The 113268-nt window shown below is 71.5% G+C and carries 109 protein-coding genes, 2 rRNA genes and 1 riboswitch (1 of these 112 only partly in view); of the genes, 64 read left to right on the forward strand and 47 right to left on the reverse strand.

Annotated features, from left to right (window positions below; translation table 11 throughout):
- From HHX35_RS37515 to HHX35_RS37525, 3 genes are all read left to right on the forward strand, one after another.
- A 23S ribosomal RNA gene (locus tag HHX35_RS37515) occupies positions 1-207 on the forward strand; the annotation flags it as partial.
- 65 nt (positions 208-272) lie between these two features.
- Positions 273-389, forward strand: a 5S ribosomal RNA gene (gene rrf / locus HHX35_RS37520).
- A 1976-nt stretch (positions 390-2365) separates the two neighbouring features.
- Positions 2366-2749, forward strand: coding sequence for a cell division protein SepF (locus HHX35_RS37525; RefSeq protein ID WP_139578677.1), 384 nt, complete (start codon positions 2366-2368; stop codon positions 2747-2749).
- A 236-nt stretch (positions 2750-2985) separates the two neighbouring features.
- On the opposite strand, the gene HHX35_RS37530 is transcribed toward HHX35_RS37525, so the two are convergent.
- The 4 genes from HHX35_RS37530 to HHX35_RS37545 form a co-directional block, all read right to left on the reverse strand.
- On the reverse strand, positions 2986-4299 hold the full coding sequence (locus HHX35_RS37530) for a hypothetical protein (RefSeq protein ID WP_182903441.1): 1314 nt from the start codon (positions 4297-4299) through the stop codon (positions 2986-2988).
- 286 nt (positions 4300-4585) lie between these two features.
- Positions 4586-6307, reverse strand: coding sequence for an arginine--tRNA ligase (argS, locus tag HHX35_RS37535; protein WP_182903365.1), 1722 nt, complete (start codon positions 6305-6307; stop codon positions 4586-4588).
- 51 nt (positions 6308-6358) lie between these two features.
- A complete protein-coding gene (gene plsX, locus HHX35_RS37540; RefSeq protein WP_259405765.1) occupies positions 6359-7387 on the reverse strand; it encodes a phosphate acyltransferase PlsX in 1029 nt (342 codons plus the stop codon).
- Positions 7388-7404: 17 nt separating this feature from the next.
- Positions 7405-7974, reverse strand: coding sequence for a DUF1707 domain-containing protein (locus HHX35_RS37545; protein WP_310739567.1), 570 nt, complete (start codon positions 7972-7974; stop codon positions 7405-7407).
- A 388-nt stretch (positions 7975-8362) separates the two neighbouring features.
- On the opposite strand from HHX35_RS37545, the gene HHX35_RS37550 reads away from it, so the two are divergent.
- Complete coding sequence (locus HHX35_RS37550; RefSeq protein ID WP_182903366.1) at positions 8363-9310, forward strand: hypothetical protein; 948 nt, start codon at positions 8363-8365, stop codon at positions 9308-9310.
- A gap of 214 nt (positions 9311-9524) precedes the next feature.
- On the opposite strand, the gene HHX35_RS37555 is transcribed toward HHX35_RS37550, so the two are convergent.
- From HHX35_RS37555 to HHX35_RS37570, 4 genes are all read right to left on the reverse strand, one after another.
- Positions 9525-9704, reverse strand: coding sequence for a hypothetical protein (locus HHX35_RS37555; protein WP_182903367.1), 180 nt, complete (start codon positions 9702-9704; stop codon positions 9525-9527).
- Between the two features lie 61 nt (positions 9705-9765).
- Positions 9766-10302 (reverse strand): YbhB/YbcL family Raf kinase inhibitor-like protein, encoded by a 537-nt coding sequence (locus HHX35_RS37560; RefSeq protein ID WP_182903368.1) that lies wholly within the window; start codon positions 10300-10302, stop codon positions 9766-9768.
- A gap of 19 nt (positions 10303-10321) precedes the next feature.
- Positions 10322-11128 carry an ABC transporter ATP-binding protein gene (locus HHX35_RS37565; protein WP_139578923.1) on the reverse strand — a complete coding sequence of 269 codons (807 nt, stop codon included), beginning with the start codon at positions 11126-11128 and terminating at the stop codon, positions 10322-10324.
- A gap of 22 nt (positions 11129-11150) precedes the next feature.
- Positions 11151-12056, reverse strand: coding sequence for an ABC transporter permease (locus tag HHX35_RS37570; RefSeq protein ID WP_139578683.1), 906 nt, complete (start codon positions 12054-12056; stop codon positions 11151-11153).
- Between the two features lie 392 nt (positions 12057-12448).
- On the opposite strand from HHX35_RS37570, the gene HHX35_RS37575 reads away from it, so the two are divergent.
- From HHX35_RS37575 to HHX35_RS37595, 5 genes are all read left to right on the forward strand, one after another.
- Positions 12449-14134: an ABC transporter substrate-binding protein gene (locus HHX35_RS37575; RefSeq protein WP_182903370.1), complete on the forward strand. Its 1686-nt coding sequence runs from the start codon at positions 12449-12451 to the stop codon at positions 14132-14134.
- 133 nt (positions 14135-14267) lie between these two features.
- Positions 14268-15194: an ABC transporter permease gene (locus tag HHX35_RS37580; protein ID WP_139578685.1), complete on the forward strand. Its 927-nt coding sequence runs from the start codon at positions 14268-14270 to the stop codon at positions 15192-15194.
- Positions 15187-16134, forward strand: coding sequence for an ABC transporter permease (locus HHX35_RS37585; protein ID WP_182903371.1), 948 nt, complete (start codon positions 15187-15189; stop codon positions 16132-16134). Before HHX35_RS37580 ends, HHX35_RS37585 begins: the two co-directional genes overlap by 8 nt.
- Before the next feature lie 13 nt (positions 16135-16147).
- On the forward strand, positions 16148-17179 hold the full coding sequence (locus HHX35_RS37590) for an ABC transporter ATP-binding protein (protein WP_182903372.1): 1032 nt from the start codon (positions 16148-16150) through the stop codon (positions 17177-17179).
- Positions 17163-18179, forward strand: a complete 1017-nt coding sequence (locus tag HHX35_RS37595) for an ABC transporter ATP-binding protein (protein ID WP_182903373.1) — start codon at positions 17163-17165, stop codon at positions 18177-18179. The genes HHX35_RS37590 and HHX35_RS37595 overlap by 17 nt, the downstream gene beginning before the upstream one ends.
- Positions 18180-18190: 11 nt before the next feature.
- Here HHX35_RS37595 and HHX35_RS37600 read toward each other — a convergent pair whose 3' ends face one another.
- Positions 18191-18997, reverse strand: coding sequence for an S-adenosyl-l-methionine hydroxide adenosyltransferase family protein (locus HHX35_RS37600; RefSeq protein ID WP_240809306.1), 807 nt, complete (start codon positions 18995-18997; stop codon positions 18191-18193).
- Between the two features lie 106 nt (positions 18998-19103).
- Between HHX35_RS37600 and HHX35_RS37605 the strand changes: the two genes are divergently transcribed.
- From HHX35_RS37605 to HHX35_RS37620, 4 genes are all read left to right on the forward strand, one after another.
- The gene (locus HHX35_RS37605; protein WP_079319307.1) at positions 19104-19385 is read left to right on the forward strand and encodes a DUF3263 domain-containing protein; all 282 of its coding nucleotides are present in this window, start codon (positions 19104-19106) and stop codon (positions 19383-19385) included.
- A gap of 97 nt (positions 19386-19482) precedes the next feature.
- Positions 19483-20319 (forward strand): trehalose-phosphatase, encoded by an 837-nt coding sequence (gene otsB, locus HHX35_RS37610; protein WP_182903444.1) that lies wholly within the window; start codon positions 19483-19485, stop codon positions 20317-20319.
- A 10-nt stretch (positions 20320-20329) separates the two neighbouring features.
- On the forward strand, positions 20330-20929 hold the full coding sequence (locus HHX35_RS37615) for a hypothetical protein (protein WP_182903374.1): 600 nt from the start codon (positions 20330-20332) through the stop codon (positions 20927-20929).
- Positions 20930-21001: 72 nt separating this feature from the next.
- Entirely contained in the window at positions 21002-21601 is a 600-nt protein-coding gene (locus HHX35_RS37620; protein WP_182903375.1) for a hypothetical protein, read from the forward strand.
- 61 nt (positions 21602-21662) lie between these two features.
- On the opposite strand, the gene HHX35_RS37625 is transcribed toward HHX35_RS37620, so the two are convergent.
- Entirely contained in the window at positions 21663-22838 is a 1176-nt protein-coding gene (locus HHX35_RS37625) for a sugar MFS transporter (protein ID WP_182903376.1), read from the reverse strand.
- 107 nt (positions 22839-22945) lie between these two features.
- On the reverse strand, positions 22946-24370 hold the full coding sequence (locus tag HHX35_RS37630) for a trehalose-6-phosphate synthase (RefSeq protein WP_182903377.1): 1425 nt from the start codon (positions 24368-24370) through the stop codon (positions 22946-22948).
- 103 nt (positions 24371-24473) lie between these two features.
- On the opposite strand from HHX35_RS37630, the gene HHX35_RS37635 reads away from it, so the two are divergent.
- From HHX35_RS37635 to groL, 5 genes are all read left to right on the forward strand, one after another.
- A complete protein-coding gene (locus HHX35_RS37635) occupies positions 24474-25025 on the forward strand; it encodes an RNA polymerase sigma factor (RefSeq protein WP_079319296.1) in 552 nt (183 codons plus the stop codon).
- 96 nt (positions 25026-25121) lie between these two features.
- Positions 25122-25261: riboswitch (SAM riboswitch) on the forward strand.
- Positions 25262-25275: 14 nt separating this feature from the next.
- Positions 25276-26556 (forward strand): threonine synthase, encoded by a 1281-nt coding sequence (gene thrC / locus HHX35_RS37640; RefSeq protein WP_259405766.1) that lies wholly within the window; start codon positions 25276-25278, stop codon positions 26554-26556.
- Between the two features lie 45 nt (positions 26557-26601).
- Positions 26602-26877, forward strand: a complete 276-nt coding sequence (locus tag HHX35_RS37645) for a MoaD/ThiS family protein (protein ID WP_030509193.1) — start codon at positions 26602-26604, stop codon at positions 26875-26877.
- A 256-nt stretch (positions 26878-27133) separates the two neighbouring features.
- Entirely contained in the window at positions 27134-27334 is a 201-nt protein-coding gene (locus tag HHX35_RS37650; protein ID WP_030509192.1) for a cold-shock protein, read from the forward strand.
- Between the two features lie 386 nt (positions 27335-27720).
- Positions 27721-29343 (forward strand): chaperonin GroEL, encoded by a 1623-nt coding sequence (gene groL, locus HHX35_RS37655; RefSeq protein WP_030509191.1) that lies wholly within the window; start codon positions 27721-27723, stop codon positions 29341-29343.
- A gap of 72 nt (positions 29344-29415) precedes the next feature.
- Here groL and HHX35_RS37660 read toward each other — a convergent pair whose 3' ends face one another.
- Both HHX35_RS37660 and HHX35_RS37665 read right to left on the reverse strand, forming a co-directional pair.
- Positions 29416-29844, reverse strand: a complete 429-nt coding sequence (locus HHX35_RS37660) for a GNAT family N-acetyltransferase (protein WP_182903379.1) — start codon at positions 29842-29844, stop codon at positions 29416-29418.
- Positions 29841-31826 carry an AAA family ATPase gene (locus HHX35_RS37665; protein WP_182903380.1) on the reverse strand — a complete coding sequence of 662 codons (1986 nt, stop codon included), beginning with the start codon at positions 31824-31826 and terminating at the stop codon, positions 29841-29843. The genes HHX35_RS37660 and HHX35_RS37665 overlap by 4 nt, the downstream gene beginning before the upstream one ends.
- A 137-nt stretch (positions 31827-31963) precedes the next feature.
- Between HHX35_RS37665 and HHX35_RS37670 the strand changes: the two genes are divergently transcribed.
- Positions 31964-32272, forward strand: coding sequence for a hypothetical protein (locus HHX35_RS37670; RefSeq protein WP_139578698.1), 309 nt, complete (start codon positions 31964-31966; stop codon positions 32270-32272).
- Positions 32273-32719: 447 nt separating this feature from the next.
- Here the strand turns inward: HHX35_RS37670 and HHX35_RS37675 are convergent, their stop codons facing one another.
- Complete coding sequence (locus HHX35_RS37675; protein WP_182903381.1) at positions 32720-33589, reverse strand: SCO6745 family protein; 870 nt, start codon at positions 33587-33589, stop codon at positions 32720-32722.
- Positions 33590-33623: 34 nt separating this feature from the next.
- Here HHX35_RS37675 and HHX35_RS37680 point away from each other — a divergent pair, with 34 nt between their 5' ends.
- Positions 33624-34226 (forward strand): CGNR zinc finger domain-containing protein, encoded by a 603-nt coding sequence (locus HHX35_RS37680; protein ID WP_310739570.1) that lies wholly within the window; start codon positions 33624-33626, stop codon positions 34224-34226.
- A gap of 10 nt (positions 34227-34236) precedes the next feature.
- Here HHX35_RS37680 and HHX35_RS37685 read toward each other — a convergent pair whose 3' ends face one another.
- The 3 genes from HHX35_RS37685 to HHX35_RS37695 all read right to left on the reverse strand — a co-directional run bounded on the left by HHX35_RS37685 (position 34237) and on the right by HHX35_RS37695 (position 38969).
- Positions 34237-35892: a DNA repair helicase XPB gene (locus HHX35_RS37685; protein WP_182903382.1), complete on the reverse strand. Its 1656-nt coding sequence runs from the start codon at positions 35890-35892 to the stop codon at positions 34237-34239.
- 72 nt (positions 35893-35964) lie between these two features.
- On the reverse strand, positions 35965-36534 hold the full coding sequence (locus tag HHX35_RS37690; RefSeq protein ID WP_182903383.1) for a hypothetical protein: 570 nt from the start codon (positions 36532-36534) through the stop codon (positions 35965-35967).
- 47 nt (positions 36535-36581) lie between these two features.
- Positions 36582-38969, reverse strand: coding sequence for a helicase-associated domain-containing protein (locus HHX35_RS37695; protein ID WP_182903384.1), 2388 nt, complete (start codon positions 38967-38969; stop codon positions 36582-36584).
- Between the two features lie 207 nt (positions 38970-39176).
- Between HHX35_RS37695 and HHX35_RS37700 the strand changes: the two genes are divergently transcribed.
- Complete coding sequence (locus tag HHX35_RS37700) at positions 39177-39575, forward strand: cold-shock protein (RefSeq protein ID WP_139578704.1); 399 nt, start codon at positions 39177-39179, stop codon at positions 39573-39575.
- Positions 39576-39640: 65 nt separating this feature from the next.
- On the opposite strand, the gene HHX35_RS37705 is transcribed toward HHX35_RS37700, so the two are convergent.
- Positions 39641-40900 carry an MFS transporter gene (locus HHX35_RS37705; RefSeq protein ID WP_310739572.1) on the reverse strand — a complete coding sequence of 420 codons (1260 nt, stop codon included), beginning with the start codon at positions 40898-40900 and terminating at the stop codon, positions 39641-39643.
- A 107-nt stretch (positions 40901-41007) separates the two neighbouring features.
- Between HHX35_RS37705 and HHX35_RS37710 the strand changes: the two genes are divergently transcribed.
- Both HHX35_RS37710 and HHX35_RS37715 read left to right on the forward strand, forming a co-directional pair.
- Positions 41008-41805, forward strand: a complete 798-nt coding sequence (locus tag HHX35_RS37710; protein ID WP_182903386.1) for a DUF3027 domain-containing protein — start codon at positions 41008-41010, stop codon at positions 41803-41805.
- A 2-nt stretch (positions 41806-41807) separates the two neighbouring features.
- On the forward strand, positions 41808-44741 hold the full coding sequence (locus HHX35_RS37715; protein WP_182903387.1) for a sacsin N-terminal ATP-binding-like domain-containing protein: 2934 nt from the start codon (positions 41808-41810) through the stop codon (positions 44739-44741).
- Here HHX35_RS37715 and HHX35_RS37720 read toward each other — a convergent pair.
- Positions 44738-45541, reverse strand: coding sequence for a helix-turn-helix transcriptional regulator (locus HHX35_RS37720; RefSeq protein WP_182903388.1), 804 nt, complete (start codon positions 45539-45541; stop codon positions 44738-44740). The genes HHX35_RS37715 and HHX35_RS37720 overlap by 4 nt on opposite strands.
- Positions 45542-45630: 89 nt before the next feature.
- Between HHX35_RS37720 and HHX35_RS37725 the strand changes: the two genes are divergently transcribed.
- The gene (locus HHX35_RS37725) at positions 45631-46032 is read left to right on the forward strand and encodes a nuclear transport factor 2 family protein (protein ID WP_259405767.1); all 402 of its coding nucleotides are present in this window, start codon (positions 45631-45633) and stop codon (positions 46030-46032) included.
- A gap of 163 nt (positions 46033-46195) precedes the next feature.
- Here the strand turns inward: HHX35_RS37725 and HHX35_RS37730 are convergent, their stop codons facing one another.
- The gene (locus tag HHX35_RS37730; protein WP_182903389.1) at positions 46196-46459 is read right to left on the reverse strand and encodes a DUF2530 domain-containing protein; all 264 of its coding nucleotides are present in this window, start codon (positions 46457-46459) and stop codon (positions 46196-46198) included.
- Between the two features lie 136 nt (positions 46460-46595).
- Here HHX35_RS37730 and HHX35_RS37735 point away from each other — a divergent pair, with 136 nt between their 5' ends.
- Positions 46596-48059, forward strand: coding sequence for an NCS2 family permease (locus HHX35_RS37735; protein ID WP_259405768.1), 1464 nt, complete (start codon positions 46596-46598; stop codon positions 48057-48059).
- A gap of 103 nt (positions 48060-48162) precedes the next feature.
- Here HHX35_RS37735 and HHX35_RS37740 read toward each other — a convergent pair whose 3' ends face one another.
- Complete coding sequence (locus HHX35_RS37740) at positions 48163-48633, reverse strand: hypothetical protein (protein WP_182903391.1); 471 nt, start codon at positions 48631-48633, stop codon at positions 48163-48165.
- Positions 48634-48668: 35 nt separating this feature from the next.
- Positions 48669-49232: a TetR/AcrR family transcriptional regulator gene (locus HHX35_RS37745; protein WP_182903392.1), complete on the reverse strand. Its 564-nt coding sequence runs from the start codon at positions 49230-49232 to the stop codon at positions 48669-48671.
- Positions 49233-49330: 98 nt separating this feature from the next.
- Between HHX35_RS37745 and HHX35_RS37750 the strand changes: the two genes are divergently transcribed.
- The 5 genes from HHX35_RS37750 (at position 49331) to thpR (ending at position 52653) form a co-directional block, all read left to right on the forward strand.
- Positions 49331-49813 carry a helix-turn-helix transcriptional regulator gene (locus tag HHX35_RS37750; RefSeq protein WP_310739573.1) on the forward strand — a complete coding sequence of 161 codons (483 nt, stop codon included), beginning with the start codon at positions 49331-49333 and terminating at the stop codon, positions 49811-49813.
- 10 nt (positions 49814-49823) lie between these two features.
- A complete protein-coding gene (locus HHX35_RS37755) occupies positions 49824-50249 on the forward strand; it encodes a VOC family protein (protein ID WP_182903393.1) in 426 nt (141 codons plus the stop codon).
- 169 nt (positions 50250-50418) lie between these two features.
- On the forward strand, positions 50419-50862 hold the full coding sequence (locus HHX35_RS37760) for a MarR family winged helix-turn-helix transcriptional regulator (protein ID WP_139578712.1): 444 nt from the start codon (positions 50419-50421) through the stop codon (positions 50860-50862).
- Between the two features lie 5 nt (positions 50863-50867).
- A complete protein-coding gene (locus HHX35_RS37765) occupies positions 50868-52121 on the forward strand; it encodes an MFS transporter (RefSeq protein ID WP_139578713.1) in 1254 nt (417 codons plus the stop codon).
- Positions 52084-52653 carry an RNA 2',3'-cyclic phosphodiesterase gene (gene thpR, locus HHX35_RS37770; protein WP_182903394.1) on the forward strand — a complete coding sequence of 190 codons (570 nt, stop codon included), beginning with the start codon at positions 52084-52086 and terminating at the stop codon, positions 52651-52653. Before HHX35_RS37765 ends, thpR begins: the two co-directional genes overlap by 38 nt.
- A gap of 100 nt (positions 52654-52753) precedes the next feature.
- On the opposite strand, the gene HHX35_RS37775 is transcribed toward thpR, so the two are convergent.
- Both HHX35_RS37775 and HHX35_RS37780 read right to left on the reverse strand, forming a co-directional pair.
- Positions 52754-53722: an aldo/keto reductase gene (locus HHX35_RS37775; RefSeq protein ID WP_139578715.1), complete on the reverse strand. Its 969-nt coding sequence runs from the start codon at positions 53720-53722 to the stop codon at positions 52754-52756.
- Positions 53723-53772: 50 nt separating this feature from the next.
- On the reverse strand, positions 53773-54342 hold the full coding sequence (locus tag HHX35_RS37780) for a PadR family transcriptional regulator (protein WP_240809312.1): 570 nt from the start codon (positions 54340-54342) through the stop codon (positions 53773-53775).
- A gap of 55 nt (positions 54343-54397) precedes the next feature.
- Between HHX35_RS37780 and HHX35_RS37785 the strand changes: the two genes are divergently transcribed.
- From HHX35_RS37785 to HHX35_RS37800, 4 genes are read left to right on the forward strand one after another with little or no spacing between them, the layout of a single operon-like run.
- The gene (locus tag HHX35_RS37785) at positions 54398-55570 is read left to right on the forward strand and encodes an FAD-dependent monooxygenase (protein WP_182903395.1); all 1173 of its coding nucleotides are present in this window, start codon (positions 54398-54400) and stop codon (positions 55568-55570) included.
- 37 nt (positions 55571-55607) lie between these two features.
- A complete protein-coding gene (locus tag HHX35_RS37790) occupies positions 55608-56189 on the forward strand; it encodes a TetR/AcrR family transcriptional regulator (RefSeq protein WP_182903396.1) in 582 nt (193 codons plus the stop codon).
- A 43-nt stretch (positions 56190-56232) separates the two neighbouring features.
- Positions 56233-57576, forward strand: a complete 1344-nt coding sequence (locus HHX35_RS37795) for an MFS transporter (RefSeq protein ID WP_259405769.1) — start codon at positions 56233-56235, stop codon at positions 57574-57576.
- On the forward strand, positions 57577-58329 hold the full coding sequence (locus HHX35_RS37800) for an SDR family NAD(P)-dependent oxidoreductase (RefSeq protein WP_182903398.1): 753 nt from the start codon (positions 57577-57579) through the stop codon (positions 58327-58329). It abuts the gene before it with no gap.
- Here HHX35_RS37800 and HHX35_RS37805 read toward each other — a convergent pair.
- On the reverse strand, positions 58321-59295 hold the full coding sequence (locus HHX35_RS37805) for a YafY family protein (RefSeq protein ID WP_182903399.1): 975 nt from the start codon (positions 59293-59295) through the stop codon (positions 58321-58323). The two genes, HHX35_RS37800 and HHX35_RS37805, sit on opposite strands and share 9 nt — an antisense overlap.
- A gap of 62 nt (positions 59296-59357) precedes the next feature.
- On the opposite strand from HHX35_RS37805, the gene HHX35_RS37810 reads away from it, so the two are divergent.
- Positions 59358-60467 (forward strand): epoxide hydrolase family protein, encoded by a 1110-nt coding sequence (locus HHX35_RS37810; RefSeq protein ID WP_182903400.1) that lies wholly within the window; start codon positions 59358-59360, stop codon positions 60465-60467.
- Between the two features lie 93 nt (positions 60468-60560).
- Complete coding sequence (locus HHX35_RS37815) at positions 60561-61628, forward strand: hypothetical protein (protein ID WP_182903401.1); 1068 nt, start codon at positions 60561-60563, stop codon at positions 61626-61628.
- Positions 61629-61716: 88 nt separating this feature from the next.
- Here the strand turns inward: HHX35_RS37815 and HHX35_RS37820 are convergent, their stop codons facing one another.
- Positions 61717-62151: a CBS domain-containing protein gene (locus HHX35_RS37820; protein WP_139578729.1), complete on the reverse strand. Its 435-nt coding sequence runs from the start codon at positions 62149-62151 to the stop codon at positions 61717-61719.
- 63 nt (positions 62152-62214) lie between these two features.
- On the reverse strand, positions 62215-62577 hold the full coding sequence (locus HHX35_RS37825) for a hypothetical protein (protein ID WP_182903402.1): 363 nt from the start codon (positions 62575-62577) through the stop codon (positions 62215-62217).
- An 88-nt stretch (positions 62578-62665) separates the two neighbouring features.
- On the opposite strand from HHX35_RS37825, the gene lhgO reads away from it, so the two are divergent.
- The 3 genes from lhgO to HHX35_RS37840 are packed head-to-tail and all read left to right on the forward strand — an operon-like array spanning position 62666 to position 65989.
- Positions 62666-63850 carry an L-2-hydroxyglutarate oxidase gene (lhgO, locus tag HHX35_RS37830; protein ID WP_182903403.1) on the forward strand — a complete coding sequence of 395 codons (1185 nt, stop codon included), beginning with the start codon at positions 62666-62668 and terminating at the stop codon, positions 63848-63850.
- An 18-nt stretch (positions 63851-63868) separates the two neighbouring features.
- Complete coding sequence (locus HHX35_RS37835; RefSeq protein WP_182903404.1) at positions 63869-64591, forward strand: response regulator transcription factor; 723 nt, start codon at positions 63869-63871, stop codon at positions 64589-64591.
- Positions 64592-64594: 3 nt separating this feature from the next.
- A complete protein-coding gene (locus HHX35_RS37840) occupies positions 64595-65989 on the forward strand; it encodes a HAMP domain-containing sensor histidine kinase (RefSeq protein WP_310739574.1) in 1395 nt (464 codons plus the stop codon).
- A gap of 113 nt (positions 65990-66102) precedes the next feature.
- Here HHX35_RS37840 and HHX35_RS37845 read toward each other — a convergent pair whose 3' ends face one another.
- Entirely contained in the window at positions 66103-66333 is a 231-nt protein-coding gene (locus tag HHX35_RS37845; protein ID WP_182903405.1) for a hypothetical protein, read from the reverse strand.
- A 49-nt stretch (positions 66334-66382) separates the two neighbouring features.
- Here HHX35_RS37845 and HHX35_RS44170 point away from each other — a divergent pair, with 49 nt between their 5' ends.
- Positions 66383-66517, forward strand: a complete 135-nt coding sequence (locus HHX35_RS44170; RefSeq protein ID WP_259405770.1) for a hypothetical protein — start codon at positions 66383-66385, stop codon at positions 66515-66517.
- A 91-nt stretch (positions 66518-66608) separates the two neighbouring features.
- Here HHX35_RS44170 and HHX35_RS44920 read toward each other — a convergent pair whose 3' ends face one another.
- Entirely contained in the window at positions 66609-68399 is a 1791-nt protein-coding gene (locus tag HHX35_RS44920) for an efflux RND transporter periplasmic adaptor subunit (protein ID WP_182903406.1), read from the reverse strand.
- A 145-nt stretch (positions 68400-68544) separates the two neighbouring features.
- Between HHX35_RS44920 and HHX35_RS37855 the strand changes: the two genes are divergently transcribed.
- The 10 genes from HHX35_RS37855 (at position 68545) to HHX35_RS37900 (ending at position 80052) form a co-directional block, all read left to right on the forward strand.
- The gene (locus HHX35_RS37855; protein WP_182903407.1) at positions 68545-69699 is read left to right on the forward strand and encodes a biotin/lipoyl-binding protein; all 1155 of its coding nucleotides are present in this window, start codon (positions 68545-68547) and stop codon (positions 69697-69699) included.
- A complete protein-coding gene (locus HHX35_RS37860; protein ID WP_220506346.1) occupies positions 69696-70481 on the forward strand; it encodes an ABC transporter ATP-binding protein in 786 nt (261 codons plus the stop codon). Before HHX35_RS37855 ends, HHX35_RS37860 begins: the two co-directional genes overlap by 4 nt.
- Positions 70478-71764: an ABC transporter permease gene (locus HHX35_RS37865; RefSeq protein WP_182903408.1), complete on the forward strand. Its 1287-nt coding sequence runs from the start codon at positions 70478-70480 to the stop codon at positions 71762-71764. The genes HHX35_RS37860 and HHX35_RS37865 overlap by 4 nt, the downstream gene beginning before the upstream one ends.
- Positions 71765-71807: 43 nt before the next feature.
- Positions 71808-72431: a hypothetical protein gene (locus HHX35_RS37870; RefSeq protein ID WP_182903409.1), complete on the forward strand. Its 624-nt coding sequence runs from the start codon at positions 71808-71810 to the stop codon at positions 72429-72431.
- Positions 72431-73117: a response regulator transcription factor gene (locus HHX35_RS37875; protein WP_396781638.1), complete on the forward strand. Its 687-nt coding sequence runs from the start codon at positions 72431-72433 to the stop codon at positions 73115-73117. The genes HHX35_RS37870 and HHX35_RS37875 overlap by 1 nt, the downstream gene beginning before the upstream one ends.
- Positions 73092-74723, forward strand: a complete 1632-nt coding sequence (locus HHX35_RS37880) for a cell wall metabolism sensor histidine kinase WalK (RefSeq protein ID WP_182903410.1) — start codon at positions 73092-73094, stop codon at positions 74721-74723. Before HHX35_RS37875 ends, HHX35_RS37880 begins: the two co-directional genes overlap by 26 nt.
- A 6-nt stretch (positions 74724-74729) precedes the next feature.
- Entirely contained in the window at positions 74730-75248 is a 519-nt protein-coding gene (locus tag HHX35_RS37885; RefSeq protein WP_182903411.1) for a hypothetical protein, read from the forward strand.
- A gap of 49 nt (positions 75249-75297) precedes the next feature.
- Positions 75298-77025: an ABC transporter gene (locus HHX35_RS37890; RefSeq protein WP_182903412.1), complete on the forward strand. Its 1728-nt coding sequence runs from the start codon at positions 75298-75300 to the stop codon at positions 77023-77025.
- A complete protein-coding gene (locus tag HHX35_RS37895) occupies positions 77022-78608 on the forward strand; it encodes a YfjP family GTPase (protein WP_182903413.1) in 1587 nt (528 codons plus the stop codon). Before HHX35_RS37890 ends, HHX35_RS37895 begins: the two co-directional genes overlap by 4 nt.
- Positions 78609-78672: 64 nt before the next feature.
- Entirely contained in the window at positions 78673-80052 is a 1380-nt protein-coding gene (locus tag HHX35_RS37900) for an FAD-dependent monooxygenase (protein ID WP_182903414.1), read from the forward strand.
- Between the two features lie 7 nt (positions 80053-80059).
- Here HHX35_RS37900 and HHX35_RS37905 read toward each other — a convergent pair whose 3' ends face one another.
- From HHX35_RS37905 to HHX35_RS37930, 6 genes are all read right to left on the reverse strand, one after another.
- On the reverse strand, positions 80060-81154 hold the full coding sequence (locus HHX35_RS37905) for an SPFH domain-containing protein (protein WP_182903415.1): 1095 nt from the start codon (positions 81152-81154) through the stop codon (positions 80060-80062).
- A gap of 3 nt (positions 81155-81157) precedes the next feature.
- Complete coding sequence (locus HHX35_RS37910; RefSeq protein WP_182903416.1) at positions 81158-81589, reverse strand: NfeD family protein; 432 nt, start codon at positions 81587-81589, stop codon at positions 81158-81160.
- Positions 81590-81732: 143 nt separating this feature from the next.
- Positions 81733-82164, reverse strand: a complete 432-nt coding sequence (locus tag HHX35_RS37915) for a VOC family protein (RefSeq protein ID WP_182903417.1) — start codon at positions 82162-82164, stop codon at positions 81733-81735.
- Between the two features lie 46 nt (positions 82165-82210).
- Complete coding sequence (locus tag HHX35_RS37920; RefSeq protein WP_310739577.1) at positions 82211-83392, reverse strand: Ig-like domain-containing protein; 1182 nt, start codon at positions 83390-83392, stop codon at positions 82211-82213.
- Positions 83393-83430: 38 nt separating this feature from the next.
- Positions 83431-84522 carry a fumarylacetoacetase gene (fahA, locus tag HHX35_RS37925; protein ID WP_182903452.1) on the reverse strand — a complete coding sequence of 364 codons (1092 nt, stop codon included), beginning with the start codon at positions 84520-84522 and terminating at the stop codon, positions 83431-83433.
- Positions 84519-85685 carry a homogentisate 1,2-dioxygenase gene (locus HHX35_RS37930; protein ID WP_182903418.1) on the reverse strand — a complete coding sequence of 389 codons (1167 nt, stop codon included), beginning with the start codon at positions 85683-85685 and terminating at the stop codon, positions 84519-84521. Before HHX35_RS37930 ends, fahA begins: the two co-directional genes overlap by 4 nt.
- Positions 85686-85793: 108 nt before the next feature.
- On the opposite strand from HHX35_RS37930, the gene HHX35_RS37935 reads away from it, so the two are divergent.
- Positions 85794-86513, forward strand: a complete 720-nt coding sequence (locus HHX35_RS37935) for a uridine kinase (RefSeq protein ID WP_182903419.1) — start codon at positions 85794-85796, stop codon at positions 86511-86513.
- A 3-nt stretch (positions 86514-86516) separates the two neighbouring features.
- On the opposite strand, the gene HHX35_RS37940 is transcribed toward HHX35_RS37935, so the two are convergent.
- Positions 86517-87170, reverse strand: a complete 654-nt coding sequence (locus tag HHX35_RS37940; protein ID WP_259405771.1) for a helix-turn-helix domain-containing protein — start codon at positions 87168-87170, stop codon at positions 86517-86519.
- Positions 87171-87268: 98 nt separating this feature from the next.
- On the opposite strand from HHX35_RS37940, the gene HHX35_RS37945 reads away from it, so the two are divergent.
- The gene (locus HHX35_RS37945) at positions 87269-88393 is read left to right on the forward strand and encodes an FAD-binding oxidoreductase (RefSeq protein ID WP_182903420.1); all 1125 of its coding nucleotides are present in this window, start codon (positions 87269-87271) and stop codon (positions 88391-88393) included.
- 6 nt (positions 88394-88399) lie between these two features.
- On the opposite strand, the gene HHX35_RS37950 is transcribed toward HHX35_RS37945, so the two are convergent.
- Both HHX35_RS37950 and HHX35_RS44925 read right to left on the reverse strand, forming a co-directional pair.
- Positions 88400-89554 carry a helix-turn-helix domain-containing protein gene (locus tag HHX35_RS37950; RefSeq protein ID WP_310739578.1) on the reverse strand — a complete coding sequence of 385 codons (1155 nt, stop codon included), beginning with the start codon at positions 89552-89554 and terminating at the stop codon, positions 88400-88402.
- Positions 89555-89612: 58 nt separating this feature from the next.
- Positions 89613-89945 (reverse strand): EF-hand domain-containing protein, encoded by a 333-nt coding sequence (locus tag HHX35_RS44925; protein WP_310739579.1) that lies wholly within the window; start codon positions 89943-89945, stop codon positions 89613-89615.
- Here HHX35_RS44925 and HHX35_RS37960 point away from each other — a divergent pair.
- On the forward strand, positions 89944-90858 hold the full coding sequence (locus HHX35_RS37960; protein WP_182903421.1) for an SDR family oxidoreductase: 915 nt from the start codon (positions 89944-89946) through the stop codon (positions 90856-90858). The two genes, HHX35_RS44925 and HHX35_RS37960, sit on opposite strands and share 2 nt — an antisense overlap.
- A gap of 57 nt (positions 90859-90915) precedes the next feature.
- On the opposite strand, the gene HHX35_RS37965 is transcribed toward HHX35_RS37960, so the two are convergent.
- Together HHX35_RS37965 and HHX35_RS37970 are read right to left on the reverse strand one after the other, a co-directional pair.
- Positions 90916-93123 (reverse strand): sialidase family protein, encoded by a 2208-nt coding sequence (locus tag HHX35_RS37965; protein ID WP_182903422.1) that lies wholly within the window; start codon positions 93121-93123, stop codon positions 90916-90918.
- Between the two features lie 182 nt (positions 93124-93305).
- Positions 93306-94421, reverse strand: a complete 1116-nt coding sequence (locus HHX35_RS37970; protein ID WP_182903423.1) for a cellulose binding domain-containing protein — start codon at positions 94419-94421, stop codon at positions 93306-93308.
- A gap of 583 nt (positions 94422-95004) precedes the next feature.
- Here HHX35_RS37970 and HHX35_RS37975 point away from each other — a divergent pair.
- From HHX35_RS37975 to HHX35_RS38020, 10 genes are all read left to right on the forward strand, one after another.
- The gene (locus HHX35_RS37975; RefSeq protein ID WP_182903424.1) at positions 95005-96360 is read left to right on the forward strand and encodes a cytochrome P450; all 1356 of its coding nucleotides are present in this window, start codon (positions 95005-95007) and stop codon (positions 96358-96360) included.
- Positions 96357-97253: a terpene synthase family protein gene (locus HHX35_RS37980; RefSeq protein ID WP_182903425.1), complete on the forward strand. Its 897-nt coding sequence runs from the start codon at positions 96357-96359 to the stop codon at positions 97251-97253. The genes HHX35_RS37975 and HHX35_RS37980 overlap by 4 nt, the downstream gene beginning before the upstream one ends.
- Complete coding sequence (locus tag HHX35_RS37985) at positions 97246-98838, forward strand: prenyltransferase/squalene oxidase repeat-containing protein (protein ID WP_310739583.1); 1593 nt, start codon at positions 97246-97248, stop codon at positions 98836-98838. The genes HHX35_RS37980 and HHX35_RS37985 overlap by 8 nt, the downstream gene beginning before the upstream one ends.
- Positions 98839-99068: 230 nt before the next feature.
- On the forward strand, positions 99069-101336 hold the full coding sequence (locus HHX35_RS37990; RefSeq protein ID WP_310739580.1) for a nitrate- and nitrite sensing domain-containing protein: 2268 nt from the start codon (positions 99069-99071) through the stop codon (positions 101334-101336).
- A complete protein-coding gene (locus tag HHX35_RS37995) occupies positions 101333-101782 on the forward strand; it encodes a roadblock/LC7 domain-containing protein (RefSeq protein ID WP_182903427.1) in 450 nt (149 codons plus the stop codon). The genes HHX35_RS37990 and HHX35_RS37995 overlap by 4 nt, the downstream gene beginning before the upstream one ends.
- Positions 101779-102153, forward strand: coding sequence for a DUF742 domain-containing protein (locus tag HHX35_RS38000; protein ID WP_182903428.1), 375 nt, complete (start codon positions 101779-101781; stop codon positions 102151-102153). Before HHX35_RS37995 ends, HHX35_RS38000 begins: the two co-directional genes overlap by 4 nt.
- Complete coding sequence (locus tag HHX35_RS38005) at positions 102134-102733, forward strand: ATP/GTP-binding protein (RefSeq protein WP_182903429.1); 600 nt, start codon at positions 102134-102136, stop codon at positions 102731-102733. Before HHX35_RS38000 ends, HHX35_RS38005 begins: the two co-directional genes overlap by 20 nt.
- A gap of 474 nt (positions 102734-103207) precedes the next feature.
- Positions 103208-104380: an extracellular solute-binding protein gene (locus HHX35_RS38010; RefSeq protein ID WP_310739581.1), complete on the forward strand. Its 1173-nt coding sequence runs from the start codon at positions 103208-103210 to the stop codon at positions 104378-104380.
- Positions 104381-104387: 7 nt separating this feature from the next.
- Positions 104388-105314: a carbohydrate ABC transporter permease gene (locus tag HHX35_RS38015; protein WP_139578834.1), complete on the forward strand. Its 927-nt coding sequence runs from the start codon at positions 104388-104390 to the stop codon at positions 105312-105314.
- On the forward strand, positions 105311-106168 hold the full coding sequence (locus tag HHX35_RS38020; protein ID WP_182903431.1) for a carbohydrate ABC transporter permease: 858 nt from the start codon (positions 105311-105313) through the stop codon (positions 106166-106168). The genes HHX35_RS38015 and HHX35_RS38020 overlap by 4 nt, the downstream gene beginning before the upstream one ends.
- On the opposite strand, the gene HHX35_RS38025 is transcribed toward HHX35_RS38020, so the two are convergent.
- Positions 106158-107675 (reverse strand): glycosyltransferase family 39 protein, encoded by a 1518-nt coding sequence (locus HHX35_RS38025; protein ID WP_182903432.1) that lies wholly within the window; start codon positions 107673-107675, stop codon positions 106158-106160. The two genes, HHX35_RS38020 and HHX35_RS38025, sit on opposite strands and share 11 nt — an antisense overlap.
- 117 nt (positions 107676-107792) lie before the next feature.
- Between HHX35_RS38025 and HHX35_RS38030 the strand changes: the two genes are divergently transcribed.
- Positions 107793-108641 carry a GNAT family N-acetyltransferase gene (locus tag HHX35_RS38030; RefSeq protein WP_182903433.1) on the forward strand — a complete coding sequence of 283 codons (849 nt, stop codon included), beginning with the start codon at positions 107793-107795 and terminating at the stop codon, positions 108639-108641.
- Positions 108642-108760: 119 nt separating this feature from the next.
- Here HHX35_RS38030 and HHX35_RS38035 read toward each other — a convergent pair whose 3' ends face one another.
- From HHX35_RS38035 to HHX35_RS38060, 6 genes are all read right to left on the reverse strand, one after another.
- A complete protein-coding gene (locus HHX35_RS38035) occupies positions 108761-109474 on the reverse strand; it encodes an SH3 domain-containing protein (protein WP_182903434.1) in 714 nt (237 codons plus the stop codon).
- Between the two features lie 158 nt (positions 109475-109632).
- A complete protein-coding gene (locus tag HHX35_RS38040) occupies positions 109633-111663 on the reverse strand; it encodes a multicopper oxidase family protein (RefSeq protein ID WP_182903435.1) in 2031 nt (676 codons plus the stop codon).
- On the reverse strand, positions 111660-112151 hold the full coding sequence (locus tag HHX35_RS38045; protein WP_182903436.1) for a DUF6220 domain-containing protein: 492 nt from the start codon (positions 112149-112151) through the stop codon (positions 111660-111662). The genes HHX35_RS38040 and HHX35_RS38045 overlap by 4 nt, the downstream gene beginning before the upstream one ends.
- Before the next feature lie 213 nt (positions 112152-112364).
- Complete coding sequence (locus tag HHX35_RS38050; protein ID WP_182903437.1) at positions 112365-112814, reverse strand: hypothetical protein; 450 nt, start codon at positions 112812-112814, stop codon at positions 112365-112367.
- 53 nt (positions 112815-112867) lie between these two features.
- A complete protein-coding gene (locus HHX35_RS38055) occupies positions 112868-113128 on the reverse strand; it encodes a hypothetical protein (RefSeq protein ID WP_139578848.1) in 261 nt (86 codons plus the stop codon).
- 44 nt (positions 113129-113172) lie between these two features.
- Positions 113173-113268: the final stretch of a glycosyltransferase family 9 protein gene (locus HHX35_RS38060; protein WP_182903438.1), read on the reverse strand. Its footprint extends 963 nt past the window's final position; 96 of the gene's 1059 nt are visible here — the last part of the coding sequence; the start codon falls outside the window, past its right edge — the gene reads right to left on this strand; it ends in the stop codon at positions 113173-113175.

The raw sequence follows: 113268 nt of genomic DNA on the forward strand, positions 1-113268 counted from the left end.
GTTGTTCCGCCAGGAGCACGGCTGGTTGGCTACGTTCGGTAGGGATAACCGCTGAAAGCATCTAAGCGGGAAGCTCGCCTCAAGATGAGGTCTCCCACCACCTTGTGTGGGTAAGGCCCCCTAGAGATGATGGGGTTGATAGGCCGGAAGTGGAAGCGCAGTAATGTGTGGAGCTGACCGGTACTAATAGGCCGAGGACTTGACCATAATTTGCTCGCGTTCACTATGTGATCTCAGAGACAGCAACCGTGTGGTTGTGTGTTTCATGGGGTTACGGCGGTCATAGCGGCAGGGAAACACCCGGTTACATTCCGAACCCGGAAGTTAAGCCTGTCAGCGCCGATGGTACTGCACCGGGGACGGTGTGGGAGAGTAGGACACCGCCGGACAATCTTTGTGGAGGGCCACCCTGTTTGGGGTGGCCTTTCCGCATTTCCCGGGGGGATTCCCCCCCGCCCCCCGTGCCCTGCGTCGGCTCGTGCGGGTGTCGCGGACAGCATGTGCTGGCGCGTGCGGGTGTGTTGGTGGTGTGGGGGTGCCCCGGCTGTGGTTGGCCGGGGCTTTCGCATGTCCAGGGGCCGACCGCGGGGGATCACCACTGCGGGGGCGCGGGGGGTGTTCCCTGACCGTGGCGTGGCGTGGCGTGGCGTGCTGGCGCCCTGGACTGCGCGGCCTACTGGCCTGAGTGGTGTGCGGTTGGTGCTGTTCCCCGTGGGGTGCGACCGCGCCTTGCCAACGGGCTGGGCCCCGATACGGGTAGCCGGCCGGCCCAAAGACCGGGGAAGGGCGCGGGGCGAGAAGGAGCGAGAGGCCGCCCCCGGAGTGGGCGCGAGCAGCGGCCCGGAGGAGCGGAGCGGGCGGGAGGGAGGACCGCAGCGAAGGCCCAGCGGAGCGGGCTTCGCGAGGACCGGACCTTCCGACCGGCGCAGTGACGTCCCAACCCCACCGACCCCAACCCCACCGAGCCGAATCCCAACCTTCACCGACCCCAAGCTCTCACCACGCCCCACCACAAGTCCTCCCGCCTCGGGCGCGGGACGACCCAACCCGACCGAACACCCCCACCACGAGAGGCCCCGCCCCGGGTGCGGCGACCTTCCACCAGACCGTGATCGCGCCCCCACCGCGACGCCCTTCACGCTGACGCCGTGGCGCCACAACCTACGTCTGCCCCTCGCAGCGGGGCCCCAGCACGCGATCAACACGCTCTACGATGGCGCCTGAACAGACCAAAAGGGGCCTCTACCAAGACCCACAGGCGGTCCTCAACGGGTGGCCGGCGAGGCGCTGATACCGGTAGCCGAGTGCGCGCTCGCGTTCGGCAAGCGGAGACCGGCCTTCCTACGCCCGTAAGCAACCTGTCCGGTATCCCGATCAGGCGCCTGAGGGCCCTTCGGCCTTTCTACGCCCACAAGACGCCGTGCGCCGACGCGCCGTTGTCGTGCTCAGAAATTCAGGGGCGGGGGCCATCGACCGGGCCAGTGCACGCGCGAGAGAATCGGCGGGTGCTTCTGGAGAGATCACGGCTGTGGGTACGCCGCTCCCGGCCTGAGAACGTGCGGGTGACTGTCGCCTGCCGTTCTCGACCCCAGCTACCGCACTGGGTCGGACGGCGCTCCGTGTGGTCTGCTCGCCGAGAGCCGGCGTCGGCCACCAGCCCGCGGCGTCGCCCGTGTCTCCCATCGACCGCGAGCTTGGAGATGCGGCCCGGCTTCCCCGTTTCCACCGTCTTCACAACCTTCTCCGGCATCTCCCTGCTGCCCTCGTGGCAGGTCAGCAACATGCGAGTCTGCGTCGCTTCGAAAGTCGGAGGCTGGTCGAAATGGTGCTCGATATCGATCTCGCGGGAGGCGCTGCGGGGAAAGAGTTTCCCCTGGCCGTTCCCCCAATTGCGGCCACTTCCGTTCGTGGAGCAGTCATCCGAGAGCGATGATCAAGCACATGCCCCACTATCGAAAGTGTTTTCGAAATATGAATTTTGGGGCGTCTCGGCCCGTAATTCGATCTTCATTGCCGGCGCCTCGATTCGCGCCTCTCGATGGCGGCATACCGGGCCCTACCAGCAAGATCGTATTTCGGGAACCCGGCATCGGCGGCGTCCGTTGTGATCTACTGAAGGCGTGCCGTCGTTCGAGGTGACTGTGAGAAATGTTTGCGAAGGGTTCCATGGGGTAGACGGGTTCGCGAGTTACCCTGGAAGGGCTGACGGAATTGACGATGAAGACACACTTACCCGGCCTCCACATTATCCAGCCAACAACACTTAAACGGCCGGGCGTGTCGGCGGGGGTTCGCTGAATCGTCGATTACGGTCCCGTGTGTCGGGACGAGCCCGGAAAAGGACAAGCCGGAAAAGGACGAACCGATGGGGGCTGTGCGCAAGGTGGCGAGCTACCTTGGCCTGGGTGGGGCAGAGCAGTACGACGACGAGACCTACGCCGAGGACGAGTACGAGGACGACTGGATGCCGGCGGCCGAGCGTGCCGCCAAGCGCTGGCAGCCCAATGCCGACCCGGCCCGTATCGTCATGGTCCGCCCGCAGAAGTATGACGACGCCCTGACGATCGGCCGGCACTTCCGCGAGGGCCACACGGTGGTCATGGACGTGGCGAGCATGTCGACGGCGGAGGCCACGCGAATGGTGGACTTCGCCGCGGGCTTGGCCTACGGCTGTGAAGGACGTATCGAGCGGATCGCGGACAAGGTCTTTCTGATCACTCCGGCGACGGTGGAGGTCTCCACCGCCTGAACCGGCTGGTCCGACTCCGATCCTGTGCCCGCCGCCCACTCGGTCGGCGGGCACAGTCGTGCGCGGAGCCGCTCTTACGCAACCAGTCGGCTCTTACGCAACCAGCAGGTCCCGGGCGCAAGTGTCGACGTCCCTCATGTCTCGCGGCCACGGCGCAAGGCGCCGAGCGTCCCACGCGGGCCACGGCGCAAGGCGCCGAGCGTCTCACGTGGTCCGCAGGCCTGGCGCAGGCGTTCCTATGCGGCCCGCGGGCCCCGGCGCAGGAGAGTGGACACCTCAGCCAGGTCCCGGGCGGCGTCAGAGGCGCGCTCCTCCGACTCCCTGGCGTACTCATGCAGGGCCCAGACGGCCTTGTCGGCGAGGTCGGAGAGCTTGCCCGCCCGTGTCTGGACGTAGCGCACGTCGGAGTGTTCCCGGACGCGGTGCCGCCACAGCAGATGCCCGCCCACGGCGGCGACCAACAGGCCGACGAGGGCGAGCGGTGGCGAGACCACGAACCCCGCGGCCAGGACGACGACGGCGAGGACCAGGAGGACGTATCCGGGCCAGGGCCGGGTGCGCTTCGGCACGCACTCGGTGACGAGCCGCTGCTCGGCGGCCGCCATCGACTCCTGCTCGGGGCCCTCGGGTCTGAGCGTGATCGGATAGCCGAGGATCGGCACGTCCAGAGTGTCGGGCGGCGGCTCGCGCACCACCTCGACGAGGGATTCCGCCGCCGTCCTGACCGCCGGCGCCGCCACGTGCAGGGCGAGCGCGGCCATGTGAGGATCGGCGTCGGGGGCCAGGTCCTGCAGCAGATGCCCGGTGAGCGAGCTCAGCGGCCCTTCCTGGCCGCCCTGGCCTGCCAGGGCGCGGAGCACGGCCAGCGGCTCGTCCTCGGCCCATACGGTGCCGCGTACGACCTTGGTGACCTCGCCGGCCTGCCGGATGGAGGTGATCTCGGTGCAGCGCTCGCGCAGACGGCGCAGGGTGACCGACGCCCGCAGCGACCGCTCGATCTCGGCGACCTTCGCCAGTTCCGGGAACGCCTCAAGAGAGGCGGGCACGGACGTCTCCGGCAGAGTGGGCACGAGGGTCTTCAACCACCGGTCGTCGGTGGCCAGCACGTTCACCGCGTCGAGCTTGCGCAATACGAAGATCTTGCCGACCGGTCCGTACGCCCCGCGGGCGGCGGCGAGCCACAGCGCCCGCTGGCCGGACGTCACCGGACGGTCCTCGGACAGGTCGCCGAAGGCGGTGCCCAGCCAGGAGGCGTGGATGCGGTCGCCGTGGCCGCATACGGCGAGGGCCAGGCACAGGAACAGGGCGGTGCGCCGCTCGTCCAACTGATTGGCCAGGGCCAGCGGCTCCAAGGCGTCCTTGCCGGACATGATGAGGACGAGGGCCTCGACGGCGGGCCCCAGCCAGTAGCCCGGCACGTCGGTGATCGCCGGCGGCAGGTCGGGCGCGGTGCCGTCGGCCGCCAGGCTGACGATCAGCGCCTCGGCGTAGCGGTGCAGCTCTGTGGCCTCGGCCAGGTTTCCAGGGTCCGGACTCGTGGTCAGGTCCATGCTCACGCGGAACGCTCCCCGAGGGGTCGGCTGGCACTCCCTTGACCGCGCCAGACTAGACGCTTGGTGCGACAGTCACGGGCGAGGCGCGCCGTGGACGCGCCTGACCCGCGGAAACCGAAAGGCCGGGCCGCCCTGGATCGGAGAGCGACGGTATGGGCGGCCCGCCGCGCTCGGACGGGGGAGCCGTCCCCGGCCTTGGGGACGCGGCCCCCGGCCTCGGGGACGGCGTCGCCGGAGTCGGGGACGTCTCCCGTGTCCGCCGAAGCGGAATCCGGCACCTCGCTCACATTCGCTCGGGGACTTCGATGCCGAGCAGGTCGAGCCCGCGCAGCAGCACACGCAGGGTGAGCGCCGACAGAGCCAGACGCGACTGCCGTACGGACTCCTCCTCGGCCTTGAGGACCGGGCAGCTCTCGTAGAACGAGGTGAACGCCTGGGCCAGGTCGAACAGGTAGTTGCACAGCCGGTGGGGCTCGGACAGCTGGGCGACGGCGGCGACGACCGAGCCGAAACCGAGCAGCTCCAGCGCGAGCGCCCGCTCGGCCGGATGGCCCAGCGTGATCGGGCCGGTGACCGACTGCGGGTCGATCGCGCCGTTGCGGAAGATCGACCGGATGCGGGCGGTGGCGTACTGGAGGTACGGCCCGGTGTTGCCGGTCAGGGCGAGCATGCGGTCGAAGTCGAACACGTACTCGCTGTCGTGGCTGACCGACAGGTCCGCGTACTTCACGGCGCCCATGCCGACCTGGCGCGCGATCTGCCGGCGGGCCTCCGTGTCGTACCCGCGGTCGGCGATGACGGCCTCGGCCCGCACGACGGCCTCGTCCAGCAGCTCGGTGAGCTTGATCGAGGCGCCACTGCGGGTCTTGAACATCTTGCCGTCGCTGCCGAGCACACTGCCGATCTGGACGTGCTCCGCCTTGACGTCGTCGTGCAGCCAGCCGGCCGTCCGCGCCGCGGCGAAGACCATCTGGAAGTGGAGCGACTGGGTGGCGCCCACGACGTACAGGATGCGGTCGGCCTTCAGGTCGCGCACCCGGTAGCGGATCGCGGCGAGGTCGGTCGTGGCGTAGCCGTACCCGCCGTCGCTCTTGCGGACGATGAGCGGCAGCGGCTGGTCGTCGCGGCCCTTGAAGCCGGGCGGGAACACGCACAGCGCGCCCTCGCTGATCTCGGCCACGCCCGTGCGCTCCAGCTCGTCGCATACGTCCGGGAGCATGGGGTTGTACATGCTCTCGCCCGCGATGTCCTCGTCGGTGAGCGTGACGCCCAGCGTCCGGTACACCTTCCGGAAGTAGCGGTTGCTGTACTCGATGAACTCGCGCCACAGGCGCAGGGTCTCCGGGTCGCCGCCCTGCAGCAGCGGCACCCGGCGGCGGGACCGCTGCTGGAACTCGGGGTCGTTGTCGAACTTGTGCCGCGCCGCCTGGTAGAAGGCGTTGCCGTCGCCGGCGGCCAGCATGCCGAGCGCCTCCTCCTCGCCGATGTCGAGGAGGTGCTCGATGAGCATGCCGAACTGCGTGCCCCAGTCGCCGAGGTGGTTCTGCCGGATCACCTGGTTGCCCAGGTGTTCGTGGGTGCGCGCGAGGGTGTCGCCGACGATCGTGGTGCGCAGGTGGCCGACGTGCATCTCCTTCGCGGCGTTCGGCGCCGAGTAGTCGACGATCACGGTCTGCGGGGCCGGCTGCGGCACGCCGATGCGCTCGTCGAGCAGCCGCTCCGCGGCCCGCTCGGCGATCCAGCCGTCGCGCAGCGTCAGGTTGAGGAATCCGGGCCCGCTGACCTCCACGCTCACGTCGGCCGTGTCGAGGTGGCCGGCGATGGCCTGGGCGACCTCCCGCGGGGCACGTCGGAGCCGCTTGGCCAGGCTGAGCGCGACGTTCGCCTGGTAGTCGGCGAACTGGGAGGGCCTGATCAGCGGGTCTTCAGTGGCGTACTCCGGACCGAAGGCGGAACCCAGCGCCTGCTGGACCCGCTCGGTGAGCACGAGCTGCGGGTCGGTCATGCACCAAGCTTATCGGCGTGTGCCTTCCGCCCGCCGTTCCATATCCGGCGGTCACCAGCGGCGGTGCGACTTGTTGGTGGAGGCGATCCGCTCGCCGATCCTGGCGATGATGCCCTGGGCCGACAGGTGGGCCGCGAGCTCGCATGCGGCGCCCACGCCGCGCGCCCGCGACGAGCCGTGGGCGATCACCACCGTGCCGTTGAGGCCGAGCAGCACGGCCCCGCCGTGCGCCTCCGGATCGAGCCGGCCGGCCAGCTCCCGGAGCCGGGCCCGCTGCAGCATCCCGCCGAGCCTGGCCACCCGGCTCTCCGCGATCGTCTCCCTGAGCTGCTCGAAGGCGTACCGTACGGTGCCCTCGACGGTCTTGAGCGCCACGTTGCCGGTGAACCCGTCGGTGACGACCACGTCGACCTTCCGGGTGAGCAGGTCGTGCCCCTCGATGTTGCCGGTGAAATCGATGCCGGGCGTGGCGGCGAGCAGTTCGTGGGCCCGTTTGGCGAGCTTGTTGCCCTTCTCGACCTCGGCGCCGATCGTGAGCAGGCCGACACGGGGACGACGCATGCCGAGTGCCGTTTCGGCGTACGCCACGCCGAGGTGGGCGAACTGCACCAGCATCTCCGGCTTGGCGTCGGCCGTGGCGCCCGCGTCGAGCAGCACGGTCGGCTGGGGCAGGGTCGGCAGGCCGACCGCGATCGCGGGGCGTACGACTCCCTGCTGGGCCCGTAGCCGCAGCCGGCCGGTCGCGACGACGCCCGCTGTCGAGCCCGCGGACACCACGCCGCAGGCGTCGCCGCGCCGTACGAGATGACAGGCGATGGCGATGCTGGAACGGGGCCGTCTCAGGCTCGCCAGCGCGCCCTCGTCCATCGCCAGAGCCTCCTCGGCGCGCACGATGGGGATCTCGGTGACCGCGTCGTGCCGGGCGAGCTCCTGGTAGAGCACGCGGGGATGGCCGACGAGCACGACGGGCACGCCCCGCTCCCGCACGGCCTGTACGGCTCCCGCGACGATCTCCCCGGGCGCGTTGTCACCGCCCATGGCGTCGAGGGCCACGGGCAGCGCACGGCCGGTGGGCTGCATGGCCGCATCGTAGGCCGTCAGCGACTGGTCCCGCGGTAGACCACGATCTTGCCGAAGCGCGCGTTGCCGGTGACGCGGATCAGCGGGCCGTCGCCGTCGCCGTGCCCTCCGGTCACCGAGCGCTTCGAGAAGACCGCGCTGCCCTCGTCGACCACCCTGGCGTTGGCCGGCACGGTGACGATGAGCTTGCCGCAGAAGGAGTTCAGCTCCAGCGTCACCTCACGGCCGGGCAGGACCGCGTCGCTGAGATCCACGATCAGCGCGCCGAAGACCGAGCTCAGTTCGGTGTGCCGCCCGGCGACCCAGCGCCCGCGACGTATGATCTTGCTGAACACCGCGGAGACCCGGTGCCTCTCGGTGGAGAGCGCGGCCGGGGGGTGGGCCGCGTCGGGCAGGTCCCTGGTCAGGGGCGCGAGGTCGCCGATGGTCACGGCGCTGTAGGTGGCGTCGAGCCTGTCGGCGTGTTCGACACTCGTCAGGCGGCCGGTGGCCAGCGCCTCGCCGAGGACGGCCGCTACCCGGTCGCGGTCGAGGTCCGAAGCGCGCTGTGCGGGATCGTCGCCCGCGTACGGTGTGAGGGAGGTCACCTCGCCAGCGTAGCTCTTATCGAGATATGTCGCGATAGGGCGGGTTGGCGGGCGGCCCCGGCCCGGCCGAGTCGCGACGTCCGTCGGCGCGTCGCTAAAAGTGAGCGGAAAGATCTGCCGCCGGGCCTGGGCGCCGTGTTTACCGTCGCTTTCTCCGGAGGCGGGATTGGGGTGACCGCGAAGTGGTCGTCCGGTGCTCGATATACCGACTTTCCCGGCGGGGTGCCCGCCGGGCATCCCCTGGTCAGCGGGGCTTTCCACCGTGATCGGCAGTGATAGAAATGCCGACGTCTTTGTCGGCGTGCTCGCCGACGCACGGGGGTTCTTGGGTTCGTCATTCCCACTCTCGTGAAAAGGAATATGAACCGGGGGCAAGTCAATGAAACGAGTGGTTAGGACAGCCGTCGTCGCCGTCACGATCGGCATCGCCGGCATGCTGGCCGCGCCCGCGCAGGCCGACGTGTGCGCGCAGAAGTGCACGGAGCACCGGGTCACGACGCTGGCGAGGCTTCTGGCCGATCTGCAGGGCACGGCCGTCGCCGGGGCGACGGCAGGCGTCGTCGCGCAGGCCGACGCGGCCGCCGAGGTGGCGGTGAACCTGACCGCTGACATCAGGGCCGACCTCGTCGCGGTCGCGCGGCTCAGCGGCACCGTGACAGCCGGCCTGTCCGCCGAGGCGAACGCGCAGATCAGCGCGGCCGCCGACATCGCGGCCGACATCGTGGCCGACGCCGCCGTCACCGTCGAGGCCAACGTCGTCGCCCGGCTGGAGGCCCACCTGTCGGCCGCCCTGGTCGCGGTCGCGGACGTCAACGCGGCTCTCGTCGCCAAGGCGAACGTCGCCGCGGACGTCGTCGCCCAGGTCGGCAAGCCGGTCGTCGCCGTCTCCGGCCAGACCGCCGCCGCCGTGGACGCCTCGGCGTCGGCCGTCGCCACCGTGGGCGCCGCGGTCCGCGCCGGGCTCAACGTCACCGCCAGGCTCAACGCGCTGCTCAGCCTCAAGGGTGCCGTCGCGGCGACCGCCGGCAGCGCCGGCGGTCTGCTGGCGCTGGTGCCGTGCGACACTCCGGCGGACCGCGCCATGAGCAGCACCCAGACGACGGCCGCCGATGCCGCCGCCCAGGCCGACGCCAACGCCCACGCGGTCACCAGCACCGTCAGGAACACCACGGACACACCGGCGCAGGGAGCCGCAGCGACGACGGGGGCCGCGGCCGACCTCGCCACCTCCGCGTCGGCCACGGCCGACGCCGCGGCGTCGAGCGCGGTCTCGTCCGCCCCGGGCGCGGCGGCCGGCGTCGCGCCGACCGCGCGCCAGGGCGGGTACGGCAGGTGAGCCACGCCTGAGGGCCTCCGTCGCCGTCGTGACGACCTGCCGAGCGGCATCAGTCCACGTGTACGGCAGGACCATCGGAAAGACGTCGATGACGAAAACGGCCGGCGCCCCCGAGGGGCGCCGGCCGTCCGGCGTCGCACGAAGGTGCGCGTCGCAGAGCGTACGCGCCAGGGCGGCAGGCGCCCGGGCGCATGCGGCAGGGCTCAGCCGACCCCTAGTTGGGCGAGGCCGACGAGTCGAACCGGGTGCGCAGGTGGGTGCGCCTGGCGATCTGGGCCTGCAGGCGGGCCATCTGCCAGTGCAGCTCGATGAGCTGCTCGGCGATCAGCCCGACGGGAAGCTCCGAGGGATCTTCGGCGGCCAGATTGTCGATCGCCGTCGCCAGGTCGCTCATCCGCCCCTCCCCTATGTCGAATCTCCGTTCGAATCATAGTGGAACGAGCGGCCCTCCCGCATCAGGTTTCGTACACAGGTGCGATATAACCGCGGGCGAGGCTGTTGGCGGTGATGTTGAAGCCGACCACCGCCGGCGGCGTGTCGGTGTCCACGCCCAGGGACTCCACGCCCAGGGCGTGCACGGCGAACAGGTAGCGGTGGGGGTGGCCGGGGGGCGGCGCCGCCCCGCCGTACTCCTTGGTGCTGAAGTCGTTGCGCGCGTGCTTGGCGCCCTCCGGCAGCCCCTTGAAGTCGGGGCCGTTGCCCGCGCCGGCCGGCAGCTCGGTGACGGTGGCCGGGATGTCGTACAGCACCCAGTGCCAGAAACCGCTGCCCGTGGGCGCGTCGGGGTCGAAGCAGGTGACGGCGTAGCTCTTGGTGCCCTCGGGGGCGCCCGACCAGCGCAGATGCGGGGAGAGGTTCTGCCCGCCCATGCCCCAGTCGTTGAACACGTGGGCCTCGGGGAGCCGCTCGCCGTCGCGTACGTCGTCGCTCTCGACGGTCAGCGCGGGCACCTCGGGCAGATGGTCGTACGGGATCGGTGGCGACGTCGGCACGGTCACCCCTCCGTTTCTCTCAGGCCTTGTTGTACGCCTCCAGGACCTCCTGGGGGTCGCCTTCCATTCTGATCTTCCCCTTGTGCAACCAGATCACCCGGTTGCACGTCTCCTCGATCACGTCGAGGTTGTGGGCGACCAGGAAGACCGTGCCGGCGGAGTCGCGCATCTGCTTGATGCGCTGCTGGCTCTTCTTCTTGAACTCGCGGTCGCCGGTCGCGAGGGCCTCGTCGATGAGCAGCACGTCGTGCGTCTTGGCGGAGGAGATGGCGAAGCGCAGTCGGGCGCCCATGCCAGACGAGTACGTCGACATGGGGAACTGGACGAAGTCTCCGATGCCGGAGAAGTCGACGATCTCGTCGTACTTCTCGCGCACCTCGCTCGGCGACATGCCCATCGCGTAGCAGCCGAGGATGATGTTGCGCTCGCCCGTCAGCTCCTTCATGAGGGCCGCGTTGACGCCGAGGAGGGACGGCTGGCCGTTGGTGTAGACGGCGCCCTTGTGCGGGGGCAGGAGGCCGGCGATCGCGCGCAGCAGCGTCGACTTGCCCGAGCCGTTGCGGCCGATGATGCCGATGGCGTCGCCGTGGTGGGCGACGAAGCTCACGCCCTTGACGGCGTGGACCTCCTTCATCTGCGGCCGGCCCTGCCGCCGCAGGATGCGCATCAGCGCGTTGGCGGCGTTGCCCTTCTCGGACTCGCCGGCGGCGCCGTACACCTTGTAGACGATGTGGAGGTCGTCGACGATGACGGTCGGGCTTCCGGTCTTGGGATTCTGCGGGGTCTGCGTCTCTGGGGTCTGCGTCTCTGGGGTTTGCGGCGCCACCTGCGACAGCTCCTTGGTCAGCTCAGCCACGGCCGTACCTCTCCTCGGCCCGCCAGAAGTACCAGAAGCCGACGATCAGTGCGAACACTGCCCAGAATAGACAGGTAACCCACGCCCAGCGCTCGGGGAACCGCTGGTAGATCAGCAGGTCGCGCATGAACTCGATGTAGGCGGCGGCCGGGTTGAACTCCAGCGCCCACCTGAGGAAGTCCGGCAGATCCTTGGTGCGGTCGTCGATCGCGTAGAAGACGCCGGAGGCGTACAGCCAGGTGCGGGTGATGAACGGAAGCAGCTGGTTCATGTCCCGCATGAACGCGCCGAGGCGGGCCATGAACATGCCGGTGCCGATGTTGAAGACGAGCTGCATGAGCAGCACGACGGGGATCAGCAGCCAGAGCCAGCTCACCGGCTCTCCGGTGACGAGCACCAGGAGGACGAGCACGGCCATGGAGTAGCCGAGCTGCTGGAGCTCCTGGATCGTGTACGCCAGCGGAAGGGCGGCCCGGGGGAAGTGGAGCGCCCGGATGAGGGACAGGTTCGACGAGATGGACTTCGCCCCGCTGATCACCGTGCGCTGGGTGAAGGTGAACACCATGACCCCGGTGATGAGGAACGCCGGGTAGTTGTCGATCTTCTTGCTCTGCCCGAGGATGACGCCGAACATCAGCCAGTACACCGCGGCGTTCAGCAGCGGGGTCAGCACCTGCCAGAGCTGCCCGAGCATCGACTCGGAATACTTGGAGACGTTGCGCGAGGTGGCGTACGTGAGGATGAAGTGCCGCCGGTCCCACAGTTGGCGCAGGTAGGCGGGCATGCTGGGGCGTGCGATGGCGCGTCGTAGTCCGTGACGCTCGGCGAGCGCGGCCAGCGACTCCGGGGCTCGGCCGCCACCCTGGGCCTCCGCGAGCGCGGATTCCGGCTGGCTCATGGCATGGACTCTATTGGATGGAGGTCGGTGGGACGGCTGTCGCACCGAACGTGGCTGCGACTGGTCAAAGGTAGCCCAGGACATCCTGATCCGGGGACCTGGGCACGGGTGTCGCCTCCACGCTCGGCCAAAGGACTGACCGTCTGTCGGTATATGTACTCTAAAGGGGAGTTTGATGCCGTACTGGGCATTTAAGGTTGGGCTCACAGGAATGTGTGTGACGCCCGACTGACGCACGTGTGACCGAACTGCAACGTGCCGGAGACTCCTCTGGTGCGTCCGGTGAGGGATGCTCCGGACGACTGGCAGGACGTCAGCTGGTTTGACGATGCCCGGCAAACCGGGTGCTAACCAGCGCGAACGCCCATCCTTAGAGGGAGGACCAATCCACTATGCGCGTGACTAAGGGCGCGAAGATCGCCACCGGCACCGCGCTGCTTGCGCTCGGCGTCGCCGCGTGCGGCGGGGGCGGCGGATCCAGTAGCGGCGGCGGGGACAACCCCCGGGCCGCCACGGGAACCGTCTACATCCGTGGTTGTGAGCCGCAGACAGGCTTCGTCCCCGGAAACATCAACGAGACCTGCGGTGGCACGATCAACGAGTTCGTGTACAGCCGGCTCGTCAAGTACAACTCGGACACGGCCGCTCCCGAGCTCGACCAGGCGGAGTCGATCGAGACCACCGACAACAAGGTGTGGACGATCAAGCTCAAGCCCGGTCTGAAGTGGACCGACGGCACGCCGGTCACCGCGAAGAACTACGTCGACGCCTGGAACTACACCGCCTACTCGCCGAACGCCCAGCTCGGCAGCTTCTGGTTCGGTGACATCGTGGGCTTCGACAAGGTCAACACCGCCGACCCCGACGGCCCCGACGGGCCGAAGGAGGCGCCCAAGCCGGAGACCGACAAGCTTGAGGGCCTGGAGGTCGTCGACGACCTCACCTTCAAGGTCACGCTGTCCGCGCCCGTCGCCGTGTTCCGCACCAAGCTCGGCTACACGACCTTCGCGGCGCTCCCCGAGGCCTTCTTCAAGGACCCGAAGGGCTTCGCGCAGAAGCCGGTCACCAACGGTCCCTTCAAGTTCGTGCAGTGGGACCACAACTCGCAGATCATCGTCGAGGCGAACCCCGACTACCCCGGGCCGGAGAAGCCCAAGGTCAAGAAGATCGTCTACAAGATGTACAAGGACGACAACGCGGCGTACGCGGACCTGGTCTCCAACAACCTCGACTTCACCGAGCTGATCCCGCCGTCGGCCCTCGCCGGCGACAAGTGGAAGACCGACCTCGGCGACCGCGCGATCGACGGCCAGCAGGGCGTCATCCAGACGGTCACCTTCCCGCTGTACGACAAGGAGTTCGGCGGCAACGCGGACTTCCGCAAGGCCGTGTCGTACGCGATCGACCGGAAGACGATCACCGACAAGATCTTCAACAAGGGCCGTGTGCCCATCAACGGCTGGGTCTCCCCGATCGTCGAGGGCTTCAAGGACGGGGCCTGCGGTGACCTGTGCACCTACAACCCCGCCAAGGCCAAGGAGTACCTCGCCAAGGCCAAGGCCGAGGGCTACACCCCGCCGGCCGAGTTCCCGATCTGGTCCAACGCCGACGGCACTCACAAGGAGTGGATCGAGGCCACGGTCAACAGCATCAACCAGGCCTTCGGTGCCGACGCCGGCGTGAAGTTCGTGCACAAGGACATGCCCACCTTCGCCGAGCTGCGTGACACCATCACCCAGCACAAGATCAAGGGCGCGTTCCGCACCGGCTGGCAGATGGACTACCCGCACATCGAGAACTTCCTCAACCCGCTGTACAAGACCGGCGCCTCCTCCAACGACGGTCTCTACAGCAACAAGGACCTCGACAAGAAGCTCCACGAGGCCGACACCGCCACCGACCCCGCGCAGGCCAACGCCCTCTACCAGGAGGCCGAGGCTATGCTGCAGCAGGACATGCCCGCGATTCCGCTGTGGTCGTACGGTCTGCAGGCCGGCACCTCCAAGTGGGTGACCGGCGTGAAGGTCACCCCCTTCGGCGTGCTCGACCCGCTGTCGATCGCGATCAAGGAAGCGTAGGGACAGCTCGTAGGTGAACCCCCCGAGGCCGGTTCCCCACCGGGGCCGGCCTCGTGGGCTGTCCATTCGCGACTTCCCGTGTTGACCCACGGGGGGCGCATGTACGACCTTTAGCGTCAGATCGGAGGTGCGCATGGGCCGATACGCGATCCGGCGCCTGCTGCAACTCGTGCCTGTCGTGCTGGGCACGACCTTCATCATCAACTACATGGTCTGGCAGCTCCCGGGTGATCCGTTCGCCGGGAGATGCGGCCAGCGGCCCTGTCCGGACAGCTACGTCGCCGCCATGCGCGACCAGTTCGGACTGGACCAGCCGCTGCTGGTGCAGTACTGGAACTTCCTGAAGAACCTGCTCACGGGCAACCTCGGCGTCAACTTCAACGGCGTGTCGGTGGCGAGCGAGCTCGGCGACGCCTGGCCGATCACCATCAGGCTCGCGCTGATGGCGGTGCTCTTCGAGGCCGTCATCGGGATCGGCGCCGGCGTGCTGTCGGGCCTCAAGCGCGGCGGCTTCATCGACAACGTGGTGACGATCTCCACGCTGTTCCTGCTGTCGCTGCCCATCTTCGTCACTGGCTACCTGCTGCAGTGGCTTCTCGGCGTGCAGCTCGGTGTCATCACCCCGACGGTGACGGACGAGGCGACGGTCCCCGAGTTGATCGTCCCGGCGCTGGTGCTGGCCAGCCTCAACATGGCGTTCACCGCGCGGCTGACCCGTACGAGCATCGTGGAGAACCTGCGCGCCGACTACGTGCGGACGGCCGTGGCCAAGGGACTGAGCAACCGCCGGGTGGTCGCGATCCACCTGCTGCGCAACTCGCTCATCCCGGTGCTGACGTTCCTCGGCACCGAGGTCGGCTCGCTGATGTCCGGCGCCATCATCACCGAGGGCATCTTCAACATCCATGGCATCGGCGGGCTGCTGTGGCGGGCGATCCTGGACCAGGACTACACGGTCGTAGTCCCGGTGGCCACGCTGCTCGTGCTCGTCTACCTGCTCGCCAACCTGCTCGTCGACCTCCTCTACGGCGTGCTCGACCCGAGGATCCGCTATGAGTGACCCGACCGCGACGCAAGACCTGATCAAGGGAGCGGACGAGCCGGCCGCGAGCCCGGTCGCGGTCCGGGGCGGTCAGCGCAGCCTGTGGCGTGACACCTGGGACATCCTGAAGCGGCGCAAGATCTTCTGGATCTCGCTCGTGATGCTGGTCGTGTTCCTCCTGATGGCGGCCTTCCCGTCGCTGTTCACGCACAAGGACCCGGAGTACGCCACGCTCGCCAAGAGCATGGAGCTGCCGAGCTCGGACGCCTGGTTCGGCTACGACCTGCAGGGGCGCGACGTCTACGCCCGCGCCGTGTACGGCGCCCGCACCTCGATCATCGTCGGTGTGCTGGCCACGCTGGCCACGGTCCTGCTCGGCGGCCTGACGGGCGTGCTCGCGGCCTACTTCGGGCGCTGGCTCGACGCGATCATCTCCCGAGTCGGCGAGATGTTCCTCGGCCTGCCGTACGTGCTGGGTGCGATCATCATCCTCGGCACCGTCGCGCCTGCCCAGTCGAACCCCGGCAAGGCGACGATCATGGCGGTCGTCATCATCGTGCTCGCCCTGCTGGGCTGGCCGATCCTGATGCGCATCGCCCGCTCGGCCGTCATCCAGGCCAAGCACCAGGACTACGTGCAGGCCGCCAGGGCGCTGGGAGCCGGACCCCTCCGGATCATCTTCAAGCACCTCCTGCCGAACTCGCTGGCGCCGATCCTCGTGTACTCGACGATCACGATCGGCAGCTACATCGGCGCCGAGGCCACGCTGTCGCTGCTCGGCATCGGCCTGCGCTCGCCGGTCATCTCCTGGGGCATCGCGATCGCCGACCACGCCTCGTACATCAGGACCGCGCCGCACGCCATGTTCTTCCCGGCCGGGTTCCTGTCCCTGTGCGTGCTGACCTTCGTCATGCTCGGCGAAGCCGTACGCGACGCCCTCGACCCGAAGCTTCGATGAGGAGGCACAGCGAGTGACGGAAGTGCTTTCCGAGCAGGTGGGCAGAGGCTCCCACGGCGGCGCCCTGCTGGAGGTGGACAACCTCCACGTCGAGTTCCGCACCCGGGCGGGCGTGGCCAAGGCCGTCAACGGCGTGACCTACAGCGTGGACGCCGGAGAGACGCTCGCCGTGCTGGGCGAGTCGGGCTCAGGCAAGAGCGTCACCGCCCAGACCATCATGGGCATCCTCGACATGCCCCCGGGGAAGATCACCGGGGGTGAGATCCGCTTCCGGGGCGTCGACCTGCTCAAGCTCCCGGAGGACCAGCGCAGGAGGATCCGCGGGGAGGGCATCTCCATGGTCTTCCAGGACGCGCTGTCCGCGCTGAACCCGGTCTTCCCGGTCGGCTGGCAGATCGCCGAGATGTTCCGCATGCACCGCGGCACGTCGCGGGCGGAGGCCAAGAAGAAGGCCATCGAGCTGATGGACCGGGTCAGGATCCCGGCCGCCAAGGACCGGGTCAACGACTTCCCGCACCAGTTCTCCGGCGGTATGCGGCAGCGCATCATGATCGCCATGGCGATCGCGCTCGACCCGGAGATCCTGATCGCGGACGAGCCGACCACCGCGCTCGACGTGACCGTCCAGGCCCAGATCATGGGCCTGCTCGCGGAGCTGCAGCGCGACAGCAATATGGGCCTGATCCTGATCACCCACGACCTCGGCGTCGTCGCCGACGTCGCGGACAAGATCGCGGTCATGTACGGCGGGCGCATCGTCGAGAACGCCCCGGTGCACGACCTGTACAAGAACCCGGCCCACCCCTACTCGAAGGGGTTGCTGGAGTCCATCCCCAGGGTGGACCACAAGGGTCAGGAGCTCTACGCGATCAAGGGCCTGCCGCCCAACCTGCTGGAGATGCCGACGGGCTGCGCCTTCCACCCGCGGTGCCCCTACCGGCGGGACAACTGCGTGACCGACGTTCCCCCGCTGTACACGATCAGTGGCACCCGCGGCAGCGCCTGCCACTACTGGAGGGAGGTCATCGATGAAGCCGAACGCTGAGTCGATCCTCGAAGTCCGCGACCTGGTCAAGCACTTCCCGCTCACTCAGGGCATCGTCGTCAAGCGGCAGATCGGCGCGATCAAGGCCGTCGACGGGGTCTCCTTCGACCTGCACCGCGGTGAGACGCTCGGGATCGTCGGCGAGTCGGGCTGCGGCAAGTCCACCCTGGCCAAGCTGCTGATGGCGCTGGAGCGGCCCACTTCGGGCTCCGTGCGCGTCCGCGGCAGGGACATCGCCACGGCCAGGGGCGCCGAGCTCAAGCGGATGCGGCGCAACATCCAGATGGTCATGCAGGACCCCTACACCTCGCTGAACCCGCGGATGACCGTCGGCGACATCGTGGGGGAGCCGTTCGAGATCCACACGGACGTCGTGCCGAAGGGCGGCAGGCGGCGCCGGGTGCAGGAACTGCTCGAGGTGGTCGGCCTCAACCCCGACCACATCAACCGCTACCCGCACCAGTTCTCCGGCGGCCAGCGCCAGCGCATCGGCATCGCCCGCGGTCTGGCGCTCCAGCCTGAGATCATCATCTGCGACGAGCCGGTCTCCGCGCTCGACGTGTCGATCCAGGCCCAGGTCATGAACCTGCTGGAGCGGCTGCAGAACGAGTTCGACCTCGCCTACATCTTCATCGCGCACGACCTGTCGGTGGTCCGCCACATCTCCGACCGGGTCGCGGTGATGTACCTCGGCAAGATCGTCGAGCTGGGCCGTGACGCCGAGATCTACGACGGTCCGACGCACCCGTACACCCAGGCGCTGCTGTCGGCTGTGCCGGTGCCCGATCCCGAGGGCCGGGAGACCCGTCAGCGGATCATCCTGCAGGGCGACCCGCCCTCGCCGGCCAACCCGCCCTCGGGCTGCCACTTCCGCACGCGGTGCTGGAAGGCGCAGGACATCTGCGCCGAGCAGACGCCCGCGCTCGAGGCGCGTCCGGGCAGCGACCACCCCAGCGCCTGCCACTTCGCGGAGGTCCGCGACGTGGTGAACGCCCAGTAGGACCGGCCGGGTCAGCGCCCGGGCGACAGCCGTACGTGCGCGCCCGGGGGCAGACCCAGGCGGTCGGCGGCGTCCCCGGCGTTGATCGCCATCGCGACCAGGCCGGCGGAGTCGGCGAACGCCACCAGGTCGCCGGGCGGCACCGCGGTGAACGTCTCCCGGAACGGCACGGCGACCTGGCGGCGCCCGAGCCACACGGCGATGGTGTCGCCGAGCCGTACGCCGAGCTCGGCCAGGTCGGAGGCGGTGATCGACAACTGGACGTTGCCGTGCCTGTCCACCGACAGCACCTCGCCCTCGGCGGCGCCGTCCCGCAACCGGCAGGTCGGCGCGGGCAGGGTCACCAAGCGGTCCACCGGCATCGGCGGCCCCACGTCGGCGACCGCGCGTCCGGTGCACAGGTGGGCGGCCACCGGCGCGAACAGGTCCCGGCCCTGGAACGTCGGCGAGACGTTCGCCAGGAACAGGTCCTTGTTCGTTATCTCGTAGGCGGCCTCGGCGCCCCCGGCGGCGCGGACCGCCCACGACAGGACGCCGTTGTCGGGGCCGAGGAACACCCGTCCCCCCGCCTCGACGGCGACCGGGCGCCGGTTTCCGCCCACGGCGGGATCGACCACCGCGAGGTGGACACCGGCCGGCAGGTAGGGCAGGGCCTGCGCCAGGATGGCCGCGCCGCGCCGTACGTCCCCGGCGGGGACGAGATGACCCACGTCGATGATCCGAGCCTGCGGAGCGATGCCCGCGATCACGCCGTGGCACGCGGCGACGAACCCGTCCTCCAGCCCGTAGTCGGTCAGAAGCGTGATTACAGAGCTCACACCACGTGACATTACGTCCGTCCTGCCCGGCCTGAACACCCCGGGTTCGTCTCCCGGGCTTGGCATTACCATGGGACAGGCCCGCGAGCCGATCGAGGAGGAGCCGATGGACACCGAACCGGCCGGCGGCGACGGGCTCGACCTCTCGGACCGCGACCGCGAGATGCTCGCGTTCGAGCGCCAGTGGTGGCGTTACGCGGGCGCCAAGGAGCAGGCGATCAGGGAGGCCTTCGGCATCTCGGCGACCCGGTACTACCAGTTACTCGGGGAGCTGATCGACCGGCCTGAGGCGCTGGAGCACGACCCCATGCTCGTCAAGCGGCTGCGCCGGATGAGGGCCGGCCGGCGGCGCGACCGCTCGGCCCGGCGCTTCGGACTGAACTCCTGACCCCTCGCTTTCCCCATCGCATGCATGAGCCCCGTTCCTGGGGCATGAGGCCGTCGAGGCGTACGCACGTGACCCCCTTCGGAGTGAGGCCATGGCCATGACCCTGCCCGCGCACGCAGGACTCGACGCGATCGTCGCCGATCCGGCCGGCGCCGTGATCGGGCTCGACTACGACGGCACGCTCTCCCCGATCGTGCCCGACCCGGCCGCCGCCCGCGTGCATCCCGGCGTGCCCGGTGTGCTGGCCGCCCTCGCCCCGCTGGTGCGCGCCGTCGTGATCGTCACCGGCCGTCCGCCGCGTACGGCTCTCGCCCTCGGAGAGGTCTCCGGCGGGCCGTCCCTCGCCGACGTGCCCGGCCTGGTGATCCTCGGCCACTACGGACTGGAACGCTGGGAGGACGGCCGCCTGACGGCCCCGCCACCGCCGCCGGGGCTGGACCTCGTCCGCGCCCGGCTGCCCGAGCTCGCGGCAGGGCTGGAAGGCGCTGGGTTCGGCGGCGTGTGGATCGAGGACAAGGACCGGGCCGTCGCCGTGCACACCCGGCGGTGCGCCGACCCCGCGGGAGCGCTGGAGGCGCTGCGCGGGCCGGTCGCGGCGCTGGCCGAGGAGGCCGGGCTGGCGGTCGAGCCGGGCCGCATGGTGCTGGAGCTGCGGCCGGCCGGAATGGACAAGGGCAGGGCCCTATCGGCCTTCCTCGCCGAGCGGGACGCCCGCTCGGTCATGTTCGTCGGCGACGACCTGGGGGATCTCGCCGCCTTCGACGCGGTCGAGTCGGCCGGGATCCCCGGCGTGCGGGTGTGCAGCGGGTCCACGGAGGTGACCGCCCTGGCGGAGCGCGCCGACGTGGTGGTGGACGGGCCCGACGGCGTCGTGGCCTTCCTCGGCGACCTGGTGGCAACACTCGGCAAGCCATCTGCAAGCGGCCGGGCGTAACGTCCCGGGCATGAGGAAGACGATCTCGGCCGCGGCGGCCGGCCTGGCCGTGCTCGCGGCGTCCCTGGCGGCTCCGGCGGCGGCGTTCGCGAACGACCGCGGGGCCACCAAGCCGCTGCACCTGCGCAAGGGCCTGACTCTCAGGATCCCGTCGTCCTGGAAGGTCGACGACAGCCGTAAGGACTGGCTGCGCGTCATCACCGGCTCGTGCCCGACCAAGGGCACGGACATGTACGGCTTCCGCGACTCGGGCTGCCACAGCTTCTGGGTCATGGGGCCCAAGGCCATCAAGATCGGCCATGAGCTGTTCCAGAAGTACACGCCGGACGGCCCGTTCTACCCGGCCACCGACGTCGGGCCCTGCCCGGTGAAGAAGAACCTCTGGATCCACCGGACCACGCTCGCCGAGAAGGGGCTGCGGCAGGTCGGGCCGGGCCACAAGGCGTACTACCGCGACTGGGCGGGCACCTGCGGGACCATGAGCTCGGGCAAGGTCAAGGCCCGCTTCGACCAGCGCGAGTGGTACCTGCCGACGTCGAAGATCCTGGTGATCGACCAGTGGGGGACGCCGGGCCTGAGCACGATACTCAAGAACGCCACGTGGAACTGACACGGCGTTTGGTGACAATTTGTCCATCAGGCCGCAAGTCGTCCGCAAGCGACCGCGCCTAGTGTGCCGGACATGTTCAGAAAGACGATCTCGGCCGCGGCGGCCGGCCTGGCCGTGCTGGCGGCGACCCTGACGGCTCCGGCTGCGGCGTTCGCGAGCGAAAGCGGCGGCACCAAGCAGGTCCGTCTGCGGAGCGGCCTGACTCTCACGATCCCCAAGTCGTGGAAGGTGGCCAAGGACGACAAGGACTGGGTGCGGGTCATCACCGGCTCGTGCCCCACCTACGGCACCGAGGACTTCGGGTTCCGCGACTGGGGATGTCACAGCTTCTGGGTGCTGGGCCCGAAGGCGCTCAAGATCGGGCTCCGCACGTTCCAGGCGTACAAGTCGAAGTACGGCTACGACCCCGCGACCGACGTCAGCATCTGTCCCAAGAGCTACAAGCTGTACAAGGGCGAGTGGAAGGTCGCGGACAAGGGGCTGCGGCAGGTCGGGCCCGGCCACAAGGCGGACTACCACAAGTGGGCGGCGACCTGCGTCGACAAGAAGTGGCGGGTGAAGCTGCACTACAACCAGCGCGAGTGGTATCTGCCCACGTCGAAGATCCTGGTCCTCGACCAGTGGGACCACCCGCAGCTGAGCGCGATCCTCAAGAACGCGACCTGGAACTGACCGGCCTTCCGAACGGTCTTCCGAACGGTCTTCCGAGCGGCCTCCTGAGTGGCCCGGACATTCAGGAACGCGTCCTGGACGCGGCCGCTCCTCCCGCGGCCATCACGATCAGGGCGGGCGCGAGCAGGAACGCCGTGTGCGTCCCGAAGCCGTCGCCCAGCGCGCCGAGCACGAACGGCCCGCTGCCCGAGCCCACGCCCGCCCAGATCGAGGCCGTGCCCGACGCCTGGTCAGGCCGGCCTCCCGACACATCGATCATGCGCGTGAGGCCCATGGGGAACTGCACCGAGATGCCGAGCCCGCTGAGCGCGAGCCCGGCGTAGCAGACCGGTGCCGAGGTCCCGGTCCAGAACAGCGCCCAGCCCGCCAGGGTCACCCCGAGCGAACCCAGCAGCACCGACCCCGGCGCGAAGCGCAGGGCCAGCCGGGCGCCGCCGAACCGGCCCGCCGCCATGCCGGCCAGCATCGCGGTCAGCCCGGTCGCCGCCATACCGGGCGACAGCCCGGTCCGCTGGGAGAGCAACTCGGCGGCCCACAGGTTGAAGGCGAACTCGAGGGCCACGCAGCACAGCAGGACCACCCCGGCGACGTGGAAGCGCCAGCCGTACGGCACCCTGCCGCCCGATCCTCCCGCCCCCGCCGCGGACGACGACGGCGGCGGGGTGGGCACCGGCGGCACCCAGACCCGGCCCATGAGCAGGGTCAGCAGGAGGGTGGAGGCCACCGGCACGAACAGCGCGGGCCGCCAGCCGGCCGACGACTGGGCCACCACACTGAAGGCGTAGGTGGTGGCGATTCCGGCGGTCACGGCGACCGCGTTGGCCTCGCTGATGACGGCCGCTCCCGCCGGGCCGTGGTGGTCGCTGAGCACCGCCATCATCACGTACAACGCCGTCGAGCCGCAGCAGCCGGCGAGGGTGAAACCGGTCAGCGTGAACGGGAGCGCGTGCCCGAACGCGACGAGGAGCACCCCGGCGTTCATCCCGGTCAAACCGGCCCAGGTGACGACACGGCGCCCGAACCGCCTGGTCAGCGCGGGCAGGGCCAGCCCGCCTGCGATGCCGCCGAGTGCCATCCCGGTGCCGTGCAACCCGGCGACGGCCTGGGACACGCCGAGTTCGGCGCGCAGGAGGGGCAGGGCGGCCGACAGGCCGTAGAGGTAGGTGGCGAAGGTGGCGAGCTGGAGATAGATCAACCAGGTGGGGCTGTCCCTGGTGACCTTTATGTTGCGGTCCAAAACCAGGCAAGGGTAGCGCAGCAGATCATCGAGAACGAGAGCCGGCCACCCGCCATGGCGCTCAGCACGTGCGCCGGTATCGGGTCAGCACGGGCGCAGGCACCTAGTCAGTGCAGCGCGGCGAGCTGGTCCTCGAACCAGCGCTGGGGCGGCAGGGCGGTCGCGGCCTCCCGCAGCCGCAGGCCGCGCGTGAGCCGCTCCTGCTCCGGCAGCGTCAGCGCCGCGTACAGCGCCGCCGCCGTGCCGGACACGTCGTAGGGGTTGACGAGCAGGGAGTCGGCCCCCAGTTCGGCCGCCGCGCCCGCCTCGCGGGACAGCACCAGCGCGCACCGGGGCGACAGGATCGGGCCCTCCTTGGCCACCAGGTTCATGCCGTCCCTGATCGGATTGACGAGCAGGACGTCGGCCATCCGGTAGGCGGCCAGCGAGCGCGGGTAGTCGTCGTTCACGTTGAGGATCAGCGGGTCCCAGTCCTCGGTCGCGTACTCGTCCTCGATCTCCTTGGCGCAGCGCTGCACGGCCGCCGTGTACTCGCGGTACTCCGGCAGGTCGTGGCGGGAGGGGTAGGCGAACGCGAGGTGGACGACCCGGCCGTGCCACTCGGGATGGGCGGCCAGGAACTCCTGGTAGGCCCGCAGGCCGCGCACGATGTTCTTGGACAGCTCGGTGCGGTCGATGCGCACGATCAGCTTGCGGTCGCCCACGAGGTCCCTGATCACGGTCATGTGCGACTCGACGTCCTGCTCGGCCGCCCGGGCCAGCAGCGCCTCGCCGTTCACACCGAGCGGGTGGACGCCGATCCTGGTGGTCCGCCCGTCGTGCGTCACCGTACGGGCGGCGTGGTCCACCCGGGCCCCGAGCAGCGTCTCGCAGCAGTCCATGAAGGCGCGGGCCCAGCGCGCGGTGAGGAATCCGGCGTGGTCGGCGCCGAGGATGCCGGTCAGAACCTCCGCCACGACGTCCTCGGGCAGCAGCGCGAAATATTCCGGCGGCGCCCAGGGCGTGTGCGAGAAATGGGCGATGCGCAGGTCGGGCCGCTCGACCCGGAGCATCGCCGGGGTCAGCGTCAGGTGGTAGTCCTGCACCATGACGCGCGCCCGGTGGGCCGCCTCCTCCGCCAGGGCCAGTGCGAAGGCCCCGTTGTACGTGCGGTACGACTCCCACTCGCGGCGGAACCGTGTGCCGAACTCGGGGGCGAAGGGCGTGTTGTAAAGCAGGTGGTTGACGAACCAGAGGGTCGAGTTGGCCACGGCGTTGTAGGCCCGGTGGAAGACCGCGGGCGGGATGTCCAGCATGCGGATCGGTCCGGTGTCGAAGGCCCGGTCGAGCCGCCCGCCGGGCGCCTGGCGCACCGCGCCCCGGTCGCCGTCCGACAGCGCCGCGCAGACCCACAGGACGTCGGTGTCCCTGACCACCTCGGACAGGCCGGAGACGAGCCCGCCCCCGCCCCTGCGCATGGTCAGGCCACCGTCGTCCGACAGCGTGAAGGACACCGGGCCCCGGTTGGACGCGATCAGAACGGTGCTGCTCATCTTGGGGTTCCCTCGATCAGAGCGGGCGCGCATGCCGGAAGATTAATAAAAGCCGACCTCCGTCAATAGGATGTCAACCGATCGCGGAAGGGCTGGATACGGCATGGCACTGGACGACACGACCGAGGACCTGGCCCGATCGGCTGCCCAGGGGGACCATCGCGCGCTCGGTGAACTGCTGCGGCGCATCGAGCCCGACGTGCTGCGGCACTGTGAGCGGCTTCTACCGTATCGGCAGGACGCCGAGGAGGCCGCGCAGGACACGCTGCTCGCCGTGGCGCGCAACATCGCGAGGTTCGAGGGCCGGGCCAAGTTCAGCACCTGGCTGCACATCGTGACCGTGAACTGCGCCAGGACCACCTACCGCTCGCTCAAGCGGCGCTCGTCGGAGCAGGCGGAGGAGCTGCCCGAGCAGCGGCCCGATCCCCGGCGGGTCAGCGTCATCGCGGGGTCGCGGCTCGACCTGCTCGACGCGATGGAGGCGCTTGAGGCCGAGCGGCCCGACCTCGCCCAGGCGCTCGTGCTGCGCGACATCTGCCAGCTCGACTACGCGGAGGTCGCCGACCAGCTGAAGATCCCCCTCGGGACGGTCAAGTCCCGTATCCATCAGGCGCGCAAGTACGTGCAGAGTGCCCTCGGCGAGGCGTACGGCTGATACAGATCGTCTCGCTATATGAGACGCGGGAACGGACACCGGGGACGCCGGGGTACAGTGCTAGGGACCTTTCTCGGAAGGTCCTACAACTGAACATGCTCATCCAGAGGGGTGGAGGGACCGGCCCTGCGAAGCCCCGGCAACCTCCCCGGTGTCGAACTCGTGCCCACGAGGCCCGGCCGGGACAGGTGCCAATTCCGGCTCGCGGCCAGGGTGGTCGCGAGCGAAGATGAGGGAAAGGCCTCGCTTCATGGCGCACACCAGCACTGCCGCGAACCCCGTCACTGCCGCGAACACCGTCGAGTTCGGCCCCGCCACCGGTCTTTCGTGTCGCGAATGCGGCGCTCTTTACGATCTCGGCCCGATCTTCGCCTGTACGGAGTGTTTCGGCCCCCTTGAGGTGGCGTACGACTTCGGCGAGGTTCGGCGGGAGGACATCGAGTCCGGCCCGGCGAACATCTGGCGGTACCGCTCCCTGCTCCCGGTTCCCGCCGGCGTGGCGGCCAAGCCCAACCTCCAGCCCGGCTGGACCAAACTCGTGAAGGCCGACAGGCTGGCGGCCGAGCTGGGCCTTCGGTCGCTGCACGTCAAGGACGACTCCGGCAACCCGACCCACTCCTTCAAGGACCGGGTCGTCGCGATCGCGCTGGAGGCCGCGCGCAACTTCGGCTTCCACACCCTGTCGTGCTCCTCCACCGGCAACCTCGCCGGCGCGGTGAGCGCGGCCGCCGCCCGGGCCGGGCTGGACTCCTGCGTGTTCATCCCCGCCGACCTGGAGCCGGCCAAGGTCACGATGGCCGCCGTGTACGGCGGCCGCCTGGTCGCCATCGACGGCAACTACGACGAGGTCAACCGCTTCTGCTCCGAGCTCATCGGCGACGAGCTGGGCGAGAAGTGGGGCTTCGTCAACGTCAACCTCCGGCCCTTCTACGCCGAGGGCTCCAAGACGCTGGCGTACGAGATCGCCGAGCAGCTCGGCTGGCGGCTGCCCGACCAGATCGTCATCCCGGTGGCCTCCGGCTCGCAGCTCACAAAGATCGACAAGGGCTTCCGTGAGCTGATCAAGCTGGGGCTGGTCGAGGAGCGGCCCTACCGGATCTTCGGGGCGCAGGCCGAGGGCTGCTCGCCGGTCTCCCAGGCGTTCAAGGCCGGGCAGGACGTGGTGCAGCCGGTGCGGCCCGACACCATCGCCAAGTCCCTCGCCATCGGCAACCCGGCGGATGGGCCGTACGTGCTCGACATCGCGCGGCGGACGGGCGGCGCGGTGGAGGACGTGAACGACCAGGAAGTGGTCGAGGCGATCCGCCTGCTGGCCAGGACCGAGGGCGTCTTCGCCGAGACCGCGGGCGGCGTCACGGTCGGCGTGCTGCGCAAGCTGGTGCGCGAGGGCCGCCTCGACCCCGACGCCGAGACCGTGGTGCTGAACACCGGCGACGGGCTCAAGACGCTCGACGCGGTGGCCGAGCACGCCCGCCCCGCCGCGGTCATCCGTCCCTCTCTCGACGCCTTCCGTGTGGCATTCGCCAACTGAAAGCGTTTCAAAAGGTCCATCGGCAGTAACGAAAGCGAGCGAACAATGAGCGTTTCCGTGCGGATTCCGACGATTCTCCGGACGTACACCAACGGCGCCGCGGAGGTGAGCGGGGAGGGGGGAACGCTCCGCGAGGTCCTGCAGAAGCTGGACGCGGACTACCCCGGCATCGGCGGGCGCATCCTGGACGAGACGGGTAAGATCCGGCGTTTTGTCAACGTCTACGTCGGGGAAGAGGACGTCCGATTCGCCGATGGTCTGGACACCGCCACGCCGGACGGGGTGCAGATTTCGGTCATCCCCGCCGTCGCCGGAGGCTGAGTCGCCGCGCCGGGGCCGAGCACCTGACATGCGCTTCTATCGATGAAGAAGTCATGCGAGGCCATGACAAATGGTGCAGCTCTCAACTATTCAACAGCAAAGTGAATATTCTTCGTTCCTGCTTTGAGCGAACGCCAAGTAGTAGTTTGCGGATTGACTCTGTTGTCCTACGCCTTGACACGGGTATGGTCGAGGACGATCGACAAAACCGGGGGCTTCTTGGGTGTGGTCCCCAGCCCAGCAAGAGGAGTCGGAAGTGGCGCAGGGCACCGTCAAATGGTTTAACGCGGACAAGGGCTACGGCTTCATCGCGGTAGACGGTGGTAAGGACGTGTTCGTCCATTACTCGGCAATCATGATGGACGGCTACAAGGCCCTCGAGCAGGGTCAGCGGGTTGAGTTCGACATCACGCAGGGTCAGAAGGGCCCGCAGGCGGAGGCCGTACGGGCCGTCTGATCCCGTCATCGACCTTGGAAGGCCCGGCCGCGGATTCCGCGTGCCGGGCCTTCCGCGTGCCGGGCCTTCCGCTTGCCGTGCCGCCCGCTTCGCCGTCGGGGCGCCCACACCCACCGGGTCGTGCCGGAGGCGCGCTCCTGGGCTCGCCTGGTGTCTCCCGCTTGCCGTCGGCTCGCCGATCTGGACATAACGTCCAAGCTGGTCAGCGAGGCTTCCGCTTGCACTCGCAGGGGTAGAGTGCTAAATACTTGTTTGGCACTCTGAGGTCGAGAGTGACAACAACCGGGATCGGGGCGATGGGGCCCGCGCAGGGATAGCGGGTCCGCGCCGTCGCGGGCGTCGGCTCGGTCCGTTGAAGACACCCTGCTACTGGGAGGTCTAGCCTAATGGCAGCCAAGATGATCGCGTTTGACGAGGACGCCCGGCGCGGTCTCGAGCGCGGTATGAACCAGCTCGCCGACGCCGTGAAGGTGACCCTCGGCCCTAAGGGCCGCAACGTCGTGCTGGAGAAGAAGTGGGGCGCCCCCACGATCACCAACGACGGTGTCTCCATCGCCAAGGAGATCGAGCTCGAGGACCCGTGGGAGAAGATCGGCGCCGAGCTCGTCAAGGAAGTCGCGAAGAAGACCGACGACGTCGCCGGTGACGGCACCACGACGGCTACCGTGCTCGCCCAGGCGCTGGTCCGCGAGGGTCTGCGCAACGTGGCCGCCGGCGCCAACCCGATGGCGCTGAAGAAGGGCATCGAGGCCGCCGTCGAGCGCGTCAGCGAGGAGCTGTCGAAGCTCGCCAAGGACGTGGAGACCAAGGAGCAGATCGCCTCCACCGCCTCCATCTCCGCCGCCGACACCGAGATCGGCGCCCTCATCGCCGAGGCGATGGACAAGGTGGGCAAGGAAGGCGTCATCACCGTCGAGGAGAGCAACACCTTCGGCCTGGAGCTGGAGCTCACCGAGGGCATGCGCTTCGACAAGGGCTACGTGTCCGGCTACTTCGTGACCGACCCCGAGCGCATGGAGGCGGTCTTCGAGGACCCGTACATCCTGATCGTCAACTCCAAGGTCTCGGCGAACAAGGACCTGCTGCCGCTGCTCGACAAGGTCGTGCAGTCCGGCAAGCCGCTGGTCATCATCGCCGAGGACGTCGAGGGCGAGGCCCTGGCCACCCTGGTCGTCAACAAGATCCGCGGCCTGTTCAAGTCCGTGGCCGTCAAGGCTCCGGGCTTCGGCGACCGCCGCAAGGCCATGCTGGGCGACATCGCCATCCTCACCGGTGGCCAGGTCATCTCCGAGGAGGTCGGCCTCAAGCTCGAGAACGCCACCCTCGACCTGCTCGGCCGCGCCCGCAAGGTCGTCATCACCAAGGACGAGACCACGATCGTCGACGGCGCCGGTGACGCCGAGCAGATCTCCGGCCGGGTCAACGAGATCCGCGCCGAGATCGAGCGCACCGACTCCGACTACGACCGCGAGAAGCTCCAGGAGCGCCTCGCCAAGCTGGCCGGCGGCGTCGCCGTCATCAAGGCCGGCGCGGCCACCGAGGTCGAGCTCAAGGAGCGCAAGCACCGCATCGAGGACGCCGTCCGCAACGCGAAGGCCGCGGTCGAGGAGGGCATCGTCCCCGGCGGTGGCGTGGCCCTGCTGCAGGCCGGCGCCAACGCGTTCGACAAGCTCGAGGTCAACGGCGACGAGGCCACCGGTGCCGCGATCGTCCGCAAGGCCCTCGAGGAGCCGCTGAAGCAGATCGCCGTCAACGCCGGCCTCGAGGGCGGCGTCGTGGTGGAGAAGGTCCGCAACCTCCCGGCTGGTGAGGGCCTCAACGCCGCGACCGGCGAGTACGTCAACATGTTCGAGTCCGGCATCATCGACCCGGCCAAGGTCACCCGCTCGGCGCTGCAGAACGCGGCGTCCATCGCGGCGCTGTTCCTGACCACCGAGGCCGTCATCGCCGAGAAGCCCGAGAAGGAGAAGGCCCCCGCCATGCCCGGCGGCGGCGACATGGACTTCTGATCCATCTGCCTGCTTCGTCTCAACGGAAGGGCGGTTCCCCCTCGGGGGAGCCGCCCTTTCCCGTTGTGCGCCTCAGGTGAGGCGCCTGACCCAGCGGGCGCAGTCGGTCTGCATCGTGTAGCCCGCCGATGTCCAGGCGTGGTGCGCCAGGGCGTTGTCGTGCAGGACCATCGCGTCGGCACGGAACGCGCCGAACTTCCGGAACCGCTCCTCGGCGGCCCGGATCAGCAGCGATCCGATGCCCATGCGCCGGTGGGCGGGGTCCACGGCGAGCCGGTAGAGGTGGGCGCGCCAGCCGTCCCACCCGGCGATGAGCGTGCCGACGATGCGGCCGTCGATCTCGGCGATGAGCAGCGCCTCGGGATCGCGCTCGATCAGGGCCACGACCTTGCCGGAGTCGTCGTGCCTGTCGGTGTTCTCCGCGGCCTCCAGCCAGAACCGCAGCACGGCCGGGACGTCGTCGAGCGCTCCGTGGCGGACGCGTACGCCGGGGGAGGTCATCGCAGCTCCTCGGGAAGATCGCGGTTGTGCAGGACGGTCAGTGACGTTACCGCCCGGGTGAGGACCACGTAGAGGCGGGCGAGGCCGCGCTCCTCGGCCTCCGCGATCGCGGCCGGCTCGGCCACGATCACGTGGTCGTACTCCAGGCCCTTGGCGAGCGTCGCCGGCACCAGCAGCACCCGGTCGTCGCCCGTCGAGTCGGGGCCCAGCACCGTGTGCGGCACCGCGGCGGCCTCCAGGGCCGCAGAGAGCGCGGGAAGGCCGGAGTCCGCCGCGATGACCCCGATGGAGCCCTCCTGGGCGAGGGCCTGCCGTACGGCCTCGGGGAGTGCGGCGGCGACGTCGCTCTCTCGGCGTACGGACAGGGAGCCGGCGCCGGGACGCAGCGAGCGCGGCGGGGCGAGCTCCGGCGCGACGGAGGGCAGCAGCCGCGCGGCGAAGTCGAGGACCTCGCGGGGCACGCGGAAGCCCAGCGTGAGCTCGGTGACCTCGCCCGAGGGCTGGCCGAGGTGGTCGAGCACGGTCTTCCACGAACGCGCCGACCAGGGCGTGGTGCCCTGGGCGAGGTCGCCGAGCACGGTCGCCGAGCCGGTGCGGCAGCGGCGTCCGAGCGCGCGCAACTGCATCGCCGACAGGTCCTGCGCCTCGTCCACCACGAGGTGGCCCTGCGACGGCGTCCGCTCGATCAGGTCGCCGAGTTCGTCCAGCAGCGCCGCGTCGGCGGCCGTCCACTTGGCCGACCGGTGCGACTTGTACGGCTTGCGCCACACGATGAGCTGCTGCTCCTCCGGCGAGAGGTCCGACCGGGCCGCCTTGGCCAGGAACTCGGGGTCCGACAGCAACCGGAACAGCACCTGCTCGGGGGCGAGCTTCGGCCAGACGGCGTCCAGCACGGCCTTGACCGGCTTCGACCGGGCCACCGCGTCCTGCACCCGGTCGTCGGGCGACTCGCCGCGCCGTTCCATCTGCACGAGCACGGCGTGGGCGAGCCGCTGGGCCAGGGTGGCGCGGCCCGGGCCGTACCTCGTCGTGCCGCGCAGCGAGGCGACAATCTCGCGGATCTCGTGATCGGGCACCCGGTAGCGGTTGATGCCCTTGGTGAACAGCACCCCTTCTGCCGGCTTGGTGACGTGCAGCCACAGCGCCCGCTTGACGACCTCGGCCATGCGGGCGTCGCCCTTCACGGCCGCCGCCGCCGGGTCCTCGGGATGGGCGTGGTCGCCCAGGACGCCGGCCACCGTCGTCTGGTCGACCTTCACCTCGCCGAGCGCGGGCAGCACCGAGGAGATGTAGGAGAGGAAGGCCCGGTTGGGCCCGACGATCGTCACGCCCGAGCGCGACAGCTTCTCGCGGTGGGTGAACAGCAGGTAGGCCGCGCGGTGCAGGCCCACGGCCGTCTTGCCGGTGCCCGGCGCGCCCTGCACGCAGACGGTCACGCCGAGGTCGGCGCGGACGATCTCGTCCTGGTCGGGCTGGATGGTCGCCACGATGTCCCGCATCGGGCCGGTGCGGGGCCGCTCGATCTCCTCGGTCAGCAGCCTGCTCTGCCCGAGCGCCCTGCCGTCGAGCGGTTCGTCCTCGTACGCGGTGAGGTCGCCGCCCTGGTAGCCGAACCTGCGGCGCAGCGCCACCCCCATGGGGTCGGCGGGACTGGCCTGGTAGAAGGCGCGCGAGATCGGGGCGCGCCAGTCAATCACGAGAGGCCGGCTGCTCTCGTCGTGGACGTGCCTGCGGCCGACGTAGACCGTGCTCGGCAGGTCGTCGCCGGCCGCGCGGTCCAACCGGCCGAAGAACAGCGGCGCGTCGGGGTGGTCGGCCAGTGCGGCCACTCGCTGGTCGAGCAGGCCCTGCAGAACCTGCTGGGACACCCAGTCGCCGGCGGCGTCCGCCGACAGCGACTGCGCGTGCTCGCGCATCGCTCGCAGTGCGGCGCGGGAGGCCGCGAGATGGGCGCGCTCGGCTTCGAGCACATTTCCGGGCATGCGGAAGCTCCTCCGGGCATGACGGGGACAGGACTGGTGGAAGCGGGAAGCACAAGAGCTTAGCGATGGGCACCGCGATGCCGAAACGGTATTTCTCTCGCGTGTCGTCGTTTCCCGGAGCGGGTATCTGTACCCGGGTGACGCGCACCGTGGTTCCTCCGGCGATCCCGGCGGCGGCGAGCCTGCTGCTCGCCACGCTGTGGGGGTTCGCGGTCTTCGGCGACTGGAGCAGACAGGCCTTCTGCACGACGAGCCTGGGAGCGTCGCCGGACTGCGCGGACCGGATCGCCTCGGTGATCGCGCTGTCCGTGATGGTCGGGGTGGTCGCGGCGTGCGCCACCGGGGTCGCCTGGCTCGCCAGGCGCGAGTCCCTGTACGGCGTCGCGGTGGCGGCCTGGGTCATCGCGCTGGTGGTGCTGTTCGTCGGCGGCCTGGCCGCCCAGTGACCGCCTCCCGATGACCGGCACGTGAAGCTTTGCGGCGGCGACGATGGATCGCTCCATCGTCAGGCCGCCGGGGAAACAGTATGCAGTGGGGTGATTTGTCCTGATGTGCCGCGTTATGTGAGCCGTGAGTGCTCACCGGCGGGCGAGGTAACAGGCAGCGAGAAACCAGGAGTAAGACGAAAAATGCGTATATTGCGTGATTCGTCTTGTCTGCTGGGTATTGCCGCCATCACGACTGCATCATGTGAGGGTAAGGCGCGAGGAGGTGATGTGGTGACAAGGCCCAAGGGCATCTCCTGGACCTAGGTCATGTCCACGACGTTCACCGGGCTCGGGGAGCGGAGCGGGCTTCGCCGAGGACCGGAGCTATCTTCCGGCGCGGTGACCGGCCCGGCCGACGTCGCGGACACCCCGTGCTGAGCGCCGGCCGTGTGGGCAGGCCGCCCCTTACTCGGGAGCCTGGATCCTGCCGATGCCGAGCGTGGTGACGGCGGGCAGCAGGCCCGACTCGAACACGGCCCCGAGCAACGGCCGGTTGAGCTCGGCCAGCCGCTCGGCCCCCGCCTCGCCGAGCGCCCGCCACGGGCCCGCCGCCAGTTCGTCGGTCATGCGCTCGACCTGGTCGCGCAGCGCCCGCCCCGCCGGGGTGGCCGTCCCCTCGTCGTCGATCAGCCCGCGTGCGGCGAGCCGGTCGCGCGCGGCGGACCATTCCTCGTCGCTCCAGCCGCGCCCGGCGAAGTTCTCCGCTGGGGCCGCCCCGACCGCGGCGAAGGAGACCAGGGCCTCGCAGGCGTCCAGACCGGCGGCGTGCAGGGCCGTCAGGTGCCCGTCGCCGCGGTGCTCGCGCAGCACCGTGTACGCCTGCCACAGCGCGAGGTGCGGTTCCTCCGGCCAGGGGAGGTCGAGGTTGGCCGCGACGAGCGGCCGGTGGGCGACGTCCACGCTCTCCGCCGCCCTGATCGCCAGCTCGGCCGCCTCCTTGACGCCTTCGTCGATGCGGTCGCCGAGGAGCCCGCGCACCGTCCGGTCCATCGCCCGCAGCCGCGCGTCGAGCACCTGTGCGGGTGTCGCGGTCTCCCAGGCACCCGGCACGTACTGCGCGATCATGCTCGGGCTGAAGCTGTAGTAGGTGGCGGCGACCAGCGCGGGTCCCGCCGCGCCCAGCGGCGCGGTGCGCCAGGCGAAGTAGCTCGGCCAGCGCGTCGTGACGTCGTAGCCGAGCGCGGCGGCCTCCTCGAATGCCTCCGGGCTGTAGTAGAGCGTGGCGTGGACCGGCTCGATCTGGTGCCACATGGTGCGGGCCAGGCGTACGGACATCCCTCAAACCTCACTGTCTAGATAAGCTACGACAGTGACGATAGAGCCGTGGCGCATCACTGGTCAATCAGAGATAGACAGTTATGTCGGGCGCTGGGTGGAGCTCGCCGTGCTCCTGGTGAACGTCCTCGCCGCCGAGTCGACGCACGGCCGTCGTCTCACACCACCGCAGACGGGCGGCGAACGGCTGGCCGCGATCCAGGCCGGCCTCGCCGCCGCCGGTCGCCCTCCGAGCGCTCTCACGGCGGCCGACGCCGACCGGCTCGCGGAGGTCGCCGCCGAGCTGCGCCCGCTGTACGGCGCGGGGGACCGCCTGCCCGAGGCCGCCGCAGGGCTCAACGACCTCCTGGCGCGGCACGGCGCCGTGCCCACCCTGCACGGCGACCCAGGAAAGCCGCTCCAGCTAGCCTTTCACCGGCCGGAGGCGACGCTCGTGGACGCCTGGGCCGCCGACATGGGAACCGCGCTGGCCATGGTCATCGGGGTCGGCCAGGGGGCGCGGCTCGGCGCGTGCCAGGCCGCGACGTGCTCCCTGGTCTTCTTCGACACCACGCGCAACGCCTCGCGCCGCTTCTGCGACCTGTCGTGCCAGAACCGGGCCAAGGCCAGCGCCTACCGCGCCCGGCGGCGTACGTGACCCGAGGAGGTCAGCGCGCCGGGTCCTCCTCGCCCACGTCGTCGGCGTCGATGATGTTGTAGGCGTACCCCTGCTCGGCCAGGAACCGCTGCCGGTGCGCGGCGAACTCCTGGTCGACCGTGTCGCGGCTGACCACCGAGTAGAACCGCGCGCCGCCGCCGTCCGCCTTGGGGCGCAGCACCCGGCCGAGCCGCTGGGCCTCCTCCTGACGCGAGCCGAACGTGCCGGAGACCTGGATCGCCACGGCCGCCTCGGGCAGGTCGATGGAGAAGTTGGCGACCTTCGAGACCACCAGCACCCGGATCTCCTTGTCGCGGAACGCCTGGAACAGGCGCTCACGCTCCTTGACCTTGGTCTCGCCCTTGATGACCGGCGCGTCCAGGTGCTCGCCCAGCTCGTCGAGCTGGTCGATGTACTGCCCGATGACCAGCACCTGCTCGTCCGCGTGCCGCCGCACCAGCGCCTCGGTCACCCTCGTCTTGGCCGGCGTGGTCGAGCAGAACCGGTAGCGCTCGTCGCTCTCGGCCATGGCGTAGGCCAGCCGCTCGTCGTCGCTGAGCGTCACCCGCACCTCGACACACTCGGCGGGGGCGATGTAGCCCTGGTTCTCCATCTCCTTCCAGGGCGCGTCGTAGCGCTTCGGCCCGATGAGCGAGAAGACGTCGCCCTCCCGGCCGTCCTCGCGCACGAGTGTGGCGGTGAGGCCGATGCGCCGGCGGGCCTGCAGGTCGGCGGTCATCCGGAAGATCGGCGCGGGCAGCAGGTGGACCTCGTCGTAGACGACGAGGCCCCAGTCGCGGGCGTCGAAAAGCTCAAGGTGCCGGTAGGTGCCCTGCCGCCGGGTCGTCATCACCTGGTAGGTGGCGATCGTGACCGGGCGGATCTCCTTCTTGGTGCCGGTGTACTCGCCGATCTCGTCCTCGGTCAGCGAGGTGCGCCTGAGCAGCTCCTGCTTCCACTGGTGGGCCGAGACCGTGTTGGTGACCAGGATCAGCGTGGTCGCGCGGGCGTGCGCCATGGCCGCCGCGCCCACGATCGTCTTGCCCGCGCCGCACGGCAGCACCACGACGCCGGAGCCGCCGTGCCAGAACGCGTCGGCCGCCTCCTTCTGGTACGGCCGCAGCGACCAGCCGTCCTCGCGCAGGTCGATGGGGTGGTGCTCGCCGTCGACGTACCCGGCCAGGTCCTCGGCCGGCCAGCCGAGCTTGAGCAGCGTCTGCTTGATGTTGCCGCGCTCCGAGGGGTGCACGGCCACGATGTCGGCGCCGTAGCGCTCCCCGACCAGCGGCTGGATCTTCTTGGAACGCAGCACCTCCTCCAGCACGGCGCGGTCGGTGCTGGTGAGCACCAGGCCGTGGACGGGGTGCTTCTCCAGCCGCAGCCTGCCGTACCGCGCCATGGTCTCGGCGACGTCCACGAGCAGCGCGTGCGGCACGGGATAGCGGCTGAAGCCGATCAGCGCGTCGACCACCTGCTCGGCGTCGTGCCCGGCGGCCCGGGCGTTCCACAGCGCGAGCGGGGTGATCCGATAGGTGTGGACGTGCTCGGGCGCGCGTTCGAGCTCGGCGAACGGGGCGATGGCCTTGCGGCACTCGTCCGCCCTCGGGTGGTCGACCTCCAGCAGCAGCGTCTTGTCCGACTGGACGATCAGAGGCCCGTCACTCAATGCCTGCTCCCCCTCGTACGGCTACCGCATATCAAACACGAGGCCGGGCCGAATCAGTCCCAGTCGCGGGAATCAGTCGTCGAGGTAGCCGTTGACCCCGGCCCAGATGACCGCGCCGATCCCGATCACGAACAGGACGACGTTGATGCCGATGGCGATCCACGTCCACTTCAGCAGCCTGCGGGACTGGTCCGGCGCGGTGTCCACCTTGCTCAGCGCGATCCCGGACAGGATCGCCCCGGTGATGCCGCCCAGGGAGATGTAGCAGCTCAAGGCCAGCACGAGGCTGATGACGAGGGCCACGATCGCATGCGTGCGCGGGCCCTCCTGCCTCGGCGGGTAACCGCCGGGCGGGTAGTAGCCGTACTGCTGCTGATACGGATTCGGTCCCGGCTGACCGTACTGGCCAGGCTGCCCGTACTGGCCCGGCTGGCCGTACTGCCCCGGCTGCCCGTACTGCCCCGGCTGCCCGTACTGGCCGTATTGCCCGTACTGCTGGTTGGGGTCGGGCCCCGGCGGCGGGCCGTACGGCCCGTGCTGCTGCTGCTGTCCGTAGGGGTTGGAGCCGGACGGCGGTCCATAGGGATTGGACGGGGTCTGCCAATCCTGGGGTCCCTGCCCCGGCTGCTCTGGAGTCGTCACCCTGAAATCCTTTACTACGGGGGGCATCAAGGTTTACCACGGATATGTCATCGGCCGATCTCGGCGATGCCGGTGATGCGGTGCAAGGCGAAGCGGTGGACCGTCGCCCGGGTCTCGTCGTACGCGGTGAGGTAGCCGCCCTCCATCCGGGCCGGTTCGAGGATCCGGCTGGTGGCGTGTCCCTGCGAGTCGAGGTAACCGATCCACACCCGCGCCCCCTGCCGGATGGCCTCCTGCAGCGCGCTGATCGTGGCGGTCGCGGGGGAGCGGGGCACCTGGCCCTCCGGCGCCTCCACGGGCCGCCGCCGCGAGTCCCCCGCCCGCATCGCCCGCACGGCCGCGGCGAGCACCTCCGGGTCGGGCGCGGCGCTCGCGGTCACGCGGGCGGCGAGCTGTCCCTCGGTCCGCCGGGCGTCGGCCCGCGCGACGACCACGTCGCCCTCCAGCGACTCGGCCACCGGCGCGTACCCCATCGCCCGCAGCGAGTCGACCAGCGCGGCCCTGGACGTCTTGGAAGCCAGCACGGTCGGCGCGAGCCGCCGCAGCCGCAGCAGGTGGGCCCGCTTGTCCGCGAGCACCTCGTCGAGCAGGGCCGGGTCGTCGCACCGGATGTACGCCGACGCCGTGCCGACCCGGATGCGCCCGTGACGGCGGGCGACATCGGTGACCAGATACCTCAGCGGCTGCGGGACCGGGGTGGCCGAATGTCGTTCCAGTACGGCGAGCAGGTCGTCGGCGGAATGACCGGCGTCGAGCGCCCGGCGGACCGACTGCTCGGAGAAGCGGTACACCGTCGCCCCGCCCTTGCTCTCCACGTCCGCCGTCAGCGCGAGCCTGCGGCCGAGGTCGGTGGTCAGCGGGCCCGGCGCCACGGCCGTGAGGTCGGCCTGCAGCAGCACGTGGTCGACCGGCTCGGGCAGCAGCGGCGCCAGCAGGCCTGCCGCCGTGCCGTCGCCTCGGGCCACGGCCCGGCCGTGCGTGGCCGGCACGCCGAGCCCGGTCACGCCGATGTGCTCCGCCTCGCGGAGCGCGAAGCGTACGAGCCGGTCGCGCAGCGCGGGGCGGCGGCGGGGCTGCTCCCAGGCGAGCCGGGCCAGCACGGACTCGGGCGTCGGCGCGAGGCCGGGCGGGGCCGGCTCCAGCACGGCGAGCGTGCGCGCCCGCGTCTGTGCGGCTCCCGGCCTGCGCAGGTCGGGGTGGAGGGCGTTCAGCGGCCGATCGCGGTCGTCCCGTTCGCCGATCAGCCCGGGGGCGCGTTCCATCGCGGCCCACGCGCCGGCGAGCACGGCCCAGCGGTCCTCGGTGGCCTTGATCCGCCAGCCGTCGTAGCCGCCCGTGGGCAGCCATTCCCCCTCGCCCGCCGCGACCAGCCCGGCCGCGTGGGCGACCTCGACCACCAGCCCCGCCGCCCACTCCGGCAGGTCGAGGAGCTGGGCCGTCCGCCTGAGGTCCCGTACGGCGAGGCCGCCCGCGCGCAGCACGCCCGGCGGGTCCACGCTCCACACCTCGCACAGCTCCTCGACCGTGCGCACGAACGTGAACGCCTGCCCGGCGGCCGTGCGGTCGGCCAGGTGCTGGTCGCGTACGGGCCCCTCCAAAGCGGGCGGGCCGGGGGACAGGTCGCGGTGCACCCGGCCGTCGCGCAGCACGAGGGCGACCTCACGGGGGAGCGCGACGGTCTCCTCCCCGGTCGCGCCGAGCAGCCCGCGGGCCAGCAGTTGCTCGATGGGCGACTGGGCGCTCGCGGCGTCCACCTCCCGGCGGGCGTTCGGCAGCCGTCCGCTCGACGGGCCCCAGACGAGCTCGTCCAGGGCAGCCCGCGCCTGGGGGGAGACCTCCCCGACGAGGCGCGCGACCGTCGCGGGGTCGGCCAGCAGCGCCGCGAGCCGCTCCCCGGCCGGCCGTCCGCCGTCCGGCCGTTCACCGCCGGTCCGGCCGCCGCCCTCGTACGCCGGGTCGATGTCCCGCAGGAGCACGTCGAGTCGTTCCGGCGGGTGGTGGCGGAACACCTCAACGGCCGGCGGCCCCAGGGCGGCCGGGGGTTCGAGCGCGTCGGCCACGCCCGGCGCGGGCAGCAGCGCGTCGTCGGGCCCGTAGACCAGGGCGCGGGTGGTCAGCACGTCGAGCGCGGTGTCGAGGGCGGACCCGAGGGCCTTGTCGTCCCGATCGGCGGGAACGGCGCGGCGGAGCAGGGACAGCACCGTCCCGCGATCGGCGGGGCCGGGCCGCAGGGCCAGCGTCTCCAGCACGGAGAGTGAGAACCGGTCGAGCCGGTCGAGCGCCCGGCCGATGGCCGAGGGGCTGCAGGCGCGCGCGGCCAGCCCGTCGATGTGCGCGGGGACGGGCGTCACGAGTTCGGGCCGCGCCGCCACGAGCGCCCGCAGCCGCTCGTCGGAACGGCCGCGCAGCCACTCGCTGAAGTCCGTGCCCGTCATTCTCTCCATGGTAGGGCGGGGCCTTCATCCGGCCGCCGGAGCGCCCGTACGGCAGGGGTTTCGCGCGTTCGCGCGGCGCCGCGACGGAAGATCCACACCAATCTGGTCATGGGACGCTTCAATCGCCTCTGGGTGGGTCCACGGGGCCTGTCTGTGGGCATAACCTACATCCATCACCTTCACGACAGTCTGAACGAGGTCACCCCTGTGCCGAGTGGCAAGGTCAAGTGGTACGACGCCGACAAGGGTTTCGGCTTCCTCACCCGCGACGACGGCGGTGAGGTCTTCGTGCATTCCTCCGCCCTGCCCAAGGGAGTCGAGGCGCTCAAGCCCGGGCAGAAGGTCGAGTTCGGTGTCGCCGAGAGCCGCCGCGGACAGCAGGCGCTCTCGGTGCGGGTGATCGACCAGCCGCCGACGCTGGCCAAGGCCACCAAGGGCAAGGCGAAGCGGAAGAAGCCCGACGAGATGGTCGTGATCGTCGAGGATCTGATCAAGCTGCTCGACGACATCTCGAACTCCTACCAGCGGGGCAAGCACCCGGACGCCGCGCACGCCAAGAAGATCGCAACCGTGCTGCGCGCCGTCGCCGACGACCTCGACGCCTGATCGCCCGGCAGGTCCCGTACGTCCCCCCCGCCGCCCGGCCGGGTCCGGGCGGCGGGCCGGGGAGTTCAGGTGGCCGTGGCGGCGCGGGCGGCGAGCCTGCGGCGGCGGATCATGACGAGGCGGCCGAAGGAGAGCGCGAGGGCGGCGGACATCACGCCGAACCCGGCGGGGCCGGCCACGAACAGCGACATCACCAGGCCCAGCAGGCCGCCGAGGACCCAGGCGATCTGGAGCAGTGTCTCGGCGACGCCGAACGCCGAGGAGCGCACCTCCTCGCCGATCTCGCGCTGCACGATGGCGTCGAACGCGAGCTTGCCGAGGCCCTGGGCGAACGCGCCCACGAGGGCCACGGCGGCGGCGGTCCACAGGGTGAAGAAGAACGCCGCCGCGACGGTCGCGACCGTGGCCAGCGCGAGCGTGGCCATGACGGTCAGGTGCGGCGACCGGGAGCGGGACCAGGAGCCGGCGGCGGCCCCGGCCAGGCCGCCCGCGCCCGCGGCGGCGGCCAGCAGCGCCAGCGCGACCTTCGGGTCCACGCCGCGCAGGTGGCCGTCCTGGACGAGGAACAGCAGGAAGAACACGAGGAAGCCCGACTGCACCCGGATCGCGGCGTTGGCGCCCATGGCCTCGCCGACCACAGGGCCCAGGTTGAGCACGGTGCGCCATCGGGGGCGTGGCTCGGTCTCCTCCAGGTCGGGCGCGTCCACGTGCCGCGGCAGCCGTACGGCGAACACCCCGGACAGCAGGAACAGCGGCACGGCGCCGCGCAGCACCCAGTCGGCCCCGGCGGCGGCCGACAGGCCGGCGGCCACGCCGGCACCCACGCCGGCCGACACCAGCGCGAACAACGCGACCCTGGCGTTGGCCGTCACCAGCGGGATGTCGGCGGGCAGCACGCTCGGCATGATCGCCGCCCGGGACACGTTGTAGGCCTTCGACAGGACCAGCACGGCGAGCGCCGAAGGGAACAGCGTGACCGCGTCGGAGGTGTGGACGGCGCCGGCCATCCCCCAGCACAGCAGGCCCCGCGCGAGCAGGGTGCCGGCCATGATGTAGCGGCGGCCCGAGCGGAGCCGGTCGAGCACCGGCCCGACGAATGGCGCCACCACCGCGAACGGCAGCATGGTGATCAGCAGGTAGGCCGCGACCTGACCGCGGGCCTGGCCGACCGGCAGCCCGAACAGCAGCGCCCCGGCGAGGGCCACGGTGACCAGCGCGTCCCCGGCGGAATGGGCGGCCGTCAGCTCGATGAGGTGGCCGAGGCCGGTGCGGCCCGCTCCCTGGGCGTGCGTGAGCCGGCGCGTCGCCCGCGCCGGCGCTCTCACAACACGCGTAACTTTCGCCCAAATCTTCACCATAGGCACCGAGGGTCCTTCCAAGATTTGCCCATCGAGCCGGTGCGGTCCGCTCGCGGCGTGGGTGAAAATGGAGTGTGAGTCGTACCCGAATCCGTAGCACTCCAGTCGACCAGGCCTGTGCGGCGGCGGTCGACCTCGCCCGCCGGGCCGCGGAGAACATCGCGCGCCCCGGGGAGGTGGGAGAGCACCTGGGCTTCGACAACGAGGGCGACCGGGTCGTCACCCATTACTTCGAGTGCCTCGACCGCGCCTACCGCGGCTGGCGCTGGGCGGTCACCGTCACCCGGGCCTCCCGCGCCCGCCTCGTCACCGTGAGCGAGACCGTGCTGCTGCCCGGCTCGGGCGCGCTGCTCGCTCCCGCCTGGGTGCCGTGGAACGAGCGGCTGCGCCCGGGTGACCTCGGCGTGGGCGACCTGCTGCCGGCCGAGGCCGACGACGACCGGCTCGTGCCCGGGTTCGCCTCCGCCGACGAGGACATCGACAAGCAGGCGATCTTCGAGCTGGGCCTGGGACGCGCCCGCGTCCTGTCGGTGCTCGGCCGCGACCTCGCCGCGCGGCGCTGGGCCGCCGGTGAGGCAGGACCGCACACCCCGATCGCGCACGCCGCCCCCGCGCAATGCTCCACCTGCGGCTTCTACTGGCCGCTCGCCGGAGCGCTGGGCCTCGGCTTCGGCGTCTGCGCCAACGAGTACGCGCCGGACGACGGCCGCGTGGTGTCCGCCGACCACGGCTGCGGGGCGCACTCCGAGGCGACCACCGTGCCCTCGATGGTCATGGACCCGGCGCCCCCGATCCTGGACGACATGGGATACGACATCATCGAGTCGGGCTCCGTGGACGAGGCCGGCTCCGAACCCCTGGGTCACGCCTGATCATGTTCGATACCGCGCGCCTGCGTGACACCGTTCTCGCGGCCTGGACGGCCTCGCCTGCCCGCTTCCGTGAGGACGCCAACGCCGAGGAGGACTTCGCCCTCGGCGGCTACCGCGACCGGCTGGTCGTGGAGCTCGCCCAGAACGCCGCCGACGCCGCGCTGCGGGCCGGCGTGCCGGGCCGCCTGCGGCTGACGCTCGCCGACGGCGTGCTGCTGGCCGCCAACGTGGGGGCGCCGCTCGACCAGAGCGGCGTGGAGGGCCTGTGCACCCTGCGTGTCTCGGGCAAGAAGGACGAGGTGGGAGCGGCCGGCCGGTTCGGCGTCGGCTTCGCCGCCGTGGTGTCGGTCACCGACACCCCCTCGGTCTCCTCCCGCGCCACCGGAGGAGTGCGCTGGTCCCGGGAGGAGACCGCCGCGCTGGTCGCCGCCCAGCCGGAGCTCGCGGCCGAGCTGCAGGGCCGAGAGGGGCACGTCCCGCTGCTGCGGCTGCCGTTCTCCGACGACTCCCTCGACGTACCCGAGGGTTACGACACGCTCGTCCGGCTTCCGCTGCGGGACCAGGCCGCCGAGCAGGCCGTACGGCGGATGCTGGAGGAGGCGGGGCCCGCGCTGCCGCTGTCGATGCCGGCGCTGGAGAGCGTCGAGATCGAGGTGGACGGGCGGACCCGTACGATCTCGGCCGAGGGCTGGCACGTGGTCGCCGAGTCGGGCACGTTCGGCCCCGAGCAGGTGGCCGAGCTGTTCGCCGACCGGCCGACCGAGGAGCGGGCCCGGCCCTACTGGGAGGTCCGCTGGGCCGTCCCCGGCGACCGCCGCGCTGACGTCCCCAGGGTGGTGCACGCGCCGACGCCGAGCGACGAGCCGCTCGACCTGCCCGCCCTGCTGATCGCGTCGTTCCCGATGACCACCGACCGGCGGCACGTCGCCCCCGGGCCGCTCACCGACTTCCTGGTCGCCAGGGCCGCCGAGGCGTACGTACGGCTGCTGGGGGAGCTCCCGGCGACCCCGGACCTGCTCGACCTCGTGCCCGGCCTGATGGGCAAGGGCGCGCTCGACGCGGCGATCAGGCGGGAGATCGTCAAGGCGCTGCCGGAAACGCCGCTGCTGCCGACGATCTCCGAGGGCGTGGTGCCGGGAAACCAGGCACGGGCGGTCGACGGGACGGCCGGGTTCCTGGCGAAGATCGCCGGCATCGTCCCCGGGCTGCTGCCGGCGGGCTGGGCCTCGCGGCATCCGGCCCTGACCACGCTCGGCGTACGCCGGGTCGACCTGGCCGACGTCGTGGACATGCTGTCCGGCGAGGCGGTGGAGGACAAGGACCCGGCGTGGTGGCGGTCGCTGTACGAGGTGCTGCCCGCCGACGACCTGGAGGCGATCGGCGCCGTCGCCGTGCCGCTGGCCGACGGCCGCCTGGTGCGCGGCCCGCGCGGCACGCTCGTGCTGTCGCAGGAGTCAGGCACTTTCGACCCCGCCCTGCTCGCGCCGCTCGGGCTGCGGATCGTCCACCCGGACGCCGTCCACCCGCTGCTGCTGCGGCTGGGCGCGGCCGAGGCGACCCCGCGTACGGTGCTGGAGGACCCGCTCACCCACGCGGCCGTGTCCGAGTCGCTGAACAGCGCCGATCCCGAGCCGGTGGCCCAGGCCGTGCTGGCCCTGGTCGACGCGGCGGGCCTGACCGCGGGGGAGGCCCCGTGGCTGGCCGACCTGGCGCTGCGCGGCGCCGACGGCGAGCTGTACGCGGCGGGCGAGTTGCTGCTGGCCGAGGGCTCCCTGGCCGGGCTCATCGACCCCGAGGTGCCGTTCGGCGTCGCCGCCCCCGACCTGGTGGAGAAGTTCGGCCCGCACGTGCTGGCGGCGGCCGGGGTGCTCGACGGCTTCGCCGTGGCCAACGATTCCGACGTGCTGCTCGACCCCGCCGAGTGCGACCACGACCTCGACCTCGAGGACGAGTGGCTGGAGGCCGTGCTCGACCTGCTCCCCGACCTCGACGTGCCGCCGGTGGTCAGGGAGTTCACCGCCGTACGCGACCTGGAGTACGTCGCCGACTGGCCGAGCGCGCTCGCGCTGCTGTCGCGGCCCCCGCTGCGCGCCGCTCTGCGGCCCATGCGGGTGCTCGTGGCGGGGGAGACCGTCGAGGTGCCGTCGTACACGGCCTGGTGGCTGTCGCGGCACCCGGTGCTCGGCGAGCGTAAGCCGACGGAGCTGCGGCTCCCGACGGGCGACCCGCTGCTGTTCGGCCTGTACGGCGAGGCGCCGGCGGGGATCGACGAGGACGCGCTGAAGATGATCGGCGTCCGGTCCACCCTCGCCGAACTGCTCGACTCGCACGGCGGCCCGGAAGAGCTGCTCGACCTGCTGGCCGACTCGTCGCTGGAGGTCGACCGGGCCCAGCTGCGATCCCTGTGGATCGCGCTGGCGGCCGTCGATCCCGCCCGGGTGAGCCCGCCGGAGGCCGTACGTGCCGTGCTGAAGGGCACGGTCACGGTCGCGGACGTCGAGGACGGCCCGGTCGTGGTTGAGGCGCCCGACCTGCTCGCCCTGGTCGAGGACCGGCCGCTCGTGCTCGCGCCGTTCGACCTCGCCGAGGCGCTGTCGGAGGTGCTCGACCTGTCGCTCGCCGGTGAGGTGGTCACCGGCGCGGTCACCTCGGCCGGCGCCGAGAAGCCCGTGCCGCCCGAGGTGCGCTCGCTGCTGCCCGGCGCTCCCGTGACGTACGTCGAGCACGACGAGCTGCTGGTGGACGGCAGGCCGGTGCCGTGGCGGTTCTTCGAGGGCGTGGTGCACGCGACCGGCGTCGACGGCCTGGCCAGGGGCCTCGCCTGGGCGGCCGGCCAGTGGGGCGACCGCCTCGCCGTGGCGGCGCTCCTGCGCGACCCCGCCCGGGTCCCCCTGCTGCTCGCCGAGGCCGACCTCGATCCCACGGCCTCGATCTAGGCGGGGTGCCCGGGGACGTCGAAGGAGGCGTGGCCGGGCGTGGTGAAGTACGCGGCGCTCTCCGCGTCGGCGGGGTAGTACGACTCGATCGCGACCTCGTCCAGGGTGACGTCCATCGGGGTGCCGAACGTGGTGGTGGTCGAGAACAGCCGCAGTTCCCGTCCGCCGAAGCGGAAGATCATCGGAACGGCGATCTCGGCCTCGACCGGGTGCCGCGCGTCCTCGCGGCCCGCACCGGGTGCCAGCAGCTCCTCGTAGAGCGCGGTCAGCTCGGCGCTGGGAGCGACGACGAGCTGACGCCCGATCCGGATACGGAGCAGCGCACGCACCTCGGCCAGGTTGACGATGTGCGGGGCGAGCCCGCGCGGGTCCAGCCCGAGCCGCACCATGTTGATCGGCGGCCGCAGCAGATCGGGCGCGACGTGTGCGAGGAACGGGTCGAGGGCGCTGTTGGTCATCACGATGTTCCACCGGCGGTCGACGACCAGCGCGGGGTACGGCTCGTGCGCCCGGAGGACCCTCCCGACCGCACTCCGGGCAGCCGACAGCGCGTCCCCGCCGAGCGGCCGCTCGGCGTAGCGGGGTGCGAAGCCGGCGGCGAGCAACAGCCGGTTGCGCTCGCGCAGCGGCACGTCGAGCTGTTCGGCGAGCCGCAGGATCATGTCGGCGCTCGGGTGGGACTTGCCGGTTTCCACCAGGCTGACGTGGCGAGCCGACACGTCGGCGGCGATCGCGAGATCCAGCTGGCTGAGCCGCCGGTGATGTCGCCACCGCCGCAACAGTTCCCCGACTGTGTGCATGGCCGCCGATGCTACTCCTGGGCGGGCCGTACGCCGATGAAATGCCACTTCATCGACAATCCACGCCAACGGCGGAAACACTGCTGGCCATGCCGACCAAGGACATGACCACAGACAACACGAGCATCGTGCGACAGGCGCTGGAGGCGCTGATCGCGACCGGTGACGTCGACGCGCTCGCGTCGTCGCTGAGCGACGACTTCGTCCACCACCGGCCGGACGCGACGAGGACCAAGGCGGATTGGCTCGCCGCCGTCCGCGCCGCGCTCGTCCCGCTCGCCGGCATGCAGGTGGAGATCCGGCACGTGCTGGCCGACGGTGATCACGTCGTGATGCACTCGCGGCGCCGGCTGCCCGCTGCCGGGCCGGAGATCGCGGTCGTCGACATCTGGCGGCTCGACGACGGGCTGATCGCCGAGGCGTGGGAGATCATCGAGCCGGTGGCCGAGGCGACCGCCCACTTGACGTGGTGGGAACCCGCTGATCGCTGACCGGGTCACGACCACGGCTCTCGCCTGGCCAAGCGCCGCATCTGTCGGTGGAGAGCGTATGCGACCGCGTGAGCGGCATCGTCGCCGAGCCCGGGGTCACGACCCGGGCGAGGCGATCGTCACGGCGAGGGAGGGCGGGCTCGACCGAAGCGCGTTCCGCCCCTCAGGAGCGGCGGGGTTCTGACTCGTCGGCTTCGGCGGCGGCGGGGACGGACTCGCGCAGCCGGGCGTCGCGGCGGCGGATGTACAGGACCCCGAACAGGCCGAGCCCGATCCCGGCGACGCAGACCCAGACCGGCCGCGGGTCGGCCGGTCTGACCACCAGCAGCACGACGGCCAGGGCGATCACCCACAGGGCCGTCCCGGCCAGGATCGTGAGGGTGTCCCTCGTCCTGAGAGGCATGGGGTCCGGCCGGCGCTCGCTCACGGCAGCCAGCTTAGAAGGTCGCGGCAGCGAGCCGGTATCTTCATGACAAACCAGTCACGAAAGGACAACGCTGCTCCCCTGGCTCTTTCCGCGGATGGTAAGGGCCTGCGACTCTGCGCGCGTGAATGCGAACCCCATGAACACCCCTAATTTTCTCGATCGATACTTCTCCATCTCAGCCCGTGGTTCCTCCGTCGGACAGGAGGTCCGCGGCGGCTTCGCCACCTTCTTCACGATGGCCTACATCGTGGTGCTCAACCCGCTCATCATCGGCACCGTCGCCGACAAGACGGGCCAGTTCCTCGGCGACGGGGCGAACCCCAACATCGCGCTGGTCGCCGCGGCCACCGCGTTCGCCGCCGGCATCCTCACGATCATCATGGGCGTCTTCGGCCGGGTGCCGTTCGCCCTGGCCACCGGCCTCGGCCTGAACGCCTTCCTCGCCTTCGGCATCGCCAGCCAGATGTCCTGGGAAGACGCGATGGGCCTGGTGGTGCTGGAGGGCATCGTCATCGCGATCCTCGTGGTGACGGGCTTCCGGGTGGCGGTGTTCCACGCGATCCCGGCCCAGCTCAAAACCGCGATCAGCGTCGGCATCGGCCTGTTCATCGCGTTGATCGGGTTCGTCGACGCCGGGTTCGTCCGGCGCATGCCCGACGCGAGCGGCACCACGGTCCCGGTCAAGCTGGGCGCGCTCGGCAACGGCTCGCTGACCGGGTGGCCCACGCTCGTCTTCGTCGTCGGCCTGCTCGTGACGGCCTTCCTCGTGGCCCGCAGGGTCAAGGGCGCCATCCTGCTCGGAATCGTCGGCACCACCGTGCTCGCCATGATCGTCGAGGCGATCGGCAAGATCGGGCCGCAGACCCCCGACGGGAGCAACCCCAACGGGTGGTCGCTCAATGTGCCCGCGTGGCCGAAGAACTTCATCGAGCTGCCCGACCTGTCGCTGCTCGGCCAGTTCAGCCTGTTCGGCAGCTTCGCCAAGATCGGCGGCCTGGCGGCCGTGATGTTCGTCTTCACCCTCATGCTCGCCGACTTCTTCGACACGATGGGCACGATCGTCGGCGTGGGCCGGCAGGCGAACCTGGTCCAGGAGGACGGGACCGTCGAGCGCACCAAGGAGATCCTGCTCGTCGACTCGCTCGCGGCGGCGGCCGGCGGCGCGGCCAGCGTCTCGTCCAACACCACCTACATCGAGTCGGCGGCCGGTGTCGGCGAGGGCGCGCGTACCGGTCTGGCGAGCATCGTCACCGGCGTGCTGTTCCTGCTGGCCATGTTCTTCGCCCCGCTGACGGAGATCGTGCCGTTCGAGGCGGCGACCCCGGCCCTCGTGGTCGTCGGCTTCCTCATGATGACCCAGGTCAAGGAGATCGACTTCAGCGACTTCGAGACCGCGATCCCCGCGTTCCTGACCATCGTGCTCATGCCGTTCACGTACTCGATCACCGCCGGGATCGGCGCGGGCTTCGTGAGCTACATCGCCATCAAGGCGTTCCGCGGCAAGGCGCGCGATCTCCACCCCCTGATGTGGCTGGTGGGCGCGCTGTTCGTCGTGTACTTCGCGCTGGAGCCCCTCAAGAGCCTGCTCGGCCTGAGCTGATCCGCGCCGTACGGAGGCCGCCGTGGCGACGCCGCGGCGGCCTCTCGCGCGCCGGCCGTGTTGTTCCTCGGCTACGCCGCGTGTCCCGGCGGCCCGGCGTACGTCACAGGGCCGTGGCGGCGGCGAACGTGCAGGCGGCGGCCGTGAGCATGAGCGTGTGCAGGATCATGTGCTCCAGATTGGGCCGTGGACGGTCGCCCCGGCGGGGGAGCACGATGACGGTCTTCGCGTAGGTGCGCGCGTGCAGCGCGGCCCAGGTCTCGCCCGTGCCCGCCGTCGCCCACGGCACGGTCACCCCGGCCAGGTACGGCAGCCACCACAGGGCCAGGCCGCCGAGGACCGCGAGCAGTTCGACGGCCGCCCCGGCGTAGGCGAGGACGGGCAGTCCTGCCGCGGACGCCCAGACGAGCAGCAGGGCGGGGAGCGCCAGGATCGGCCCGTTCACGGCCACCTCGGTCAGCTTCTCCGACCTCTTCGCCTCCCGCACGTTGTTGAACGGGAAGAGGTCGGCGAGCGTGGTGAGGACGAAGTAGGCGTCGGCGGCGACGACCAGGAGCAGCGCGGCGAGAAACACGGCCGGAAGTCCTTCCTGAGCGGGGATCGGGGGGATCACGCCCCGTGCCGCGCCTGGATTCCATCCAGGAACGTCGAGACGGCGATGTCGAACCAGGCGTCGTAATAAACGGCGGGTGCGGCCGGCGGCTCCGGTGTCTCGCCGAACTCGGCCAGGGCGAGACCGGTCACCAGGACGTACAGCGCCTGAACCAGGTGCAGCGCCTCGTCGTCGGTGAGCCGCAGCCCTTCGTGCATGGCCGACAGGACGAGGGGAACGGCGTTCTCGAACACCTCCGGCGACGCGTTCCGCACGGCGACGACGGCCGCCGCCCCGGGGTGGGCCCGCAGGGCCTCGCGCAGATCGCGCGCCATGCCGTGAAGCAGTTCCCGCCAGGGCCGGCCGGGAACGAACGACGCGACGACCTGACGCGCGACGCGGTCCGCGACCCGCTGGAGCAGGGCCGCCTTGTTCGGCACGTGGTAGTAGAGCGACGCCGCCTTCACCTCAAGGTGCGCGGCCAGCGTGCGCATCGAGAGCGCGGCGAAGCCCTCCCGATCCAGGATGTCGAAGGCGGCGCGGACGATCGCCTCGGTGTCGATGCGTGAGGCCGGGCTCATTCGGCTCCATTCTAACGTCGTTAGAATGGCAACCTAACACCGTTAGAACGCCCCGGCAAGTGCGGAAATCTGTCGGTGGGGCGGGCTAGGGTCGTGACGTGGCCGTGAGGGGACAGCGGACGGTGCCGGTGGAGCTGCTGCCGCGGCTGCGCCTGGCCAGGGACCGCATGGACCGCGACTACCAGAGCGAGCTCGATCTCGACCGGCTCGCGGCCGTCGCCGGGGTCTCCAAGTTCTACTTCGTCCGCTGCTTCGAGGCGGCGTACGGCGAGACGCCGATGCGCTACCTCACCCGGCGGCGGCTGGAGCGCGCCCAGGACCTGCTGCGTTTCGCCAACCTGACCGTGACCGAGGTCTGCATGACCGTGGGCTTCAGCAGCCTGGGCTCGTTCTCGGCCAAGTTCCGCCGGATGGTGGGGGAGAGCCCGAGCGAATACCGAGACCGGTGGGCGGCGCGCGGCGGCCCCCGCGTCCCCGGCTGCTACCTGTTCATGAACGGAGTGCTTCACCTCGGGGGCGCGCCGAAGCGGGACGACGATTGGGCAATTTTGGAGAAGCCCAGGTCAGAGGGGTCGCAGTAGCGTCTGCCGCATGATTCGGAACGTCTCCTTGATCACGCTCTACTGCAGCGACCAGGACGAGGCCCGCGACTTCTACGTGGACGTCCTCGGCTTCGTCTCCAATACCGACATCCAGATGGACGGGTTCCGCTGGGTCACCATCAACCACCCGGACCACCCGGAACTCGAGATCACGCTGATGAAGCCGGGACCGCCGCTCGACGACGAGGGCGCCGACTTCTACCGCAGGCAGCTCGACAAGGGCCAGGCGGGCGGCCTGGGACTGCGCGTGGACGACTGCCGCAAGACCTGCCAGGAGCTCGCGGCCAAGGGCGTGACGATCCTGCAGGAGCCCTCGGAACGGCCGTACGGGGTGGAGGCGGTCATCCGCGACAACCAGGGCAACTGGCTCGTCCTGGTCGAGCCGAAGGAGTTCACGCCGGAGGACTTCGCCTGACGCGACGCACGTACGAGGCCCGGCCCCCACGCGGGGGCCGGGCCTTGATCGTTCATGGGATCGTCCATGGCCGGGATCGCGCCGGTACGGTGTGTCGCGATCCCGTGCAGAGCTGGACGGTTTGGAGGAATGCGGACATGCGCCATATAGTTAGCAAAGGTAATGAGTCATGCTAACGAACGCCCAGAACTTGCGCAGCGACGCCGCTCTCGCGTCCGCCTTGCGCGTGTCCCTCGCCCGGCTGACGCGACGGATGCGCAAGCAGGCCGCGCACCACTCACTGACGCCCACACAGCTCGCGACGCTCGTCGCCGTCGAGCGCCACACCGCAATGACCCCCGGCGAGCTCGCGGAGCACGAGAAGGTGCAGCCGCCCTCGATGACCCGCGTGATCGCCAAGCTGGAGGCCCGGGGTCTGCTGGAACGCAAACCTCATCCGACCGATCGCCGGCAGGTGACGGTCAGCGTGACGCCGCAGGGGGCGGCGCTGCTCAAGGAGGAGCGCCGGACCAAGGAAGCCTGGCTGGCGCAGCGGCTCAAGGACCTGACGCCGGAGGAGAGGGCGACGCTGCGAGCGGCGGCGCCGATCCTGGAGAAGCTGTCCACGATGTAGGCGGCATGTTCCGCTCGCTGCGGAACTACAACTACCGCCTGTTCGCCTCCGGCGGCGTGATCTCCAACGTCGGCACCTGGATGCAGCGCACCGCCCAGGACTGGCTGGTCCTCGACCTCGCGCACGGCCGCGGCTCGGCGCTCGGCGTCACCGTGGCGCTGCAGTTCCTGCCGACGATGCTGTTCGGGATGTTCGGCGGGGTGATCGCGGACCGCTACCCCAAGCGCCGGATCCTCATGGCGGCCCAGACGCTCATGGGACTGCTGGCGCTCACCATGGGCGTGCTGGTCCTCACGGGGACGGCCCAGGTCTGGCACGTGTACGCCATGGCGTTCACGCTCGGCCTGGTGTCCTGTGTCGAGGTGCCCACACGGCAGTCGTTCGTGGTCGAGATGGTGGGCCGGCGTGACCTGCCGAACGCCATCGCGCTGAACAGCTCGACCTTCAACCTCGCCCGGGTCGTCGGCCCGGCGGTGGCCGGCCTGCTGATCTCCTGGATGGGCACCGGCCCGATCTTCGTGCTGAACGCCGCGTCGTTCGCCGCCGTGATCACCGGGATCGCGCTCATGCGGGTGTCCGAGCTGCGCTCGCCGGAGCCCGTGCCGCGAGGCAAGGGGCAGTTGCGGGAGGGCCTGCGCTACGTCGGCGGCCGGCCCGACCTGCTGCTGCCGCTGCTGCTCGTGGCGTTCATGGCGATCTTCGCCCAGAGCTTCTCGACCAGCATCGCGCTGATGGCCAAGCAGGCGTTCGGCGCGGGCGCGTCCTCCTTCGGCGTGGCGTCCAGCGCGTTCGCCGTCGGGGCGTTCGGCGGGGCGCTGCTGGCCGCGCGGCGGGTCAAGCCGAGCCGCAGGTTCCTGATCGCCGGGGCGCTGTGCTTCGGGCTGTTCCAGGTCGTCGCCGGGCTCGCGCCCGCGTACGCGGCGTTCCTGCTGATGCTCGTCCCCGCGGGCATGGCGATGATCACCGTCAACACGACCGCGAACACGATGGTGCAGCTCGGCGCCTCGCCCGAGATGCGCGGCCGGGTCATGGGCATCTACGTTCTGGTCTTCACCGGGGGAGCGCCGATCGGGGCGCCGCTGGTGGGCTGGCTCGCCGAACTGGCCGGTCCCCGGGTCTCGGTCGTGGCCGCCGGCGTGCTGAGCATGTGCGGCGTCTGCCTGGCGGTGCTGGTGACCCGGATGGTCGCGGCACGCGTGGCGGTCAGGGAAGAATCGGCACGTGAGCAGATTGTTCGTGGCGCTGCTGCCGCCGCCTGAGGCGCTGGCGGAGATCGCCACGGCGGTCGAGCCCGTACGTGCCGAGTGGACGGAGCTGCGCTGGGTCGATCCCGCGCTGTGGCACGTGACCGTGGCCTTCCTCGGCGAGGTGCCCGACGAGGTGCTGCCCGAGCTACGCGTACGGCTGGCCCGCGCGGCCGCCCGGTATTCCCCCGAGACGGTCTCGTTCGGCGGCGCCGGGGCCTTCCCCTCCGCCTCCCGGGGACGCATCTTCTGGATCGGCCTGGAGGCCGGACCGGCCCTGACGAGGCTCGCCGGGTCGGTGGCGGCCGGCGCCCGGCGGGCCGGGGCGGCGGAGACGGACCGCAAGCGGTTCCATCCCCACCTCACCCTGGCCCGCTCCAGGACCCGGTCACGCCACGGCGACGACCTGCGACCCCTGGTCGGCGCCCTGAGCGCCTTCGGCGGGCGGCGCTGGGAGGTGTCGTCGGTGCACCTCGTACGCAGCCACATCGGGGCGAGCGTGCGGTACGAGCAGGTCGAGGCGTACCCATTGGCAGTCCGCGACTAGGCTCCATGACGTGGATCGTCCTCGTCGCTGGCTGCTGCCCACGGTGCTCGCGCTGCTCGTGCTCATCGTGATCGTCGGCGCGTTGCTCAACAACGCCTGATCACCAGGCGTACTCCTCCGGGGCGGTCTTGAAGCCGGGGAAGATCTCGTCGAGCCGGGCGAGCGCCTTGTCGTCCAGTTCGATCTCCAGCGCCCGGATCGTGCCGTCGAGCTGCTCGACCGTGCGGGGGCCGATGATCGGCGCGGTGACCGCCCGCTGGTGCAGCAGCCACGCCAGGCCGACGTTGGCCGGGTCCTCGCCGAGCTCGTCGCAGAACGCCTCGTACTGCTCGATCTTGTCGCGGTGCTTGTCCAGCTGGGCGACGATGTGGTCGGCCGCCGAGCGGCCCTTGTCGATCTTCCGCAGGATGCCGCCGAGCAGGCCGCCCGCCAGCGGGCTCCACGGGATCAGCCCGAGGCCGTAGTCCTCACAGGCCGGGATGACCTCCAGCTCGGGCGCGCGGACGATCAGGTTGTAGTGGGACTGCTCGCTGACCAGGCCGAGGGTGTTCCGGCGGCGGGCCGACTCCTGGGCCTTGGCGATGTGCCAGCCGGCGAAGTTCGACGAACCGACGTACAGGATCTTGCCCTGCTGCTTGAGGATGTCCATGGCCTCCCAGAACTCATCGAACGGGGTGTCCCGGTCGATGTGGTGGGCCTGGTAGACGTCGATGTAGTCGGTCTGCATCCGGCGCAGCGAAGCCTCCGCCGCCCGCCGGATGTTCAGCGCGGACAGCTTCTCCTCGTTCGGCCAGTCGCCCATCGAGCCGTACAGCTTGGTGGCGATGACCGTACGCTCACGACGGCCGCCGCCCTTGGCGAACCAGCGGCCGATGATGTTCTCGGTGATCCCCTCGCCCTTCACCCAGCCGTACACGTTGGCGGTGTCGAAGAAGTTGATCCCGAGCTCGTGGGCGCGATCCATGATCGCGAAGGAGTCCTCTTCCGTGGTCTGCGGACCGAAATTCATTGTCCCCAGGCAGAGCTTGCTGACCAGCAGGCCGGTGCGGCCAAGGTGTCCGTATTCCATGCCCTCCACCCTAGGTACCTGGAGTGGACTCCAGGCGAGCCCGGCACGCGTCAGATCTGGAAGTCCCAGGTGAGGCGGCCCTCGCTCAGGTCGTCCGCGAGGCCGCGCGCGAACTCCAGCTCCGTGGCGACCTGGGCCCGCTGATACTCGGACTCCACGAGGAAGAGGCGGGGCACGAAGCTCAGGCTGTCGGCCATCTCGGCGTCGAGCGCGGACAGCCGTGCCTCCAGCGCCGCGATCCGCTGCCGCAGCGCCGCCAGCGCCTCCTCCGGCGTCAGCACGGGCAGGAAGGCGAGCGCGGCGGGGAACTCGGGGAACTCCCTGGCCGGGGTGGACAGCATGGTCCGCATCCACTGCTTGAGCGTCTCCCGGCCCGTCTCGGTGGCCTCGTAGACCGTCCGCTCCGGCCGGTTCTCCTCACGGGTGGTCTCGCGGACCGCCAGCAGCCCGTCGCGGAGCAGGCGCTCGATCGTCTGGTAGACGCTGTTGCGCTGCGCGACGTTGACCACGTCGTCCTGGTGCCGCTCCTTGATCAGCTGCTGCATCCGGTACGCGTGCATCGGCGACTCGCAGACCAGGGCGAGCACGGCCGTGGCCAGGGGAGAGCGCCGTGTCGACATGGCGCCCATCATAGGGGTCTTGCCGCTTGATAGTCATAATATGTATAGTCATTACATGTCCAAGAGAGCTCTGATCATCGGCGGCGGGATCGCGGGTCCCGTCACGGCCATGGCGCTGCAGCGCGCCGGAATCGACAGCGAGGTCTTCGAGGCCTACGACCGGGGCGCCGAGGGCGTCGGCGCCTTCCTCACGCTCGCGGTCAACGGGCTGGAGGCCCTGCGCCTGCTCGACCTGCACGACCTCGTCTGCGACCTCGGCATGGACACGCCGGTCATGGAGATGCACAACGCGCGCGGCAGGCTGCTGGCGACCACGAGCCAGCCGAGCCGCACGCTCAGGCGCGCCGACCTCTACCAGACGCTGCGCGACGAGGCCGTACGGCGGGGCGTGCGGATCCACTACGGCAAGCGGCTCGCCGACGCCTCGGCCACCTCCGGCGGGGTGCGGGCGGTCTTCGCGGACGGCGGCGAGGCCGAGGGCGACCTGCTGGTGGGCGCCGACGGGCTGCGCTCGCGCACCCGTGCCCTCATCGACCCCGGCGCCCCCCGCGCCCGGTACGTCGGGCTGCTGAACACCGGCGGCTTTGCCGAGGGAGTACGGGTGCCGGGCAGGCCGGGGGTCTGCTACTTCATCTTCGGCAGGCGGTGCTTCTTCGGCTACATGATCCACCCGGAGGGGCGGGTGTGGTGGTTCGCCAACCCGCCGAGCCGCCGGGAGATGGCTGCCGAGGAGCTCGCGGCGATCACTCCCGAGCAGTGGCGGGCCAGGCTCATGGACCTGTTCGAGGGTGACGCCGGGCCGATGCGGGAGATCGTCGCCGCGACCCCGCACATCCTGCCGGCCTGGAACACCTACGACTTCCCGACCGTGCCGAAGTGGTTCAACGGGCGCATGGTGCTTGTCGGAGACGCGGCCCATGCCACCTCGCCGTCATCCGGACAGGGCGCGTCGATGGCGATCGAGGACGCCGTCACGCTCGGCAAGTGCCTGCGCGACGTGCCGGACACCGCGGGCGCGTTCGCCGCGTTCGAGCGGCTGCGGCGCGAGCGGGTCGAGCGTGTCGTCGCGCAGGGCAAGCGCAACGGTGACGGCAAGGCGCCGGGCGCCGGCGGGGCCTTCGTCCGCGACCTGATCCTTCCCGTGATCATGCGGCAGGTGGAGAAGCGGAACGCGCTGGCCTGGATGCACGACTACCGGATCAGCTGGGACGACCGCGTGGCGGCTTAATTGACCGATCGTTCCTGATTGGTCTAAGGTCGAGGGCATGGCGAGGACCAAGGAGTTCGACCCCGACGTCGTGCTGGAGCGGGCCCTGGATCTGTTCTGGCGGCGCGGCTACGAGGCCACGTCGATGGCCGACCTAGTCGAGCACCTCGGCATCGGCCGCGCCAGCCTCTATGCCACCTACGGCGGCAAGCACGACCTCTACGTGAAGGCGCTGGCGCGTTACGCGCAGATGTGCGACCCGAACCCCGTCGAGCTGCTGTCGCAGCCCGGCCCCGCCCTGCCGGCCGTACGGACCCTGGTCGAGCGCTACACCGAGGACTCGATCCGCGACCGCGACCGGCGGGGCTGCATGATCGTGAACGCGGCGACCGAACTCCTCCCGGACGACGAGCCGGTCGCCCGGCTCGTCGAGGCCAGCTGGACGGGCCTGGAGACGGCGCTGACCTCGGCTCTCATCCGCGCCCGCGCTCAAGGGGAGATCTCGGCCGAGTCCGACCCCCGGGCGCTGGCGCGCTTCGTGCTCGTCTTCCTGCAGGGGCTGCGGGTGATGGGGAAGGGGCACGGCGACCCCGCCCGCCTCCGCGACGCCGCCGCACAGGCCCTCGCGATGCTCCGCTGATCTCTCCATGGGAAGAGAAGTGCGCTTTTTCATGCCCTCATTCTTGACCGATCGATCCAGAAATGTGGCGGCGTTCGCCGTGCTCGGCGGGGCGCAGGCCACGCTCGTCGCGGCGATCACTCTTCTCACCGTGCCGCTGCCGGCCGTCCAGCGGGAGTTCGGCCTCGGTCAGGGGGACCTGGCGCTGCTGACCTCGGCGTACGGGCTGGCCTTCGGGGGGCTGCTGCTCCTCGGAGGCAGGCTCGCCGACCGGTGGGGCGCCCGGGAGGTGTTCCTCGCCGGGATGGCCCTGCTCGCGCTGGCGTCGGCGGCGGGCGGGCTGGCTCCGGACCACGCCGTCCTGCTCGCCGCGCGCTTCGCGCAGGGAGTGGGCGCCGCGATGGCCGCCCCCGCGGCCGTTTCACTCGTGACGCGGCTCCGCCCGGACGTCCGGGAGCGCGAGCGCGCTCTGGCGGTGTGGGGCACCCTGTCGGTCACCGGGGCCGTCACCGGCAGCCTGCTGTCCGGTCTCGTCGCCGCCGCGGCCTCGTGGCGCTGGTCGTTCCTCCTGCCCGCCGCCGTCGGCGTCGCGGCCGTGGCCGCCGGGGTCCTCCTGCTGCCGCCCGCGCCTCGTACGGCGGCCCGCCTCGACGTGCCCGGCGCGCTGCTCGCCACGGCCGGGCTGGTCGCGTTCGCCTACGGCCTGCTGGAGGGCGCGACGGCCGCCGCCGCCATCGGCCTGCTGCTGACGGCCGGGTTCGTCGTCCTTCAGGCGAGGACGCCGCACCCGCTGCTGCCGCTCCGGCTCGTGACGCACCGCCGCAGGGGCGCCGCCCTGCTCGTCGTCTTCGTCACCGCGGCCGCCAGTGCGACGACCACGTTCCTGCTCAGTCTCTATATGCAGCAGGTGCGCGGGCTGTCGCCGATCTCCACCAGCCTGGCTTTCCTGCCCTTCCTCCTGGTCGTCGTGATGGGCCCGGTGAGCGGCCGCCTGCTGCGCCGCCTCGGCGTGCGGCGCGTGCTGGTTGCCGGGTTGCTGCTCGCGGCGGTGTCGATGCTGCTGCTCGGCCGTGTCGCGTCCGGGGGAAGCGTGCTCGCCGGGCTGCTGGTCTTCCCGGTCGCCTCGGGGCTGGCCTTCTCCGGCGCCACGGTGGCGGCCCTCGACGGCGTACGCGCCGAGGACGCCGGGGCGGCCGGGGGACTGGTCAACACCGCCATGGAGGCGGGGCCGACGGTGGGCCTCGCCGTGCTCGTGGCGCTCGCCGCCGCCCGCGCGGGCGACGTGCCCGCCGGCGGCGCCCGGGCCATGACCGAGGGCTACGGATTCGCCCTCACCGCCATGGCCCCGGCCTTCCTTCTCGCGGCGGCGACGGTCGCCGTCGCGTTCGCCCGGACAAAGGAGCGATAGATGAGGTTCGCGGACAAGGTCGTGCTGGTCACCGGGGCGGGTTCCGGCGTCGGCCGGGCGGTCGCCCGCGGGTTCGCCCGGGAGGGCGCCACCGTGGTGGCGGCCGGACGGAGGCGGGAGCCGCTGGAGGAGACCGCCAAGGTGATCGAGGCCGAGGGAGGCCGAGCCGCCGCGCTCACGGTCGACGTGACCGACTCGGCCGCCGTGGCCGGGCTCGTCAGGGAGATCGTCACCCGGTTCGGCCGCCTCGACGTCGCGGTCAACAACGCCGGGATCTTCGCGGGAGGGACCGTCGCGGACATGCGGGAGGAGGACTGGGCGCGTGTCCTCCAGGTGAACACGACGGGCGTCTTCCTCGCCCTGAAGCACGAGATCGCCGCGATGCGCGCCCAGGGATCCGGCGTGATCGTGAACATCGCCTCGAACATCGGGGCTCACATTCGGATGCCCGGGGTGGGCGCCTACGCCGCGTCCAAGGCCGCCGTGAGCGCCCTGACCCGCACGGCCGCGCTGGAGAACATCAGGGCGGGTGTGAGGATCAACGCGGTCAGCCCGGGTGCGCTGGACACGACGATGTCCCTGCGCCCCGGCGAGACCGAGGACGACCGGGCCGCCCGGGTGCGGGAAGCGCTGCCGATCGGCCGCGTCGGCGCCCTCGAGGAGATCACCGGCACCGTGCTCTGGCTCGCCTCGGACGACGCCGGCTTCGCGGTGGGGCTCGACCTGGTGCTCGACGGCGGCGCCTCAGCCTGACCCCTCTGCCGGGGTGGCGGTCGCGCGGGCGTAGCGGGCGGTGAGGGCACGTAGGTGGTCGACCAGTTCCGGCGGGCCGGTGACCTCGAAGTCGAGGTCGAGCAGGCCGAGGTGGACGGCGAGCGAGTTCACGGTGTCGGCGCCGGTCGCGAGCACGCAGGTATGGCCGTCGACGTCCTCCACGACGCCGACGGCGGGGTTGATTCGTGCGGCGACCACCTCGGCGGGGGCGTGGACGAGCACCCGGGCGTGGTGCCGCCAGGCCGCCGACGACACGCCGCGGGCGACGTAGGCCGCGGCGCCGCCCTCCGGCGGGTCGCGGGGCGGGAAGCGCGGGCCGGTGGGAGTGCGCGGCGCGATCCGGTCCACCCGGAACGTGCGCCAGTCGTCGCGGTCGACGTCCCAGGCCACGAGGTACCACCGGCGGCCCCAGGACACGAGCCGACAGGGCTCGGCCACCCGGACGCCGGAGGAGCCGTCGTGGCCGCGGTAGTCGAACCGCAGCCGTTCGCGGTCGCGGCACGCCGCGGCCAGCACGCTCAGCACGGCGGGGTCGACCGCCGGACCCGGCCGGTCGGGCGGCACCGGTTCGGTGTAGGCCTGCAGGGCGCCGACGCGGCGGCGCAGGCGTGACGGCAGCACCTGTTCGAGCTTGGCGGCGCCGCGCTCGGCCGCCTCCTCGACGCCCGCCACGCCGGCGGCGGCCCGCAGCCCGATCGCCACGGCCACCGCCTCCTCGTCGTCGAGGAGCAGGGGTGGCATCGCCGTCCCGGCGACCAGCCGGTAGCCGCCGTCCGTGCCGCGGGAGGACTCCACCGGATAGCCGAGATCGCGCAGCCGGTCGACGTCGCGGCGTACCGTCCGCTCGCTCACGCCGAGCCGTTCGGCCAGGATCACGCCGGGCCAGTCGCGTCTGGCCTGGAGCAACGACAGCAGGCGCAGCAGCCGCGCCGAGGTTTCCAGCATGTTCCCAGTCTGGCGGCACTTCAGGACAGAACCTGTCCTGAAGGGTCCGTAATGTCGGTGATATGAGCGAGAACACGCAGATCAGGCCTTTCCGTGTCGACGTCCCGCAGGCCGACCTCGACGACCTGAAGGACCGGCTCGGCCGGACCCGCTGGCCCGACGAGATCCCCGACGCCGGGTGGGAGTACGGCATGCCTGTCGCGTACGTGAAGCGGCTGGCCGAATACTGGCGGGACGGTTATGACTGGCGTGCCCACGAGGCCGAGATCAACCGGTATCCGCAGTTCGTCACCGAGATCGACGGGCAGGACATCCACTTCCTGCACGTGCGGTCGCCGCACGAGGACGCCCTTCCGCTGATCCTCACCCACGGCTGGCCGGGCTCGATCGTGGAGTACCTCAAGGTCATCGAACCGCTGACGAACCCCGAGGATCCGGCGCGGGCGTTCCACCTGGTGATCCCGTCGCTGCCCGGCTTCGGCTTCTCCGGCCCGACGAGGGAGCGGGGCTGGAACCGGTTCCGTACGGCCCGGGCGTGGGCGGAGCTGATGCGCAGGCTCGGCTACGACCGGTATGGCGCGGTGGGCAACGACGGCGGCTCGTTCGTCTCGCCCGAGGTGGGCCGGGTGGACCCCGAGCACGTCGTCGGCGTCCACGTCACGCAGATCTACTCGTTCCCCTCCGGCGACCCGGCGGAGATGGCGAACCTCACCGACGAGGAGCGGAAGGGACTGGAGGTGCTGCAGTGGTTCTACGAGAACAAGATGTCGTTCAACATGGTCCACTCGCAGCAGCCGCAGACGTTGTCGTACGGGATCTTCGACTCGCCGGCCGGGCTGCTGGGCTGGAACGCCCAGTTGTTCGGTGAGGACGTCGACGACGACTTCATCCTGACCAACACGATGCTCTACTGGGCGACCGGTACCGCCACGTCGGCCACGCGGTTCTACTACGAGGACGCCCACGCCGAGCATCCCAAGGAGCCGACGACGGTCCCGCTCGGCCTGGCGATGTTCGAGGGCGACTTCGTGTCGATGCGCACCTTCGCCGAGCGCGACCACAAGAACATCGTCCACTGGCGGTCCTATGACGCGGGCGGCCACTACGCCGCCCACCTGCGGCCGGACGTGCTCGCCGCCGACCTGCGCGACTTCTACGCGGCCCTGCGGTGACAGGCCGCCCGCAGACCCGCTCCTGACCGATTCCGGGACGACCAGGGCATGTCACCCGCCGCACGCGGGGCGGGCATCGGGAATGATGACCGCATGGGGAGCGCAACGGGGCGAACGCGGACGAGCAGGATTCCGCGGGCCGTCCTGGCGCTCCTCGCGGTCGCGGGCGCGGTGCTTCCGGCGACGGTGACGGCGACTTCGACTGCGGCGACCGCGACGGCGCGGGCGGACGACGGGGAGCGGCTGCTGTTCCGGATCCGGGACGAGCGCGTCGGCGAGTCGAGCGGCCTCGCCGTCTCGCCCACCCACAAGGGCATCGTCTACACGCACAACGACAGCGGCCACGGACCGCAGATCTACGCGATCGGCCCGGACGGCCGCACGCGGGCGACCTTCACGATCGGCGACGCCGAGGCCAGGGACTGGGAGGGCATCGCGGCCTCCACCGATCGCGCGACCGGGCGCGGCGTGCTCTGGATCGCCGACATCGGGGACAACATGGACGGCGCCTGGCCGGACGTGTCCGTCTACAAGGTCGTCGAGCCCAGGACGATGGAGGACGCGACGCTGCGGGCCGTGCGGTATCGCTTCCGCTACGCCGACGGTCCCCGCAACGCCGAGGGCGTGATGGTCGATCCCCGCACGGGCCGGCTGTACATCGTCAGCAAGGAGTTCTCCGGGGGCGTCTACGCCGCCCCCGCGAAGCTGCGCGCCGACAAGGTGAACGTCCTGCGCCGGGTGGGCTCCGCGCCCCTCATGGCCACCGATGCGGCGTACGCCCCCGACGGGTCGAGCTTCGTCGTCCGCACGTACTTCTCGGCGTCCGTCTACCGCTCGCCGGGCAAACCGATCGCGCACGTCGCGATGCCGCCGCTCGACCAGGCCGAGTCGATCGCGTACACGCGGGACGGCACGGCCCTGCTCACCGGGAGCGAGGGGAAGGACAGCCCGGTCTACCGGGTGCCGCTGCCCGCCGCCGCCCGGCCGGCTCCTTCGCCCAGTCCGGCGCGGGCCTCCGCCCGGCCGAGGGCGGTCAAGGCGACGAGCGGGGCGACCGCAGGCGGCGAAGTGTTCGGCGTGCCGATGCCGCTGTTATGGGTGACGGTCGCTCTCGGGGCGATCGGGATCATCGCGTTCATCGCCTACCGCGCGGGTCGTTGAAGGCCCTCCGGCGACCTCGGGGAGGTGGACGGATGGAGGGCCGGGCCGCCGTTCCCGGCGACACCCGGCCCGGAGATCACCGCGAGAGTCAGCCCCGCGCGTAGACGCGGTGGACGAACTCCGCGAGCTTGCTGTCGGGCAGTTCCTTGGCCAGGTCGGCCTCGGTGATCATCCCGACGATCCGGTGGTTGTCGATCACCGGCATGCGCTTGATCTGGTGCTCCTCCATCTTCGCCAGGGCTTCCTCGACGTTGGCCTTGGCGTCCACCCAGACCAGCCCGCGGGCCAGTTCGCTCGCCGTGGTCTGGTCGAGGTCCTTGCCCTCGGCGACGCACTTGATCACGATGTCGCGATCGGTGATGATGCCCTTGAGCCGATCGTCGTCCCCGCAGATGGGAAGGGCGCCGACGCTCATGTCCCGCATCATCTCCGCGGCCCTGCGCAGGCTCTCGTGCTCGCCGACGCATTCCGCGCCCTCGTGCATGACCTGGCCGGCGGTCTTGTTCACTCCCTCTGTGGTCATGGCTAACCCCCGATTCCCTCTTTTAGGCTGTTATGCCCCATTTGTCCGGAGATAAGAGCGTGGTCACAGGCGAGGTAGGAAGTGCTCGCCGCGCAGGGCGCGTTCCACGAGCGCGACCGACTCGGCCAGCCGTACGAGCCGGGGGCCCTCCTGCCGGTAGGCCTCCAGGACCGCCTCGATCGCGTGCGGGGGCAGGTGCTCCTTCAGGTCCACCGCCGCTCCCCGGTACCCCTCCCTGGCCGCCTGGATCGAGGCCGCCACCTGCTGGCGGGCCATCCGGGCGAGCGCGAGCGGGTGACGGCGCAGCACGCCGTACGCGCGGTAGTCCGGGGGCACCGCGTCGAGCAGCCACGACACGGCCGAGACCTCCCAGTCGGGGCTGCCAGGAGGGCGCACCTCCCGTGGCCAGCCGGGTGGCACGTACACGCCGCCATCGTAACGAACACAGGTTCGATCACCGTGGAGCGGCTCCGGCTGCGACAATGTCCGGCATGCTGTCGACAACCGCACGGACATGAGGATCGGGATCGTCGGCGCCGGGATCCTCGGTCTGGCCGTGGCCCGGCAGATGGCGCGGGCGGGCGCCGAGGTGACCGTGCTGGAGAAGGAGCCCCGGATCGCCGCCCACCAGACCGGACACAACAGCGGGGTCGTGCACGCCGGGATCTACTACCAGCCCGGCTCGCTCAAGGCGACCCTCTGCCGGGAGGGCGCCGCCATGCTGCGCGAGTACTGCGCCGAGCACGGCCTGCCGTACGACGAGGCGGGCAAGCTCGTCGTGGCCTCCACCCGGGCCGAACTGCCCGGGCTGCGCCGCATCGCCGAGCGGGCCAGGGAGAACGGCGTGCCCGGCGTCGCCGAGCTCGACGCGATCGGCCTGCGGGAGGTGGAACCGCACGCGGTCGGGGTCGCCGCCGTCCACTCGCCGCACACCGCGATCACCGACTTCTCCGCGGTCGCGCGCCGCCTCGCCGCCGACGTGGCCGAGGCCGGCGGGTCCGTACGGCTCTCGCGCCCCGTACGCGCGATCAGGCAGACCACCGACGGCGTGGCGGTGGCGGCCGGGCCGGAGAGGCTCACCTTCGACCGGCTGATCTCCTGCGCCGGCCTCGGCACCGACGGCGTGGCGGACCTGGCGAGAGCGGGCGGCGACGTGCGGATCGTCCCGTTCCGTGGCGAGTACTACCGGCTCGCCGGCCCGGCACGCGGCCTGGTGAAGGGGCTCATCTATCCCGTGCCCGACCCCCGCTACCCCTTCCTCGGCGTCCACCTGACCCGCAGGATCGACGGAGAGGTCCTGGTCGGGCCCAACGCCGTGCCTGCGCTCGCCCTGGAGGGCTACTCCTGGCGGTCGGCGTCCCTGCGCGACCTGCGGCGGATCGTCGCCTGGCCGGGCGCCCGGCGCATGGCGGCCGAGCACTGGCGCACCGGCCTGCGCGAGGTGTACGGCTCGCTGGTCAAGCGGGCCTTCGTGGCCGCCGCCCGGAGGTACGTGCCCGAGCTGGCCTCGGCCGACCTCGTACGCGCCGGAGGCGGCGTGCGGGCCCAGGCCGTGGCGCGGGACGGCAGGCTGCTCGACGACTTCGTCATCGACGTGCGCGGGCGGATCGTGCTGGTGCGAAACGCGCCCTCACCTGCGGCGACGAGCAGCCTGGCGATCGCACGGCACATCGCTTTAACGGCTCCCTTAACTTTCTAGGTCTAGAGTTCTCCCGCCATGGTCGCTGAATCTCCCGAAGCCCGGCTGCTGATCGTCGAGGACGAGCCGAACATCCTCGAACTGCTCGCGGCCAGCCTCCGGTATGCCGGATTCGAGGTCCACACCGCGTCCAACGGCGGCGAGGCGGTCGTCGCGGCTCAGCGGCACCGGCCGGACCTGATCGTGCTCGACGTCATGCTGCCCGACATGGACGGGTTCGACATCGTGCGTCGGCTGCGCGGCGGCGGAACCCACACCCCTGTGGTCTTCCTCACCGCGCGGGACGCCACCGAGGACAAGATCCGGGGCCTGACGCTCGGCGGCGACGACTATGTGACCAAGCCCTTCAGCCTCGAGGAGGTCATCGCCCGGATCCGGGCGGTGCTGCGCCGCACCGCCGGAGACCCGATGGTCACCCCGCCGCGGCTGACCTTCGCCGACATCGAACTGGACGAGGAGTCCCACGAGGTCTGGCGCGGCGGCCGGGCCGTGCCCCTGTCGCCGACGGAGTTCAAGCTGCTGCGTTACTTCATGTGCAACGCCGGCCGGGTGCTGTCCAAGGCCCAGATCCTCGACCACGTGTGGGACTACGACTTCCGCGGTGACGCCGGGATCGTCGAATCGTACGTTTCGGTGCTGCGCCGCAAGCTCGACACCGCCCAATCCCGGCGCCACCCCCGGCTCATCCACACGCTGCGCGGCGTCGGCTACGTCATGCGGACGCCACCCAGCGGCGCCTGAGCCGTGTCGGGGCGCACGCCGCTGCGGATCCGGCTCAGCGCGGCCATGCTCGCGCTGGTGGCGGTCGCCCTCGCGGTCATCGGCGTGGGCAGCGTCTCGGTGCTGCGCGACTACCTGGTCAGCCGGGTCGACCGGAAGGTCGCCTTGCTGGCGCACGAGGCCGAAAGACGGCTCGACCGGGGTCCGGCGGCGTTCGCACGGCTCAGGCTGCCGCCCGAGGGCCGGGTGGAGATCCGCGACGCCGCCGGCAGGACGCTGCTCGCGCAGGCGGGCATGGGTGCGGAGACTCTGCCGGGCCCCGGCGCCGTGACCTCCCGTAACCCCATAACGGTGTCGGCCGTGTCGGGCGACGGCCAGTGGCGGGCCCAGGTGGTGCCCGTGGAGGGCTTCGGCACGGTCGTCGTCGCGGTGGACATGGCCTCGGTCGGGCAGATCACCGGCCGGCTCGCCCTCATCGAGGCGCTGGTCGGCGGTGCCCTGATGGTCCTGCTCGCCGTCGTCGGCGTCGTGATCGTACGGCGCAGCCTGCGGCCTCTGGCGGAGATCGAGGCGACCGCCGAGGCCATCGCCCGGGGGAACCTCGGCAGCCGGATCCCCGACCGCGACCCGCGCACCGAGGTCGGGCGGCTCGCCCGCGCGCTGAACGGCATGCTCGCCCAGATCGAGGCCGCGTTCCAGGCCCGGGCGGCCTCCGAGTCCGCGGCCAGGGAGTCGGAGGCGCGCATGCGCCGCTTCGTGGCCGACGCCTCGCACGAACTGCGTACGCCGCTCACCTCGATCAGGGGCTTCGCCGAGTTCCACCGGCAGGTGCCGGACGCCGACACCACGCGGCTGATGTCGCGCATCGAGAGCGAGGCCGCCCGCATGGGCCTGCTCGTGGACGACCTCCTGCTGCTCGCCCGGCTCGACCAGCAGCGCCCGCTGCGCACGCAGCCCGTGGATCTGCTGGCCCTGGCGGCCGACGCGGTCCACGACGCGAGGACCCTCTGTCCCGGCCGCGAGGTGTCGCTGGTGGTCGAGGGGGACGCTGCGCTGATCGTCTCGGGGGACGAGGTGCGGCTGAGGCAGGTCGTGGGCAACCTGATGAGCAACGCCACGACCCACACGCCCGAGGGAACGCCGATCACCGTACGCGCCGGCAGCCTGGACGGCACGGCGTTCGTCGAGGTGGCCGACAAGGGGCCCGGCCTCACACCTGAGCAGGCCGGCCGGGTCTTCGAGCGCTTCTACCGCGCCGACCCCTCCCGTACGCGGCCGTCCGGCGGCAGCGGCCTCGGGCTCGCGATCGTGGAGTCCCTCGTCCGGGCCCACGGCGGCGAGGTCGGTGTGGAGACGGCCCCCGGCGCCGGCGCCGCCTTCCGCGTCACGCTCCCCCTCGCCCCCGAAGCCCGCACCTGACCGCTGATGCCGTTGACTCACGCGCCTCCAAGGGCGGAGGTTGAGGGCGGGAGGTGTTCGTGGCGATTCCCAGGAAGGGCTCACGGCTCATCACGGTCGACGGCGTCGAATCGTCACATCGCGCGATTCAACCCCTTGCGGAGCACCTCTTCATGGCGTTCCGCCAGATCGCCGACTCCCGACTTCAGCGCGCCGGTGAACGACAACCGTCGTCGTCGGCCCTCTTGCTCCGTGTCTGACCTGTCCGGATTTTCGTTGGTCTCAACCAATCGAGGTACGACCGCGTGCAGATCGCGGACCTGGTCGGTCCGCAGCCGCTCCTCAAAATCGCGATCAGTGGTCATTCAGGCACTGTACGTTCTCACCGTCCACGAAGCACGTATGAGGGGTGGTGTGGGCGAGCAGGAGAGCTGGCGGGAGCTCCGAGATCGCCGGATGGGCGAGCCCGGCGCGGTCGAAGCCTACGAGGCCGCACGTCTCGCCTATGAACTGGAAGAGACGAAGGAGACGGACCCGGGCGCCGGGTGACATGGCGGCTGTAACAGGCTCCGCCGACCGGGCGGTGTCCGGACGGCGGGGGAGCACGAGCCTGCTGGACGGCGTGTGGTCTGTCGGCGGGTCAGCGGGCGGCGGGGAAGCCTTCGTCGGGGAAGGCGGTGGAGGCGGCGGGCAGGACGACCTGGTCGCCTTCGGAGAGACCGCCCGTGATCTCCACGTAGCTGTCGCCGCGTACTCCGACCTTGACCGTACGGCGCGACTGCGTCCCGCCGTCGGCCACGGTGACCACGGCCGTGCCGTCACCCTGGGCGCGTACGGCCTGCGAGGGGACGTAGAGCGCGTCGGCCGCCTCGCCGGTCGTCACCCGTATGGTGGCGCTCTGGCCCAGCAGTAGCCGGGCGGGGCGGCTGTTCAGGACGATCGTCACGCCGTAACGGACCAGGCGGTTGCTGGTGGTCGCGGTCGGGTCGATGTGGGCGACCGTTCCCGGGTACTCCTGCCCCGGTTGCGTGGGCAGCGTCACGGTGGCCGCCTGACCGGCCTTGAGGAAGCGGATGTCCGACTCGGTGAACATCGCCTGCACCTGCAGGTCGTCGAGGTCGCCGAGGGTGATGAAGGTCCCCGAGGAGTAGCGGGAGCCGGTGGTCCCCGCGACGGACAGGATCGTGCCGTCCGCCGGAGCCTTGATCCTCACGCAGGCGAGCGCCTCCTTGGCCTCGGCCAGTTCGGTCGTCGCCTGGCTGACCTGCGCCTCGGCCTGTGCCTCGGTGAGCCGGGCACCGCCCCCCTGGCCGCCCTGTCCGCTCTGTCCTGCCTGGCCGCCGCCGAAGCCCGCACGTCCCTGCGCGCCGCCCTGCCCTTGCCCGCTCTGCCCTTGCCCGCCTTGCCCTTGCCCGCTCTGTCCCTGCGAGTTCCGTCCCTGCGAGCTCTGTCCCTGGCCGCCCTGCCCGGGTGCGCAGGCGGAGGAGGAACCGCCGGGGGAGGGGCTCGGCTTGACGGACGGCTGCGGCGACGGCGCCGTGGGCAGGATCGAGACGCTCACCTCCGGGTTCGGCGCGGTCGCGCCGTCCGTGGGGGCCGGGTGGTGCGGCCTGGACGGTTTCGGGTGCGGATGCGGGCGTGGCGTGACCGTGGGCGCCGGACCGGGCTCGGGCTTGGAGCCTCCGTGGTCACCACCCCGGTACGGCACGAGGCTGATGCTCGCCGCGCTCGCGCCCTTGTTCGCCCCGGCGGCGGCAGGCCGGCTCGAAGGCCGGGCGGAAGGCCGTGACGAGGGCTGCGATGAGGGGCGCGTGGACGCCTGCCCGGAAGGCCGGGGGGAGGGGGCCGGACAGGAGACCGGGCCACCGCTGCCGGTGCCGCCCGTGTTCCCCGCTCCGGCTCCGCCACCGGTGCCACCCGCGTTTCCCGACCCCGCTCCGGCGCCCGTTCCGCCGCCGGGGGTCCTGGCCCCGCCCGCGCCTCCCGCGCCGGTCGCGCCGGTGGACGCCCCGGCCCCGGAGCCACCCGCACTCGGCGCGGCGGCTCCGCTCGTGGTGGCGGTGCCGTTCTCGACGTCGTCGAGGGTCTCCTGGGCGGCGGCGAGGGCGGCCTTGGCGGCCTCGTAGTTCTCCCTGGCGATGGTGTCGTCGATCCGGGCGAGGACCTCGCCGCGGCGGACCTTCTGGCCCACCTTGACGTAGACCTTCTCGACCGTGCCCTCCGCTCCGAATGCGAGATCGCGCACGCCGGTGTCGATCGTGTTGCCCGCGGCCGAGACGTACGACGCGACCGCGCCCCGCTTGACCGAGGCGAGCGCTATCCGGTCGGCCACGGAGGTGTCGCCGCCAGTGGCGGAGACCACGGCGATGCTCGCGATGACGATCCCCGCCAGCGCGAGCCCTCCGACGCTGAGTGGAGTGCTCGATCTCATGGCGGACATCCTGCTGACGCCACGTGACCGGTGGCTTGGCCGTACCTGAGAGTTGTCTGTGGATGCGCGTCCTGATACGGACTGTCAGCAAATCCTCAGCATCGGCCTAGGTTGCCCGAAGCGGGGTTTGCCATGGTTCGACGTCGTGAAGCTGTCGACGAAGCGCAGGACGCTGATCATCAACGGTGTCCTGGTGGTACTGCTGCTCGGCGGGATCGCGGCGGCCTGGGCGTCCGTGGGAGGCGACTCCTCCGGAGACGGCGCCGCGCCGCTGACGACCCGGGTGACCCGCGGGACCGTGCTCGCCTCGGTATCGGCCTCCGGTTCCGTCGAGAGCGCCAGGACGCGCGCCCTCGATTTCGCTGCGAACGGCACCGTCGAGTCCGTCCTGGTCGAGAGCGGTGACAAGGTCAAGAAGGGACAGGTGCTCGCGCGTATCGACGACACGGCCGCCAGGGAGAGCCTGGAGGCGGCTCGGGCGAGCCTGGACGCCGCCGAGGAGGCCGACACCTCGACCGCCTCGGGCTACTCGCAGTACATCAGTGCGAGGAACGCCTACCGGTCGGCCAAGAGGGCGCTGGCCGGCACGGTGATCAAGGCGCCCTTCGCCGGGGTCGTCACGGCGGTCAACGGAGCCGTGGGCGGCTCCTCGGGTGCGTCCGGAGGATCCGGCGGGTCCTCCCAGGGCGGACAGGCGCAGTCGCAGAGCGGATCCGCGGGGTCGAGCGGCACCGGCGGGTCCAGCGGCTTCATCGAGATCGCGGACCCCGCCCACCTGCGGATCGTGGGGAACTTCACCGAGGCCGACGTCAGCAGGATCAAGGTCGGCCAGGCGGCGACCGTGTCCTTCGACGCACTCACCGGGGTCACCGCCGCCGGCAAGGTGACGGTGGTCGATCCGCAGCCGCAGACGAACAACAACGTCGTCCAGTACGCCGTCACGATCTCGCTGACCGACGTGCCGTCCACCGTACGGCTCGGCCAGACGGCCACGGTCCAGGTGACCGTGGGCAAGGCCGACGACGTGCTCACGGTGGCGTCCTCGGCGGTCACCACGGCGGGCGGCCAGACCACGGTGACGGTGCTGGAGAACGGCGGGCAGGTCGTGAAGCGGGTGGAGGTCGGCCTGAAGGGCGACACCACCACCGAGATCAAGTCGGGACTCCAGGAGGGCGACCAGGTGGTGCGGCCGCAGGCATCGACGACCGGCGGAGGCGGCGGCATCCAGTTCCCCGGCGGCGGAGGCGGGTTCGGCCGCGGCTTCGGCGGCGGTGGCGGTGGCGGCGGAGGCAACCGATGAGGGCCGGCCCGCCGCCTGTGCTCGGCCCTCCTGTGCTCGACCCTCCTGTGCTCGACCCTCCTGTGCTCGATTTGGGCCACGTCACCAAGGTGTACGGCGAGGGCGAGACCACGGTGCGCGCGCTGCGCGGCGTGTCGCTCAGGGTGGAGCGCGGCGACTACGTGGCGATCATGGGTGCCTCCGGCTCCGGCAAGTCCACCCTGATGAACATCATCGGCTGCCTCGACGTTCCGTCCGGGGGGACCTACCGCCTCGACGGCACCGACGTGGGCGGGCTCGACGAACGGCGGCTCGCGGTCGTCCGCAACCGCAAGCTCGGCTTCGTCTTCCAGTCCTTCAACCTCATTCCCAGGATGAGCGCGCTCGCCAACGTCGAGCTTCCCCTGGCGTACGGCGGGGTCAAGGCCGCGGAGCGGCGCCGCAGGGCGCTGGCCGCGCTCGACCGGGTCGGGCTCGCCGACCGCGTCCACCACCAGCCCAACGAGCTGTCCGGCGGCCAGCAGCAGCGGGTGGCGGTGGCCCGCGCGCTCGTCACCGCGCCGACCCTGCTGCTGGCCGACGAGCCCACGGGCGCTCTCGACAGCAAGTCCAGCGAGGACGTCATGAACATCTTCGACCGCCTCAGCGCGAGCGGCCGGACCCTGGTCGTCATCACGCACGAGGAGGAGGTCGCCGCGCACGCCAAACGGGTCGTCCGCCTCATGGACGGCCAGATCGTGGAGGACGTGCGCACCACGCCGGTCGGCGGGCTGCCCCCGCGGCTCGCGGAGGTGGCCTCGTGAACGCCGCGGAGGTCCTGCGTTTCGCCCTGCGCGGCCTGGCCGCCAACAAGATGCGCAGCGCGCTCACCATGCTCGGCATCCTGATCGGCGTCGCCGCGGTGATCCTGCTGGTCGCGATCGGCGAGGGATCCTCCCAGCAGATCCAGCAGAACATCCAGCGGCTCGGCGCCAACTCGCTGACCGTCACGCCGTCCACCTCGGGCGGCGGGGGCGGCCCCGGCGGCGGCTTCGCCCGCGTTTTCGGCGGTGGGGGAGGCGGTGGTCAGGCCGGGCGGCAGAACAGCGGGCCGCGCATCCAGGCCAAGGACCTGACCGTCGACGACGCGCGGGCGCTGGCCGACCCGGCGAACGTCCCCTCGGTCAAGAGCGTCTCGCCGGTCGTGACGGCCCAGTCCCAGACCGCGACGTACGAAGGGGCGAGCCACTCGATCAGCCAGCTCGTGGGCACCTACCCGAGCTACTTCGAGGCGTCCAACAAGCCGGTGGTCAAGGGCGCCTACTTCTACAACGACGACGTGCTCGCCGCACGCAAGGTCGTGGTGATCGGGCAGACGGTGGCCGAGAACCTGTTCGGTACGGTCGATCCCCTCGGCAAGCAGATCACCGTGTCGGGCGTGCCGTTCACCGTCGTGGGGGTGCTCAAGGAGGCCGGCTCGTCCGGGTTCCAGGACGCCGACGACGTGGCCATCGCCCCGCTGCCCGCCGTGCAGCAGAGCCTGACCGGTTTCGGGCCGCTGGGGCAGATCCTCGTCCAGGCCAAGAGCGCCGAGGCGGTGGACGCCGCGCAGACCGAGGTCACCGAGGTGCTCAACCAGCGGCACGGCATCACCGGCTCGGCGAGCGCCGACTATCGCATCCTCAACCAGGCGACCCTGCAGGAGACGGTCAGCGCGGCGACCGGGACGTTCACGGTCCTGCTCGGCGCGGTGGCCGCGATCAGCCTGCTCGTCGGCGGCATCGGCATCACCAACATCATGCTCGTCACGGTCACCGAGCGGACCAGGGAGATCGGCATCCGCAAGGCGATCGGCGCGCCCAAGGGCGCGATCCTCGGCCAGTTCCTCGCCGAGGCGACGATGCTCAGCCTCGTCGGCGGCCTGCTGGGCGTGCTGATCGCCGTGATCGGCGCCCAGTTCACGATCGCGGGCGTGCGGCCGGTGATCGTCCCCACGTCGATCGCGCTGGCGCTCGGCGTCTCGGTCGCGATCGGCCTGTTCTTCGGCAGCTACCCCGCCAACCGCGCCGCCGGGCTGCGGCCGATCGAAGCCCTCCGCTTCGAATGACGGCCGGACCCATCGAGGCGGACCCCATCGAAGGGAGATGGATGTGAGCAGGCACGACACAGAGGAGCTTCTGGAGACCTCGCCGTTCGACGACGACCTCCAGGAGGTGCTGGCGGCGCGTCCCGCTCGGGCGGGCGGGTCGAGGCTGACGCTCGCCCTGGCCGGAGGCGTCCTGCTCGTGGCCGGGCTGCTCCTCGGCATCCAGGTGCAGAAGCTCCTGGGCGGCTCCGCGCCGGGCCGGTTCCCGTCCCGCGCGGCCGGTGCCGGTGCGTACGCCGGCGCCGGTCAGGCCCCAGGGGGTGGCGGACCGGGCGGCGGGCTCGGCGGCGGGTACGCCCGAGGCGCGGGCGGGGGCGGCGGCTTCGCGGGCGGCGGTGCGGGAAGAGGAGGAGCGGGCGCGGGGGCAGGAGCAGGGGCCGGCGGCATGACCTTCGGCACGGTCAAGCTGGTCGACGGCGACAAGCTCTACGTCCAGACCGTGAACGGCGGTGTGGTCACGGTGACGACGTCGGGCGACACCAAGGTGCAGGTCACCCGGTCGGGGAAGGTCTCCGACCTCAAGCCGGGCAGCTTCGTCACCGTCGCGGGGACCGCCGACGCCCAGGGCCAGGTGGCGGCGACATCCGTCACCGAGGGCTCGGCCATGGGCCGGAGGGCGGGATCGTGATCGCGGAAGGCCGTCTGCTGGTCGTCGACGACGAGCCCGACATCAGGGAGTTGCTGTCGGCGAGCCTTCGGTATGCCGGGTTCGAGGTGATCACCGCGTCCTCCGGCCGCGAGGCGGTCCAGATCGCCGGCAAGGTGCGTCCCGATCTGATCGTGCTCGACGTCATGCTGCCGGATCTGGACGGCTTCGCCGTCTCCAACCGGCTCCATGCCTCCGGGCGGCGGGTCCCTGTGCTGTTCCTCACCGCCAGGGACGCGAACGAGGACAAGATCGCCGGGCTCGGCTGGGGCGACGACTACGTCACCAAGCCGTTCAGCCTCGAGGAGGTGCTCGCACGCATCCGGGCCGTGCTGCGGCGCACGCGCGGCGGCGACGCCGTCCCCGCCCGGCTGCACGTCGCCGACCTGGAGCTCGACGAGGACTCCCGCCAGGTCTGGCGGGACGGCGTCCCCGTACGGCTGTCGCCCACCGAGTTCAAGCTGCTGCACTACTTCATGGTCAACCAGGGCCGGGTGGTGTCGAAGGCGCAGATCCTCGACCACGTCTGGCACTACGACTTCGGCGGCGACCACAACGTGGTCGAGTCGTACGTCTCCTATCTCCGGCGCAAGATCGACACTGCCGAGCCGAAGCTGATCCACACGCTCCGCGGCGTGGGCTATGTCCTCCGTGCGCCGCGTCGGTGACCTGCTCCACGCGGGCGGGCCGGCCCGCGACGCCGGTGCGAAGGCCGGTGAGCCCACCCGCACCCGCCGGTGGCCCCGGCTGTCGCGTGCGCTCGGTGCGCTGCGCCTGCTGGGCGTCCGCGAGCTGCGGCGACGGGCCGCGAGGACCCCGCTCTGGCTGCGGCTCGTGGCGGGGACGCTGCTGCTCGTGGCGCTCGCGATCGCGCTGACCGGCGGCTTCGCCGTACAGCTCCTGCGGGGCTATCTGGTGGACCGGGTCGACGCACAACTGACGGCCGTCGGCCGGCGCCCGGCGGAACCGCCGCCTCCGTTCCAGTCCTCGGGCAACGTGTCCCGGCCGCCGCGGCAGTTCGGCTCGTTCTACATCGTCCTGCTCGACCGGAACGGCGGCGTCGTCCGCACCGTCCAGGAGCCGCCGAACGCCGATCCGCTGCCCGCGCTGCCCAGGCCCAGGCAGGACCGCGGGCAGTGGCTGTTCACGGTCGAGGGCCCCTCGGGAGCGCTGTGGCGGGTGATCGCCGTACGCGAGGAGGACGGCACCCGCTTCCGCGTCGCGGCCATCAGCCTGGCCGACATCGACGGCACGGTCTCCCGGCTGGTGGTGATCGTCCTGGGGGTCGGCCTCGCGGTGCTCGTCGCGCTCGGGATCGCCTGCTACTGGCTCGTACGGCGCAGCCTGCGCCCGCTGGGGGAGATCGAACGGACGGCGGAGGCTATCGCGGCCGGAGACCTGTCGCGGCGCGTCCCGCTCCGGCACCGGCGCACGGAGATGGGCCGTCTCGGCCGGTCCATCAACGGCATGCTCACGCAGATCGAGTCGGCGTTCCGGGAACGGGAGGCGTCGCAGGAGCGGATGCGCCGGTTCATGGCCGACGCCTCCCACGAGCTGCGCACCCCGCTCACCTCGATCCGCGGCTTCGCCGAGCTGTACCGGCAGCAGAGTTCGCAGGACCCCGTCCTGCTGCTGCGCCGCATCGAGGACCAGGCCGTGCGGATGGGCCTGCTGGTGGACGACCTGCTGCTGCTCGCCCGGTTGGACCAGCAGCGCCCCCTCGATCGCCGCCCGGTCGACGTGCTCAGCCTCGCGGCCGGGGCGGTGCTCGACGCGCAGACCCTCGCGCCCGACCGGGAGATCGACCTGCTGCGGCTGGACGACTCGGACGAGCCGGTGCGGGTGCTCGGCGACGAGGCGCGGCTGCGCCAGGTCGTCGGCAACCTCGTCAGCAACGCCCTGCGGCACACCCCCGCGGGCACCGCGTTCCGCGTCGGCGTGGGGATCGTGTCCGGATCGCAGGCCCTGATCGAGGTGGCCGACGACGGGCCCGGCCTGGCCCCCGGCGACGCCGAGCGCGTCTTCGAGAGGTTCTACCGCGCCGATCCCTCACGCAGCCGGTCGGACTCCGGCGGCACGGGGCTCGGGCTGTCCATCGCCGCCGCTCTCGTCCAGGCCCACGGCGGCACCATCACGGCCGACAGCGAGCCCGGCCGCGGCGCGGTGTTCCGCGTCCGACTCCCCGCGTGCCCTCCTCGACAAGAGGCCCCTCGGCAAGAGCCCCCTCGGCAAGAGGCCCCTCGACAAGAGGCTCCCGACGAAAGGCTAGGGTGATCCCCCTTGCGATACCTGCCCATCGCGGTCGCCGCGGCGGCCCTGGCGGTCACGGTGACCGGCTGCGGCGGCGGTGACGACACCGCCGCCACGACCACCCCGCAGGCCGCCGCCGGCGGTGGCTCGAGCGCCGACCCCCGGGCGGCGTTCACCGAGTGCCTGCGCAAGAACGGCGTCACGCTGCCGACCGGGCGTCCGTCCGGGATGCCCGGCGGCAGGCCCACCGGTAGACCGACCGCCAGACCCAGTGGAGGCTTCGGCGGGTTCCGGTCGATGGACCCCGCCATGAGCAAGGCGTTCGAGGCGTGCCGCGCCCTGATGCCGCAAGGCGGCCGGGGCGGGTTCGGCGGCCGGCGGGGTGCCGATCCGCAGGCCATGCAGGCGTTCCGCACCTGCATGAAGGACAACGGCGCCGAGCTGCCCGCGGACGGGCGTGTGCGCGATCTCGCCACGACGGACCCCAAGGTGGGCAAGGCGTACGACAAGTGCAAGGTGCTGCTGCCCGCGCCCACTCCCACCGCCTGACAGACCGGGGCGGCTGATTCGGCGGCCTTCCACAGGGAAGGTCAGAATTATGGCGGGGAACGACAGGCTGCGGGCCGCCCTGGAGAGCCTGCGGCGTCACCTCGATCAGGACCTGTTCCCCCTGGAGATCGGGGACGCCGCGGCGGACCGGCGCGTCCTGAGGGAGCTGCTCGGGCAGCTCGACGACTACCTGCTGCCCCGCCTGTCGGCCATCGACGCGCCGCTGCTCGCCGTGGTCGGCGGTTCCACCGGGGCGGGCAAGTCCACCCTGGTCAACTCGCTGGCCGGCATGCTCGTGACCGAGCCCGGGGTGCTGCGGCCCACCACGCTCGCGCCGACTCTGGTGTGCAACCCCGCCGACGCCGCGTGGTTCACCTCCACGACGGTCCTGCCCGGGCTCGCGAGGGTGACGGGCGGGCCGGCCGGCGGGGGACGCGGCGAGCCCGGCACCCTGCGGATCGCTCCCGTGGACGCCCTGCCCCCCGGGCTGGCGCTGCTCGACGCCCCCGACATCGACTCGGTCGTCACGGCCAACCGCGAGCTGGCCGCGCAGCTGCTCGCCGCGGCCGACCTGTGGCTGTTCGTCACGACCGCCGCGCGGTATGCCGACGAGGTGCCGTGGAGCTTCCTGCGCCTGGCCCGGGAGCGGAGCACGGCACTCGCGGTGATCCTCCAGCGGGTCCCGGCCGAGGCACGCGAACCCGTGGCCGCCGACCTGACCCGGCTCCTGGGGGAGAACGGCCTGGGCGGCACACCGCTGTTCGCCGTCCCCGAACTGGAACTGCCGTCGGAGCGCGCCCGGCTGCCCGGCCACGTCGTGCAGCCGATCGCGACCTGGCTCGCCGACCTGTCCGTGAACGCCAAGGCGCGGGCCCAGGTCGTACGGCGGACCTTGTCGGGCGCCCTGGACAGCCTCGGCACCCGGGTGCCCGACCTGGCCGACCGGGTGGAGCGCCAGCGGGCGGGGATCGCCGAGCTGCGCGACATCGCGGGCAGGGCGTACGACGTGGCGATGTCGGCGTTCGACGAGGGGATGCGCGACGGCAGGCTGCTGCGCGGCGAGGTGCTGGCCCGATGGCAGGACTTCGTCGGCACCGGCGACCTCATGCGGGCCCTGGAGTCCCGCATCGGCTGGCTGCGCGACCGCCTCGCCGCCGCCTTCCGCGGCCGCCCGGCGCCCGACAGGGAGCTGCGGGTCGCGCTGGAGAGCGGGGTGGAGTCGCTGATCCGCGCCACCGCCGACGCCGCCGCGGAGCGGGCCGTAGAGGCGTGGCTGGCCCTGCCCGCCGGGCGCGACCTGCTGGAGAAGTCCGGCGTCGCCGTCTCCGGGCGGCTCGGCCGCGCGTCCGCCGATCTTCCCGCCCGGGCCGGCGTGGCCGTACGCGACTGGCAGGGTCACGTGCTCGACCTCGTCCGCTCAGAGGGCGCCGACCGGCGCACGCTCGCCCGGGCGGCGTCGTTCGGCGTGAACAGCCTCGGCGTGCTGATCATGCTGGCGGTGTTCTCCACGACCGGCGGGATCACCGGCATCGAGCTGGGCATCGCCGGCGGCACCGGCGTGCTCAGCCAGAAGCTGCTCGAAGCCGTCTTCGGCGACCAGGCCGTACGCACCCTGACCCAGGAGGCGCGTGAGGACCTGCGGCGGCGCGTCCGCGCGCTGCTCGACGAGGAACGCACCCGCTTCACCTCTCTGGTGGAGGGGCTGGGCCCGGCTCCGGAGACGGCGACCCGGCTGCGGGAGGCCGCCAAGGCCGTACAGGAGAGGGGCGTCCTTTGAAGCTCCCGCGCAGGAAGGCGGAGGTGTCGCTGGACGACCGCCTGGAGGCGCTCGCGGAGGCCGCCGACCTGGCGGAGGGCCGGCTCGGTCAAGAGGCCGTGGACCACTCCCGGGGTGTGGTCGCCCGGGCCGGCGCGCGGCGCGGCCTGTCGCTGGAGCACACCGCGGTCGCCCTCGCCGGGGCGACGGGAAGCGGCAAGTCGTCGCTGTTCAACGCCCTGTCCGGGACCGAGCTGGCGACCGTGGGGGTGACCCGGCCGACGACCGCCAAGGCGCAGGCGGCCCTGTGGGGCCCGGACGGCTCGGGAGCGCTGCTCGACTGGCTCGACGTCCCGTTGCGGCACAAGGTCGAGGGCGACGCGTCCGGGCTGATCCTGCTGGACCTGCCCGACCACGACTCCATCGAGCTGTCCCACCGCAGGGAGGTCGACCGCCTGGTCGCCGCTGTCGACCTGCTGGTCTGGGTGCTCGACCCGCAGAAGTACGCCGACGCGGCCGTGCACGAGCGCTACCTGCGCCCGCTCGCCCGGCACCGGGACGTCATGGTCGTCGTGCTCAACCAGGTGGACCGGCTGCCTGAGCGGTCCGTCAAGCGTTGTCTCGACGACCTGCGCGGCCTGTTGGCGGCCGACGGGCTCGAAGGGGTTCCGGTGCTCGGGGTCTCCGCCCGCACCGGCGAGGGCGTCCCCGAACTGCGGGCGCTGCTCGACCGTCAGGTCTCCCTCCGCCGCGCCTGGTCGTCCCGGCTCGCCGCCGACGTGGCCTCGGCCGCCTCCGCGCTCTGGGCGGACACCCCGCCCGCGCCGGGACAGGCGGCGGTGCCGGAGGTCGCCGTGAACAGGGCTCTGACGCGGGCGCTGGCACAGGCGGCGGGGGTTCCTGCCGCGGTCGAGGCCGTCGCGAAGTCGCACCGGCACCGCTCGATCGCCGCGACGGGCTGGCCGGTGACGCGCTGGCTGCGCAGGCTGCGGCCCGATCCGCTGCGCCGTCTCCACCTGGCCAAGGGCGCCCGTTCCTCGCTGCCCGCGGCCACCGTCGTGGAGGTCTCGGCCGTGGACACCGCCCTGCGCGACGTCGGTGCCGCCGCCTCGGCCTCGGTGCCCGAGCCGTGGGCGACGGCCGTACGGCACGCGGCGCGGTCGCGGTCGGAGGAGCTGAAGGACGCCCTGGACCGCACGGTCGCCGCGGCGACCTCGGGCCGCGTCTCCAGCGCCCCTCGGTGGTGGCGCGTGGCGGGGACCGCGCAGTGGCTGACCGTCGCCGCGATGGCCGCGGGCGCGATCTGGCTGCTCGTGCGCTTCGCGCTGGACTACCTCATGCTGCCCGGACTTCCCACCCCCACGGTCGGCCGGGCGCCGTGGCCGACCGTGCTCCTGCTGGGCGGCGCGCTGGCCGGGGTGCTGATCGCCGCACTGTGCCGGGTGTTCGCCTGGGCCGGAGGGCGGCGCAGGGCCCGCAGAGCCGCCAAGGCGTTGCGCGCCGGCATCGAACAGGTCGCCGGAGAGCTGATCATCGCCCCGACACGCGACGAGCTGTCGCGTTACACCCGTTTCGCCGACCGCGTGGCCGTCGCCGCGTCCTGACCCGCGACATCGGGTGGCAGGCGCCTGACAGGGGTTTGGCAGAGCCGCCTGTCACGGTCGGGACATGCATGAGAACACGGACGTACTGATCGTCGGAGCCGGTCCGACCGGGCTCACCCTCGCCGTGGACCTGGCCCGCCGGGGCGTCGCCTTCCGCATCGTCGACGAGGCGCCCGAGCCCGCGGCCGGCTCCAAGGGCAAGGGCCTGCAACCGCGTACGCAGGAGGTCTTCGACGACCTCGGGGTGATCGGCCCGATCCTGGCGGCGGCGACGCCCTACCCGCCGTTGCGGGTCAGGATGGGCGCCGTGCCGATCTGGCAGGCCCGCATGCACAGGCCCGCCGCGGCCACGGACGCGGTGCCGTACCCGACGGTGCTGATGCACCCGCAGTGGCGCACCGAGGCGGTGCTGCGCGAGCGCCTGGCCGGGCTGGGCGGGAAGGTGGAGCAGAGCAGCGCGCTGACCGGCTTCGAGCAGGACGCGGACGGGGTGACCGCCAGGCTCGGCACGGGAGAGAGCCTGCGGGCGCGTTACCTGGTGGCGGCGGACGGCGGGAGGAGCCCGGTGCGCAAGGCCCTCGGCATCGGCTTCACCGGCGAGACCCGCGAGGACGAGCGGATGGCCCTCGGCGACGTACGGGTCGAGGGGCTCGACCGGGACCACATCCACGTCTGGGTGCGGCCGGGCAGGGGGATGGTGGCGCTCTACCCGATGGCCGGCACCGACACCTTCCAGATGCTCGCCTCGCTGAAGCCGGGGGTCACGCCGGAGCAGACGTTGTCCGGATATCAGCGGATCTTCGCCGAGAGGTCCATGCTGCGCCGGGTGCGCCTGACCGAGCTGCTGTGGTCCTCCCTCTATCGGGTGAACATCCGCCTCGCCGACCGCTACCGGTCCGGCCGGGTCTTCCTGGCCGGGGACGCCGTCCACGTGCACCCGCCGACGGGCGGGCAGGGGCTCAACACCGGCGTCCAGGACGCCTACAACCTGGGCTGGAAGCTCGCCCGGGTGCTCGCGGGGGCGCCGGAGGCGCTGCTGGACACCTACGAGGAGGAGCGCAGGCCCGTCGCCGCCCGGGTGCTCGGCCTCAGCGTGGATCTCGCCGACAGGAAGTCCTACAAACGCGGAGAGGAGACCTACCAGCTCTCGCTGAGCTACCGGGGCGGCTCGCTCGCCCGGCGCGGCGGCGACCGGGTGCCGGACGGCCCGCTCCCGCTGGCGGACGGGACGCGGGCCCGCATGTTCGACCTGCTGCGGGGCCCGCACTTCACCCTGCTGTCCCCCGGCCTCGCTCCGCGCGTCCCCGGCGGTCCCGAGGTGCGCGCGTACGCGCCGGCCGGGCCGTACGGCGGCGAGCGGCACACCCTCGTCCGGCCGGACGGATACGTGGGGATCTCCACGTCCTCGGCCGACGAGCTCGCCGCCTACCTGGCCATGGTCTGACGCCGGGCTACGGCCGCTCGTCCGGGCGCACGGCGTGGGCCGGGTCGGGGTTGGGGACGCCGTCCGCGCCGAGGCCGGGCCGGCCGGCCTCGATCTGGCGCGGTCCCAGCTCGCTGTCCTCGGCCGCCGCCCTGGCCTCGGCGGCGGCGCGCTCGGCCTCCGCGACGGCCTCGCTGCCCGCCGTCCTCCGCTCGTGCTCCCTGCCGTCCGTCACGGTGGCCCGGCTCGCGGGCAGCGACTCGGTGAACGCCTTGGACAGCGTGTTGAGCGCCGAGGTGACCTCGCTCGGGATCACCCACATCGTGTTGCCCTGGCCCTGGGCGAGCTGGGGCAGCACCTGGAGGTACTGGTAGGCGAGCAGCTTGGGGTCGGGGTCGTTGCGGTGCACGGCCTGGAAGACCTCGTCGATCGCCTGCGACTGGCCCTGGGCCTTGAGGATCTGCGAGGTGCGCTCGCCCTCGGCGCGCAGGATCGCGCTCTGCTTCTCACCTTCAGCCGTGAGGATCTGCGACTGCCGCTGGCCCTCGGCCGTGAGGATCGCCGCGCGCTTGTCCCGCTCGGCGCGCATCTGCTTCTCCATCGCGTCCTTGATGGTCTTCGGCGGGTCGATCGCCTTGATCTCGACCCGGTTGACGCGGATGCCCCACTTGCCGGTGGCCTCGTCCAGCACGCCGCGCAGCTGACTGTTGATCATGTCACGCGAGGTGAGCGTCTTCTCCAGGTCCATGCCGCCGACCACGTTGCGCAGCGTCGTCACCGTGAGCTGCTCGACGCCCTGGATGAAGTTGGCGATCTCGTACTCCGCCGCCCGGGGATCGGTGACCTGGAAATACAGCACCGTGTCGATGTCCACGACGAGGTTGTCCTCGGTGATGACCGGCTGCGGCTTGAACGACACCACCTGCTCGCGCAGGTCCAGCAGCGGGCGGACCCGGTCGATGAAGGGGATGACGAAGTTCAGGCCGGGGCCCAGCGTGCGGTAGTACCTGCCCAGGCGCTCGACGTTGCCGGCTCTGGCCTGGGGCACGATCCGCACCGCCCGCAGCACCGTCAGGATCGCGAAGAACGCGATGACGATTCCGGCGATCACTGCTGCGTCCATTGCTCACTCCCGGGGGTACACGAGGGCGGTGGCGCCCTCGATCTCTATGACGTCGACCGTGGCCCCCGGCGGGATCACGAGCGTCTCGTCGTAGGCACGGGCCGACCACTCCTCGCCGCCGATCCGCACCCGGCCGTCCCTGCCGGTGACCTCCTTGGTCACGTACGCGGACTTGCCGACGAGCGCGGACACCCCGAAGCGCTTCGGCGGCGGCTGCTTGATGTGCCGGAGCGCGATCGGGCGCACTCCGGCGAGGCCGGCGGTGGAGGCGATGACGAACACGGCGAGCTGGATCGCGGGCGGCAGCCCGACGGCCGCGACGACGGTCGTGAGCAGGGCCGCGACCGACAGCAGGCCCAATGCCGCGGTCAGCGTGAAGATCTCCGCGGCACCCAGCACCGCCGCCAGGATGAGCCATACGATCCAGGGGTCCATTGCCGCCTCCATAGCAATGAACGAACACCGCTCGGGTCGGGTTCCTCCTCCTCAAACCTAACGCGTACGGCCGCGGTCTCCCAGGGAGCCGGGTATCACGCCGGATTGCACACAGGGTTTCATGCGGGGTTTCATGCGGGGTTTCATGCGGGGGACGCGGTGACGCGGAACTCGTTGCCCTCCGGGTCGGCCATCAGGATGTGGTCGTCGAACGCCTCCAGGATCGTGCCGCCGGCGCGCACCAGCCGGGCGGCCTCCGCCCTGATCCGCTCCCACCGGTCGGCGGCCGTGCCGTCTCCCGGCACGCGGACGTCGATGTGGAGCCGGTTTTCCGCCGTCTTCCGCTCGGGGACCCGGAGGATGGAGAGCCGGGGGCCGACCCCCTCGGGGTCGCAGAGGCAGGCGCCGTCGTCCTCGGCGCCGCCGGCGGGCAGGTCGAACCGCGCGGACGACTCCTCACTGGTCGCGTACCGGGCTGCCGGGATCTCGTCGACGTAGCCGAGCGCCGTCTTCCAGAACTCGGCGAGGAGCCGCGCGTTGTCGCAGTAAAGGGTCAAATCGATTGCTACTGCCATGACTCGACCGTAATGCAGGACGCTGACTTGGACGCGGCCACCTCTGTCAAGAGACGGCGGAAGGGGGCTCGGCCGCGTCGTGCCGGAGGGCGCTGCCGGCGAGCCATCGGGGCCAGGAGAGCTGCCAGTAGCCCCAGCCGTTGTTCCACTCCAGGTGGCGTGTGGTGCCCGTGACGATGACGGGATCGCCGCGCAGCGCGTGGTCGTAGAACCACCGCGCCTGGTCGGGGCGGACGTTCACGCAGCCGTGGCTGACGTTGGCCCGGCCCTGCGCCCACACGTTGTCCAGCGCGTGGACGTACTCGCCGCTGTTGGAGATCCGCACGGCGTAGTCGATGAGCTTGTCGTAGTAGCCGGGGTCGCCCTTGCGGCGGCCCGGCGAGACCATGCGGACGGGGTTGCCCTTGTCCATCGTCAGGTGGATCCCGCTCGTGGTCGTGTACTCCCTGGTGGTCGCCATGCCGGCGCTGATCGGCAGGCGCTGGGTCACCCTGCCGTCCTGCCGCACCACCATCTGATGGGCGCGGGTGTCGACCGTGCTGACCATGGCCCGCCCCACGGTGAAGGCCACGCTCCGGTCGGCGGAGCCGTACGTGCCGGGGGCGGCGCGGACGCCGGCGAGATGGGCGGTGAAGCGCACCTCGCCGCCGGCCGGCCACCACTTCCGGGGCCGGTAGACGACCTGGGTGGAGCTCGCCCAGTGCCAGGCGCCCTCGGCCGGGCCCCGGACCACCAGCGCCCGCTCGACGGCCGCGCGGTCCTCGACCGGTCTGGTGAACGTCACGATGATCGGCATGCCGATCCCGACGGTCTCTCCGTCATACGGGACGATCGAGGCGACGGCGACCTCACGGCGCGGGGTGAGCGTGCGGAACCGGCCCGCGACCTGGGCGGTGACACTCTGGGGCCCGGTCGCGACGGCGTCGACGACATATTGCGTGCCGGGACGCAGCGTCCACGACGACCGCCACACGGTGCGGGCCGGGTCGAAGGCGCCGGGCACCGGGTCGCGCCCCGCGAACGCCAGCACGCTGGTCAGCGTGCCGCCCTCCGCCCTGACGACCAGCCCGGCATCCGGCGCGACAGCCACGGCGCCGGATGCCGGGCTGATCGTGATGCGCGGCGCGGGCGGCACACGTACGGCACAGCCCGCGACAAGCGCGGGACAGGCCGCGAGCAGCGCCGCGAGCAGGGCGCGGGCGGCGGGAGGCAGGGTGCGTGGCTTCACGGGCACCCAAGATAGCGAGGGGTGACGATAGGAACACGCTAAGTCGCCGGAAGGATCCTTCCCGAGACCTCTCCGAGGCTGATCCCGTGCGAGGTCCACGCCGTGATCGTGACGGTGTCGCCGTCCTCCAGGAACGTCCGGGTCTCGCCGGGCAGTTTGACCGGATATGTGCCGTTCCAGGTCAGCTCGATGAGCGAGCCGGGCTGCCCGGGGGACGAGACCGTGCCGCTCGCGAACAGGTCGCCGGTGCGCAGGCGGGCGCCGTTCACGGTCATGTGGGCGAGCATCTGGTCGGGCGTCCAGTACATGTCGCGGAACGACGGCGTCGAGACCGTCTCGCCGTTCAGTTCGACGTGCAGGGTGAGGTCGAGCCCCCAGGGCGCCTGTCTGCGAAGGTAGGCGAGCGGCTCCGGTTCCTGCGACCGGCCCTCGACCCTGGCCTCCTCCAGGGCGTCGAGCGGCGTGATCCACGCGGACATCGAGGTGGCGAACGACTTGCCCAGGAACGGCCCGAGCGGGACGTACTCCCACGCCTGGATGTCTCGGGCGCTCCAGTCGTTGACGAGCGTCACCCCGAAGACGTGGTCCTCGAACGCGCCCGCGCGCTCGCCGAGCCGCGTCGGCACCCCGACGACGAAGCCGACCTCCGCCTCGATGTCGAGCCTCTGCGAGGGGCCGAACGACGGCCGCTGCCCGCACGGCCGCCTGATCGGCGTCCCCGAGACGACGACGGTGCCCGCCCGCCCGTGGTAGCCGACGGGCAGGTGCCGCCAGTTCTGCTTCAGCGGCTCGTCGTCCGGCCGGAACATCCGCCCGAGGTTCGACGCGTGCTCGATCGAGGCGTAGAAGTCCACGTAGTCGGCCACCTCGACCGGCAGGTGCAGGGTCACCTCCGCCAGCGGGATCAGGTGGTCGCCCGTGGCCGCCGCCTCGCGTGCCCGCGCCCGCGTCTCCTGCCAGGCCGCACGGCCCAGGGCCAGCAGCGGGTTGAGGCTGGGCGCCGCGTAGACGTCCCCGCCGAGGGCGGCCGCCAGGTCGAGGACCTGGTCCCCGACCCGGACGCCGACCCTGCGGGGCTCGCCGGGCCGGGAGAACACGCCGTACGGCAGGTTGTCGAGCCCGAAGCTCATCTCGCCCACGTCCACGCGTAGCCGGTGTCCTCGCAGGCGAGGGCTGCCTGGCCGAGGTCGAGCGGGCGGAACGTGTCGATCATGACGGCCATCTCGGTCGTCTCGGTGTGCCCCTGGCGCACGGCCTCGACGGCGGCCTCCACCGCGCCCGGCTGCGGGCCGTGCGTGAAGCCGGCCGGGTGGAGCGAGATCGAGCCGACGTCGATGCCCGACCCCTTCCTGGCCGTGTAGTCGCCGCCCACGTAGAACATGAACTCGTCGGAGTCCACGTTGTGGTGGTTGTACGGGATCGGCACGGCCTCCGGGTGGAAGTCCAGCGGCCGGGGACAGAACGAGCAGACGACAAAGCCCGGCCCCTCGAAGGTCTGGTGGACCGGCGGCGGCGCGTGGGTGCGCTTCACGATCGGCTCGAAGTCCTGGATGTTGAACGCGTACGGGTAGAGGCAGCCGTCCCAGCCCACCACGTCGAAGGGGTGGTGGGCGTAGGTCAGCCTGGTCAGCCCGCCCCGCGTCCTGACCAGGACCTGGACCTCCTCGCCGTCCACGAGCAGCGGCTCGCCCGGCGCGCGCAGGTCGCGCTCGCAGTACGGCGCGTGCTCCAGGAACTGGCCGAACTGGGACAGGTAGCGCTTCGGCGGCCTGATGTGCCCGGCCGCCTCGATCACCAGCGCGGTCACCGGGCCCTCGGGCACCCACCGGTGGATCGTCCCGGTCGGGATCACCACGTAGTCGCCCTCGGCCACGTCGAGCGCGCCGTACGCCGACTCGAACCGGGCCCGGCCGCGTGCGATGTAGACGCACTCGTCGCCCATCGAGTCGCGGTACAGCTCGCTGGGCGTCCGCGTCGCGGCGTACGAGATGCGGACGTCGGAGTTGCCCGCGAGCAGCATCCGCCCGGAGACCAGGTCGCCGTCGGGCGTCAGGTCCTGGGTGCGGAAATGGCGTGGGGACAGCGGCAGGTTGGGCGTGAGGCCGGGCGCGCCCGCGTCCACGGCCTCGGCCTTGACGATGGCGGTCGGCGCGTGACGGTGGTAGAGCAGCGAGGAGTCGGAGGAGAAGCCCTCCTCTCCCATGAGCTCCTCCTTGTACAGCCCGCCGTCGGGCGCGCGGAACTGCACGTGGCGCTTGCGCGGCACCTCACCGACCACGCGGTAGTACGGCATGACGCCTCCTCTGCTCGTCCTTTGGCCTTCTTGTCCGTTAATCGGACGCCAGTGTCCTATATATGTACGACGATTCGCCATGCCGGCGGGAATGTCAAGCTGTCGGCCATGAGCACAGCGGAGATCCACCTGTCCGTCTCGACCTGGCGGCAGCCGTCGCCCCCGCCCGCGTCCCCCGCGCGTACGGCGCTGGTCGGGCGGATCGCGGAGCGCGTGCTGGCCCTCGGCCCGGGCCGCCTGCGCCTCGGCGTCGACGGGCTCACGGCGGCCGGGAAGACGAGCTTCGGCCACGAGCTCGCCGAGCACCTCGCCCGGGCCGGGCGCCCGGTGCTGCGGGCGAGCCTCGACGACTTCAAGCGGCCGTGGCGCGACCGGCACCTGTACGACCGGGAGTCGGGCGAGGGGTACTACCGGAACGCGTACGACTACGACGCGGCGATCGCCCTGCTGCTCGAACCGGCGGGGCCGGACGGTTCGGGGAAGGTCGCGCTGTGCTCCATCGACCCGCTGACCCAGGTGGACCACTCGTCGGTGCTTGCGACCGCCGCGCCCGGCGCGGTCACGATCGTCGACGGGGTCTTCGCGTTCCGCCCGGAGATCGACGCGTACTGGGACCTGCGCGTCTGGATGGAGGTGTCCCCGGAGACCTCGGTGCGCCGCGGAGCCGAGCGCGACCAGGACTGGGCCGGGTCCGAGGCCGAGGCGCTGCACCTGCACCGCTATCTGCCCGCCGAGCGCCTCTACATCGCGGAGGCCGATCCCGTGGGGCGGGCCGACGTGATCGTGGACAACACCGACTTCGCGGAGCCCCGGCTGCTGAAGTGGTGACCGTCAGCGCGGGGGCTCGGACAGGGCGGACGTGAGGCGGCAGGCGGCCTCCAGGACCAGCGGGCCCACCTTGTCCCCGTCGAGGTCGGCGAAGCTGACCACGCCGACGGACGCCTCCAGCCACGGCAGGCCCGGAATCGGCGCGGCGATGCCCTGCGCGCCCTCCTGGAGGTGTCCGCTGCTCGTGTGCAGCGGCGGCTCGGTGCGGCCCTCGCGCAGCGCGAGCAGCGCCAGCCCGGCCGCGCCGCGCGTCAGCGGGTGGCGCGAGCCCTCACGGTAGGCGACGTGGAAGTCGGTCCACGACGGCTCGACCACCGCGACCGCGAGGCCCTCGTCGCCCTCGGCCACGGTCAGGTGCGCGGTCGCCCCGGCCTGCTCCGCGAGCGCGCGCAGCGCCGGCAGCGCCGCCGCCCGCAGCAGAGGGTGCACGGCCTGGGCCAGCACCAGCACCCCGAAGCCAAGATGCACGCGGCCGTGCGCGTCCCGCCGGGCGAAACCCTCGGCCTGCAGGGTCGTCAGGAGGCGGTAGACGATCGGCCGGCTCAGGCCCAGCTCCTGGGCGAGCTCGGTCGGCGTGCGGCCCCTGTTCGCGTCGGCGAGCAGTCGCAACAGCCGTAAGCCCCGTTCGAGCGTCTGCGCCGATTCGGCCGCCATCATGCTCTGATTATCGCCGCACCGGTGCGCCTGTAGGCGAAACCTCCATTCGACGTAGCCTACGTCGGATGTAGGTTCGGCCCGCGATCAAGGAGTGGTGGATGAAGTCGGCGATCGTCGTGGGGGCGGGGATCTGGGGGGCGTCACTGGCGTTGCGGCTGGCCGACGAGGGCTGGCGGGTGACGCTCGTCGAGCAGTACGCGCCGGGTCACGTGCGTCAGGCCAGCGCCGGGGAGACCCGCCTGCTGCGCTGCGCGCACGGCTCGGACGACTGGTATCCCCGGCTGGCCTGGCAGGCCCGCGACGCCTGGCGCCGGCTGGAACAGCGGACCGGCGAGGAGCTGTACGTCGAGTCGGGGCTGATGTGGTTCGCCCGCGACCCGGACGGCTGGGAGACGCGCAGCGCCCGGGTGCTCGAGCGGCTGGACATCCCCTGCGAGCTGCTCGACCCGGCCGAGGCGGCGCGGCGGTTTCCCGGCCTGCGGGGCGACGACCTCGCCTTCGTGCTGTGGGAGCCGAACGCCGGAGTGCTGCGCGCCCGGCGTGCGACGCAGGTGACCGCGCGTCTGGCCGGCGCGGCCGGCGTCCGGCAGGTCCGCGCCCGGGCCGTGCCGTACGGTCGCGGGGCCGGGGTCGTGGCGGACGGCGAGGTGCTGACGGCTGACCGCGTGGTGTGGGCGTGCGGCGCGTGGCTGCCGCGGCTGTTCCCGCACGAGGCGGGACACGTCGAGGTGACGCGGCAGGACACCTTCCACTTCGGGGTGCCCAGGGACTGGACCACGCCGCCGCTGCCCGCGTTCTGCGACTACGACCTGTCGGCGTACGGGCACGGCGATCTGGACGGCATGGGGATGAAGGTCACCGGCGACGCCGAGGGCGAGCCGTACGACCCGGAGAGCGGCGGCAGGCGGGTGCTGCGGCACACCGAGGAGCAGGCGCGCGCCTACCTGGCCAGGCGGTTCCCTTCGCTGGTGGGCGCGCCGGTGGTGTTCAGCCAGGTCTGCCAGTACGCGCTGACCAGGGACGCCGAGTGGATCATCGCCGAGGTCGAGGACGGCGTCTGGCTGCTGGGCGGCGAGTCCGGGCACGGCTTCAAGCACGCCCCGGCCCTGGCCGGACACGTGGCGGAGATCCTCGACGGCGCGCGGGAGCCGGAGGCGCGGTTCGGCCTGCACGAGCGGCCGGTGGCCCGGGGCCTGCGCACCAGCGGCGGCACCATCCCGTAGGGAGGGCTAGCCGGGCGGGTCCTGGCGGGCCTGGCGGGCGCGCAGGACGATCTCCAGCTCGAACCGGACGTCGGGGTCGGCGAGCGCGTCGCCGTACAGCTGCTCGATCTGGCGCAGGCGATACCGCACGGTCTGCGGGTGGACGTGGAGCGCCGCGGCGACCTCGGCGACGCCCCGGCCGTGACGCAGCCAGGCGAGCAGGGTCTCGGCCAGGCGGTCCTGCTGGCTCTGGCGCAGGTGGGCGAGGGGCGCGAGGCGCACCTCCGCCAGGGCGGCCACCAGGTCCTCGTCCTTGAAGACGACCAGCGTGGCCATGTGGTCGGCGCAGCGCAGCAGTCCCCGCCGGGGCAGGACGCCGCGGGTGCCGAGGTCGAGGGCCTCCCTGGCCCAGCCGAGCGAGTTCGCGGCGGCGGCGAGCGGCACGGCGGGGCCGATCGCGGCCCGCCAGCCGCGCAGGGCGTTCTCCAGCGCCTGCACCCGCCCGGGGCCGCCGGGGTCCGGCACCACGAGACACGGGACGTTGCGGTCGAGCCCGGTCAGCACGTCCGGCGGCAGCACCGGCAGGGGAGAACCGCCGTCGCGTTCCTCCAGGGCCACCCCGGCGACCGTGCGGGGAAGCCGCCAGCCGGCCGCCCTGGCCACGTCGGCGACGGCCTCCGGCGAGGCCGCGGGACGGGTGAGCAGCAGGTCGAGCAGCCGCCGGCGACGGCGCTCCATCTCGCCTGCCGCGTGCGCCCGCGCCTCGGCGAAGCCTTGCGCGGCCGCGTCGGCGAGCTGGTCGAGATAGACAAAGATGGCCTCGCCCAGGTCGTACAGCGTCCGCGGGTCGAGGCCGAGCTGCTCGGACTGCTCGGTGAGCCGCCGCCACGCCACCCGCGCGCCCAGCCGCATCGCGGTCTGGAAGGGCTCGAGGTCGCGCCCCTCGGCGGCCTCGCCCCTGCCGATCGTCCGGAAGACCTCGGGGTCCCACGGCGCCCGCGGGTTCTCGATGCGTTCCAGGAACCCCCGCAGCGCCTGGTTGACCGACAGCCGCAGGACCTTGATGTAGATCTCGTCCTCCGGGCGGGCGTATTCGGGCACCCGCCGCTGGATCTCCGTGATCATCCGGTCCGCGACGTCGCCGATGCGGGGACGCAGCAGCCTCGCGACGCCCGCCGGCACCGCGCCCCAGAACTCGTCGTCGCCTTTCAGCGTTCGCTCAACGCCCGCTGGACGCCGCTCAGCGCTGCTCGGCGCTGCTCAGCCAGGCGCCGAACTCCTCCAGATCGATCAGGCCGTCGCGGTCGGCGTCGACCCTGTCGATCGCGCCCTGCGCCCCCTGGGGTGTGAGCGGCCGGCCGAGCACCTCCATCAGGCGTACGAGCTCCTCGGCGGAGATCCGCCCGTCTCCGTCGGTGTCAATAAGTTGAAAAGTCGCCGCATATTCGCTCATGCCGTCCTCCTCCGGGATCGCGATCAGCACCCTAGCTGAAAGCACGGGCTGCCCCCAGGGATCGGGGCCAAGCCGCAGGGCCCGGTTTTTGTCGGTGGCGTGTGCCACCATGCCGTTCATGACGAGCAGCCTGACGGGGAAGGTCGCACTGGTCGCCGGAGCGACCCGGGGCGCGGGACGCGGCATCGCGGTCCAGCTGGGCGCGGCGGGGGCGACGGTCTACGTGACCGGCCGCAGCACCCGCGAGCGGCGCTCGGAGATGAACCGGCCGGAGACGATCGAGGAGACGGCCGAGCTGGTGACCGCCGCCGGCGGGCGTGGGATCGCCGTGCCGGTCGACCACCTCGACCGCGAGCAGGTGCGGGCCCTCGTGGAGCGGATCGACGCCGAGCAGGGCGCGCTCGACGTGCTGGTCAACGACATCTGGGGCGGCGAGCTGCTGTTCAGCTGGAACGACCGGCTCTGGGAGCACTCGCTCGACGACGGCCTGCGCATCCTGCGGCTGGCGATCGACACGCACATCATCACCAGCCATTACGCGCTGCCGCTGCTGATCCGCAAGCCGGGTGGCCTGGTGGTCGAGGTCACCGACGGCACGGCGGAGTACAACGCGGCCAACTACCGCGTCTCGTTCTTCTACGACCTCGCGAAGACGTCCGTGAACCGCATGGCGTTCGCCCAGGCCAAGGAGCTGGCGCCGCACGGCGCGACCGCGGTGTCGCTCACCCCGGGCTGGCTGCGTTCCGAGCTCATGCTGGAGCACTTCGGGGTGACGGAGGCCAACTGGCGCGACGCGCTGGCCAGAGTGCCGCATTTCGCCATCTCCGAGACCCCGGCCTTCGTCGGACGCGCGGTGGCGGCCCTGGCCGCCGACCCGGAGGTGGGCCGCTGGAACGGGCAGTCGCTGTCCAGCGGCCAACTGGCCCAGGTGTACGGCTTCACCGACGTGGACGGCAGCCGCCCCGACTGCTGGCGATATCTCGTGGAGGTCCAGGACCCCGGCCGCCCCGCCGACGTCACCGGCTACCGGTAACAGAGCCGGTCCGGGGGTCGGCGTCCGGCGGCGGCGCGGCGAGGCGGCTCGCACCGATCAACGGGCGCCGAGGGTGGCCGTGACCAGGGTCCAGTCGATGTGGGCCTCGGCCGCGTTGCCGCCCGCCGTCCCCGCCACCCAGTGCGCGACCTGCGGTGTCTCCCTGCTGTCCGGCACCACCCAGGTCGCGCCCGTGTCCGCCCCGTCGCGGTGCAGGCGGGCCACTCCCGCGCTGTCCACGGTCACCTTCCAGGTGGCGGGTCTCCCTGCCTCGGGGAGCATGAGGATCCTCTCCCAGGTGCCGGATCCCTTCGTCATCGTCCACACGCCGCCCCGCTGCACCGCCAGCATGAGCCGCCGGGCGCCGTTGGCGACCTTCGTCCCGAGGCTGACCCCTCGTCCGGTCCGCGGGTCCAGGGCGCTGTCGTCGATCACCCGGCCCCGGAACTCCACGGTGAAGTCGCACGCCCTGGTCACGTCGAGGGGCAGCACGGCCGAGACGACCCCGCTCGTGGCGCTGCGCAGGCGCAGGCCGCCGTCCGTGAGAGTCGCCCCCCGGTCGAGTGTCCATCCCGCCCAGGAGCCGCCCGCCACGTGGTCGGTCACCTCGACCAGCTCCAGCACGGCCTCCCCGTCGCCGCCGACCGACACGCCCGGCGAGCCGTCCGCCGCCGGGACCGTCCACCGCGCTCCGGGCGGGCCGGCCGGGGGGACGGCCTGCGCGGTGGCGGTGCCCGCCGCGTCGACGATCACCCGCCATCGGTCTCCCACCCCGGGGACGGGCACCCATCCGTCCGCCGTCAGGGCGTGCGGGCCGTCGGGCCGTACGGCCATCCCGAGGAGGCGCGTGCCCGTGTTCACCTCGATCGCCAGCCCGTCGCCGGCGCTCGGGAAGCGTGTCACCCTGCCGTGGAAGGTCAGGACGAAGCCCCCAGTCGGTCCGTACGGGCGGCTGATCCGCCCGGCGGTCAGGCGGAGACCGCGGGCGTCGTCAGGGGAGGAGCCCGCCGGTGCCGGGCCGCCCTCGCCGACTGATCCGATGGCTTCGGCGCCGCCGCTCATGGTCCACCCGCCCCAGCCGGGGGCGATCCCGGTGAAGACGTCGGCCAGGTCGAGGCGGGCGAGCTTGATCTCGACCTGGTTGTGCTCCCAGACGACGAAGAACCGGCCCGGCTCGTACTCGTCGGCCGACGCGTAGACGTCCCAGCCGCGGGCCGCGCCCTGAGTGAGCCGCCTGCCGTCGGCGAAGAGCCGCCCCGGGCCCCAGGGCGTGCCCGGGCGTCTGACCTTGTAGTGGAGGACCTCGCGATACTGGTCGGGCTTCGCGGACGCCGGGCCGGTGAACGGCCCGGCCAGGGTGTTGTAGACGGTCAGGTAGCGATCGAGGGAGTCCTTCGTGAAGAGGGTCTTGACGTAGTAGTTCGGCAGCTCGGGGTCCACGGCGAAGGGGGACCAGGTCAGCCCGCCGTCGGTGCTGGTCGCGGTCGCGGCGTACGCGGCGTGGGTGCGGTAGTGGGCGTCCTTGTCCGCCGCGGTGCCGCCGCGCAGCGTGCGCGCGACCATGAGCAGGGTGCGCGGGTCGTCCTGTGACACGACGACCTGCGGCTCCTCGACGGACAGGCCGGGCGGGTTAACCGCCAGAGCGCCCGGCGTCCAGGTGACCAGGTCGGCCGAGCGCAGCACGCCCGCCCTGGTGGTGCCGCCCGCCGCCTGCCAGTACGGCACCAGCCAGACGCCCTCATACCTGAGGGGTTTGCCGGCCACGACGGCCCCGCGGGAGTTGGGCGGCACGGCGACGGAGACGGGGTGATCGGCCCAGGTGCGGCCGCCGTCGGTGCTTCTCCTGGCGACCATCGTCACCGGGAAGCCGTCGACGTTCCCCTCGGCGTCGCGGTCGGCCGCGATCGTGATCCGGCCGAGCAGCGCCAGCAGCGCGTCGCCGTCCTTGAGGAACACCACGTAGTGGTAGCGATGGGTGGGGGTGGCCGCCGCGAGCGTGCCGGTGGTCCAGGTGCGGCCGCCGTCCCCGGACCGGGCGTACATGATCGCGCCCTGGTCGGTGGGGGAGGGGTCCACCGGGTCGGCCACCCCGGCCCGCCAGGCGACCACGAGGCGGCGGGCGTCGAGGGCGGCGACGTCGGGGACGCGGTTGCCCTCGTGGGCGAGTTCGCGCACAGAGCCGGTGCCGCCGTACACGGTGACGGGGTCGCGGACGGCGGCGCCGACCACGTCGATATCCGGCCACGGCCGGTCAGAGGGGGTCACCCGTACCAGGGAACACGGTGGGCCGCCGCACGACGGCCGCTGTCACGAACAGTTCGGAACACGTGCATCCGGCCGTAAGCGCGCGTCCCCCGGGCCCGCATAGGGGGCACCGGGGGACACCGGGGGACGCACGCCTGCCGGGCGGGCCGACCGCGCCGATAGCAGGCCCGGCCCGATCGAGGTCAGGCGGCCGCGCAGGCGGGCGTGGGGGCGGGGTTGGCGGCGTTCCAGGAGGCGATGAAGCCGAAGGTGGTGCTCGCGCCGGCGCCGAGGGAGCCGTTCCAGCTCTCGTTCTTCACGGTCACGCTCGCCCCGCTCTGCGCGGCCTTGCCGCCCCACGCCTGGGTCACCTGCTGTCCGTCGGCGAAGGTCCAGGTCACGGTCCAGCCGCTGATGGGAGCGGTGCCCGTGTTCTTGACCGTGACCTCACCCTGGAAGCCGCCGCCCCACTGGTTGGTGATCGTGTAGGTCGCGCCGCAGCCCGAGGGGCCGGACGAGGGGGAGGGCGACGGAGAAGGCGACCGGGTCGGCGAGGGGCTGGGGCTGGCGCTGGCGCTGGGGCTGGGACTGCGGGTCGGGCTGGGGCTCGGGCTGGGGGACGGCTGGGCGCCGCCGAGCAGGGCCGACAGGGCGGGAAACCACTTGTCCGCCATCTTCTGGTTGCCGCTGTCGCTGGGGTGCACGCCGTCGTAGGTGTCCGTGCTCGTGCTGAAGCCGGTCCACTGGTCGACGACCACGATCGGGGAGGCCGCCGTGGTCTTCGAGGCGGCCCAGCCCGGGATCGCGCTGTTCAGGGCGACGGCCCGCTGGGCGCACTCGGGGCAGGTGCTCGGGTTCATCGGGATGATCTGGGCGACCAGGATCTTCATGTTCGGGTTGCTCGCCCGCATCTGGTCCACGAGCTTGCTGTAGGCCGCGAGGATCGTGTCGGTGGGCTTGTTGCTCCACACGTCGTTGGTGCCGAAGTGCATCATCACGATGTCGGGGCGGGTCGCCGAGAGCCAGGCCGGGAGTTGGTTCTGGTCGGCGACGTTCGTGACGAGGAAGCCGCCGTGGCCCTCGTTGTCGCCGTCGTACGGCACCCCGCACCCCTGCGCGGGCAGCGTCCCCACCATGTCGATGTCGGTGAAGCCGCCGTTCTGCAGCTTGTTCCACAGCAGGGCCCGCCAGCAGCCGGGCGATCCGGTGATCGAGTCGCCCAGGGGCATGATCCGCACGGCGGCCGCCTCGGCGGGCCGGGCGACGAGCAGCCCGAGCACCACGAGCAGGGCCGCCATCACCGCGCTTCTCTTCGACATCGCGTCTCTCCCTCGTGCCGTCCGGCGCGATGGTAGAGAGCGGCCCACCGCCCGGCCCAGGGACGAGGCGCGGAAAAAGCCCTGACCAGCGGGGACGTATGTACGTTTCACCCGATGACTCGCGGCGCGGGTGGGCGTCGCTTCCGGCTCGTACGGTCTCCGCCGGCGCAGGAGCCCCTGCCGTCCGCAGCCGGGGAACGGTGCCGTGTTCCACCGCCGGGCACGAGCGAATATGCTGCTCGGGATTAACTTTCCGCACGTCACCGAGAGGATTCGGTCCCCATGTACAAGGAGTTCCTCGGCGAGGTCGTGGTGTGGCTGATCCCCATCGTCATCCTCGTGGGCATCGCGCTGCTGGTGACCAGCCACTCCTGACGACGCGTCGTGAGGGGCCGGGCCGTGAAGGCCCGGCCCTTCCCTTTTTCCCGGCACGGCAAACCCGTCTCTAGCGACAAATCTGGCTATCGCCGCATCTAAGGCCACACAGGCATAAAAGTGTCACTGACCTGCATTGTTGATCAATCCGAGTGGATCATGTGATACTTCGCGAATTGGCCTGATCGTCAGGTGGGGAGCAGACCGGATGTCGATCGATGTTGGCCCGAAGCCGACCCGAAATGCGGAGATTCTTCCCTTCTATCGGTTTCTCGCGAAGCATCCACGCGATCCGGTCTCCGCCTTCGAAGAGGTCGGCAGGCAGGCCGACGGCAAGCTCGTCCGGCTCAACATGGGACCGTTCCGGCCTTATCTGGTGACCCATCCGGACCACGTCCAGCACGTGCTGCGGACCAACCAGCCCAACTACGTCCGCGAGGGCATGTTCTGGGATCCGCTGGTCCCGCTGCTGGGCAGCGGCATCCTGTCGGACGGCGAGAGCTGGCAGGACAGCCGCCGGGTCCTGCAGCCCCTGTTCACCGCGAAGTACGTCGACTCGCTGGCCGAGCGCATGGCCGAGATCGTCGCGGAGCAGATCGACGCCGTCGTGCGCCCCGGGGAGCCGTTCGACGTCGTCGACGGGATCTCGGCCATCGTCCATCCGACGATCGTCCGGCTCTTCTTCGGCGACCGTATCTCCAGGGAGGACATCGCCCGCCTCATTCCCGCGTACGAGGTGGCGGTGACGGCCACGTGGCCGCGCCTGCTGATGCCGTTCGTGCCGGACTCGGTCCCGCTGCCGGGCGACCGGCCCTTCCGCCGGTCCATCGAGACGATCAACACCGTCGTGTACCCCCGGGTCCACGAGGCCCGCCGTGCGGCGGGCGACGGCAAGGACGTCGTCTCGGCGATCTGCCGCGCCCGGGAGGGCGACCCCGGCGAGGCGGGGGACCGGCGGATCAGGGACGACATGGTCAGCATGCACGGCGCGTCGACCGAGACCTCGGCGACCGCGCTCACCTGGGTGTGGGTCGCCCTCGACGCGCATCCCGAGCTGGCGGAGAAGATCTACGCGGAGATCGACGAGGTGGTCGGGACCGAGACGGTGCGGCCGTCTCACCTGCCCGAGCTGCGCTACCTGAAGATGTTCCTGTCCGAGCTGGTGCGCTTGTATCCGCCGGGCTGGATTCTGCCGCGGCAGGCGGTGGAGACGGACGAGATCGGCGGGGTCACGATCAAGGCCGGGTCCACGGTGATGATCAGCCCCTACCTCACGCACCGGCTCGAGAGGTTCTGGGACCGGCCGGAGGAGTTCGACCCCGAGCGCTTCGCGCCGGAGCGGGAGCGGGGGCACCGCTGGGCCTACTTCCCGTTCGGCGGCGGCCCCCATCAGTGCCTCGGCCAGCACCTGTTCATGATGGAGGCGCAGCTGCTCATGGCGGGCCTGCTGAGTCGCTACCGCCCCGTGCTCACGGCGTCGAGGCCGGTCAGGCCGCGGCTCGCCTCCTCTCTGCGGCCGAACCAGAAGGTGAAATTGACGTTCGTCGAGCGTGCCCGCACATGATCGTCGAGCACCTCGCGGAGCAGGAGACCGCTCTCGCCGCCGATCTGGGCAGGACGTGTGCGCTCGCCACGCGGTGCCAGCGGGATCTCCAGGCCTGCGCCGCGGCGTACGGCGAGCTGTTCCCGGCCAAGCCGTTCGATCCGGCGTTCTTCGCCGCGTTGTCGATGGTCACCGCGTTCGGCTCGCCCTGGGCGTCGCCGGACGAACTGCGCGCGGTCGGCCGCGCGTCACTGTGGATCTTCGCGGTCGACCGCCTGGTGGACCAGGTCGCGGGCTCGCGCGCGGAGGCGGAGGCGCTGGTCGCCGAGTGCCTCGCGGCGGCCGAGACCGGCCCGGGCGGGGACGCCCCCGCAGTGGTGCGCTTCCTCACCGACCTGCGGGACGACCTGGTGGCGGCGCCCGCGTTCGCCGCCCTGCGGCCGGTCTGGCTCGACCGGCTCGGGCGGACGCTGCGCGCGATGGTGCGGGAGTGGCGGTGGAAGGAGGAGGGCGCGCCCGTCTCGCTGGACGAGTACCTCGACGGCGCGGACGGCTGCGGGTCCTCCTTCGTCAACGTGTCCCACTGGATCAGGACGGGCGACACCTGGACGGTCGGCCACATCGACGAGCTCCTGCGGGTCAGCGACGAGGTGCAGCGCTACCTGCGCCTGCTCAACGACCTGGCCACCCGGGAGCGGGAGCGCGGCCAGGGCGACGCCAACGCGCTGGCGTTCGGCGCCGGCGCCGCGGAGGTGACCGCGCGCATGAACGAGATTCGCGGCCGCTGCCTGACTCTTCTCGGGCCCGTACGGGCGCGCGGCCCGCGCGCCGCTACCTACCTCGAACGACAGATCGGTTTCAACACGGGCTTCTACGGGCTCGTGGACTATTGGGGCGAGCTTGAACGTGCGTGATGTCTCCCTTGCCGGACAGGTGGACGAGCCGGTGGACGTGGCGGCGGCCGCGGGCGAGTTGATGCGGGACCTGATGTTCCGGCCCTGGGGTCAGGTGTCGCCGTCCGTCTACGAGACCGGGCGGCTCGTCACCCTGGCCCCCTGGCTCCTGGGCCACGACGAGCGGGTGGCGTACCTCGTCGCCACGCAACGGCCCGACGGGTCATGGGGCGTGCCCGACGGCTACGGCCTGGTCCCGACCCTGAGCGCCACCGAGGCGTTGCTGTCGGTCCTCACCAGGGGCGACCACGGCGTGGACCGGGACGTCCTGATCGGCGCGGTCCGGCGCGGGCTGCGCGTGCTGTCCGGCTGGCTGGCGGAGACGGCGGTCGCCGCGCTGCCCGACACCCCCGCGATCGAGATCATCGTGCCGGCGCTCGTGTCGCTCATCAACGCGCACCTGGACGGCCTGAGCGAATGCGAGATCGGCCGCCTGCCGATCCCCGAGGGGATGAGCGAGGGGCCGCTCACCCTGATCCGGCAGCGCCTGGAGTCCGGCGCCGCCCTGCCGGACAAACTCCTGCACGCGCTGGAGGTGGCCGGCCGATCGGCGGCCAGCGCCCCGGCCGTCAACCCGACCTCGATCGGAACGGTCGGAGCCTCGCCGGCGGCGACCGCGGCCTGGCTGAGCGGCTGCGCCCTGCCCGATCCCGGCCACCACGCCCGGCGTTATCTGGAGGCGGTGGCGCTGCGGCACGGCGGCCCGGTGCCGGTGGGCCTGCCGATCACCGTGTTCGAACGCGGCTGGGTGCTGAGCTGGCTCGCGCGTGCGGGCATCCGCTTCGACGTGCCGCCGGAGATGCTGGCCGATCTCCGCGCGGCGATCGGCCCCGGAGGTACGCCCGCCGGCGCGGGGCTGCCGCCCGACGCCGACACCACCTCGGTCGCGCTGTACGCGCTGGCGTTGCTCGGCGTGCCGTACGAACCGGACAGCCTGTGGGCCTTCGAGACGCCGACGCACTTTTGCACCTGGCAGGGCGAGGAGGGCTCCTCGGTCAGTGTCAACGCTCACGTGCTGGACGCCTTCGGCCAGTTCGCGGCGGCCCGGCCGGAGCAGGCGCCCCGCTACGTCATGGTGCTGGCCAGGCTCGCCGCCTGGCTGCGCGAGCGGCAGCGGGCCGACGGAAGCTGGGACGACCGCTGGCACGCCTCGCCCTACTACGCGACGGTCTCCTGCGCGCTCGCGCTGCACGAGTTCGGCGGGCCCGAATCGGTGACCGCGGTGCGATCGGCCGTACGGTGGGTGCTGGCCACCCAGCGTGAGGACGGCTCCTGGGGCCGATGGGGCGGCACCGCCGAGGAGACGGCGTACGCCGTGCAGCTCCTGCTCATGACCGGCCCCTTGACCGGCGACGGAGGCCGTGCGGAGGCGGTGCGGCGGGCGTACCGCTATCTGCTGCGTTCGGCCGACCCGGCGGACGGGCCGGCGCTCTGGCACGACAAGGACCTCTATCTGCCTCTGGCGGTCGTCCGGGCGGCCGTGCTCGCCGCCCTGCATCTCGCACAGTCCAGTGGACTTGTTGTCCAACAAGCCGGTCAACTATGATCACCTGGGCTAATCTAAATTTCGCTTAATTCGGACTTGCCCTGGCTGGATCTTGCGGGTTGAGCGGTTTTCCAGCCCTTTGCTAGGGTGGCGCGAGGCGCGGCGCGGTCTTTTCGCTGGGCAGTCCGGGCTGCCCTAAACGGCGGGCGATTGTTAATGGCCGGTAAACGCGCTGTTAGGGCGTTCTGACTTCGCTGGGTGGTATGTCTATGCGCTTCCGGAATTCGCGTGTGCGAACCAAGGTCGCGGCCCTGCTGGTGTCACTGACCGCCCTTTGGGCGTTCGCGGCGTGGGTCACCGTCCGGGAGGGCGTCAACCTCATCTGGGCCACCACCATCGACAGCGGGGTCGCCCAGCCGAGCGAGCCGCTGCTGCTGGAACTGCAGCGCGAGCGCCGGCTGTCGGTGGTCCGCGTCGGCGACCCCGCCCGCGTGCTGCGCAAGGACCTGCAGGACCAGCGCGCCCGCACGGACGCCGCGGTGGGCGCCTTCAAGGAGTCGGCCGGCAGCGACAAGGTGCGCCTCGCGGCCGGCGACGAGCTGATGAGGCACCTGAACGACACGCTGCGGCGGCTGGACGGCCTGCGCGAGACCCGGTCGGCCATCGACGCCGGGCGCCTCGACCGCACGCGGACGGAGGACGCCTACAGCGACGTCATCGACGCATTCGACGCGATGTACGGCGCGGTCGCCACGCTCGACGACGCCACGCTCGCCAAGGACGGCCGCACGCTGTCGGCCTTGAGCCGGGCGCGCGAACTGCTCGCCCGCGAGGACGCGGTGATCGGCGGCATCTTCGCCGAGGGCCGGTTCACCGAGCAGGACCACCGGCAGTTCACGCAAATGGTGGGTGTCGCCCGGTTCGAGCTCGACCGGGCCGCGGCCGACCTGCCGCCGGCCGACCGCGCGGCGCTGGACAGGTGGAGGAAGTCGCCGTCGGTGACCACCCTCCGCAGTCTCGAAGACCAGCTCTCGCTCAGCAGGCAGGCCGGCCGCCCGCCGATGGTGGCGGAGACGCAGTGGCGGGGCGCCGCGGACGCGGCGATGACCCAGCTCCAGAAGGTGGTCATCGACGCCGGTGACGCGCTGGTCGAACGGGCCATCCCGGTCGCCGTCGCCGTGTTCACCCGCCTCCTGCTGGCCGGTGTGCTCGGCCTCGTGGCGGTCATCGCGTCGATCGTCCTGTCGGTCACCACGGCCCGGGCCCTGGTGCGTCAGCTGGAGAAGCTGCGCGAGGCCGCGCTCGAACTGGCCAACGAGCGGCTGCCGGGAGTGGTCGCCCGCCTCGCCCAGGGCGAGAAGGTCGACGTCAAGGCCGAGGCGCCGCCGCTCGACTTCGGACCCGACGTCATCGGCCAGGTGGGCGCGGCGTTCAACACCGTGCAGGAGACCGCCATCCGCACCGCCGTCGAGGAGGCCCAGCTCCGGCAGAGCATCCGCGACATCCTGCTCAGCCTCGCCCGGCGTACGCAGTCGCTGGTGCACCGCCAGCTCACGCTGCTCGACGTGATGGAGCGGCGTGAGTCGGATCCGGCGGAGCTGAAGGACCTGTTCCGCATCGACCACCTCGCCACCCGCATGCGGCGCAACGCCGAGAACCTCATCGTCCTGTCCGGGGCGTCCCCCGCCCGCGCCTGGCGGCGCTCGGTGCCGATGGTCGACGTCGTACGCGGCGCGCTGGCCGAGGTCGAGGACTACACCCGCGTCACCGTGATGCCGATGGGGGAGACCGCGCTCATCGGACGCGCGGTGGGCGACGTCATCCACCTGCTCGCCGAGCTGATCGAGAACGCGGTGTCGTTCTCCCCGCCGTACACGATGGTGCAGGTGGGCGGCCAGGCGGTGGCCAGCGGCTACGCGATCGAGATCGAGGACCGCGGCCTCGGGATGAGCGCCGAGGACCTGGAGGCGACCAACCAGCGGATCGCCGACCCGCCCGAGTTCAACCTGTCGAGCACCGCCCGGCTCGGCCTGTACGTCGTCAGCCGCCTGGCCGAGCGGCACGGGATCAGGGTGTCACTCAAGGCGTCGCCGTACGGCGGCACGACCGCGGTCGTGCTGCTGCCGCGCGACCTCGTCATCGAGGGCGGGGAGGACCTGCCCGGGGAGGAGACCGCTTCCGGTCTCCCGCGGCGGGAGCCCGGCTCCCGGAGGATCGCGCTGGTCGGCGCGCCCGAACCAGTTCAGGAGGTGGTTCCCGTGCCGAGGGCTCCCGAGCCGCCCAGGCCCGTGCAGAGCGCCCCACCGCCCGGCGGCGCGGATCCGGACAGGCCCGAGCCTTCGGCCGGGTTCACCCCGTCAGGCCTGCCCTTCCGGGTGCCGCAGGCCAACCTCGCCCCCGCGCTCGCCGAGGAGTCGAGGAACGCGGACGAGCTGGAGGACCAGGAGGACCGCTCGCCGGACGACATCCGCAAGATCATGGGCTCGTTCCAGTCGGGGACGAGGCGCGGCAGATCCGAGGCCGCGAAGCTGCTGAGTGACGAGGAGGACAACCTGTGACGCAGAAGACCGGGGCCTCCGCGGACCTCGCGTGGCTGCTCGACGACCTCGTCGCGCGGGTCCGCGAGGTCGAGCACGGCATCGTGCTGTCCACCGACGGCCTGCTGCTGGCCGGCTCGCAGGGACTTCGCGTGGAGGACGCCGAGCACCTGTCCGCCGTCGCCTCCGGCCTGCAGAGCCTGGCGCGCGGAGTCGGCGAGCGCTTCCAGGGCGGGTCCGTGCGGCAGACCATCGTGGAGATGAAGTCGGCCTACCTGCTCGTGACCGTGGCGGGCCAGGGCGCCTGCCTGGCCGTGCTCTGCTCGGGAGACGCCGACGTCGGCCTGGTGGCGTACGAGATGGCCATGCTCGTCGTGCGCGTCGGGCAGTACCTCACCTCGCCCGCCCGGACCACGATCGACCGGGCCGCGCTGGACCGGGCCGCCGGGAGCGAGGTCCGCCGGTGAACGCCGAGTGGAGCCCGGACGAGGAGCGCTTACTCGACGCGCCGACCATCCGGCCATACGTGATCGCACGCGGCCGTACGGAGGCGCAGGACCGCTTCGACCTCATCTCGCTCGCGGTCACCATCCGGCCCACCACGGGAGCCGAGATCGGGCTGGACCCGGAGCATCAGGCGATCGTGCGGCTGTGCCGCAGGCCGCTGTCGGTCGCGGAGATCGCGGCCCATCTGGACCTGCCGGCCGGGATCGTCCGGGTCCTCCTCGGCGACCTGTTCGACCGGGGATTCGTGGCCGTGCAGCAGCCCCAACCGGAGATGGACGTGCTCGACGAGCGGATGTACAAGGCGGTGCTCGATGGCCTTCGGGCGCTCTGATCCGGCGAAGAACCCGCCGAAGATGCCCACGGCGATCAAGTTGCTGATCGCCGGAGGCTTCGGGGTGGGCAAGACCACGATGGTCGGCGCGGTGTCGGAGATCCGGCCGCTGCGCACGGAGGAGACGCTGACCGACCGCAGTGTCGGCGTGGACGACCTGTCCGGGGTCGAGGCGAAGGCGACCACCACGGTCGCCATGGACTTCGGCCGCATCAGCATCGGGCAGGACTTCGTCCTCTATCTCTTCGGCACCCCCGGCCAGGAGCGGTTCTGGTTCGTCTGGGACGAGCTCGCCCGGGGAGCGCTCGGCGCGGTCGTGCTGGCCGACACCCGCAGGCTCGCCGACTGCTTCCCCTCCGTCGACTATTTCGAGCGGCGCGGCACGCCCTTCGTCGTCGCGGTCAACTGCTTCGAGGGCGCCCCGGTCTTCGATCTGGACGAGGTCAAGCTCGCGCTCAACCTCGGCCAGGACGTGCCGATCATGCTGTGCGACGCGCGCAAGCGGGAATCGGGCAAGGAAGTCCTGATCGAGCTCGTCAAGCACGCGTACGGCAAGCGCCCGACCGCCGCCACCCGCTGACGCTTTCGCCGGCTCCTCACCCGGGAGTGTCCGGGTTTCTTGGCGTGCGCGGCTTTCCTACCGTTGCGTACGATTTACGTTTCGTGGCAGGGTGGCGTTTGCGTACCTCGGTTCGCGCGCGGCCCGCGCCCGAGCGGGCGCCCGTTCGGTTTCGGCCGCCCGTTAATGCCGCCTGATTGCTCCTCATTCATCCCTTTTGGGCCTCGTGGACCGGCCGTACTTTCCTTCGCCGTCGACCATGCGTAACAGGTGCACAACAGCCGTTGATATGAACCTAACCCCCCTGTAACCTCGGCCCCATCGCAGAAACTATCGGGCGAGTGCCGAAAGTTTCGGTCGGAATCCAGAAGGGAAACCACCGTGAAGTTGAGTCGGCGAGGTGCGGCGCTCCTAGCGGCGTCGGCACTGGTCCTCGGGGGATGTGGTAGTACCGGGAACGACGCCAGCGAGAGCAAGAGCTCAGCCGGCGGCAAGGTGACCGTCGAGTTCTGGAATATCTGGACCACCGAACCCCTGAAGAGCTACGGCGCTCAGGCGATCAAGGATTTCCAGGCCGCGCACCCGAACATCACGATCAAGAGCGTTCCCTACGAGAACGAGGCGTTCAAGGCGAAGCTGACGACGCTCACCCAGTCCGGCAAGGCCCCGGACATCTTCCAGACCTGGGGCGGCGGCGTGCTCGCCCAGCAGGTGGACGCGGGCCTGGTCAAGGACCTCACCTCCGACGCCGGCTCCTGGCTCGGCACGTTCACGGACGCCGCGCTGTCGGCGTACAAGGTCGAGGACAAGCAGTACGCCATTCCCGACGACATCGGCATGGTGGGCTTCTGGTACAACAAGGCGCTGTTCAAGAAGGCCGGGATCGCCGAGCCTCCGGGGACCTGGTCGCAGCTCATCGACGACGTCAAGAAGCTGAAGGCCGCCGGGGTCACCCCGATCGCGCTCGGCGGCAAGGACAAGTGGCCGGGCCACTACTACTGGGCCTACCTCGCCATGCGGATCGGCGGCCTCGACGCCCTCAAGCAGGCCGGTGAGAGCAAGGACTTCACGGGTCCGGCCTTCGTGCAGGCGGGGCAGAAGCTCAAGGAACTGGCCGATCTCCAGCCGTTCCAGAAGGGCTACCTCGGCGCGACGTACGGCGACCCGGGCGGCCAGGCCGCGACGATGGGCGACGGCAAGGCCGCCATGGAGCTGATGGGCCAGTGGGCGCCCGCGGTTCAGAAGGACGCAGGCAAGGGCCTCGGCGACGACCTCGGCTTCTTCCCCTTCCCGGCGGTCGACGGCGGCAAGGGCGCGGTCACCGACGCCTTCGGCGGCGGCGGCGGCTTCGCGATCGGGGCCGACGCCCCGGCGGAGGCCATCGAGTTCCTGAAGTTCCTCACCGACAGCACCGAGCACCGCAAGGCCGTCGCGACCGGGGGCCTGCTCCCGGTGCTGAAGGGCGAGGAGGACGCGGTCACCGACCCGAACCTGAGCGTGGTCGCCAAGAACCTCGCCGGGGCCACCGGGTTCCAGCTCTACCTCGACCAGGCGTACCCGCCGGCCGTCGGTCAGGAGGTCAACGACTCCGTGGCCCAGCTGATCGGCGGGAGCAAGACGCCCGAGCAGGTGGCGCAGGCCATCACGGAAACCGCGAAGTCGGAGTAACTGTCGCGTGAAGACGACGAGACCCCGGAGCCGCAGGCTCCGGGGGTTCACCACGATCCTTCTGTTCCTGCTTCCCGCGCTCGTGCTCTTCCTGGCGCTCGTCGTGGCGCCGATCCTGCTCGCCTTCTACGCGAGCGTGTTCAAGTGGAACGGCATGCGCGGGCTGCCGACGAACTTCATCGGCATGGCGAACTTCACCCGCGTACTGGCCGACGAGGTCTTCCTGGGCGACCTGTGGCGCGGGCTGCTGCTGATCATCTTGTCGGTGGCGATCCAGCTTCCCCTCTCGCTGGGCATCGCCATGCTGCTCAACCAGAAGATCCGCGGCCGGGCGTTCTTCCGCCTGCTGTTCTTCGCCCCGTACGTGCTGTCGGAGGCGATCACCGCGGTCCTGTTCATGATGATCCTGTCGCCCACGGACGGCCTGGCCAACTACATCCTCGGCTGGTTCGGGATCGACCAGCTCGACTGGTTCGCCGACCCGTCGACGGTCATGATGTCGGTGTTCATCGTCATGACCTGGAAGTACTTCGGCTTCCACATGATCTTGTACATCGCCGGGCGTCAGGGCATCCCGAAGGAGCTCACCGAGGCCGCCCAGATCGACGGCGCGACGGGGTGGAAGGTCTTCCGCTACGTCACGCTGCCGCTGCTCGGGCCCACGATCCGCATCAGCGTGTTCCTGTCGGTCATCGGTGCGATCCAGCTGTTCGACCTGGTCTGGATCATCACCGGCGGAGGCCCCTCGCACTCCTCCGAGACCATGGCCGTCACGATGTTCCAGTTCGGCTTCAAACGCTTCCAGGTCGGCTACGCGAGTGCGATCAGCGTGGTGATGTTCTTCATCAGCCTCGTGTTCGCGCTCTTCTACCAGCGATACGTCATGCGCCGCGACCTCGAAGGAGCCTCCACCGTGCTGCGAGACCAGAGATGAGCGCCAACCGTCACAGGCAGTCCCCGACATCGGGCGGTCCGCTGCGCAGCATCTCCCTGCACGCGATCGTCGTGATCACGGCGTTGTTCGTCGGCGTCCCGCTGCTGTACGCCGTGATCGGCGGGTTCAAGACCACCCGGCAGCTCTCGAGCAACCCGATCGGCCTGCCCAGCCCCTGGGTGCCGGAGAACTACACGGGCATCCTCGCCTCGGCGTCGTTCTGGCGCATGCTCTGGAACAGCACCTACATCGCGGTGCTGACCACGCTCGTGGTCGTCGCGGTGTCCGCGCTGGCGGCCTTCGTGTTCGCACGCTTCGCCTTCCGGGGGCGCGAGGCGCTGTTCACGATGTTCGCCGCCGGGCTCATGTTCCCGTTCGCGGTGGCGATCCTGCCGTTGTTCGTGCTGCTGCGGATGTTCGGGCTGCTCGACAACCCGCTCGGTGTGATCCTCCCGCAGGCGGCCTTCGGCATGCCGATGACGATCATCATCCTGCGCGGCTTCTTCCGGGCCATCCCGGGAGAGATCGAGGAGGCGGCGATCCTCGACGGGTGCTCACCGTTCGGCTTCTTCTGGCGGATCCTGCTGCCGATGGCCCGGCCCGCGATCGCCACGGTCTCCGTGCTGGCGGTCGTGAACAGCTGGAACCAGTTCATGCTGCCGCTCGTGGTGTTCAGCGACGACAGTTTCTTCACCATCCCGCTGGGCGTCCAGCAGTTCCAGGGGCAGTATGCGACGGACATCGCGCGGGTCATGGCCTACATCGTGGTCGCGATGCTGCCCGCCCTCGGCTTCTACGCCGTGGCCGAGCGCCAGCTCGTCAGCGGCCTGACCGCGGGGGCCGTCAAGGGCTGACCCGCGTGTACAGCCGTACGGCGTAGCCGAGCACGCGGACGGTCCGCTCCCGGCGGTAGCTCTCCCGCAACAGCAGCCGCTTGGCGGAGTCACGCGGGGACGAGAGGTCGGCGGGCGCGGGATGGGGACGGCTCACCACCCATACCCGCGGCGCCGCGCCCAGCGATGCGGCGATCTCGCCCGCGGGCAGCTCACGCCCGGCGAGCGTGCCCGACGCCGCGCCGCCGGCCCGCAGCGCCGCGTCGCGGACACCGCGGAACGAGGCGGGGTACGCCTCGGCGACCAGGCGGCGGATCGAGGGCAGGAACAGCACGGCGTCTCCGGGCCGCCGTCCGGACCCGATGATCCCCGCCACGGCGGCCGGGTCGTCCGGGCGGCTGTCGATCCGCCGGACGGCGACCTGGGCCGGCAGGGACGCCCCCAGCATCAGAGCGGGCAGCGCCAGCGCCGCCGCCGCCCGCACCCACCCCGTCCGCGGCAGGAGCCGTACGGCCCGGGCGAGCCCCGCGCCCAGCGCCGACGCGAGCCCCGCCATCGAGAACAGGACATAGCGGTCCTGGTAGAACGGGTGGATCTGCGACACGACGAGCAGCAGGGTGGGTGGCAGGAGCGCCAGCGGCACGGCGAACGCGGCGATCCCGGGCAGTCGGCCTGGGCCGCCGGGTGCTCGTCCGGCGGCGGTTCCCGCCGTGTCTCCCTCCCGATGCGTCGTCAGGCCGAGCGCCACGAGCATGACAGTCGCCGCGAGCAGCACACCTGTCCCGGCGAACCGCGCGACGAGGGCCTTCACCTCCGGCAGACCGGGCCGCTCCAGCCACGCCACCTGACCGCGCTGGCCGAACGCCGTCCACGCCACCGGCAGGACGGCGAGCAGGGCGCCCGCGGCGGCGCCGGCCCAGCGCGATGCCATGCCCTTGCCCCCGCCTCGCGCCGCGGCGACGAGCACCGTGACCGCGTGCGCCGCCAGAGCCAGGACGGCGAACAGGTTGAGCAGGCACGCCACGGCGATCGCCACGCCATACCGCGCCCAGGCCGTCCGCCGCGACGGGTCGGGCAGCGCTGTGGCGAGAAGGCGCGTCGCCTCCACCACCGCCGCCGCGACCAGCGCGTACGACCTGCCCTCCTGGGCGTGGAAGACGACGACCGGGGCGGCGGCGTAGGCGAGGCCCGCGTACAGACCGGCCTGGGCCGAGACCAGCCGCCGCCCGACGGCCGCGACACCGGCCGCCGCGACAGCCGTGGCGAGGACGGACGGAATCCGGATGACCACCTCCGCCGGGAGGGCGGCCCCCACGAGCCGGATGAACGGGTGGAGCGACAGGTAGTAGAAGCCGTGGACGGCGTCGACGTTCCCCAGCGTGCGCCACAGGTCCGGCAGCGCCCGCCCAGCCACGGCGTAGGTCGTGGCCTCGTCCTGCCACATCGAACCGCGCCGGACGCCCCACAAACCGCCCAGCAGCGCGGCCAGGGCCGGGACCATCGGCACGGCCCGGTCGCTGATCCTCACGTGTCCTCCGCCTGCTCCGCCCGGCTACGTCCCGGTCGGATGCCCCGGCGGGCAACGGGAGGATGAACGCGCCCTAAGGTGATCGGAACAAGGGGAGAACTCGCAGGGGGAGCACCGATGGCGGAACCGATCATCCGCCCCGCCGCCGATGCCGACATGCCCGGCCTTCGCGCCGTGGCCGACCACTTCGGCCTCCTGGGCCTGTGGCCGGAGCGGCCGGACTTCGTGGACGCCGAACGCGCGTTCGGCGAGGTGCTCGTCGGTGAGGTGGACGGCGCGATCGTGGGGTTCGGCGGCACGCTGCGCCGGGGAACGGTCACGCACCTCGGAGACCTGTTCGTCCTGCCGGACCACCAGTCGTCGAGGGTGGGCCGCACGATCCTGTCCCGCCTGCTGCCGGGCGGCACGCCCAAGGTCACCTTCGCGTCGGCCGACAAGAGGGCGCTCGCGCTGTACGTCAGGAACGGGATGCGCCCGCGCTGCCCGCTGTTCTACCTGAAGCGGAGGCCGCTCGCCGGCCGGCCTGTGCGGCAGGAGAGCGACCAGGCGGCGCGGCGGGACAGCGGGCAGGCGGCGCCGGGGGAGAGGGACGTCCGCGCGGCGGCGGCCATGGACGCCCACGTCTCCGGTGGCGACCGGACCTCGACGCTCGCCTGGTATGCCGCGCTGCCGGATGTGACCCTGCACGTCAGCGGCTCGGGCTACGCGTTCGTCAGGACGGCCGGAGACAAGGTCGTCATCGGGCCGGCCGGGGGCGCGACCCCGCAGGACTGCGCCGACATCGTGCTGGAGGCGGCGAACGCCCACCCCGACGCCGGGGTGGTCCACGTGGCGGTGCCCGGCACCCATCCGCTGCTTGCCCTGCTGCTGGACGCGGGCTGGCACATCGGCGACATGGACACGCTGCTGACCAGCGAGGACTTCATGCGGCTCGACTGCTACGCCCCACACCCCGACCTCGGCTAGGGCATTTGTCAGACACTCCCTCGTCCCCGGCCAGGGGGACACCGGGGACGAGGGCAGCGCGGCTTCGCGGCGTCCGGCGAGTGCCGGCCGGCGCGTCCCGGGCCTTTCGGCCCGGAGCGTCACATCCTGCGGAGGTAGTGGGCGGAGGCCCAACCGGGAATGCCGCCGGCGCTGTCGACGGCCACCCAGCCGTGGATGGCGTCGCAGGCTCCGGCGATGTTCCCGTCGGCCGGCCGCAGCTTGCCGACACGGGCATGGCGGACGCCGGCGCCCTCGCGGACGTTGAGGAAGCTGCCCTTGCGCACGTGCCGGAGGCGGTAGGTGCACGAGAGCGAGGGCCGTCCGCTCAGGTCGAGCCTGTGGAGGTAGCGGGCGGCGGCGAAACCCGAGGTCCCGGCGGCGGTCTTCACCGCGATCCAGCCGTTGGTGGCGGTGCAGGCGCCGGAGAAGCCTCCGTCGGCCGGCCGCAGCTTGGCGACGGGGGCGTGGCGGACGCCGGCGCTCTCGCGCACGTTGAGGAAGCCCCCCTTGCGCACGCCCCGGAGCCGGTAGGCGCACACGAGACCGGGCCCCTGCCTGGCCTCGTGCACGACCTGCCCGTAAGGCCCCGACGCGGTGGGTTCGCCGGGACCGGGCGGCCGGACCGTCGCGACTCCCGAGGCGGGATGCCCCCGGACCCCCGACGCCGGCTCGGCCGCGATCCCCGACGTGAGGCGCCCCCCGGCGTCGGAACCGGCCTGGCCCGCGAGGGCCGGCGCGGGATGGCCTGCGACGAACCACCCCGTGGCGGCCCACGCCGCCAGCGCGGGAACGATGCTCTTCGCCACTGTCACGATCTCTCCCTTCGGTCGGCATCGCCCACGCCCGGCCGGGGGGATCCGGGCCAGTGGTGCTCACCCGAAGTTCTGATCTGATTACCGAGCGTTTACACCTCGGTTGAATTCCCGCCTGGATTTTTTACTCGACACACTGGGGAAAAAGGGTGATTCACTCACCCGCTGTGCGCGCCGTGGAAGGGCGTGGTGACTCCCTCGTACGCCAGGTGCAGCATCATTCCCAGGTCGGCGTGGCTGAGGTTGTGGCAGTGGTTCATCCACAGCCCCGGATTGGCGGCGCGGAAGGCGACCTCCCACACCTGGCCGGGCTGTACGTCGAAGGTGTCGAGCCACAGCGGGCTGCCGGTGACGGAGCGGCCGTCACGCGAGAGCACGAGCACCCGATGGCCGTGGAGGTGCCAGGGGTGGGTCTCCCGGCCGCGGTTGACCACGGTGAGCCGGACCAGGTCGCCCTCCCTGACCACTTCCGTGGGGATGTCGGGGAAGGCGGCGCCGTTCACCGTGTGCGCGTACATCGGCCGGCCGTTCGTCAGCGCGAACCCCCTGTCGAGGACGAGCGTGAAGTCCCGGTCGAAGCGGCTGCGGGACGTGTACGGCGTGGGGGCGGGGGCGCCATACCGGGTGAGGTCGAGCTCCGGCCAGTCCGCCGTCTGGCCGCCGGCGGCGGGAACGGTGGCGGGAACGGCGCCGGGATCGGCGGCCGCCGTCGCGCCCGAGGACCCGTCGCCCGTGCTCGCCGGGGTGAGCCGTACGGAGTCGGTGCGGTCGTCGATGCGCAGGAGCACGGGGGCTGACGGCATCGTGAACGCGAGGTCATACCGGGCGCCCGCCGCGAGTCGCAGGCCGACGCGGCCGAGCATGCCCGGCCCGTTCAGGTCCGTCCCGTCCACCGCCACCAGCCGGTAGGGCGTGCCCGCCAGCGTGAACCGATGCGGCGTGTTGTCGGTGTTGATCAGGCGCAGCCGTACGGGCGTGCCGGGCGCGGCCTGCCGGACCAGGGGCTGGTCGCGATCACCCGTCACCGTCGCGCCGCCGAGAGTGTGCACGGGCAGCGTGAGGTCCAGTCCCGGGGCCGCCGTCCCCTTCGGCGTGACGACGAGCGTGCCGTAGAGCCCCATCCGGACGCCGAGGTCGGACACCTCGTGGGTGTGATACCAGTACGTCCCCACCTGGGCGGCGACGAACCGGTAGACGAACTCCCCGCCGGGCGGCACGGCCTCCTGGGTGAGGCCGGGCACGCCGTCCTCTCCCGAGGGCACGTCGTAGCCGTGCCAGTGCAGCGTCACCCCGGACGCGATGTCCGCGTTGCGCAGCCGCACCTCGACGAGGTCGCCCTGGACGGCGGTGAGCGGCGGCCCGGGGACCTGGCCGTTGAAGGTCCACGCCGACACCTTCCGTCCCGAGGACAGCGTGACGGTCGCCGTACGGGCCGTCAGCTCGAACCGGCGCACGGCGCCGCCCGGTGGAGGTGCGGCCGGGCCGCGCAGGTCGGTCACCGGGCGGGTCGCCCCTCCCATGGCGGAGGCGGATCCTCCCGAGGCGGAGTGATCGTGGGAGGCGGAGCCGGTGGCGGCCATCGCGGCGGTCCCTCCCGGGGCGGAGCCCTCTGCCGTGGTCTCCGCGCTGGGCACGAACGCGAGGGTGACTCCGAGCACGGCCGCCACGGCGGTGGCCGCCGTCGCCGCCCGCAGCCCGGGGACGTGCCTGCTCATCGCTCTCCAGGTCCCCAGGACGGCCCCCGCGGCGACGGCCAGGAGAAGGAGAGCGGTGCCCGGATCCGCCGGGTATCCGATCAGGAAGGTCTGCACGATCCCGGCCGCCGCGGCGTATCCGGCGCCGAGCAGCGGGACCGCGACCGCCGGAGCTCTGACGGCGTCCCGCGAAGCCGCGTCCGCTCGCCGGACGGCTCGGAGCAGGCGCGGCCCGGCGAGTGCGGTGGCCGCGGCGCCCGCCGCGACGAGAAGCGGCAGGGCGAAAGTGATCTTCTCCTGCACGAACCACCAGCCGGCCCCGGCCAGCGCGAGGACGGACCAGACGCGGGCCAGGGACGCGACCAGAGCCACCGCGAACAGGGCCGCGGCCGCCCTCGGACGGCGGGCCGCGGCGGCCACGCCCGCGCCCACCCACGCCGCCGCGGTCAGGACCGAGACGAGCAGGTCGAGCGCCATGAGCCGGTCGGTCGTCATGAGGCGCGAACCGGGCGGCCCTCCGCGGCGGCCTCCGACGGAGCGGGCTTGGCCGACACGAGCCGCCGCGCATTGCGGAACACCATGGCGCAGACGCCCATGACCGCCATGCCGTTGATGGCGTGCAGGCCGAGGATCGCCAGGGAGAGCGGCGTCGTGTTGCCGGTGCTGTCGTCGAACAGGCCGCCGAGCGCGACGATCAGCGCCTGCACGATGACCAGCCCGACGGGCAGGACGGTCAGCCCGATCTGGCGTCCCGGCGCCTTGGCGGCCGCCGCGGCGGCGGTGGCCACCAGCGACAGCACCGGGATGACCATCATGCCGTTCATGCTGTGCAGGGCGAACGAGGAGTCGTCCTGTGGTTTGTCGAACGCGCCGACGGCCGCGAGGTACATCTGCACCACGGCGGCGGCGAGCAGCAGTCCCGCTAAAGCGGCGTAGACCTTGCGCACGCTCTTGCTCCCTTCGGTCAGCGGATTACGGGTCACGGGGATCCTGTCCCACGTGGCCGGCGGTGTCGTCCCTCGTCGAGAGACACGTCGGCTACCGCTGGGGGAGTACGCGGGCCTGGGCGCCGTCCGTCCCCTGGCGGTGTCTCGATGGTGCCGCCGGGAGCCGTCGGCGTCGTCGCACCCGGGGAGGCTCCCGGTCCTACCGCCGCCGTATCAGCGCCGTACGCCGCTACGTCCGGGGGAGTACGGTCACTGCGGCCAGTTCGCGATGATGGCCGGGGTGATGGCGTCGGCGTAGCAGTTCAAGGTCGTACGACGAGCCCTGTCGTACACGCAGACCTTGACGTCCACCCGCGTGATCCGGCCGTCCGACGACAGCCGGATCGGCTTCTTCGGAGCGCAGGTCGTCTTCGGCAGGGCCCACCCGGTGCCGCCGCCGACGTAGTGGAAGCGGGCCCGGACGTAGGCGCAGTGCCCACCGTGCGCGTCGCGGTCGTACAGCGTGCCCGAGACGACGAAGGTCTCCGCGGTGAAGCGGGTGATCCACACATCGGCCTTGGCATATCCGTGGTGCCCGCTCCGGGACTGCACGGGTCCCCAGTGGATCAGCGAAGCGGTGGCGGCCCCGGCCGGGGCCGCCGGCAGGCTCCCGGCGATCACGAATGCCAGCAGGCCGCCGATGACGAGGTTCTTTCTCATGTCCGCCGACGCTAGGGCGGGCGACTTGGAGGGACCTTGCATCCCGCTGGTCGTCAGGGCGCGCCCTTGCGATACGCCTCGTAGAGCGCGTTCAGATTGTCGGTGTACAGCTCCGTGAAGCCGCAGGAGGCGCAGATCCACGCTCGTATCGTGCCGAGTGCCTCGCCCTGGACGTAGAAGAAGGGGACCTTGGCCGGCAGCGGCTCCTCGACGCGCACCCGAAGGGGCTGCGGCCCGTTCGGGCCCCGGTCGCGCACCTCGACTCCGGCCATGACGGCGCCGGACGAGCACTTGGGGCAGATGTTGTCTCTCACGCGACTTCCTCTCCGCGGGTACGCCGAGGAGGAGTCTGCTCCCGTCAAATCTCGCGGCGGCCACGAAGCAGGTCTTCGGCCTGCTCGACCACGTCGTCGACCCGGACCTCGGCCACCCACGACTCGTCGTGCGGGCACCG

This window comes from Microbispora sp. H10830 (assembly GCF_014161375.1).
GTDB lineage: Bacteria > Actinomycetota > Actinomycetes > Streptosporangiales > Streptosporangiaceae > Microbispora > Microbispora catharanthi.

Coding starts and splice junctions, on each gene's coding strand:
- HHX35_RS37525 (WP_139578677.1), top strand. CDS start 2,366: ATGGGGGCTGTGCGCAAGGTGGCGAGCTACCTTGGCCTGGGTGGGGCA.
- HHX35_RS37530 (WP_182903441.1), bottom strand. CDS start 4,299: ATGGACCTGACCACGAGTCCGGACCCTGGAAACCTGGCCGAGGCCACA.
- argS (WP_182903365.1), bottom strand. CDS start 6,307: ATGACCGACCCGCAGCTCGTGCTCACCGAGCGGGTCCAGCAGGCGCTG.
- plsX (WP_259405765.1), bottom strand. CDS start 7,387: ATGCAGCCCACCGGCCGTGCGCTGCCCGTGGCCCTCGACGCCATGGGC.
- HHX35_RS37555 (WP_182903367.1), bottom strand. CDS start 9,704: ATGAGCGACCTGGCGACGGCGATCGACAATCTGGCCGCCGAAGATCCC.
- HHX35_RS37570 (WP_139578683.1), bottom strand. CDS start 12,056: ATGAGCCAGCCGGAATCCGCGCTCGCGGAGGCCCAGGGTGGCGGCCGA.
- HHX35_RS37575 (WP_182903370.1), top strand. CDS start 12,449: ATGCGCGTGACTAAGGGCGCGAAGATCGCCACCGGCACCGCGCTGCTT.
- HHX35_RS37580 (WP_139578685.1), top strand. CDS start 14,268: ATGGGCCGATACGCGATCCGGCGCCTGCTGCAACTCGTGCCTGTCGTG.
- HHX35_RS37585 (WP_182903371.1), top strand. CDS start 15,187: ATGAGTGACCCGACCGCGACGCAAGACCTGATCAAGGGAGCGGACGAG.
- HHX35_RS37595 (WP_182903373.1), top strand. CDS start 17,163: ATGAAGCCGAACGCTGAGTCGATCCTCGAAGTCCGCGACCTGGTCAAG.
- HHX35_RS37605 (WP_079319307.1), top strand. CDS start 19,104: ATGGACACCGAACCGGCCGGCGGCGACGGGCTCGACCTCTCGGACCGC.
- otsB (WP_182903444.1), top strand. CDS start 19,483: ATGACCCTGCCCGCGCACGCAGGACTCGACGCGATCGTCGCCGATCCG.
- HHX35_RS37615 (WP_182903374.1), top strand. CDS start 20,330: ATGAGGAAGACGATCTCGGCCGCGGCGGCCGGCCTGGCCGTGCTCGCG.
- HHX35_RS37620 (WP_182903375.1), top strand. CDS start 21,002: ATGTTCAGAAAGACGATCTCGGCCGCGGCGGCCGGCCTGGCCGTGCTG.
- HHX35_RS37630 (WP_182903377.1), bottom strand. CDS start 24,370: ATGAGCAGCACCGTTCTGATCGCGTCCAACCGGGGCCCGGTGTCCTTC.
- HHX35_RS37635 (WP_079319296.1), top strand. CDS start 24,474: ATGGCACTGGACGACACGACCGAGGACCTGGCCCGATCGGCTGCCCAG.
- thrC (WP_259405766.1), top strand. CDS start 25,276: ATGGCGCACACCAGCACTGCCGCGAACCCCGTCACTGCCGCGAACACC.
- HHX35_RS37645 (WP_030509193.1), top strand. CDS start 26,602: ATGAGCGTTTCCGTGCGGATTCCGACGATTCTCCGGACGTACACCAAC.
- groL (WP_030509191.1), top strand. CDS start 27,721: ATGGCAGCCAAGATGATCGCGTTTGACGAGGACGCCCGGCGCGGTCTC.
- HHX35_RS37660 (WP_182903379.1), bottom strand. CDS start 29,844: ATGACCTCCCCCGGCGTACGCGTCCGCCACGGAGCGCTCGACGACGTC.
- HHX35_RS37665 (WP_182903380.1), bottom strand. CDS start 31,826: ATGCCCGGAAATGTGCTCGAAGCCGAGCGCGCCCATCTCGCGGCCTCC.
- HHX35_RS37675 (WP_182903381.1), bottom strand. CDS start 33,589: ATGTCCGTACGCCTGGCCCGCACCATGTGGCACCAGATCGAGCCGGTC.
- HHX35_RS37695 (WP_182903384.1), bottom strand. CDS start 38,969: ATGACGGGCACGGACTTCAGCGAGTGGCTGCGCGGCCGTTCCGACGAG.
- HHX35_RS37715 (WP_182903387.1), top strand. CDS start 41,808: ATGTTCGATACCGCGCGCCTGCGTGACACCGTTCTCGCGGCCTGGACG.
- HHX35_RS37720 (WP_182903388.1), bottom strand. CDS start 45,541: ATGCACACAGTCGGGGAACTGTTGCGGCGGTGGCGACATCACCGGCGG.
- HHX35_RS37725 (WP_259405767.1), top strand. CDS start 45,631: ATGCCGACCAAGGACATGACCACAGACAACACGAGCATCGTGCGACAG.
- HHX35_RS37735 (WP_259405768.1), top strand. CDS start 46,596: ATGAACACCCCTAATTTTCTCGATCGATACTTCTCCATCTCAGCCCGT.
- HHX35_RS37745 (WP_182903392.1), bottom strand. CDS start 49,232: ATGAGCCCGGCCTCACGCATCGACACCGAGGCGATCGTCCGCGCCGCC.
- HHX35_RS37755 (WP_182903393.1), top strand. CDS start 49,824: ATGATTCGGAACGTCTCCTTGATCACGCTCTACTGCAGCGACCAGGAC.
- HHX35_RS37760 (WP_139578712.1), top strand. CDS start 50,419: ATGCTAACGAACGCCCAGAACTTGCGCAGCGACGCCGCTCTCGCGTCC.
- HHX35_RS37765 (WP_139578713.1), top strand. CDS start 50,868: ATGTTCCGCTCGCTGCGGAACTACAACTACCGCCTGTTCGCCTCCGGC.
- HHX35_RS37775 (WP_139578715.1), bottom strand. CDS start 53,722: ATGGAATACGGACACCTTGGCCGCACCGGCCTGCTGGTCAGCAAGCTC.
- HHX35_RS37780 (WP_240809312.1), bottom strand. CDS start 54,342: ATGTCGACACGGCGCTCTCCCCTGGCCACGGCCGTGCTCGCCCTGGTC.
- HHX35_RS37785 (WP_182903395.1), top strand. CDS start 54,398: ATGTCCAAGAGAGCTCTGATCATCGGCGGCGGGATCGCGGGTCCCGTC.
- HHX35_RS37790 (WP_182903396.1), top strand. CDS start 55,608: ATGGCGAGGACCAAGGAGTTCGACCCCGACGTCGTGCTGGAGCGGGCC.
- HHX35_RS37800 (WP_182903398.1), top strand. CDS start 57,577: ATGAGGTTCGCGGACAAGGTCGTGCTGGTCACCGGGGCGGGTTCCGGC.
- HHX35_RS37805 (WP_182903399.1), bottom strand. CDS start 59,295: ATGCTGGAAACCTCGGCGCGGCTGCTGCGCCTGCTGTCGTTGCTCCAG.
- HHX35_RS37810 (WP_182903400.1), top strand. CDS start 59,358: ATGAGCGAGAACACGCAGATCAGGCCTTTCCGTGTCGACGTCCCGCAG.
- HHX35_RS37815 (WP_182903401.1), top strand. CDS start 60,561: ATGGGGAGCGCAACGGGGCGAACGCGGACGAGCAGGATTCCGCGGGCC.
- HHX35_RS37820 (WP_139578729.1), bottom strand. CDS start 62,151: ATGACCACAGAGGGAGTGAACAAGACCGCCGGCCAGGTCATGCACGAG.
- lhgO (WP_182903403.1), top strand. CDS start 62,666: ATGAGGATCGGGATCGTCGGCGCCGGGATCCTCGGTCTGGCCGTGGCC.
- HHX35_RS37835 (WP_182903404.1), top strand. CDS start 63,869: ATGGTCGCTGAATCTCCCGAAGCCCGGCTGCTGATCGTCGAGGACGAG.
- HHX35_RS37845 (WP_182903405.1), bottom strand. CDS start 66,333: ATGACCACTGATCGCGATTTTGAGGAGCGGCTGCGGACCGACCAGGTC.
- HHX35_RS44920 (WP_182903406.1), bottom strand. CDS start 68,399: ATGAGATCGAGCACTCCACTCAGCGTCGGAGGGCTCGCGCTGGCGGGG.
- HHX35_RS37860 (WP_220506346.1), top strand. CDS start 69,696: ATGAGGGCCGGCCCGCCGCCTGTGCTCGGCCCTCCTGTGCTCGACCCT.
- HHX35_RS37880 (WP_182903410.1), top strand. CDS start 73,092: ATGTCCTCCGTGCGCCGCGTCGGTGACCTGCTCCACGCGGGCGGGCCG.
- HHX35_RS37890 (WP_182903412.1), top strand. CDS start 75,298: ATGGCGGGGAACGACAGGCTGCGGGCCGCCCTGGAGAGCCTGCGGCGT.
- HHX35_RS37900 (WP_182903414.1), top strand. CDS start 78,673: ATGCATGAGAACACGGACGTACTGATCGTCGGAGCCGGTCCGACCGGG.
- HHX35_RS37905 (WP_182903415.1), bottom strand. CDS start 81,154: ATGGACGCAGCAGTGATCGCCGGAATCGTCATCGCGTTCTTCGCGATC.
- HHX35_RS37910 (WP_182903416.1), bottom strand. CDS start 81,589: ATGGACCCCTGGATCGTATGGCTCATCCTGGCGGCGGTGCTGGGTGCC.
- HHX35_RS37915 (WP_182903417.1), bottom strand. CDS start 82,164: ATGGCAGTAGCAATCGATTTGACCCTTTACTGCGACAACGCGCGGCTC.
- fahA (WP_182903452.1), bottom strand. CDS start 84,522: ATGAGCTTCGGGCTCGACAACCTGCCGTACGGCGTGTTCTCCCGGCCC.
- HHX35_RS37930 (WP_182903418.1), bottom strand. CDS start 85,685: ATGCCGTACTACCGCGTGGTCGGTGAGGTGCCGCGCAAGCGCCACGTG.
- HHX35_RS37935 (WP_182903419.1), top strand. CDS start 85,794: ATGAGCACAGCGGAGATCCACCTGTCCGTCTCGACCTGGCGGCAGCCG.
- HHX35_RS37940 (WP_259405771.1), bottom strand. CDS start 87,170: ATGATGGCGGCCGAATCGGCGCAGACGCTCGAACGGGGCTTACGGCTG.
- HHX35_RS37945 (WP_182903420.1), top strand. CDS start 87,269: ATGAAGTCGGCGATCGTCGTGGGGGCGGGGATCTGGGGGGCGTCACTG.
- HHX35_RS37960 (WP_182903421.1), top strand. CDS start 89,944: ATGACGAGCAGCCTGACGGGGAAGGTCGCACTGGTCGCCGGAGCGACC.
- HHX35_RS44925 (WP_310739579.1), bottom strand. CDS start 89,945: ATGAACGGCATGGTGGCACACGCCACCGACAAAAACCGGGCCCTGCGG.
- HHX35_RS37970 (WP_182903423.1), bottom strand. CDS start 94,421: ATGTCGAAGAGAAGCGCGGTGATGGCGGCCCTGCTCGTGGTGCTCGGG.
- HHX35_RS37975 (WP_182903424.1), top strand. CDS start 95,005: ATGTCGATCGATGTTGGCCCGAAGCCGACCCGAAATGCGGAGATTCTT.
- HHX35_RS37980 (WP_182903425.1), top strand. CDS start 96,357: ATGATCGTCGAGCACCTCGCGGAGCAGGAGACCGCTCTCGCCGCCGAT.
- HHX35_RS38005 (WP_182903429.1), top strand. CDS start 102,134: ATGGCCTTCGGGCGCTCTGATCCGGCGAAGAACCCGCCGAAGATGCCC.
- HHX35_RS38020 (WP_182903431.1), top strand. CDS start 105,311: ATGAGCGCCAACCGTCACAGGCAGTCCCCGACATCGGGCGGTCCGCTG.
- HHX35_RS38030 (WP_182903433.1), top strand. CDS start 107,793: ATGGCGGAACCGATCATCCGCCCCGCCGCCGATGCCGACATGCCCGGC.
- HHX35_RS38040 (WP_182903435.1), bottom strand. CDS start 111,663: ATGACGACCGACCGGCTCATGGCGCTCGACCTGCTCGTCTCGGTCCTG.
- HHX35_RS38050 (WP_182903437.1), bottom strand. CDS start 112,814: ATGAGAAAGAACCTCGTCATCGGCGGCCTGCTGGCATTCGTGATCGCC.